Source organism: Mesorhizobium sp. B1-1-1 (genome assembly GCF_006442955.1).
In the GTDB taxonomy this organism is placed as follows: Bacteria; Pseudomonadota; Alphaproteobacteria; order Rhizobiales; family Rhizobiaceae; genus Mesorhizobium.
On record NZ_VFWW01000010.1, the window covers coordinates 54,446 to 164,389 of the forward strand.

116 protein-coding genes and 1 pseudogene (2 of these 117 only partly in view) are annotated in these 109,944 nt (G+C 63.6%); 67 read left to right on the top strand and 50 right to left on the bottom strand.

Annotation, left to right across the window (positions count from 1 at the left end):
* From FJ986_RS21245 to FJ986_RS21270, 6 genes are all read right to left on the bottom strand, one after another.
* Positions 1 to 317, bottom strand: the beginning of a protein-coding gene (locus FJ986_RS21245; RefSeq protein WP_140675526.1) for a DUF899 family protein. 427 nt of this gene lie to the left of the window's left edge; 317 of the gene's 744 nt are visible here — the first part of the coding sequence; the start codon lies at positions 315 to 317; its stop codon lies off the left edge, out of view.
* A gap of 91 nt (positions 318 to 408) precedes the next feature.
* Complete coding sequence (locus FJ986_RS21250; RefSeq protein WP_140582062.1) at positions 409 to 1,233, bottom strand: carbohydrate ABC transporter permease; 825 nt, start codon at positions 1,231 to 1,233, stop codon at positions 409 to 411.
* Between the two features lies 1 nt (position 1,234).
* Positions 1,235 to 2,149: a sugar ABC transporter permease gene (locus FJ986_RS21255; RefSeq protein ID WP_181181907.1), complete on the bottom strand. Its 915-nt coding sequence runs from the start codon at positions 2,147 to 2,149 to the stop codon at positions 1,235 to 1,237.
* Between the two features lie 98 nt (positions 2,150 to 2,247).
* Positions 2,248 to 3,516, bottom strand: a complete 1,269-nt coding sequence (locus tag FJ986_RS21260) for an ABC transporter substrate-binding protein (RefSeq protein ID WP_140675532.1) — start codon at positions 3,514 to 3,516, stop codon at positions 2,248 to 2,250.
* A 147-nt stretch (positions 3,517 to 3,663) separates the two neighbouring features.
* Entirely contained in the window at positions 3,664 to 4,152 is a 489-nt protein-coding gene (locus FJ986_RS21265) for a GNAT family N-acetyltransferase (RefSeq protein WP_140675535.1), read from the bottom strand.
* Between the two features lie 5 nt (positions 4,153 to 4,157).
* The gene (locus tag FJ986_RS21270) at positions 4,158 to 5,069 is read right to left on the bottom strand and encodes a lytic transglycosylase domain-containing protein (protein ID WP_140675538.1); all 912 of its coding nucleotides are present in this window, start codon (positions 5,067 to 5,069) and stop codon (positions 4,158 to 4,160) included.
* A gap of 180 nt (positions 5,070 to 5,249) precedes the next feature.
* Here FJ986_RS21270 and FJ986_RS21275 point away from each other — a divergent pair, with 180 nt between their 5' ends.
* The gene (locus FJ986_RS21275) at positions 5,250 to 5,819 is read left to right on the top strand and encodes a methylated-DNA--[protein]-cysteine S-methyltransferase (RefSeq protein WP_140675541.1); all 570 of its coding nucleotides are present in this window, start codon (positions 5,250 to 5,252) and stop codon (positions 5,817 to 5,819) included.
* A 28-nt stretch (positions 5,820 to 5,847) separates the two neighbouring features.
* On the opposite strand, the gene FJ986_RS21280 is transcribed toward FJ986_RS21275, so the two are convergent.
* On the bottom strand, positions 5,848 to 6,177 hold the full coding sequence (locus FJ986_RS21280; protein WP_140675544.1) for a hypothetical protein: 330 nt from the start codon (positions 6,175 to 6,177) through the stop codon (positions 5,848 to 5,850).
* 275 nt (positions 6,178 to 6,452) lie between these two features.
* Here FJ986_RS21280 and FJ986_RS21285 point away from each other — a divergent pair, with 275 nt between their 5' ends.
* The 3 genes and pseudogenes from FJ986_RS21285 (at position 6,453) to FJ986_RS30980 (ending at position 7,383) form a co-directional block, all read left to right on the top strand.
* Positions 6,453 to 6,665, top strand: a complete 213-nt coding sequence (locus tag FJ986_RS21285) for a cold-shock protein (protein WP_010910991.1) — start codon at positions 6,453 to 6,455, stop codon at positions 6,663 to 6,665.
* Between the two features lie 267 nt (positions 6,666 to 6,932).
* Positions 6,933 to 7,133, top strand: coding sequence for an iron-containing alcohol dehydrogenase (locus tag FJ986_RS21290; RefSeq protein WP_140556015.1), 201 nt, complete (start codon positions 6,933 to 6,935; stop codon positions 7,131 to 7,133).
* Positions 7,130 to 7,383: pseudogene (locus FJ986_RS30980) on the top strand (hypothetical protein). Before FJ986_RS21290 ends, FJ986_RS30980 begins: the two are co-directional and overlap by 4 nt.
* A 101-nt stretch (positions 7,384 to 7,484) precedes the next feature.
* Here the strand turns inward: FJ986_RS30980 and FJ986_RS21300 are convergent.
* The 3 genes from FJ986_RS21300 to FJ986_RS21310 form a co-directional block, all read right to left on the bottom strand.
* The gene (locus tag FJ986_RS21300; protein ID WP_140666127.1) at positions 7,485 to 8,093 is read right to left on the bottom strand and encodes a glutathione S-transferase family protein; all 609 of its coding nucleotides are present in this window, start codon (positions 8,091 to 8,093) and stop codon (positions 7,485 to 7,487) included.
* A gap of 113 nt (positions 8,094 to 8,206) precedes the next feature.
* Positions 8,207 to 9,055, bottom strand: a complete 849-nt coding sequence (locus FJ986_RS21305) for an EAL domain-containing protein (protein ID WP_140495948.1) — start codon at positions 9,053 to 9,055, stop codon at positions 8,207 to 8,209.
* Positions 9,052 to 9,942: an EAL domain-containing protein gene (locus FJ986_RS21310; RefSeq protein WP_140556021.1), complete on the bottom strand. Its 891-nt coding sequence runs from the start codon at positions 9,940 to 9,942 to the stop codon at positions 9,052 to 9,054. Before FJ986_RS21310 ends, FJ986_RS21305 begins: the two co-directional genes overlap by 4 nt.
* Before the next feature lie 216 nt (positions 9,943 to 10,158).
* Here FJ986_RS21310 and FJ986_RS21315 point away from each other — a divergent pair, with 216 nt between their 5' ends.
* Positions 10,159 to 11,361, top strand: a complete 1,203-nt coding sequence (locus tag FJ986_RS21315; protein WP_140657109.1) for a pyridoxal phosphate-dependent aminotransferase — start codon at positions 10,159 to 10,161, stop codon at positions 11,359 to 11,361.
* Between the two features lie 56 nt (positions 11,362 to 11,417).
* On the opposite strand, the gene FJ986_RS21320 is transcribed toward FJ986_RS21315, so the two are convergent.
* A complete protein-coding gene (locus FJ986_RS21320; RefSeq protein ID WP_140495951.1) occupies positions 11,418 to 11,813 on the bottom strand; it encodes a cupin domain-containing protein in 396 nt (131 codons plus the stop codon).
* Positions 11,814 to 12,139: 326 nt separating this feature from the next.
* Here FJ986_RS21320 and FJ986_RS21325 point away from each other — a divergent pair, with 326 nt between their 5' ends.
* Together FJ986_RS21325 and FJ986_RS21330 are read left to right on the top strand one after the other, a co-directional pair.
* A complete protein-coding gene (locus tag FJ986_RS21325; protein ID WP_140495952.1) occupies positions 12,140 to 14,191 on the top strand; it encodes an elongation factor G in 2,052 nt (683 codons plus the stop codon).
* Positions 14,192 to 15,065: 874 nt separating this feature from the next.
* Positions 15,066 to 15,563, top strand: coding sequence for an isoprenylcysteine carboxylmethyltransferase family protein (locus FJ986_RS21330; RefSeq protein ID WP_140675547.1), 498 nt, complete (start codon positions 15,066 to 15,068; stop codon positions 15,561 to 15,563).
* A gap of 21 nt (positions 15,564 to 15,584) precedes the next feature.
* On the opposite strand, the gene FJ986_RS21335 is transcribed toward FJ986_RS21330, so the two are convergent.
* Both FJ986_RS21335 and trxB read right to left on the bottom strand, forming a co-directional pair.
* Entirely contained in the window at positions 15,585 to 16,481 is an 897-nt protein-coding gene (locus FJ986_RS21335; protein ID WP_140495954.1) for a LysR family transcriptional regulator, read from the bottom strand.
* 89 nt (positions 16,482 to 16,570) lie between these two features.
* Positions 16,571 to 17,545, bottom strand: a complete 975-nt coding sequence (gene trxB / locus FJ986_RS21340; RefSeq protein WP_140495955.1) for a thioredoxin-disulfide reductase — start codon at positions 17,543 to 17,545, stop codon at positions 16,571 to 16,573.
* A gap of 250 nt (positions 17,546 to 17,795) precedes the next feature.
* Here trxB and FJ986_RS21345 point away from each other — a divergent pair, with 250 nt between their 5' ends.
* A complete protein-coding gene (locus tag FJ986_RS21345; RefSeq protein ID WP_140495956.1) occupies positions 17,796 to 18,275 on the top strand; it encodes an Lrp/AsnC family transcriptional regulator in 480 nt (159 codons plus the stop codon).
* A 173-nt stretch (positions 18,276 to 18,448) separates the two neighbouring features.
* The gene (locus FJ986_RS21350; RefSeq protein ID WP_140556025.1) at positions 18,449 to 19,243 is read left to right on the top strand and encodes a glycosyltransferase family 2 protein; all 795 of its coding nucleotides are present in this window, start codon (positions 18,449 to 18,451) and stop codon (positions 19,241 to 19,243) included.
* A 15-nt stretch (positions 19,244 to 19,258) separates the two neighbouring features.
* Here FJ986_RS21350 and gmhB read toward each other — a convergent pair whose 3' ends face one another.
* From gmhB to FJ986_RS21370, 4 genes are all read right to left on the bottom strand, one after another.
* A complete protein-coding gene (gene gmhB / locus FJ986_RS21355) occupies positions 19,259 to 19,909 on the bottom strand; it encodes a D-glycero-beta-D-manno-heptose 1,7-bisphosphate 7-phosphatase (protein WP_140556027.1) in 651 nt (216 codons plus the stop codon).
* Positions 19,902 to 20,474, bottom strand: a complete 573-nt coding sequence (locus FJ986_RS21360; protein WP_140556028.1) for an SIS domain-containing protein — start codon at positions 20,472 to 20,474, stop codon at positions 19,902 to 19,904. The genes gmhB and FJ986_RS21360 overlap by 8 nt, the downstream gene beginning before the upstream one ends.
* A gap of 7 nt (positions 20,475 to 20,481) precedes the next feature.
* Positions 20,482 to 21,975, bottom strand: coding sequence for a D-glycero-beta-D-manno-heptose-7-phosphate kinase (rfaE1, locus tag FJ986_RS21365; protein ID WP_140556030.1), 1,494 nt, complete (start codon positions 21,973 to 21,975; stop codon positions 20,482 to 20,484).
* A gap of 122 nt (positions 21,976 to 22,097) precedes the next feature.
* Entirely contained in the window at positions 22,098 to 22,730 is a 633-nt protein-coding gene (locus FJ986_RS21370) for a LysE family translocator (protein ID WP_140495961.1), read from the bottom strand.
* A 219-nt stretch (positions 22,731 to 22,949) separates the two neighbouring features.
* Here FJ986_RS21370 and rfaD point away from each other — a divergent pair, with 219 nt between their 5' ends.
* The 3 genes from rfaD to waaC are packed head-to-tail and all read left to right on the top strand — an operon-like array spanning position 22,950 to position 25,866.
* Positions 22,950 to 23,900 carry an ADP-glyceromanno-heptose 6-epimerase gene (rfaD, locus tag FJ986_RS21375; RefSeq protein ID WP_140675550.1) on the top strand — a complete coding sequence of 317 codons (951 nt, stop codon included), beginning with the start codon at positions 22,950 to 22,952 and terminating at the stop codon, positions 23,898 to 23,900.
* Positions 23,873 to 24,880, top strand: coding sequence for a lipopolysaccharide heptosyltransferase II (gene waaF / locus FJ986_RS21380; protein WP_140675553.1), 1,008 nt, complete (start codon positions 23,873 to 23,875; stop codon positions 24,878 to 24,880). Before rfaD ends, waaF begins: the two co-directional genes overlap by 28 nt.
* Positions 24,877 to 25,866 (top strand): lipopolysaccharide heptosyltransferase I, encoded by a 990-nt coding sequence (gene waaC / locus FJ986_RS21385; protein WP_140675556.1) that lies wholly within the window; start codon positions 24,877 to 24,879, stop codon positions 25,864 to 25,866. The genes waaF and waaC overlap by 4 nt, the downstream gene beginning before the upstream one ends.
* A 222-nt stretch (positions 25,867 to 26,088) precedes the next feature.
* Here waaC and greA read toward each other — a convergent pair whose 3' ends face one another.
* Positions 26,089 to 26,562, bottom strand: a complete 474-nt coding sequence (gene greA / locus FJ986_RS21390; RefSeq protein WP_008877613.1) for a transcription elongation factor GreA — start codon at positions 26,560 to 26,562, stop codon at positions 26,089 to 26,091.
* Positions 26,563 to 26,829: 267 nt separating this feature from the next.
* On the bottom strand, positions 26,830 to 27,363 hold the full coding sequence (locus tag FJ986_RS21395; RefSeq protein ID WP_140495965.1) for a tetratricopeptide repeat protein: 534 nt from the start codon (positions 27,361 to 27,363) through the stop codon (positions 26,830 to 26,832).
* Positions 27,364 to 27,513: 150 nt separating this feature from the next.
* On the opposite strand from FJ986_RS21395, the gene FJ986_RS21400 reads away from it, so the two are divergent.
* The 4 genes from FJ986_RS21400 to FJ986_RS21415 all read left to right on the top strand — a co-directional run bounded on the left by FJ986_RS21400 (position 27,514) and on the right by FJ986_RS21415 (position 30,813).
* Positions 27,514 to 27,939 (top strand): DUF3775 domain-containing protein, encoded by a 426-nt coding sequence (locus FJ986_RS21400; RefSeq protein ID WP_140524880.1) that lies wholly within the window; start codon positions 27,514 to 27,516, stop codon positions 27,937 to 27,939.
* A gap of 592 nt (positions 27,940 to 28,531) precedes the next feature.
* Positions 28,532 to 29,119 carry an extensin family protein gene (locus FJ986_RS31205; RefSeq protein ID WP_348640450.1) on the top strand — a complete coding sequence of 196 codons (588 nt, stop codon included), beginning with the start codon at positions 28,532 to 28,534 and terminating at the stop codon, positions 29,117 to 29,119.
* A gap of 109 nt (positions 29,120 to 29,228) precedes the next feature.
* Positions 29,229 to 30,044 carry an extensin family protein gene (locus FJ986_RS21410; RefSeq protein ID WP_140495967.1) on the top strand — a complete coding sequence of 272 codons (816 nt, stop codon included), beginning with the start codon at positions 29,229 to 29,231 and terminating at the stop codon, positions 30,042 to 30,044.
* Between the two features lie 61 nt (positions 30,045 to 30,105).
* Positions 30,106 to 30,813, top strand: coding sequence for an LssY C-terminal domain-containing protein (locus tag FJ986_RS21415; protein ID WP_140675559.1), 708 nt, complete (start codon positions 30,106 to 30,108; stop codon positions 30,811 to 30,813).
* A 9-nt stretch (positions 30,814 to 30,822) separates the two neighbouring features.
* Here FJ986_RS21415 and FJ986_RS21420 read toward each other — a convergent pair whose 3' ends face one another.
* Positions 30,823 to 31,845 (bottom strand): NAD(P)-dependent alcohol dehydrogenase, encoded by a 1,023-nt coding sequence (locus FJ986_RS21420; RefSeq protein ID WP_140556036.1) that lies wholly within the window; start codon positions 31,843 to 31,845, stop codon positions 30,823 to 30,825.
* A 124-nt stretch (positions 31,846 to 31,969) separates the two neighbouring features.
* On the opposite strand from FJ986_RS21420, the gene FJ986_RS21425 reads away from it, so the two are divergent.
* Positions 31,970 to 32,884, top strand: coding sequence for a LysR family transcriptional regulator (locus tag FJ986_RS21425; protein ID WP_140556038.1), 915 nt, complete (start codon positions 31,970 to 31,972; stop codon positions 32,882 to 32,884).
* Between the two features lie 81 nt (positions 32,885 to 32,965).
* Complete coding sequence (locus tag FJ986_RS21430; RefSeq protein ID WP_140582093.1) at positions 32,966 to 34,276, top strand: hemolysin family protein; 1,311 nt, start codon at positions 32,966 to 32,968, stop codon at positions 34,274 to 34,276.
* A 50-nt stretch (positions 34,277 to 34,326) separates the two neighbouring features.
* Here FJ986_RS21430 and FJ986_RS21435 read toward each other — a convergent pair whose 3' ends face one another.
* From FJ986_RS21435 to FJ986_RS21450, 4 genes are all read right to left on the bottom strand, one after another.
* Complete coding sequence (locus FJ986_RS21435; protein WP_140675562.1) at positions 34,327 to 35,643, bottom strand: HlyD family type I secretion periplasmic adaptor subunit; 1,317 nt, start codon at positions 35,641 to 35,643, stop codon at positions 34,327 to 34,329.
* Positions 35,644 to 35,646: 3 nt separating this feature from the next.
* Positions 35,647 to 37,389 carry a type I secretion system permease/ATPase gene (locus tag FJ986_RS21440; RefSeq protein WP_140582099.1) on the bottom strand — a complete coding sequence of 581 codons (1,743 nt, stop codon included), beginning with the start codon at positions 37,387 to 37,389 and terminating at the stop codon, positions 35,647 to 35,649.
* A 45-nt stretch (positions 37,390 to 37,434) separates the two neighbouring features.
* Entirely contained in the window at positions 37,435 to 38,859 is a 1,425-nt protein-coding gene (locus FJ986_RS21445) for a family 16 glycosylhydrolase (protein ID WP_140582101.1), read from the bottom strand.
* A 407-nt stretch (positions 38,860 to 39,266) separates the two neighbouring features.
* Positions 39,267 to 40,178, bottom strand: a complete 912-nt coding sequence (locus FJ986_RS21450) for a DMT family transporter (protein WP_140675682.1) — start codon at positions 40,176 to 40,178, stop codon at positions 39,267 to 39,269.
* A gap of 262 nt (positions 40,179 to 40,440) precedes the next feature.
* On the opposite strand from FJ986_RS21450, the gene FJ986_RS21455 reads away from it, so the two are divergent.
* Positions 40,441 to 40,833: a gamma-glutamylcyclotransferase family protein gene (locus FJ986_RS21455; RefSeq protein WP_246674162.1), complete on the top strand. Its 393-nt coding sequence runs from the start codon at positions 40,441 to 40,443 to the stop codon at positions 40,831 to 40,833.
* Between the two features lie 155 nt (positions 40,834 to 40,988).
* Positions 40,989 to 41,510: a hypothetical protein gene (locus tag FJ986_RS21460; protein ID WP_181168554.1), complete on the top strand. Its 522-nt coding sequence runs from the start codon at positions 40,989 to 40,991 to the stop codon at positions 41,508 to 41,510.
* A gap of 61 nt (positions 41,511 to 41,571) precedes the next feature.
* Here FJ986_RS21460 and FJ986_RS21465 read toward each other — a convergent pair whose 3' ends face one another.
* The gene (locus tag FJ986_RS21465; RefSeq protein ID WP_140524888.1) at positions 41,572 to 42,549 is read right to left on the bottom strand and encodes a zinc-binding dehydrogenase; all 978 of its coding nucleotides are present in this window, start codon (positions 42,547 to 42,549) and stop codon (positions 41,572 to 41,574) included.
* Between the two features lie 97 nt (positions 42,550 to 42,646).
* Between FJ986_RS21465 and FJ986_RS21470 the strand changes: the two genes are divergently transcribed.
* Positions 42,647 to 43,048: a helix-turn-helix domain-containing protein gene (locus FJ986_RS21470; RefSeq protein ID WP_140495976.1), complete on the top strand. Its 402-nt coding sequence runs from the start codon at positions 42,647 to 42,649 to the stop codon at positions 43,046 to 43,048.
* A gap of 53 nt (positions 43,049 to 43,101) precedes the next feature.
* On the opposite strand, the gene FJ986_RS21475 is transcribed toward FJ986_RS21470, so the two are convergent.
* A complete protein-coding gene (locus tag FJ986_RS21475; protein ID WP_140495977.1) occupies positions 43,102 to 43,707 on the bottom strand; it encodes an NADPH-dependent FMN reductase in 606 nt (201 codons plus the stop codon).
* 104 nt (positions 43,708 to 43,811) lie between these two features.
* Here FJ986_RS21475 and FJ986_RS21480 point away from each other — a divergent pair, with 104 nt between their 5' ends.
* Positions 43,812 to 44,180, top strand: a complete 369-nt coding sequence (locus FJ986_RS21480; RefSeq protein WP_181165214.1) for a helix-turn-helix domain-containing protein — start codon at positions 43,812 to 43,814, stop codon at positions 44,178 to 44,180.
* A gap of 94 nt (positions 44,181 to 44,274) precedes the next feature.
* Here FJ986_RS21480 and FJ986_RS21485 read toward each other — a convergent pair whose 3' ends face one another.
* Positions 44,275 to 44,670 (bottom strand): acyl-CoA thioesterase, encoded by a 396-nt coding sequence (locus tag FJ986_RS21485; RefSeq protein WP_091579483.1) that lies wholly within the window; start codon positions 44,668 to 44,670, stop codon positions 44,275 to 44,277.
* A gap of 128 nt (positions 44,671 to 44,798) precedes the next feature.
* Positions 44,799 to 45,740: a phosphoribosylaminoimidazolesuccinocarboxamide synthase gene (locus FJ986_RS21490; RefSeq protein ID WP_140495979.1), complete on the bottom strand. Its 942-nt coding sequence runs from the start codon at positions 45,738 to 45,740 to the stop codon at positions 44,799 to 44,801.
* Positions 45,741 to 45,946: 206 nt separating this feature from the next.
* On the opposite strand from FJ986_RS21490, the gene FJ986_RS21495 reads away from it, so the two are divergent.
* From FJ986_RS21495 to FJ986_RS21505, 3 genes are read left to right on the top strand one after another with little or no spacing between them, the layout of a single operon-like run.
* The gene (locus FJ986_RS21495; RefSeq protein ID WP_140675564.1) at positions 45,947 to 47,563 is read left to right on the top strand and encodes a GMC family oxidoreductase N-terminal domain-containing protein; all 1,617 of its coding nucleotides are present in this window, start codon (positions 45,947 to 45,949) and stop codon (positions 47,561 to 47,563) included.
* Positions 47,560 to 48,774 carry a mandelate racemase/muconate lactonizing enzyme family protein gene (locus FJ986_RS21500; RefSeq protein WP_140675566.1) on the top strand — a complete coding sequence of 405 codons (1,215 nt, stop codon included), beginning with the start codon at positions 47,560 to 47,562 and terminating at the stop codon, positions 48,772 to 48,774. Before FJ986_RS21495 ends, FJ986_RS21500 begins: the two co-directional genes overlap by 4 nt.
* Positions 48,771 to 49,688 carry an NAD(P)-dependent oxidoreductase gene (locus tag FJ986_RS21505; protein WP_140666110.1) on the top strand — a complete coding sequence of 306 codons (918 nt, stop codon included), beginning with the start codon at positions 48,771 to 48,773 and terminating at the stop codon, positions 49,686 to 49,688. Before FJ986_RS21500 ends, FJ986_RS21505 begins: the two co-directional genes overlap by 4 nt.
* Positions 49,689 to 49,778: 90 nt before the next feature.
* On the opposite strand, the gene FJ986_RS21510 is transcribed toward FJ986_RS21505, so the two are convergent.
* Positions 49,779 to 50,717, bottom strand: coding sequence for a diacylglycerol kinase family protein (locus FJ986_RS21510; protein WP_140666108.1), 939 nt, complete (start codon positions 50,715 to 50,717; stop codon positions 49,779 to 49,781).
* A gap of 796 nt (positions 50,718 to 51,513) precedes the next feature.
* Between FJ986_RS21510 and FJ986_RS21515 the strand changes: the two genes are divergently transcribed.
* The 3 genes from FJ986_RS21515 to FJ986_RS21525 all read left to right on the top strand — a co-directional run bounded on the left by FJ986_RS21515 (position 51,514) and on the right by FJ986_RS21525 (position 54,003).
* A complete protein-coding gene (locus FJ986_RS21515; protein WP_140666106.1) occupies positions 51,514 to 52,644 on the top strand; it encodes a hypothetical protein in 1,131 nt (376 codons plus the stop codon).
* 197 nt (positions 52,645 to 52,841) lie between these two features.
* The gene (locus tag FJ986_RS21520; protein ID WP_140666104.1) at positions 52,842 to 53,357 is read left to right on the top strand and encodes a hypothetical protein; all 516 of its coding nucleotides are present in this window, start codon (positions 52,842 to 52,844) and stop codon (positions 53,355 to 53,357) included.
* A 151-nt stretch (positions 53,358 to 53,508) separates the two neighbouring features.
* On the top strand, positions 53,509 to 54,003 hold the full coding sequence (locus FJ986_RS21525; RefSeq protein WP_140666102.1) for a DUF2314 domain-containing protein: 495 nt from the start codon (positions 53,509 to 53,511) through the stop codon (positions 54,001 to 54,003).
* A 16-nt stretch (positions 54,004 to 54,019) separates the two neighbouring features.
* On the opposite strand, the gene FJ986_RS21530 is transcribed toward FJ986_RS21525, so the two are convergent.
* Both FJ986_RS21530 and FJ986_RS21535 read right to left on the bottom strand, forming a co-directional pair.
* Positions 54,020 to 54,988, bottom strand: a complete 969-nt coding sequence (locus FJ986_RS21530; protein ID WP_140666159.1) for a DUF3137 domain-containing protein — start codon at positions 54,986 to 54,988, stop codon at positions 54,020 to 54,022.
* Between the two features lie 164 nt (positions 54,989 to 55,152).
* Positions 55,153 to 56,181 (bottom strand): CapA family protein, encoded by a 1,029-nt coding sequence (locus tag FJ986_RS21535; protein ID WP_140666100.1) that lies wholly within the window; start codon positions 56,179 to 56,181, stop codon positions 55,153 to 55,155.
* 142 nt (positions 56,182 to 56,323) lie between these two features.
* On the opposite strand from FJ986_RS21535, the gene FJ986_RS21540 reads away from it, so the two are divergent.
* From FJ986_RS21540 to FJ986_RS21580, 9 genes are all read left to right on the top strand, one after another.
* Positions 56,324 to 57,577: a hypothetical protein gene (locus FJ986_RS21540; protein WP_140666098.1), complete on the top strand. Its 1,254-nt coding sequence runs from the start codon at positions 56,324 to 56,326 to the stop codon at positions 57,575 to 57,577.
* Between the two features lie 618 nt (positions 57,578 to 58,195).
* Complete coding sequence (locus FJ986_RS21545) at positions 58,196 to 59,827, top strand: DUF2778 domain-containing protein (protein WP_140666096.1); 1,632 nt, start codon at positions 58,196 to 58,198, stop codon at positions 59,825 to 59,827.
* A gap of 127 nt (positions 59,828 to 59,954) precedes the next feature.
* Positions 59,955 to 63,116, top strand: coding sequence for an excinuclease ABC subunit UvrB (gene uvrB, locus FJ986_RS21550; RefSeq protein ID WP_140675569.1), 3,162 nt, complete (start codon positions 59,955 to 59,957; stop codon positions 63,114 to 63,116).
* Positions 63,117 to 63,531: 415 nt separating this feature from the next.
* A complete protein-coding gene (locus tag FJ986_RS21555) occupies positions 63,532 to 65,058 on the top strand; it encodes an ABC-F family ATP-binding cassette domain-containing protein (protein WP_140560623.1) in 1,527 nt (508 codons plus the stop codon).
* 64 nt (positions 65,059 to 65,122) lie between these two features.
* On the top strand, positions 65,123 to 65,398 hold the full coding sequence (locus tag FJ986_RS21560) for a type II toxin-antitoxin system RelE/ParE family toxin (RefSeq protein ID WP_140675572.1): 276 nt from the start codon (positions 65,123 to 65,125) through the stop codon (positions 65,396 to 65,398).
* 27 nt (positions 65,399 to 65,425) lie between these two features.
* Entirely contained in the window at positions 65,426 to 65,734 is a 309-nt protein-coding gene (locus tag FJ986_RS21565) for a HigA family addiction module antitoxin (protein ID WP_140516860.1), read from the top strand.
* Between the two features lie 129 nt (positions 65,735 to 65,863).
* Positions 65,864 to 66,046 (top strand): hypothetical protein, encoded by a 183-nt coding sequence (locus FJ986_RS21570; RefSeq protein ID WP_140556066.1) that lies wholly within the window; start codon positions 65,864 to 65,866, stop codon positions 66,044 to 66,046.
* A gap of 154 nt (positions 66,047 to 66,200) precedes the next feature.
* Positions 66,201 to 66,626 carry a glyoxalase/bleomycin resistance/extradiol dioxygenase family protein gene (locus tag FJ986_RS21575; RefSeq protein ID WP_140495994.1) on the top strand — a complete coding sequence of 142 codons (426 nt, stop codon included), beginning with the start codon at positions 66,201 to 66,203 and terminating at the stop codon, positions 66,624 to 66,626.
* A gap of 113 nt (positions 66,627 to 66,739) precedes the next feature.
* Positions 66,740 to 67,093 (top strand): DUF1428 domain-containing protein, encoded by a 354-nt coding sequence (locus FJ986_RS21580; RefSeq protein WP_140675575.1) that lies wholly within the window; start codon positions 66,740 to 66,742, stop codon positions 67,091 to 67,093.
* 51 nt (positions 67,094 to 67,144) lie between these two features.
* Here the strand turns inward: FJ986_RS21580 and FJ986_RS21585 are convergent, their stop codons facing one another.
* Positions 67,145 to 68,779: a tetratricopeptide repeat-containing sulfotransferase family protein gene (locus FJ986_RS21585; protein ID WP_140675578.1), complete on the bottom strand. Its 1,635-nt coding sequence runs from the start codon at positions 68,777 to 68,779 to the stop codon at positions 67,145 to 67,147.
* 187 nt (positions 68,780 to 68,966) lie between these two features.
* Complete coding sequence (locus FJ986_RS21590; protein WP_140516868.1) at positions 68,967 to 69,191, bottom strand: hypothetical protein; 225 nt, start codon at positions 69,189 to 69,191, stop codon at positions 68,967 to 68,969.
* A 325-nt stretch (positions 69,192 to 69,516) separates the two neighbouring features.
* Between FJ986_RS21590 and FJ986_RS21595 the strand changes: the two genes are divergently transcribed.
* The 5 genes from FJ986_RS21595 to FJ986_RS21610 all read left to right on the top strand — a co-directional run bounded on the left by FJ986_RS21595 (position 69,517) and on the right by FJ986_RS21610 (position 70,933).
* Positions 69,517 to 69,723: a cold-shock protein gene (locus tag FJ986_RS21595; RefSeq protein WP_023809797.1), complete on the top strand. Its 207-nt coding sequence runs from the start codon at positions 69,517 to 69,519 to the stop codon at positions 69,721 to 69,723.
* 168 nt (positions 69,724 to 69,891) lie between these two features.
* Positions 69,892 to 70,161, top strand: coding sequence for a hypothetical protein (locus FJ986_RS21600; RefSeq protein ID WP_140516870.1), 270 nt, complete (start codon positions 69,892 to 69,894; stop codon positions 70,159 to 70,161).
* Positions 70,158 to 70,439 carry a hypothetical protein gene (locus tag FJ986_RS21605; RefSeq protein WP_140556070.1) on the top strand — a complete coding sequence of 94 codons (282 nt, stop codon included), beginning with the start codon at positions 70,158 to 70,160 and terminating at the stop codon, positions 70,437 to 70,439. Before FJ986_RS21600 ends, FJ986_RS21605 begins: the two co-directional genes overlap by 4 nt.
* Positions 70,440 to 70,481: 42 nt before the next feature.
* Positions 70,482 to 70,619 carry a hypothetical protein gene (locus FJ986_RS30535; protein ID WP_181165218.1) on the top strand — a complete coding sequence of 46 codons (138 nt, stop codon included), beginning with the start codon at positions 70,482 to 70,484 and terminating at the stop codon, positions 70,617 to 70,619.
* 89 nt (positions 70,620 to 70,708) lie between these two features.
* Entirely contained in the window at positions 70,709 to 70,933 is a 225-nt protein-coding gene (locus FJ986_RS21610) for a hypothetical protein (protein ID WP_140496001.1), read from the top strand.
* Positions 70,934 to 71,011: 78 nt separating this feature from the next.
* On the opposite strand, the gene FJ986_RS21615 is transcribed toward FJ986_RS21610, so the two are convergent.
* Positions 71,012 to 71,416: a Kazal-type serine protease inhibitor gene (locus FJ986_RS21615; RefSeq protein WP_140516872.1), complete on the bottom strand. Its 405-nt coding sequence runs from the start codon at positions 71,414 to 71,416 to the stop codon at positions 71,012 to 71,014.
* 581 nt (positions 71,417 to 71,997) lie between these two features.
* Between FJ986_RS21615 and FJ986_RS21620 the strand changes: the two genes are divergently transcribed.
* The 3 genes from FJ986_RS21620 (at position 71,998) to FJ986_RS21630 (ending at position 73,358) form a co-directional block, all read left to right on the top strand.
* On the top strand, positions 71,998 to 72,210 hold the full coding sequence (locus FJ986_RS21620; protein ID WP_006202520.1) for a cold-shock protein: 213 nt from the start codon (positions 71,998 to 72,000) through the stop codon (positions 72,208 to 72,210).
* 322 nt (positions 72,211 to 72,532) lie between these two features.
* Entirely contained in the window at positions 72,533 to 72,745 is a 213-nt protein-coding gene (locus FJ986_RS21625; RefSeq protein WP_006202521.1) for a cold-shock protein, read from the top strand.
* 190 nt (positions 72,746 to 72,935) lie between these two features.
* Entirely contained in the window at positions 72,936 to 73,358 is a 423-nt protein-coding gene (locus FJ986_RS21630; protein ID WP_140516874.1) for a BA14K family protein, read from the top strand.
* Between the two features lie 87 nt (positions 73,359 to 73,445).
* Here the strand turns inward: FJ986_RS21630 and FJ986_RS21635 are convergent, their stop codons facing one another.
* From FJ986_RS21635 to FJ986_RS21645, 3 genes are all read right to left on the bottom strand, one after another.
* A complete protein-coding gene (locus FJ986_RS21635; RefSeq protein ID WP_140496004.1) occupies positions 73,446 to 74,084 on the bottom strand; it encodes an MBL fold metallo-hydrolase in 639 nt (212 codons plus the stop codon).
* A 170-nt stretch (positions 74,085 to 74,254) separates the two neighbouring features.
* Complete coding sequence (locus FJ986_RS21640) at positions 74,255 to 74,569, bottom strand: hypothetical protein (protein WP_140496005.1); 315 nt, start codon at positions 74,567 to 74,569, stop codon at positions 74,255 to 74,257.
* Between the two features lie 146 nt (positions 74,570 to 74,715).
* Positions 74,716 to 75,609: a branched-chain amino acid aminotransferase gene (locus tag FJ986_RS21645; RefSeq protein WP_140496006.1), complete on the bottom strand. Its 894-nt coding sequence runs from the start codon at positions 75,607 to 75,609 to the stop codon at positions 74,716 to 74,718.
* A gap of 258 nt (positions 75,610 to 75,867) precedes the next feature.
* On the opposite strand from FJ986_RS21645, the gene FJ986_RS21650 reads away from it, so the two are divergent.
* The 4 genes from FJ986_RS21650 (at position 75,868) to FJ986_RS21665 (ending at position 79,842) form a co-directional block, all read left to right on the top strand.
* A complete protein-coding gene (locus FJ986_RS21650) occupies positions 75,868 to 76,401 on the top strand; it encodes a MarR family transcriptional regulator (RefSeq protein ID WP_181165219.1) in 534 nt (177 codons plus the stop codon).
* Entirely contained in the window at positions 76,388 to 77,107 is a 720-nt protein-coding gene (locus tag FJ986_RS21655) for a response regulator transcription factor (protein ID WP_140496007.1), read from the top strand. The genes FJ986_RS21650 and FJ986_RS21655 overlap by 14 nt, the downstream gene beginning before the upstream one ends.
* Before the next feature lie 48 nt (positions 77,108 to 77,155).
* On the top strand, positions 77,156 to 78,571 hold the full coding sequence (locus tag FJ986_RS21660; protein WP_140496008.1) for an ATP-binding protein: 1,416 nt from the start codon (positions 77,156 to 77,158) through the stop codon (positions 78,569 to 78,571).
* A 248-nt stretch (positions 78,572 to 78,819) separates the two neighbouring features.
* A complete protein-coding gene (locus FJ986_RS21665; RefSeq protein ID WP_140649725.1) occupies positions 78,820 to 79,842 on the top strand; it encodes a glycosyltransferase family 1 protein in 1,023 nt (340 codons plus the stop codon).
* Positions 79,843 to 79,855: 13 nt separating this feature from the next.
* On the opposite strand, the gene FJ986_RS21670 is transcribed toward FJ986_RS21665, so the two are convergent.
* The 3 genes from FJ986_RS21670 to FJ986_RS21680 all read right to left on the bottom strand — a co-directional run bounded on the left by FJ986_RS21670 (position 79,856) and on the right by FJ986_RS21680 (position 81,351).
* Positions 79,856 to 80,215: a tRNA-binding protein gene (locus FJ986_RS21670; RefSeq protein ID WP_140496010.1), complete on the bottom strand. Its 360-nt coding sequence runs from the start codon at positions 80,213 to 80,215 to the stop codon at positions 79,856 to 79,858.
* A gap of 16 nt (positions 80,216 to 80,231) precedes the next feature.
* A complete protein-coding gene (locus tag FJ986_RS21675; RefSeq protein ID WP_127855850.1) occupies positions 80,232 to 80,732 on the bottom strand; it encodes a YbjN domain-containing protein in 501 nt (166 codons plus the stop codon).
* Positions 80,733 to 81,048: 316 nt separating this feature from the next.
* Positions 81,049 to 81,351 carry an accessory factor UbiK family protein gene (locus tag FJ986_RS21680; RefSeq protein WP_140496011.1) on the bottom strand — a complete coding sequence of 101 codons (303 nt, stop codon included), beginning with the start codon at positions 81,349 to 81,351 and terminating at the stop codon, positions 81,049 to 81,051.
* 214 nt (positions 81,352 to 81,565) lie between these two features.
* Between FJ986_RS21680 and FJ986_RS21685 the strand changes: the two genes are divergently transcribed.
* The 7 genes from FJ986_RS21685 to FJ986_RS21715 all read left to right on the top strand — a co-directional run bounded on the left by FJ986_RS21685 (position 81,566) and on the right by FJ986_RS21715 (position 88,042).
* Entirely contained in the window at positions 81,566 to 81,805 is a 240-nt protein-coding gene (locus tag FJ986_RS21685) for a BrnA antitoxin family protein (RefSeq protein WP_031250360.1), read from the top strand.
* Positions 81,806 to 81,936: 131 nt separating this feature from the next.
* A complete protein-coding gene (gene lgt / locus FJ986_RS21690) occupies positions 81,937 to 82,797 on the top strand; it encodes a prolipoprotein diacylglyceryl transferase (RefSeq protein ID WP_140496012.1) in 861 nt (286 codons plus the stop codon).
* The gene (locus FJ986_RS21695; RefSeq protein ID WP_140666082.1) at positions 82,794 to 83,891 is read left to right on the top strand and encodes a class I SAM-dependent methyltransferase; all 1,098 of its coding nucleotides are present in this window, start codon (positions 82,794 to 82,796) and stop codon (positions 83,889 to 83,891) included. The genes lgt and FJ986_RS21695 overlap by 4 nt, the downstream gene beginning before the upstream one ends.
* A gap of 357 nt (positions 83,892 to 84,248) precedes the next feature.
* A complete protein-coding gene (gene pgeF / locus FJ986_RS21700) occupies positions 84,249 to 85,043 on the top strand; it encodes a peptidoglycan editing factor PgeF (RefSeq protein ID WP_140496014.1) in 795 nt (264 codons plus the stop codon).
* Positions 85,043 to 86,194, top strand: coding sequence for a Xaa-Pro peptidase family protein (locus FJ986_RS21705; protein ID WP_140516886.1), 1,152 nt, complete (start codon positions 85,043 to 85,045; stop codon positions 86,192 to 86,194). The genes pgeF and FJ986_RS21705 overlap by 1 nt, the downstream gene beginning before the upstream one ends.
* 43 nt (positions 86,195 to 86,237) lie before the next feature.
* Complete coding sequence (locus FJ986_RS21710) at positions 86,238 to 86,867, top strand: hypothetical protein (protein ID WP_140624150.1); 630 nt, start codon at positions 86,238 to 86,240, stop codon at positions 86,865 to 86,867.
* 239 nt (positions 86,868 to 87,106) lie between these two features.
* Positions 87,107 to 88,042, top strand: coding sequence for a ribose-phosphate pyrophosphokinase (locus tag FJ986_RS21715; protein WP_140496017.1), 936 nt, complete (start codon positions 87,107 to 87,109; stop codon positions 88,040 to 88,042).
* 117 nt (positions 88,043 to 88,159) lie between these two features.
* On the opposite strand, the gene FJ986_RS21720 is transcribed toward FJ986_RS21715, so the two are convergent.
* Complete coding sequence (locus FJ986_RS21720) at positions 88,160 to 89,029, bottom strand: helix-turn-helix transcriptional regulator (protein ID WP_140496018.1); 870 nt, start codon at positions 89,027 to 89,029, stop codon at positions 88,160 to 88,162.
* Between the two features lie 151 nt (positions 89,030 to 89,180).
* On the opposite strand from FJ986_RS21720, the gene FJ986_RS21725 reads away from it, so the two are divergent.
* Positions 89,181 to 90,404, top strand: coding sequence for an MFS transporter (locus FJ986_RS21725; RefSeq protein WP_140666080.1), 1,224 nt, complete (start codon positions 89,181 to 89,183; stop codon positions 90,402 to 90,404).
* Positions 90,405 to 90,444: 40 nt separating this feature from the next.
* Here FJ986_RS21725 and FJ986_RS21730 read toward each other — a convergent pair whose 3' ends face one another.
* Genes FJ986_RS21730 through msuE form a run of 5 tightly spaced genes read right to left on the bottom strand, consistent with a single transcriptional unit; the run spans position 90,445 to position 95,090 of the window.
* Positions 90,445 to 91,203 carry an ABC transporter ATP-binding protein gene (locus FJ986_RS21730; protein ID WP_140649719.1) on the bottom strand — a complete coding sequence of 253 codons (759 nt, stop codon included), beginning with the start codon at positions 91,201 to 91,203 and terminating at the stop codon, positions 90,445 to 90,447.
* Between the two features lie 17 nt (positions 91,204 to 91,220).
* Positions 91,221 to 92,219 carry an ABC transporter substrate-binding protein gene (locus FJ986_RS21735; protein ID WP_140649717.1) on the bottom strand — a complete coding sequence of 333 codons (999 nt, stop codon included), beginning with the start codon at positions 92,217 to 92,219 and terminating at the stop codon, positions 91,221 to 91,223.
* 47 nt (positions 92,220 to 92,266) lie between these two features.
* On the bottom strand, positions 92,267 to 93,115 hold the full coding sequence (locus FJ986_RS21740; protein WP_140675685.1) for an ABC transporter permease: 849 nt from the start codon (positions 93,113 to 93,115) through the stop codon (positions 92,267 to 92,269).
* Between the two features lie 24 nt (positions 93,116 to 93,139).
* Entirely contained in the window at positions 93,140 to 94,498 is a 1,359-nt protein-coding gene (locus tag FJ986_RS21745; protein WP_140649715.1) for an LLM class flavin-dependent oxidoreductase, read from the bottom strand.
* 34 nt (positions 94,499 to 94,532) lie between these two features.
* Positions 94,533 to 95,090 carry an FMN reductase gene (msuE, locus tag FJ986_RS21750; protein WP_140675580.1) on the bottom strand — a complete coding sequence of 186 codons (558 nt, stop codon included), beginning with the start codon at positions 95,088 to 95,090 and terminating at the stop codon, positions 94,533 to 94,535.
* 91 nt (positions 95,091 to 95,181) lie between these two features.
* On the opposite strand from msuE, the gene FJ986_RS21755 reads away from it, so the two are divergent.
* A complete protein-coding gene (locus FJ986_RS21755; protein ID WP_181181903.1) occupies positions 95,182 to 95,436 on the top strand; it encodes a hypothetical protein in 255 nt (84 codons plus the stop codon).
* A 102-nt stretch (positions 95,437 to 95,538) separates the two neighbouring features.
* On the opposite strand, the gene FJ986_RS21760 is transcribed toward FJ986_RS21755, so the two are convergent.
* Positions 95,539 to 97,509 carry an EAL domain-containing protein gene (locus FJ986_RS21760; RefSeq protein WP_140675688.1) on the bottom strand — a complete coding sequence of 657 codons (1,971 nt, stop codon included), beginning with the start codon at positions 97,507 to 97,509 and terminating at the stop codon, positions 95,539 to 95,541.
* 321 nt (positions 97,510 to 97,830) lie between these two features.
* Between FJ986_RS21760 and FJ986_RS21765 the strand changes: the two genes are divergently transcribed.
* From FJ986_RS21765 to FJ986_RS21785, 5 genes are all read left to right on the top strand, one after another.
* A complete protein-coding gene (locus FJ986_RS21765) occupies positions 97,831 to 98,865 on the top strand; it encodes a class I SAM-dependent methyltransferase (RefSeq protein WP_140675583.1) in 1,035 nt (344 codons plus the stop codon).
* Between the two features lie 379 nt (positions 98,866 to 99,244).
* The gene (locus FJ986_RS21770) at positions 99,245 to 99,883 is read left to right on the top strand and encodes a 50S ribosomal protein L25/general stress protein Ctc (RefSeq protein ID WP_140496025.1); all 639 of its coding nucleotides are present in this window, start codon (positions 99,245 to 99,247) and stop codon (positions 99,881 to 99,883) included.
* Between the two features lie 23 nt (positions 99,884 to 99,906).
* Positions 99,907 to 100,620 carry an aminoacyl-tRNA hydrolase gene (pth, locus tag FJ986_RS21775; protein ID WP_140496026.1) on the top strand — a complete coding sequence of 238 codons (714 nt, stop codon included), beginning with the start codon at positions 99,907 to 99,909 and terminating at the stop codon, positions 100,618 to 100,620.
* Positions 100,621 to 100,715: 95 nt separating this feature from the next.
* Positions 100,716 to 101,819, top strand: coding sequence for a redox-regulated ATPase YchF (ychF, locus tag FJ986_RS21780; RefSeq protein WP_140666070.1), 1,104 nt, complete (start codon positions 100,716 to 100,718; stop codon positions 101,817 to 101,819).
* Positions 101,820 to 101,962: 143 nt separating this feature from the next.
* Positions 101,963 to 102,868, top strand: a complete 906-nt coding sequence (locus FJ986_RS21785; protein WP_140675586.1) for an EamA family transporter — start codon at positions 101,963 to 101,965, stop codon at positions 102,866 to 102,868.
* Positions 102,869 to 102,891: 23 nt separating this feature from the next.
* On the opposite strand, the gene guaD is transcribed toward FJ986_RS21785, so the two are convergent.
* On the bottom strand, positions 102,892 to 104,256 hold the full coding sequence (guaD, locus tag FJ986_RS21790) for a guanine deaminase (RefSeq protein ID WP_140675589.1): 1,365 nt from the start codon (positions 104,254 to 104,256) through the stop codon (positions 102,892 to 102,894).
* Positions 104,257 to 104,391: 135 nt separating this feature from the next.
* Between guaD and FJ986_RS21795 the strand changes: the two genes are divergently transcribed.
* From FJ986_RS21795 to FJ986_RS21810, 4 genes are all read left to right on the top strand, one after another.
* Entirely contained in the window at positions 104,392 to 105,726 is a 1,335-nt protein-coding gene (locus tag FJ986_RS21795) for a solute carrier family 23 protein (RefSeq protein WP_140675592.1), read from the top strand.
* Between the two features lie 266 nt (positions 105,727 to 105,992).
* Positions 105,993 to 106,967 carry a magnesium/cobalt transporter CorA gene (corA, locus tag FJ986_RS21800; RefSeq protein ID WP_140516906.1) on the top strand — a complete coding sequence of 325 codons (975 nt, stop codon included), beginning with the start codon at positions 105,993 to 105,995 and terminating at the stop codon, positions 106,965 to 106,967.
* Between the two features lie 124 nt (positions 106,968 to 107,091).
* Positions 107,092 to 107,562, top strand: coding sequence for a MaoC family dehydratase (locus FJ986_RS21805; RefSeq protein ID WP_140516908.1), 471 nt, complete (start codon positions 107,092 to 107,094; stop codon positions 107,560 to 107,562).
* Complete coding sequence (locus FJ986_RS21810; protein ID WP_140567081.1) at positions 107,559 to 108,020, top strand: MaoC family dehydratase; 462 nt, start codon at positions 107,559 to 107,561, stop codon at positions 108,018 to 108,020. Before FJ986_RS21805 ends, FJ986_RS21810 begins: the two co-directional genes overlap by 4 nt.
* 45 nt (positions 108,021 to 108,065) lie before the next feature.
* Here FJ986_RS21810 and FJ986_RS21815 read toward each other — a convergent pair whose 3' ends face one another.
* Positions 108,066 to 108,611: an adenine phosphoribosyltransferase gene (locus FJ986_RS21815; RefSeq protein WP_140496033.1), complete on the bottom strand. Its 546-nt coding sequence runs from the start codon at positions 108,609 to 108,611 to the stop codon at positions 108,066 to 108,068.
* Between the two features lie 191 nt (positions 108,612 to 108,802).
* Positions 108,803 to 109,944 carry the 3' portion of an alpha-hydroxy acid oxidase gene (locus FJ986_RS21820; RefSeq protein ID WP_140517004.1) on the bottom strand. The gene runs 4 nt beyond the window's last position, so 1,142 of the gene's 1,146 nt are visible here — the last part of the coding sequence; its start codon lies beyond the right edge, outside the window — the gene reads right to left on this strand; the stop codon is at positions 108,803 to 108,805.

Here is a 109,944-nt window from a genome sequence, read left to right on the forward strand (position 1 = left end):
TCCGGCCGAGCCAGCTTCGCCGTGCCGCCCGTCATTGCCACGTCGCGCGTCTCCTGCGGATGGCGCGGAAACATCATCTGGTAGAGGATCAGCGTGTCCTTGCCGGGTGCGAACAGTTGCGACAGCTTTATCTCGGCCGCCCTGCCCTCGGCATCCAGCCCATCAAACACGTAATCCTGTGGCACCAGCCCGCCCGGCGGCAACGCGCGGCGTGCCACGGCCACATCCTCCATGGCGCGGCGCAGCTCGATTTCCTTCTTCAGCAGCTTTTCGCGGGCGGCGCGGTATTTGGCGGATTCGTTGGGGAAGGTGATCATGATCGGCTCCTTGGTCACAGCGCCGGCGTCCCGGCGCGGTTGCTCTAAGACCTAAGGACGCGCCGCTGCGGCCGGTTCCGACATTTTCTCCTCACCCCTTCACGCCGCCGGCGGTGAGGCCGGAGACGATCTTGCGCTGGAAGATCAGCACCAGCAGCACCAGCGGCACGGTGACGATCACCGATGCGGCCATGATGTTGCCCCACGGGATCTCGAACTGCGAATTGCCCGAAAGCAGCGCGATCGCCACCGGCACGGTCCGCTGGGCGTTGTTGGAGGTGAATGTCAGCGCAAACAGGAACTCGTTCCACGCGCCGATAAAGGCGAGCAGCCCGGTGGTCGCCAGCGCCGGCCACATCAGCGGCAGGAAGATGCGCGTGATGATGATCCACGGCGTCGCGCCGTCAAGGATCGCCGCCTCCTCGACCTCGACCGGCAGGTCGCGCACGAAGGCGGTGAGCACCCAGACGGTGAACGGCAAGGTGAAGATCATGTAGGAGAAGATCAGCGCGAGAAGCGAATTGTAGAGGCCGAACATCCGCACCAGTTCGAACAGTCCGGCCAGCACCGCCACCTGCGGGAACATCGATACCGACAGGATGGCGAATAGTAGCGCTGAGCGGCCGCGAAAACGGATGCGCGCCAGCGCGTAGGCCGCGGTGACGCCGAGGAACAGCGAGAGCGCGACGACCGCGCCGGAGACCACCAGTGAGTTGATCAGGTTGCGTGCGAAGGCGCCTTCGGTCAGCACGTTGCGATAATTGCCGAGGCTGAACGTCTTCGGCCAGAGGTCGGCCTGGAACAGTTCGGTGCCCGATTTCAGGCTGGTGACGATGGCGTAATAGAAGGGGAATACCGCGACCAGCACGATGGCCGCGACCAGCAGGTAGAAAGCCGTCCGCTTCAGGATCCACATCTCAGCGCCCGCCCTCGAGGCTGACCCCGCCGATCCGGATATAGGCCATGGTGAGAAGCGCAAGAATGAGGAACAGCAGCGTCGAAGCGGCCGAGCCGTAGGCGAATTTGTCGAACTCGAACAGGTTCTCGCGCGCGAACACCGACATCGACTTGGTGTGCACGTTGTTGGGCGTCAGCACATAGATCAGGTCGAAGATGCGCAGCGCATCGAGCGCGCGGAAGATCACCGCCACCATCACCGCAGGCCGGATCAGCGGCAAGGTCACCCGCCAGAAGATCTGCCACGGATTGGCGCCGTCGAGCCTGGCGACCTCGATGATCTCGCGCGGCAGCATCTGCAGCGCGGCAAGGATGAGCAGCGCCATGAACGGCGTCGTCTTCCAGATGTCGACGACCAGCACGGCGGCCATCGCCGTGTCCGCGTTGGCCGTCCAGGCGATCTTGGTGTCGATCAGGCCGAGATTGAGCAGAACCACATTGATGATGCCGAACTGGTCGTTGAGCATCCACTGCCACATCTTGGCCGAGACGATGGTCGGGATCGCCCAGGGGATGAGGATCGCCGCCCTGACGATGCCGCGGCCCGGGAATTCGGCATTGAGCACCAGCGCGACGACCATGCCGAGGATCGTCTCGCAGGTGACCGAAATCACCGCGAAACGCACCGTGTTCCAGACGGCGCTCCACCAGACCGAATCGGCCAGCACGCCATCGTAGAGCACCCGGCCGCTCGGCATGCGCAGCACCGAGAAGTAATTGGCGAAGCCTGCCCACTGGCGGGCGTCGAGGTCGGCCAGCGAAGCGTCGGTGAAGCTGAAATAGACCGTGCGGGCGAGCGGCCAGCCGGCAGCGGCGGCGAGCACCAGGAGCATCGGCGCCAGGAACAGCCAGGCCGAACGCACGCGCTGTCGCATCAGCCGCGAGCGCGGGCGGTGGGTCGCCACGGCTTCAGGCATCGGCTCCGCTTCTTTCATCCCTCCTGCTGGGCGGGATATGGAGGCGCGTTGTGGCGTCACCAGCCACGCCCCTTCAGCCTTGTCAGCATGGCTTCGAGGTCGGCCAGATTGTCGCCGGCGGTGCCATCGCCCGACAGCGTCTTGTGGACGGCGTTCCAGAACTGGCTCGACGCCTCGTTGTACTTGATCTTGGCCGCGGCCGAGGGACGCGGCACTGCATTGAGGAATATCTGCTTCCAGCGCGGGACGATCGGCTGTTGCCTGGCGATGTCGGCATCGTCATAGAGCGCCTGGATGGTCGGCAGGCTGGAGTTCCTCAGCGCGCGGTATTTCTGCATCGCGGGCGAGGCGATGAATTTGACGAGCCCGATCGCCGCGTCCGGGTGCCTGGAATATTTGGACACGGCAAGGTTCCAGCCACCCAGCACCGCCGCCGGCCGCGCGCCTTCGCCGGTGCCGGCCGGCAGCGGCGCGACGTCGAACTTGCCCTTGATCGGCGAGCCTTCGGAATTGCCGAGCGCATATGCGTAGGGCCAGTTGCGCATGAAGAGGGCATTGCCGGTCTGCCACACGCCGCGCGATTCCTCTTCCTGATAGGCCAGCACGCCGGGTGGCGCGATGGTTCCGACCCAGCCTTTGGCCATGTCGAGCGCTGCCGCCGCTTTTGCATTGTTGATCGAGATGGTGCCGTCCGGCTCGATGATCTGGCCGCCGCCATTCGACATCACCCATTCAAGCGCATCGCAGGTCAGCCCCTCATAGGCATTGCCCTGGAAGACGAAGCCCCAGATATCCTTGTTGCCGGCAGCCCGTTCCTTGTCCATGACCAGCCTGGCGGTATCGGCCAGCTCCTTCCAGGTGGCAGGCACCTTGGCACCATATTTGTCGAGCAGGTCCTTGCGGTAGTAGAGCGCCGGCGCATCGGTGAAGATCGGCAGCGCCACCAGCCTCCCGTTGACGGTCTGCGACTGGATGATCGAGGGGAAATGGGCGCCGACGACATCCTTGGTCGCCGCGGTCAGGTCGACGAGCTGGCTGGCGAGCTGCGGCGCCCAGATCACATCGGTCTGGTAGACGTCGATATCGCTATTGCCGGCGGCAAGCCACAGCCTGTACTGGCCGAACTGGTCGGTCCCGGATGCCGGCATGACGACGATGCTGACCTTGTTGCCGCTGCCCTTCTCATAGCGGTCGAGGATTTCACGCAGCACCTTGATGCCGATTCCTGTGTCGCCCGATACGATCGACAATTCGACGGCTCGCGCAGGCACAGCCGCAATCATCGCGGCAGCGACCAACGTGGCAAATGCGTGAAAGAGCCTCATGGCGGCGGAGGATCTCCTTTCGGAACGGCGACGCAAGCCTTCGAGGCTCCGGAAGCTCGTCGGACCCCTCCACCACTCTTTGAATGCGGAGCGGCGCTCTGGGTTCCCGAGCGATGCCCGCGAGCGGCGGTGGGCCGGGCCGCGGCTTCAGCCTTCCCAGGCGACAGGGCTCATCCCAAGCCGCTGATAGAGCCTGACAGCGGCGGCGTTTTCCACCGTATTGGTCTTGAGGTCGACATGGTCTGCGCCGCGTTCGCGAAAGACGGCGAAGGCGTGCCACATCAGCGCCTCGCCGATGCCCCTGCCGCGCGCCTGCGGATGCACGGCGAGATCCCTGACGAAGGCGCTCGTCCAGCACAGCGCCGCCGCCACCAGCAGGCCCTTGGCGTCGATGACGAGGAAACAGAGCGCAGAATCGAATTCGGGGTCGCCTGAGATGCGTGGCCACCATTCGTCGAACGGGCCGTCGGCGCCATCGCCGAACACTTCGGTCAGCAGCGCATGCAAGGCCGGCGCATCGCCGGGCTCGAGGGTGCGCATGACAAAGCCATCCGACCAGTGCGCGGGAACCAGCGTCTCGTCGAGGATCTTGCGCAGCCGGATGTCGTTCGGAGCCGGCGGGCGCGGTTCGGGCATTTCGCTCAGGCGTCGGGCAGCAGGCGGCGCCGCTTGCGGTCGACGCCGAGGCCGGTCGCCTCGAGCAGGCCTTTGCGCTTGGCGTCGAAATAGTAGCCGGTCTGATAGAGCCAGTCGGCGCGCTTGGCGTTGCCGTCCGACACCAGCCAGGCGCCACGCAGGTATTTGACGGCGTATTTCAGGTTGGTTTCGGCATCGAACAGGCCCCTGGCCGGTCCGTCATAGCCCATGCCGCGCGCCGTCGCGTGCTTGATCTGCATCAGCCCCCAATGGCCGTTGTTGTAGGCCTTGGGATTGAAGGTGCTTTCGCGGTTGACTACATGGCGCACAAGGTCGACCGGCACCTGATAAAACGCGGCGTATTTTACGATCAGCCGGTCGATATCGCCGCGCACGCCGGTCGCATGCTCTTCCTGCACCGGAGCGGCAGGAAACTGGACGAGGGCAGCCGGATTCTGCGGCACAACATAGGCTGCCTGCTGCACGCCGGGCATGGCTTTCTGATCGTTCCTGGCGATCGCCGGCACGATGAGCCCGGCGGTGGCGTAGGTGGCTGCCGCCTTGATTGGTGCGCCGGCGCCAGCCGGCGGCGGCGCCTGCCAGGCATTGGCGGTCATCACCGCCGGCACGGCCGGTGCGGTTGGGGTCGCTCCGGCAAAGGCCGCGGTTGCCGCGGCCGCCTGTGTGGTCGGGCCGGCGGGCAACTCAGCGGTTTGAACGGGCGTAATCCCCGACGGTTCCGGCAGCACCGAAACCGTCTCCGGCAACGGTATGGTGAAGCCGGCATCGGTGCCGGCGACGGTCGCTGTTTCGGTGAGGGAAGACGCGGATTTCATCTGCGATGTCGACGTGCAACCGCTGACGCAGGCCATGGCCGCGATCACGCCGAGCGCGATAAGGGTTTGTTTTGCTGGCAAGCCGCGTTCGGGTCCGGTTCGTCGGATGTTAAGAAATCCCTTACACCAGCGATTCCTGGCGAGCAATCGGGGCGCTCAGGTGGTTTTCAGGTGGCGAGACTCGGGCCGAAATGCCATATTGTTCCTGATATGTACCGGCATGAATGCCGGTTTCTGGCCATTTTGCGAAAGGAGCACGCCATGCAAACGCCGTCGCAGATCACAGCCGGCCACGCAGTGTTAGAAACAGTGATCGGCTTCATGGGCATTGCCTGGAGCGAAAAAGGCCTGATCCGGCTCTGCCTGCCCGAACGCAGCCGCGAGGCGGTCGAGCGGCGGCTGATGCGCCATGCCGGTGTTTCGGCCGCTACCGTGCAGCCGCCATGGGTGGTCGAGCTGATCGCCTCGATCAAGTCCTATGCGGCAGGCGAGGACGTCGATTTCTCCTCCGTGCCGGTCGATCTCGACGGCATCGACGATTTCCGCCTCGCCATCTATGGCGCGGCGCGAAAGCTAGCCTATGGCGAAACCACCACCTATGGCGAACTGGCCAAGCGCGCCGGCCATGCCGGCCTGCCGCGCGAAACGGGTGCCGCGCTTGGCGCCAATCCGGTGCCTCTGGTCATTCCGTGTCACCGCATCGTCGCCGCCGGCGGCAAGATCGGCGGCTTCTCCGCGCCCGGCGGCTCGACCACCAAGGAAAAGATGCTGGCCATGGAAGGCGTGCGCGTCGGCCCGCCGCCGCCAGCGCAGGTCTCGTTCGGATTTTGACGCGATAGCAGCCGCGCCAGGCTATGGCCTAGTCGTTATGAAAAAACCGCCGGCGGAAACGCCGGTCGTTGTCCGGTCGCTTGCAATTGTAGACCAGGCAGGATTTCGTATCGGCGCTCGGCACATAGGCGCGTGTCCTCACCTCGCCCATGGTGCAGAATTGCTGGCTCTGCACGTAGCGGTCGTAGAGTGGCAGTCCCGGTACCCGCCTCGACTGGTAACGCAGGATGACGGCGCCCTGCCGCGCGATCGTCGCCTGTACGCGGCCACACTCCATCCGCGTCGGATCGTAGCGCGAGATCGCCTGCGCCTTGGCGGCAACCAGCGTCAGGCATGCTGCCAGAACAACGGTCTTCATGGTCCTCTCCCCTGATGCGCGGCCCACGGACAGCGCCATCTGACGCAACGGTTTCACCGGATTGGGGCGGCCGTTGGGCGGTCCCTCGATCACGGCTTTCTCACGCAGTCTTGTATTTCGTGCGAAAGCAGCCTATATCAGCCCCATTGATATTTCGGCCGATCGATCCGGGCCTCGCGATCTTCGCGTTTGCTGACGTCTATCTCCAAAATCTCGATGCACACCGGCTGGACCTCGGTTCGGTCAAACCAAAGCAAATGTGAAGGACTATTTTTATGGCAACTGGAACGGTCAAGTGGTTCAACGCCACCAAGGGCTTCGGCTTCATCCAGCCTGACGCGGGCGGCGCGGACGTTTTCGTCCACATCTCCGCTGTCGAGCGCGCTGGACTGTCGACCCTGGTCGAAGGCCAGAAGATCAACTTCGAGATCGAGCAGGACCGCCGCACTGGCAAGTCGTCCGCTGGATCTCTGAGCAAGGCAGCCTGATTTTGAAAATGGCGCGCGCCGGGCGACAGCCCGGGGCGCGCGGCAAGTCACGGATGTACTGACGGTCGCGCGAGAAGCGCGCCGGAGCGGAAAGACCCGACAAGCCGGATCAGCAGATAGCTGCCAGCCCGGACCGGACGCTCCCGATCAGGCTACCGAAATGGGAAGGCGGGCATTGTCCCGCCTTTTTATTTGCCTGGATTCCAGGCATGTAAAGCCGAACCTGGAGTCCCACCTGTGATACCACTAGAGTGGTATTATCCGGCCATGACCAAGCTTGAGCAAATCGAAAAGTCCATCACCGAACTGAGCCCCGAGGAGCTGAAGGCGTTTGCCGCATGGTTCGAGGCGCTCCAGGCGGACCTGTGGGATCGGCAGATCGAGACCGACGTGAGGGCGGGGCGATTGGACAAGCTTGCCGAACAGGCATTGGCTGACCATCGCGCCGGCCGGACTCGGCCTCTGTGAACAACGTCGCCTCTCCATCATTCTGGAAGGCTTATGAAAAACTGTCGTCGTCGAACAAAGCAAAGGCGGACAGGCGTTTTGTCATACTGCGTTCCGATCCTTTTCATCCCTCCTTACATTTCAAGCAGGTAGGTTGCTATTGGTCGGCGCGGGTCGACGAAACTACCGGGCTGTTGCCATACGCAACAATGAAGATGTGATCTGGTTCTGGATCGGCACCCATGCCTACTACGACCATTTGTTGAAATAGCTCCCGCGCAGCTTCTCGGACGATGGGTGGCCGGGCCTCGCGCCTGTTTGGCGCGCCTCGCCCAAAAGAGCCGCGGGGCGGTGGCGAGGTTGAGGATAAAATTACCCTACCCACTCCATAGAGACGTGCCCCGGATCCGCCACCACGCGGTCAAGCCACGCAGCCACCGCCGGATAGGCGTCGAGCTGGAAGCCGCCCTGCTCCGCCGTATGCGTATAAGCGTAGAGCGCGATGTCGGCGACGCTGTAGGCGTTTCCGGCGAAGAACGCGTTGTTCTCCATGTATTTATTCATGACACCGAGCGCCTTGTTGCCGCGCTCCAGTGTCACCGCCAGCCGCTCCGGCGTCGCGTCCTTGGCCCTTTCGGGAAAGGTCAGCAGCGCCTTGCGCACGGCGATATAGGGCTCGTGGCTGTACTGTTCGAAGAACAGCCATTGATAGGCGAGCCCGCGCTCATACTTGTCCGCGGGCAGGAAGCGCGTGCCCTCCGCGAGGTAGAGCAGGATGGCGTTGGATTCAGCGATCCGCCTTCCGTCGTCGAGCTCCAGCAGCGGCACCATGGCGTTCGGATTCTTGGCGACGAAATCCGCTTTTCGCGTATCGCCCGTGTGCGAACTCACCTCGACAGTGGTGAAAGGGAGGCCGAGCTTGGCCATCAGCAGGCGCGGCTTGTAGCAGTTGCCGCTGTCGATCATGCTGTAAAGTATCATCGCTGGTCCCCCGAGCGCTGCCATGTGCAGACGCGATTATCGTAGCCGCGCCGTCCTCACCAATGATTAGTTTTGGCGCGACGATCAGCGCCGCTGATGTGTAGCACACGGCGCTACCCGAACAGCGGCACCACCTTGCTGTCCCTGCCCAGCAGCGCGTCGATGGCGAGCGGTCGCTCGTCGAAGATCACCCCGGCCAGCGCCGGCCGGGCGAGTAGAAAACCTTGCAGCAGGTCGACGCCGCCATCGAGCGCGACGCGCAGATGGGTGGGCTGTTCGATGCCCTCGACCAGGACCTTGGCGCCGCGGTCGTGCAGGCTGGAGACCAGCGGGCGGAAGAACCGCTCGGCGGCGGCGTGGCGGCAGAATTGCGCGAACCAGCCACCGTCGATCTTGACGATATCGGGCTTGAGCAGGCTGACCCGCTCCTCGGTCGAGTGGCCGGTGCCGAAATCGTCGATGGCGATGCGGATGCCGTCGCGGCGCATCTCGCGCACCAGCCTGGCCAGCAGCGTGTCGTCGGCCGCCTGTTCGGTGATTTCGCAGACCAGCATGCCGGGGGCCAGGCCGAGCTCGCCGAGATGCCTGCTCATCAGCCGGATTTCGGCCAAGGCCCGGCCCCGATGGGCGTTGACCAATGGATTGTAGTTGAAGAACAGATCGAGCCCGTCGACGCCGATGTTGCGGAAGTTCCTGAGATGCAGCACGCGGCACATGGTTTCGACGAACAGCCGGTCCTCGGCCGCGACGCCTTCGAAGAACGCCCGTGCGGCGCCCGGCCGGCCGGCGCGATGCGGCTCTATCAGGCCCTCGACCGCGATTGCGTGCAGGAAGCGGCCGCGCGGCGCGAAGATCGGCTGGTAGGCGCTGCGCAGGCGGAAGTCGCCATAAACGCCATATTCGATACCGACCTCGTCCATGAAGATCGCATCGCCGACATCGCGCCGCCGCTCGGGCCTCATCGTGTGCCCCTGCGCCCAAAGGCTTTCGCCGCCCGCGCGGTATGCGGCGCGGCTGCCGGGACGGAAGATGCACTGTCGGCGGCAGGCGATGGCCCGTCCTCGCCGAAGACGCGGAAGCTGGTCGGCGCCAGTTCCGGCCGTGCCAGCACGAAACCCTGGACCATCGAAGCCCCGGATTTCTCGGCCAGCTCCAGCTGCCAGCCTTCCTCGATGCCCTCGAACACGGTGCGGATGCCTTGTGCCTCGAAGCTTTTCACCATGGACGTCAGCAGCGCGAAGCCGGCGCCGGACTCCATCAACTGCGTGATCCAGTGGGCATCGAACTTGACGATGTCGGGTTTCAACTCCTTGATGCGGTTGATGTCGGAATCGTCGGCGCCATAGTCATCGACGGCAATGCGAAAGCCGTTGCCCTTCAACGCCGCGACGAAACCGTGCAGGGTCTCCTGCGAGGCTGGACGCTGCTCGGTCACCTCGCACACGACACGGCCCGGATCGATGCCGGCCTCGTGCAGCACCAGGCGCATTTCGCGCAAGGCATTGTCGGCAACGGCGCGCTCGGTGAACACCGACGGATCGAAATTGACGAAGATCGACGCTTCCTGCGGCAGGCAGGCGCCGGCATTCAGCAGATGCAGCGTCCTGGTCAGCGCCTCGACATGAAGCCGGTCGGCGGCCGGGCAGGTGCTGAAGAAGCTCATTGGCGATTGCGGCTCGCCGTCGCGGAACGGCCGGATCAAGCCCTCGAAGGCGGCAACCGACAGCTTACCTTCCCTGAAGGCGAAGATCGGCTGGAAGGCGCTTTGCAACGTATAAATGCCCCAGACACCTGACGAGGTGCCGTCATCATGACGGATGATATGGGCAAGCCCGATGCTGCGCGACAAGGTTCCTCGCTCCGCGAACTGGCGCAATTGGGTTACGATCCTGCCACGCAAGCCTCTACCGCCCGTTAATGAACTTTCTGTTGCCGATCACGGCTCATTGACCTCCTTGCGGCACTGGCCCAGCCGACAATGCTTGCACTCACGGGAATGATGCGACATGAGAAGCGCCGCGGCCGCTCCTGGCCGCGCTGATCCTTTCTGGAGAGAAAAAAGGTCATGGCCTTCCTTGCCGACACCCTTTCCCGCGTGAAGCCTTCCGCCACCATCGCGGTGACGCAGAAAGCCCGCGAGCTGAAAAATGCCGGCCGCGACGTCATCGGCCTGGGTGCCGGCGAACCGGATTTCGATACGCCCGATAACATCAAGAATGCGGCGATCGAGGCCATCCGCCGTGGTGAGACCAAATATCCGCCGGTGTCTGGCATCGCGCCGCTGCGCGAAGCGATCGCGAAGAAATTCAAGCGCGAGAACAATCTCGACTACAAGCCCGAACAGACAATCGTCGGTACTGGCGGCAAGCAGATCCTGTTCAACGCCTTCATGGCGACGCTGAATCCCGGCGACGAGGTCATCATCCCACGCCCCTATTGGGTCAGCTATCCCGAGATGGTGGCGATCTGCGGCGGCACCTCGGTGTTCGCCGACACTTCGATCGACAATGGCTTCAAGCTCACTGCCGCTGTGCTGGAAAAGGCCATCACGCCGCGCACAAAGTGGCTGCTGATGAACTCGCCGTCGAACCCGTCGGGCGCCGCCTACACCGAGGCCGAGCTTCGGTCGCTCGCCGACGTGCTGCTCAGGCATCCGCATGTTTGGACGCTGACCGACGACATGTACGAGCATCTGACCTACGGCGACTTCATCTTCAAGACCATCGCCGAGGTCGAGCCGAAGCTCTATGAGCGCACGCTGACCATGAACGGCGTGTCAAAAGCCTATGCCATGACCGGCTGGCGCATTGGCTACGCCGCGGGTCCCATCCAGCTGATCAAGGCGATGGACATGATCCAGGGCCAGCAGACGTCGGGCGCCTGCACCATCGCGCAATGGGCCTCGGTCGAAGCGCTGAACGGCCCGCAGGACTTCATCGCCAAGAACAAGGCGATCTTCCAGGGGCGCCGCGATCTCGTCGTCTCGATGCTCAACCAGGCGCGCGGCATCTCTTGTCCGTCGCCGGAAGGCGCCTTCTACGTCTATCCGTCCTGCGCCCAGCTGATCGGCAAGAAGACCAAGGCCGGCAAGGTGATCGACACTGACGAGGCCTTCTGCTCGGAGCTGCTCGAGGCCGAGGGCGTGGCGGTGGTATTCGGTTCGGCCTTCGGCCTCGGTCCGAACTTCCGCATCTCCTACGCCACGTCGGAGACGCTGCTGGAGGAGGCGTGCACGCGCATCCAGCGCTTTACGGCATCACTGACCTGATCGTGAAAACAAAACCCGGCCAAACGCCGGGTTTTTAGATCGGCTCGACACGGTACTCAGCCGCCATATTGGGCCGGCGTCACCGCTTCCAGCCAGTCGGCATGCACGCCCTCGAGCGCTTCCTGCATGGCTATATGCGTCATGGCCGTTTTCGGCCCGGCGCCATGCCAGTGCTTTTCGCCTGGCGCGAACGAGATGACGTCCCCTGCCCTGATCTCCTGGATGAGACCGCCCCAGGTCTGGGCGAGGCCGGCGCCCGACGTGACGTACAGCGTCTGGCCAAGCGGATGCGTGTGCCAGTGGGTCCGCGCGCCCGGCTCGAAGCTGACCAATGTCGCCCGCAGCCGTGCCGGAGCCTCCTTCTCGATGATCGGCGTCTGCAGCACCCGGCCGGTGAAGTACTTTTCCGGTGCGATGACGGTCGGCGTGCTGCCGCAGGCAATGATCTTCATCGTTCGATCCCTGGAACTGGTGGCGATGCGGGCGGCGGCGACGCCGCTCCTCTTTCGAGACACTAGTTTCGGCCGATATGGCCGGCGACGCAACCGGGTCTGTTCGGCTTGCAAGGCAGCGGTGACCGCCCCGCGTGCTCAGCCCCTGAGGCTACCTATTTTCCTTGCCCTGCCGGCAAACAAGTGGGACGATACCTTTGGGCCGGTTGAAGACAAGCCCGCCCGCGACGGTCGAACAGGCCGGCCGCCGCTCAGGACCGACTGACCTTGGCCTGAACCATGAATGCCAGTCGGTCTCCAGGGAAACGCCTGAGTGGAGGTCAGTCATGGGTAATCGCGCCGGAGGACGACGCACGGGACCGAAATGCATTGCCATAGTCGGTCCCTTCGCAAGCGGTAAGACGACACTTCTCGAAGCCATATTGGCCCGCACGGGCGCCATTCCCCGCCAGAACCCGGTTTCCTCGGGAAACACCGTTTCAGATCATTCGCCCGAGGCGCGCGCGCACGCCATGAGCGTCGAGGCGACCTTCGCCACCACGGAATTCATGGGCGAGCAGTTCACCTTCGTCGACTGTCCCGGATCGATCGAATTCTCCTTCGAGGCCGAACCGGTGCTGGCCGCCTGCGACCTCGCGGTGGTCGTCGCCGAGGCCGACGAGAAGAAGATCCCCGCCCTCCAGCTCATCATGCGCAAGCTCGACGATCTAGGCGTGCCGCGCATCCTGTTTCTCAACAAGGTCGACAAGGCGATTGCCGGCGTGCGCGACACGTTGAAGATGCTGCAGCCTGCAAGTGCGGTGCCGTTGCTTCTGCGCCAGATACCGCTGCGCAAGGACGGCGTCGTCATTGGCTCGATCGACCTGGCGCTGGAACGCGCCTACATCTACCGCGAATATGCCGAGAGCGAGGTGGCCCAGATCCCTGGCGACGAAAAGGCGCGCGAGCTGGAAGCCCGTTTTTCGATGCTGGAACGGCTGGCCGACCATGACGACCAGCTGATGGAACAGTTGCTCGAGGAGATCGAGCCGCCCAAGGACGCGGTCTTCGATGATCTTGCCGCCGACCTGCGCGACGGCGCCGTCACGCCGGTGCTGATCGGCACCGCAGAGAAAGGCAATGGCGTGCTGCGTCTCCTGAAGGCGATCCGCCATGATGCGCCCGACATCGACGCGACCCGCAAACGGCTCGGCGCCCCCGAAGGCAACGCGACCGTGGTTCAGGTGATGAAGACCATCCATACGCCGCACGGAGGCAAATTGTCGGTGTCGCGCATCCTTTCGGGACAGGTCGCCGATGGCTCCGAGCTCTGGCTGCCCGGCGGCGACATGGCAAAGGTGTCCGGCATCTACAGGATGCTTGGCAAGGACCAGTCGAAGCTCACCGCGGCGAAGACCGGCGACACGGTCGCGCTCGGCAAGCTGGACGCGGTCAAGACCGGCCAGACGCTGACCTCGGCCAAGGGCGGCATGAAGCCGCTGCTCCAGTTCGAGCCGCCGCAGCCTGTCTTCGCTTTCGCCTTGCGGCCGAAGGAGCGCAAGGACGAGGTGAAGATGTCGGCCGCCATCCAACGGCTGGCCGAAGAAGATCCCTCGCTCAGCCTGCATCATAACCAGGACTCGGCCGAGACCGTGCTGTCGGGCCATGGAGAAATGCACCTGCGCGTCGTACGCGAACGGCTCGAGGGCAAGAACCAGATTCCGGTCGAAGGCCATCCGCCGGCGGTGCCCTACCGCGAGACTATCCGCAAATCGGCGCAGCAACGCGGCCGCCACAAGAAGCAGTCCGGCGGCCACGGCCAGTTCGGCGATGTGGTGATCGAGATAAAGCCGCTGCCGCGCGGCGCAGGTTTCCAGTTCACCGATACCATCACCGGCGGCGTGGTGCCCAAGACCTACATCCAGTCGGTCGAAAGCGGTATACGCGATTACCTGAAGTCGGGCCCGCTCGGCTTTCCCGTCGTCGACGTCGCCGTCAACCTGTCGGACGGCTCCTACCACGCGGTCGATTCCTCCGACATGGCCTTCCAGATGGCGGCCAAGCTTGCCATGAAGGAAGGCATGGCGGGCTGTTCGCCCGTGCTCCTGGAGCCAGTGATGAAGGTCGAGATCGTGACGCCCTCCGATGCGACCTCGAAGATCATCGCGCTGATCCCGCAGCGGCGCGGCCAGATCCTCGGCTACGACGCGCGGCCCGGCTGGCCAGGATGGGATGTCGTCGAGGCGACCATGCCGCAATCCGAGATCGGCGATCTGATCATCGAGCTGCGCTCGGCCACCTCGGGCGTCGCCAGCTACCGCGCCGTCTTCGACCACATGGCCGAACTCACCGGCCGGCTCGCCGACGAAGCGATGAATGCCAACGGCAAGGCGGCCTGATACTGATGCATGTCGTCTAAAGTGATCTCGGCTTTGGGACATCGACATCCACAAAGATTTGGGTGAGTGCCCTCTCGAACCCTGTTCGAGAGGGCGCAAACAAAAAACGACGCCCGGGGGGGCCGGACGCCGTTTTGTTTGCGGACCGTTTTCTTGGGAGGAGAAACGGCAGGTCCGCCGCATCTTGAAGTCGCCGCTTCGGCGGAAGAAGGTTCGGACGCGGTAGCCGCCTGAGCCCGGATCGTCCGAGTGATGCCCCCATCTCCCGTCCGACCACACCGCGTCCTATGGTCTGCTTAGCAGGAGCCGAACGCCTTTGACATGTTACCAGAGGTTACATGTCACTGTTACGTGGCTATTTCGGTGGATTTTCCCGCCCTTCCGGCAGCCTCCGGGCAACAAAAAAGCCGGATCAATGAAGATCCGGCTGAGTTTGATTGGAAGTGCCTGTTAAGGCTAACCTCCAGAGGGGAACACTCGAGGGCGCTAATGGGAGGAGAACGCGCCCAGGAGATGAACTATATATGTGCTCATCATGCCCAAGAAACAAGCATCTATTTTGCAACACACGCATGCAAAAAGACGCAGGCTGTGGTCTAAGCCATTTCTGGACCCAATAGGACCAGCAGAATCACCGAAGCGGAACCCGCAATGAGACAATTGTCACGGCGGAATCGCGAATCACGCTCGGTTTTCATCCCGAAATGTCAAAAATGCGCAATGGCGTGGAATTAGGCAGCAGGCGTTTATTTCCGAGGCAACTAATGCATGTCGCGCAAAGTGTGCTCGGTTCGGCAGCGACGTGAACAACAAAGACGTGAGCGCGTCGCGGGAATCGGTTTGGGCGTGACATGCTTCAGGCGGGAGACAAGCAATGCGGACCTTTTCGGCGATCGCCGGCAGTGCTGCGTTCTTCATCGCGGCACCCTGTATCGTCGCCGGCCTCGTGCCGTGGCTGCTGACGGATCGCTGGGACCGGCCATGGTCGAGCCTGCCGGGTCTTGCCCCGCTCGGCTGGATCCTCATCGCGGTCGCCGTGGCGGCGCTGCTGCATGCATTCGCCTGCTTTGCGCTTGAAGGCCTCGGCACGCCTGTTCCGGTCGCTCCGACCGAGAGACTGGTGGTCGGCGGGCTCTACCGCCATGTCCGCAATCCGATGTATGTGGCGGTGCTGTCGATCATCATCGGCCAGGCACTGCTGTTTTCAAGCTGGACGCTCGTCGCCTACGCGGCCATGGCAGCCGCGGCCATGGCCACCTTCGTCAAGCTCTACGAGGAGCCGACGCTCACACGCCGCTATGGCGACGAATACGAAGCCTACCGCCGCAACGTGCCCGGCTGGCTGCCCCGCCTGACGCGCTGGCGGGGGTGAGGGTCTGCGCGATCTCCGGGGTCAATACGACCAGCTCCGCGCCTTGGCGATGATGAAGTCGCGAAACACGTGCAGCTTCGCCTGGTTCTTCATCGCGTCCGGGTAGGCGAAATAGGTGTCGAAGGAAGGCACCTCCGTTTCCGGCAGGAGCTGCACCAGGCCGGAATCCTTGGAGATGACATAGTCGGGCAGCATGGCGATGCCGGCGCCGCCCTGCACCGCGCGCTTGATCGACAATATGTCGTTGATCTGCAGCGTCGGCACGCGCTGGCCGCCCTCGAAATCGCCGACCGTTTCCAGCCAGTTCAGCTCCGACAGATGCGCGGGCACCGGCACGCCGAAAGTGACGATGCGATGCGCCTTGAGCTCGGCCACCGAAGCCGGCCTGCCATGCTTGGCGATATAGCCTGGCGAAGCATAGAGGTGGAAATGCACCGTGAACAGGCGGCGCTGGATAAGGTCCGGCTGCTGCGGCTGGCGCAGCCGGATGGCGCAATCGGCCTGGCGCATGGTCAGGTCAAGCTCCTCGTTGGCGAGGATCAGCTGCAGGCTGATTTCAGGATAGAGCTCGATGAACTCCTGCACGCGTTCGGTCAGCCAGCCGGCGCCGAGCCCGACCGTGGTCGTGACCCTGAGCACGCCGGAGGGGCGGTCCTTGGTCTCGGTCAGCCGCGATTTGATGGTCTCGAGCTTCATCAGCACGTCATGCGCCGTGCGGAACAGCATCTCGCCCTGTTCGGTCAGCACCAGGCCGCGGGCGTGGCGGTTGAACAGCGGCACGCCGACATCATGCTCGAGCGCGCTGACCTGGCGCGAAATCGCCGATTGCGACAGGTGCAGCGTCTCGGCCGCATGTGTAAACGACCCTGCTTCCGCCGCAGCGTGAAACACGCGTAGCTTGTCCCAGTCCAACGCCATGATTCCCCTCGTTCCTGTTTGGCGTCTGAATGAAAAATCAGGCTTTTACACGGCGTTTCTAAGCCGTTCTTTCAACAGTTTGCGAACCGCTATTCGGCCGCCTCGCGATGCACCTCGATGCCGGCCAGGTACTTCTCCGCCTCGAGCGCCGCCATGCAGCCCAGCCCCGCCGCAGTCACCGCCTGGCGATAGATATCGTCGGTCACGTCGCCGGCGGCGAACACGCCGGGCACGTCGGTGCGGGTCGAATCCGGCGCCGTCCACAGATAGCCGTTCGGCTTCTGCTTCAGCTTGCCGACGAACAGCTCGACCGCCGGCGCATGGCCGATCGCGACGAACACGCCGTCGACCTCGAGCTGCGTCTCGACACCCGTCACCACGTTGCGCAGCTTCAACCCTTCGACCGACGGAGGCAGTGGCGTCTTGCCCGGACGGCCGGTGATCTCGTCGACAACCGTGTCCCAGATGACGCGGACATTGTCCTTCTTCAAGAGCCGCTCGCGCAGGATGCGTTCGGCGCGGAAGTCCGAGCGCCTGTGGATGACCGTCACGCTCTTGGCGAGGTTCGACAGATAGAGTGCTTCTTCCACTGCCGAATTGCCGCCGCCGACCACCGCGACATCCTTGCCGCGGTAGAAGAAGCCGTCGCATGTGGCGCAAGCCGATACGCCGAAGCCCATGAACGTCTGTTCGGTCGGAATGCCAAGCCATTTGGCCTGCGCGCCGGTGGCGATGATCAGGGCATCGGCTGTGTAGACGGTACCGGAATCGCCCGTTGCGCGGAACGGCCGCACGTTGAGATCGACCTCGGTGATGATGTCGGCGATGATGTCGGTGCCGACATGCTCGGCCTGCCTGAGCATCTCGCTCATCAGCCATGGACCCTGGATAGGTTCGCCGAAACCGGGATAGTTCTCGACGTCGGTGGTGATCATCAACTGGCCCCCCTGCTGCAGGCCGGCGACCAGCATCGGCTTCAGCATAGCGCGGGCGGCATAGATCGCCGCGGTATAACCGGCCGGGCCGGAACCGATGATGAGGACAGGCGCGTGCTTGGTGGTCATGAAAAGCCTCTGCGGAGGGCTGCCGGCGTTTGCGGCATGGAAAACTCGTCGATGTCGCGCGTAATGTAAGTGTTGCCCACGACGCCAGCAAGGCAAGTTGGCGTTCGTCCCCGGAAAGCTTTGTCGCACCGGGCGAACCGCTCCGGTACGACGCGGATTTCTTCGTAGGGGATGGCGTGGACAGCAAAGTCGTTTAATTACAAAATCCCGCAAGATTCTTGCGCCACCCGTAATCATCGAAAGCCCCGAAATGCCGCTCAAGGCCGACCTCGACGCAATCGACTGGAAGATCCTGCGCGAATTGCAGGCAGATGGGCGCATGACCAATGTCGAACTGTCGAACCGCGTCGGCATTTCGGCACCGCCTTGCCTACGCCGCGTCAAGCGACTGGAGGAAGCCGGCATCATTCGCGGCTATCGGGCGCTGCTCAACGCGCCGGCGCTCGGTCTCGACGTGGTCGCCTTCTGCCTGGTCGGCCTGCACCATCAGGCCGATGCCGAGCTTCGCATCTTCGCTGAGCGCACGCGCGGCTGGCCGGTCGTACGCGATGCCTGGATGGTGTCGGGCGAATCCGATTTCCTCCTGCACTGCGTGGCAAGCGACCTCGGCGCCTTCCAGACCTTTGTCATCGAGGAACTGACCTCCACGCCGAACGTCGACACGGTGCGCACAGCCCTCACCATCCGCCGGGTCAAGGATGAAGGGTTGGTCTCGTTCGAGCGGCCGTGACGCCGATCGATTGCGGCGCCCGGCCAAAGCGAATTCCGGAATTTCGCCACATCGCCGCCGCGTTGATAACGGACAGGCGCAGGCAGCCGGATCATCTTGTGCGATTTGGCGCCTGATTGGTTTCCTTGCCCAAGCAGCGTAAGTTCCAAGGACAATCCGCCGTGGAAGGGACCATGACCAGGTTTGCAAGCCCGATTTCGGCGCTCATCATCTGCATGAACGAGGCCGATATGATCGGCCCGTGCCTCGAAAGCATCGATTTTTGCGCCGAGATCGTCATCGTCGATTCAGGCTCCACCGACGCCACGTTGGACATCGTTCGGCAGTTTGTCGCTGAGGGCTATCCGATAAAGCTGCTGCACAATGGCTGGCCGGGTTTTCCGCATCAGCGGCAATTCGCGCTCGACCACGCCACGCAGCCCTGGTGTCTTTCGATCGACCCGGACGAACGCGTCGACGACCGGCTGCGGCAGTCGATCGTGGCGGCGGTCGAGACGGCGAATGCCGGCATCAGCGGATGGTACATCCGCCGCCGCGACTGGCTGAAGGGCTACGGCTATGCCCATCGCTGGGTGCTGCACAACAGGCTGTTGCGGCTTTTCCGCCGGGAAGGTGCGACCATGGACGTGACCGCGCGGGTCCATGAATCCTTCGGCGTTTCCGGCGAGACCAGCACGATCGAAAGCGGCGTGCTGCTGCATCGCCGCGAAATATCGGTCGAGGAGGATCTGGCCCGGGCAAATGCCTATTCCAGCCTCAAGGCGGCCACCCTGGTCGAGAAAGGCAAGAAGCCGGGCCTGGTGCGGCTGGTGCTTTCGCCGCTCGGCAACTTCCTGAAATTCTATCTGGCCAAGCGCTACTTCCTGTGCGGCCGGCACGGCTTCGTCTATTCGATGTCGGTGATGATCTATTCCTTCGCCACCGAGGCCAAACTGTATGAGGCCTCGCAAGGCAGCGAACCGGCGTGAGCGGTCAGGTCCGGATCAAGACCGCTTATCCCGGCCATCGAGCCGCCCTATGGCGGCGAGCAGGCCGTCGAGGTCGCTGCTGTCCCGCAAGGGCCTGATGACGAAGCCGGAGCGAAGCTGCGCCTCGCCGTCGACGAGCCAGCCCTGCGGCAGGCCGGCGCCCAGGCCTGCCTCCATGTCGGCCAGCTTGTCGCCGACGATCACCGACCGCCGGAGATCGAGATCGAGGCGTTTCGCCGCCTCGAAGAGCATGCCGGGATTGGGTTTGCGCATCGGGTGATCCGATATGCCCAGCGGCCCCACGCCGGCCTCGTGGTAGGCGCAGGCCAGCACCATGTCCACGACAACGCCCTGATCGCGCAACAGCTCGAGCACGCGGCGGTTCACATCGGCGAAGGCACTCCAGCCGAAATAGCCGCGCGCGATGCCGGACTGGTTGGTCACCACCACGACCGGGATGCCGGCATTGTTGGCGGCGGCGATCGCCGGCAGCATCTGCGGCCGGAGCTCGATCTCGGCCGGATCGCTGGGATAGTCGGTATCGACATTGATGGTGCCGTCGCGATCGAGGAACAGCGCCGGCTGGCCGGCGGGAAAAACCCTGCCGCCTATCCGCTCCACCCACAGGCCCGGCTCGGCCAACGGGTGCGGCGCCTTGTCAGCCATTGCTGAGGCGCGCTTCCACCACCTCGCACAGGTGATGGTAGAGGCACAGATGCCCCTGCTGGATGATCGGCGTCGAGGTCGAGGGCACGTTGAGCAGGATGTCGGTGAGCGGCGCGAGCTTGCCGCCTGTGTCGCCTGTCAGGCTGATCACCGTCATGCCCATGGTCCGTGCCTGTTCGGCGGCCGCCAGGATGCTCGGCGAATTGCCGCTGGTCGAGATCGCCAGAAGCACGCCGCCGGCCGCGCCATGCGCCTCGACCTGGCGCGAAAAAACGGTGTCGAAGCCGTAATCATTGCCCCAGGCGGTCAGCACCGCGGCATTGGCCGGCAGCGCGATGACATTGTAGCCCTTGCGCTCCTTGAGAAAGCGGCCGACCAGTTCGCCGGCGATGTGAATGGCGTCGCTGGCCGAACCGCCATTGCCGCAGATCAGCAGCGCCTTGCCCGACGAAAGGGCGGCGACGATCGCGCTCGCCGCACGTTCCATCGCGCCTGTGAGATCGCGCTCGACCAGCGCCGTGATCGCGGCCGCCGAGCGGACCAGGTAATCGTTCAGTTCGGACATGAAACCCTCAATTCTTATTACCGGCCGAGCGCAACCTGCCGATGGTGCCGGTCGTGCTCTTGCCGGCGACGAGATCGACCAGGACCACGCGCCCGCCGGCTTTCTGCACCACGTCCGCGCCGACCACGGTGTCGACAGTGTAGTCGGCGCCCTTGACCAGTATGTCGGGCAGAAGCGCCTCGATCAGCGCCAGCGGCGTGTCCTCGTCGAAGACCACCACCGCGTCGACAGACGCGAGTGCCGCCAACACGCAGGCGCGGTCATGCTGGTCGTTGACAGGCCGTTCCGGCCCCTTCAGCCGGCGCACCGAAGCGTCGCTGTTGAGGCCGAGCACCAGCCGGTCGCACTGGCTGCGCGCCGCGTGCAGCAGGCTGACATGGCCGGCATGCAGGATGTCGAAACAGCCATTGGTGAAGCCGACGCTGAGGCCCTCCTCCTTCCACGCCGACACCAGCCGTGCGGCCGATTTGGCGTCGAGGATGGCATCCCTGTGGACGCTCGGACCGTGCGATCGAAACAGCGCGCCGTTGAGTTCCTCGACCGTCAGCCGCGCCGTGCCTCGCTTGCCCACCACAACGCCGCCGGCTGCATTGGCGATCGAGGCGGCCGCGGCCGGATCGGCGCCGGCGGCAAGCGCCAGCGCGAAGGTCGCGATCACCGTATCGCCGGCGCCCGACACATCGAACACTTCGCGCGCCTGCGTGGCGATGTGGCGCGCCTCCGTCGGACCGACGACGCTCATGCCCTTTTCGCTGCGCGTGGCGACGACGAAGTCGAAGCCATGCGCCGCAAGCAGCTCGCGCGCCGCGGCCACGATCTCGTCATCGCTGAACACCGGCCGTTCGACCGCTTCGCCGAGTTCCTTGCGGTTGGGCGTGATGGCGGTCGCGCCGGCATAGCGTGCATAATCCCGGCCCTTCGGATCGACCAGCACCGGCTTTCCCGCCTCGCGGCAGATCGCGATCAATTCGCCGGCGACGCCGTCGAGCAGGATGCCCTTGCCGTAATCCGACAGGATGACGATGTCGGCGTGCGCCAGCGCGGCGCGGAAATGCCGGACCAGCGCCGCGCGCTCCGCCGCGCCGAGCGGCTTGATCTCTTCCTCGTCGAAGCGCAGCACCTGCTGGTTGAGCGCGCTGAAGCGGCTCTTGGACGACGTCATGCGGCCGCGCTCCCGCGCCAGGCCTGTCGTGTCGGCGCCAAGCTCGCCGAGCATGCGCACCAGGCTGTCGCCTGCCGTATCAGAGCCGATCACCGAGACCGGAATGGCGGCGGCGCCGAGCGAGATGATGTTGGCCACGACATTGCCGGCGCCGCCCATCGCCAGGCTCTCGCCGCGCCCATGGAGCACCGGGATCGGCGCTTCAGGCGAAATCCGCTCGATGATGCCGTTGACGAACCGGTCAAGGATGAGATCGCCGACCACCAGCACGGTGGCCTGGCCGAAGTGCGCGATGGCGCGGTGCAAGGGCTCGGGGGAAAGTGGGTCGTGCTTGGTCATGTCACTGGCAACGCGCAAAAACCGGTTTTGAAGATGCATGGAGGACAAATTGGCCGGGATCGGTCGTTCATGGCGATGCCGATATACCGCAATTCGAGCCAGCGCAACGCCGGCTGGCCTCGTCAACTCTTCTGCAAGGCGACATGGACGCCAAGCCCGACCAGCACCGCGCCGCCGGCTCGCTGCATCATGCGCTGGGCGCTGCTGGAGCGGCGCAGCCTGCCGATCACGGCACCAGCCAGGAACACGCAGACGATATCGGCCGAGGAGAACATCAGGTTGACTGTCGTGCCCAGCACGACGAATTGCAGCCAGACCGGGAATGCGGCAGAGGCATCGATGAACTGGGGCAGGAAGGCCATGAAGAAGATCGCGGTCTTCGGATTGAGCACCTCGACGGCGATGCTCTCGAAAAAAGCGCGGTAAGCCGATTTCCGCTCGATCGCCGGCAGTGCCATGTCGCCTTCCGCGCGCTTGCGGAACAGCGCCACACCGAGCCAGATCAGGTAGAGCGCGCCGACGAGCTTGACCGCCATGTAGAGCGGCGGCACGGCGTGGAAAAGCACGGACAGGCCGGCGGCGGCGGCAAAGACGTGAACATAGCCGCCCAGATGAATGCCGAGCGCCGCCGTCAGGCCGGACCAGCGGCCGCGCGCCATCGTCTGCGCGGCGGCATAGAGCATGGCCGGGCCTGGAATATAGGCGAAGATCGCGGTGGTGGCGAAAAACGCGACGAGCAGCTCTGTCGATGGCATTCCTGGCCCTCATGATCGCGTCCGGCGGCGCGAGCCGACTGAAGCGTCAGCTTTGCGGCGCCACTGTGGCGCGCTGTGCCGTGCAGGACAATCGCGGGCGGGTTCACCCCTCCACCCTTCTTGCTTGCGGATCTCGGTGTCGCCCCGCAACGCTGTTTTGTCGACAGCCTCGCAAGCCTCCCTTATAAGGACCGGAATCGCAAGCAACCAGAGGCGTTCATGATCATCGTCACGGGCGGCGCCGGCATGATCGGCTCCAACATCGTCGCCGCGCTCAATGCCGAGGGCCACGACGACATTTTGGTCGTCGATGACCTAAGCGATGGCCACAAGATCGCCAACCTTGCTGACTTGCGGATCGCCGACTATCTCGACAAGGACGATTTCCTGGCCCGTATCGAGGATGGCGGGCTCGGCCGCATCGAGGCCGTCTTCCATCAGGGCGCCTGCTCGACCACCACCGAATGGAACGGCAAGTTCATGATGGAGGTGAACTACGCCTATTCGAAGCGGCTGCTGCATGCCTGCCTGGCGTTGCGCGTGCCCTTCCTCTACGCCTCCTCGGCATCGGTCTATGGCGGCGGCTCCGAGTTCCGCGAGGACGCGGAGCTTGAGCGGCCGCTCAACGTCTACGCCTATTCAAAAAAGCTGTTCGATGACTATGTCAGGCGCAATGTCTTCGATACCGATCATTCGCAGGTCGCGGGCCTGCGCTACTTCAACGTCTATGGGCCGCGCGAGGCGCACAAGGACGCCATGGCCTCGGTCGCCTTTCATCTGTTCAACCAGGTCGGGCGTGGCGAGAATCCAAAGCTGTTCGGCGCCCATGACGGCTTTGGCCCCGGCGAGCAAAGCCGCGACTTCATCCATGTCGGCGATGTCGCCGATGTCAATCTGTGGCTGTGGAAGCGCGGCGCGAGCGGCATCTTCAACTGCGGCACCGGCCGGGCGCAACCCTTCCGCGCCGTTGCCGAAACCGTCATCGACACGCTGGGCAAGGGCGAAATCGAGTACATCCCCTTTCCCGACCACCTCAAGGGCAGCTACCAGAGCTTCACGCAAGCTGATATGTCGCGTCTGCGCGCGGCCGGTTATAACGGGCAATTCCGCAGCGTCGAAACCGGCGTCAGAGACTATGTCGAATGGCTGAAAGCCCAGCGATCCTCGTGATCGGCCCACGCTGGGTGGGCGATATGGTGATGGCGCAGTGCCTGTTCTCGGCGCTGAAGGAGCTTCATCCAAATGCAGCGATCGACGTGCTGGCGCCAGCCTGGGCGGCCCCTTTGGTCAAGCGCATGCCTGAGGTCCGCCAGCAGATCGATTTCCCGCTGAAACCAGGCGCGCTCGAATTCGCACATCGGCGCCGCTTCGGCCGCCTGCTGCGCGGCCGTTATGACAGCGCCTATATCCTGCCAGGCAGTTGGAAGTCGGCGCTGATCCCGTTCTTTGCCCGCATTCCACGCCGTTTCGGCCATCTCAGGGAAATGCGCTACGGCCTGTTGACCGATATTGTTCCGCTGCCGGAGGCCGTAAAACGGCGCACGGCGCAGGCTTATTTCGGCCTTGCACAGGGTGGCGATTTTCGGGCGCCTCATCTGACGATGGACGCCAACAACCAGGCCACCCTGCTCGACCGTTTCGGCCTGGGGTCGCAGAAATTCGTGGCGCTGATGCCAGGTGCCGAGTTCGGCCCGGCCAAGCGTTGGCCGAGCGAACACTATGCCGGCCTTGCCCGGGAGTTCATGGCCAGAAGGTTCAAGGTCGCGCTGTTCGGGTCGAAGAACGACCGCGACGTGACCGCGGAGATCGCAGCCCTCGCTCCTGGCGTGGTCGACCTGGCCGGCCAGACGCGGCTGGAGGACGCCATCGACCTGATCGCGGCCGCCGGGCTGGCGGTCTCCAACGACAGCGGGCTGATGCATGTCGCGGCGGCGGTCGGCACGCCGGTTGTCGCGGTCTATGGTTCGACCTCGCCACAGAACACGCCACCGCTGGCCGAACGGCGCGAACTGGTCTGGCTCGGCCTGCCCTGCTCGCCCTGCCACCGCAAGATCTGTCCGCTCGGCCACCTCAATTGCCTGAAGACGCTCGAGGTCGCACGGGTCATGGCGGCGGCGGACCGGCTGCTGGACATCCCGACCGCCGCATGAAGGTGCTGATCGTCAAGACATCGTCGATGGGCGACGTCATCCACACCTTTCCGGCGCTCCAGGATGCGCGCCGCGCACGGCCCGATATTGCTTTCGACTGGTGCGTCGAGGAGGCTTTCGCCGGCATCGTCGCGCTGCACCCCGCAGTCGGAACCATCCACACGGTCGCCATCCGGCGTTGGCGAAAACATCTCTTCGACAAGGCCACCTGGCGCGAGGCGACCGACTTGCGACGCGCCTTGCGTGCGTGCCGCTATGATCTGGTCATCGATGCGCAAGGCCTGTTGAAGTCGGCGCTGGTGGCCAGGCAGGCGAAAGCGCCGATCGCCGGCTTCGACCGCTCAAGCGCGCGCGAGCCTTCGGCAACGCTGCTTTACGACGTCGGCCACGCCGTCCCCCGCAACCTCCACGCCATCGAACGGACGCGGCGGCTTTTCGGGCTGGCATTGGGCTACCGGCCCGATCTTTCGACGCTGGATTCGGGCATTGTGCCGCCGCCCGGCAATCTGACTGGCATAGCCGGCAACACGGCCTTCCTGCTGCACGGCACCAGCCGTGAGGACAAGAAGTGGCCTGTTGAAGACTGGATCGAAACCGGCCGTCTGCTGGTTGAGCGCGGCATGACGCCGGTCACGACCTGGTCGGACGAGCGCGAACAGGCGGTGGCCGAAGCGATCGCCCGGGCAGTTCCATCGACGAGCATCGTGCCAAAATCACCATTGGCCGACATCGCGGCGATCCTGGGCAGCTCGAGGCTGGTAATCGGCGCCGACACGGGGCTCACGCATCTCGCCAGCGCCTTCGGCCTGCCGACGGTCGCGGTGTTTTTGGCCACGGAGCCGGGTTTGACCGGTCCGCGCGGCCCCTATGCATTGACGCTGCAGGCCGCGCCCGGTGAGCGAGTGTCGCCCGCAAGGGTGGTGGCTGAGGCTGAGAGGCTGCTGGAGCACCAGACGCATGGTCAGGCCGGCGCTGGCAAGAACTGATCTATTCAATCGGAAAGCTGGCGCTGCCCCTCATCGCCCTGCCGGGGAGAAGGACACCTTCATCGATGATTGCGCCAATTTTTAAGCGTTTGCAGAATAGACGCCGACTTCGCGTTCACCCCTCTTCTCCCCGTCACTATACGGGGAGAAGGTGCCGGCAGGCGGATGAGGGGCAGCGCCAACGTTGGCTAAAAACGCGCAGATCAGCGCCCCTCGAACTCCTTAGATAAACTGCACCTGGACGATCTCGTAGCCCCTTGCACCACCCGGCGCGTTGACCTCGATAGCGTCGCCGACTTCCTTGCCGATGAGCGCCCGCGCGATCGGCGAGGAGATCGAGATGCGGCCGGACTTCACGTCCGCCTCCTGATCGCCGACGATTTGGTAGGTCTTCTTCTCCTCGGTGTCCTCGTCGACCAGCACCACGGTGGCGCCGAACTTGACCTTGTCGCCGCTGAGCTTGGTGACATCGATGACTTCGGCCCGGGCGATGAGATCCTCGAGCTCGTTGACACGGCCCTCATTGAGGCTCTGCGCCTCTTTGGCGGCATGGTATTCGGCATTTTCGGATAGGTCGCCGTGCGAGCGCGCTTCGGAGATCGCCTCGATGATGCGCGGCCGCTCCTCCTGCTGGCGCCAGCGCAGTTCTTCCTTCAATGACGCGAACCCCTCGCCTGTCATCGGGACCTTGTTCATGATACCTGACCTTTCCTGCCGCCACCCCCGCATTTCGGGGAAAGCCTTATCGATGGTGCAAAAAGAAAACGGTCCGGCAGCCTCGGGCTAACGGAACCGTTCACCGCAATTTCCCTGAATATAGCAATCTTTGCGGGCTTTTCACGCCCAAAAATCGGTTTCTGAAGAAATCATCACCGTTTTCGCGCGCGCCGTCGCAGGAGCCGGCATGGCAACAAAAAACCGGCCGTGATTGCTCGCGGCCGGTTCGAAAAGGCATTGAGGGGGTCAGCTCCTCATGAAATGGTCGATCTGTTCGGCCAGCATGCCGTATTCGCGTGAACCCTTGCCGGTTCGCTTTTCGATCTCCATCAGCTGTTGCTGGGCGCCGGCCAGGTCGCCGATCTGGAGATGGGCTTCGCCGAGATATTCGCGCACCAGCGTGTAGTTGGGATCGATGCGCAGCGCTTCCTCGTAATAGCCGAGGCCAACGGCGACGCGGCCGGAATGGCGGTGCGAATAGCCGAGATAGTTGAGGATGCGCGGGTCCTGCTTGTTGGCGGCGAGGCTGAGCACGGCGATCGCCTCGTCATAGCGGCCGGCCATCGCCAGGTCATGCCCGGCATCATAGATGCTGTCGTCGTCCAGCATGCCTTCCTGGGGTGCGACGCACTTGTTCTTCTTCTTGTCCCAGACCATGCCTTTCTTGCATTTGGTGGTCGTACTGGTGTCGTCACCGCTGCCTGCGGCAAACACCGGAACGGCAAGGAACTGCAGAGCGAGAAGCGCGCTCGCCGCCTGGATCAGCACTCTTTTATGCATCGGAGCCTCCTGGAGGGGTGAGAATGCAACACTAACGCAGCGTGTCGGCGGTTTCATCCCGGAAAAAAGCAAGGGGCTAACATGAGGTGACGGATGCTCGAAATCCGCTATCATCGGCGGCGATGAAAGCTGAGCCAGCGGAGACCGCCAGTGCAGCGACGGCTTGAAAAGAACTGGGATTTGACGATCGGGCCCGACACCGTGCGGCTGTTCATCCTCAAATGCAAGGCGTTGAGCGCCGCCATCAATGAAGACTATGCCGACGGCGCCGAACACGAAATCGAGTTCGATGGAAACACCCGTGACAATCATCATCATGACGGACTCGCCGAGGAAAGCTCGGAAAACCTGACCGAAGAGGAACTGCGCGAGCTGATCAACGACCTCAATGTCGACGAGGCGGCCGAGCTCGTCGCGCTCGCTTGGGTCGGCCGTGGCGACTACGATGCCTCGGAATGGGCCGACGCCGTCGCCGCCGCGCGCGAGCGCGCCAACAAGCACACGGCCAAATACCTGCTCGGCTTGCCGCTGCTCGCCGATTGGCTGGAGGAAGGGCTGGAAGCGATCGGCGCGTAACGCGCCGGTAATCGATTGTGATCGGGCCTAAGCGCCTTCCAGGCAACTTCGAGCATCCCGGCACCGTTTCGAGGCGATGGCAACACTGAGCTTTTCCCGAAAATACAGGATTGCATTGGTCATGGTCGTGACAGCACTGCTGGTGACGCCGGCCGATGCCAGGCATCGTCACAGGCATCACGAGCCGCTTTCACCACGGGTGGAACAGCCACTGACGCCGCAGGTTGACCGGCCGCTGAAACCGCGCGGCGAAAGGCATCGCAAGCCGAAGCCGGCACGGCAGAGGACGCAAAATCCGAAGCCGGTACGTGCGGATGTCCCAGTGCCTGAACCGCGCCCCGCTGACGCGCCAGAGGCGACAGAACCGAACACGCAAAATCCAGCCGCAACATCCGACCGGTTTCAGGAGGAAGGATCCCCTCGGAAGCAACAAGCCCGGCCCGAGCCGCCAACCGATGCGAAAGGCGAACCGGAGCCGCCAGCCGTGGCGCCGACGCCGACACAAAGGCCTGAGACTGCGGAACCGGAGGTTGAGCCGCCGGCCCTCGCCCCGCCACCGCCGCCAAAGCCGGCGGACGCGGACAAAAAGGAGATGCTTCCCGATCCGCGTTCGGCTGACCTGCCAGACGCGAAAATGCCTGCCGAGGAAGTCGCCTGCCGCGAGCGGCTGAGGGGTCTCGGTGTCGAATTCGAGGAGCACAAGGCTGAAAGCGATCGCGATATCGGCTGTTCGATCCCCTATCCCCTGGTGCTGAAGATCCTTGGCAAGTCGATCGCCATTGCCCCGGGCGCCGAGCTCAATTGCGCAATGGCCGAGGCGGCGGCACGCTTTGCCGGCAACGTCATCCAGCCGGCGGCGAAAGCCGAATTCGGCACCGACCTGAAATCGATCGGCCAGGCATCGGCCTTTGTGTGCCGGCCACGCAACGGCACGCGCAAACTGTCCGAACATGCCTTCGGCAATGCGCTCGATATCGCCAGCTTCACACTTGCGGACGGCAGGACGATCGAGGTCGGCCCGGCGCCACCGGACAAGGACGCCAAATTCCTCGACGCGGTGCGCAAGGCCGCCTGCGGGCCGTTCAAGACCGTGCTGGGCCCGGGCAGCGATGCCGATCATTCGCTGCATTTGCACCTCGACCTCGAGCCGCGCCGCCACGGCGGTACCTTCTGCCAGTAGGGCCGGCTCAGAAGCGATGCCGCAATTCGGCCGCAGGCATGAACGCCGGCGCTGATTTTTCCTTTACCGTTGATCGTTAAAATCCCGCCTATCGGGAAAGGGACTGCCGATGGACGGGATATTTCGTGCCGCGCTGGCGCTTGCGCGGCAATCGAAACGCGCGCGTGCCGCTGCCGGCGGGCTGGCCGCCCTGCTTGCGCTGGCCGCGGTGTCGGCCTGCAACACCGGCAACGTGCTGGCACTGGAGCCAGCCGTCGATGTCGGCGCGCAGACCGCGGCCGTGCCGCAATATTCAGGCATGCAGCGGCTGGTTCCTTCCAATCCCTACATGACGCAGGCCGCCTATCCACGCATGGACGAGCCGATGTCGCCGGTCGAGCAGATGCCGGCCAGCGAGACCGACTGCCGTCAGCAGCTGAGGCGCCTCGGCGTCACCTTCACCGACCTGGCGCCGATCCATGAAGGCCAGTGCGGCATCGACTATCCGGTGAAGGTTTCGGCCATCGGCAGCGTCGAGATGAAGCCCGCCGCGACGCTGACCTGCGACATGGCCGCCAGCTTCGCCGCGTGGACGAAGAACGAGCTCGTTCCTTCCGCCCGCTGGCGCTACTTCTCCGGCGTCAGGACCATCCACCAGGGTTCCAGCTATTCCTGCCGCAACATCGCCGGCGAAGGCGTGCTGTCGGAACACGGCAAGGGCAACGCGCTCGACGTGATGAGCATCGAACTCAACAATGGCGACGACATCGACGTGCGCAAGCCCGGCCTGTTCGCCTTCCGCACCCGCGGCTTCCTCAACAATGTGCGCGCCGACGGCTGCCAGTATTTCACCACCGTGCTCGGCCCCGGCTACAACTACGACCACCGCAACCATTTCCACTTCGACATCAAGAACCGCAAGAGCGGCTATCGCGCCTGCCGCTGATCCCTTTGCCTGGCGGCGGCTTCGCCGCCTACAGTGACGTCGTAGAACTCGAGCGGCATCGATGAGCCAAAGAAGCTTCCGACGACGCGCTGCGACCTGGCTGGTGTTGCTCCTGGCGACCTATCTGGTGCTGGCCTATGTCGCCGCGCCGGAATTCTGGACGTTTCGCGATCGCGGCTTTCGCAGCCAAAGCTTCGAGATGGTGACGCACACCCCGCAAGGCATTCCGGGCGACCCGATCAATGTCGGCCTGATCGGCACGCAAAAGGAGGTTGTCCATGCCTTCGCCGTCGCTGGCTGGGACACGGCCGACGCCGTGACGCTGAGAACCGCGATCGATATTGGCGAAAGCGTCTTGTTTTCGCGCCCCTATCCGGACGCGCCGGTGAGCCGGCTGCTGTTCGAAGGCCGCGCTCAGGATCTTGCCTTCGAGAAGCCGGTCGGCGGCAGCGCCGACCGCCGTCACCATGTGCGCTTCTGGCAGACTGATGCCACCGGCGACGACGGCCGTCCGCTATGGCTGGGCTCGGCCAGTTTCGACCGTGGCGTGGGCCTGAGCCACGACACCGGCGCCATCACCCATCATATCGGCCCCGACATCGATGCCGAACGCGACTTTCTTATCCAGGATTTGACCGCCGCCGGAATGCTGATCTCAACCAGCAACCTGGAAGGCATCGGCGCCACCACGCACGGGCGCAATGGCGGCGGCGACCCCTATTTCACCGACGGCAAGGCCGTGCTCGGCGTGCTGAAGCAACTGCCATGATGCCTGAAGTCAGCTCGTGGCGACCACGACCTTGCCGAACGGTCCCTTCTCCAGATGCTGGAAGGCCTGCTCCACCTCCTCGAAGCCGAAGACCTTGTCGACCACCGGCCGGATACCGAGCACCTCGATCGCCTGGTTCATCCGCTCGAAGGCGCGGCGATGACCGATCGATATCCCTTGCACGACGATGCGATTGCGCAGGAACGGCACGATCGGAAAGCTGAGTTCCATCGAGCCCAGCAGGCCGATGACCGACAGGCGGCCGTCGGCGGCCAGGGCATCGAGCGATCGCCGCGCATTGTCGCCGCCGACCATCTCCAGGATATGGTTGACGCCGGTTCCACCCGTCAGGTCACGCGCGGCTTCGTCCCATGCCGGCTGGGTGCGGTAGTTGATCACTTGCCAGGCGCCGAGTTTCCTGGCCCGTTCGAGCTTGTCGTCGCTGCTCGAGGTGACGATGGCGCGCAGGCCGAAAGCGGCCGCGAATTGCAGTGCAAACAGCGACACGCCGCCGGTACCCTGGATAAGAATGGTCTGGCCGGGCACCGGCTTCGTCGCCTCCGCCAAGGCAAACCACGCCGTCAGCGCCGCGATCGGCAGCGTCGATGCCTCGGCGTCGCTGAGCGAAGGCGGCGCCAGCACGACGGCATCCTCGTGAAGCAGCACGTAATCGGACAAGGTGCCGGGCAGTGACAATCCCAGCGTGTGCTGGTGAAGCACCGGCGGCGCATCGCCGTCAGGCCAGTCGGCGATCACTTGGCCCAGCACGCGTTGCCCGGCCTGGAAGCGGCTGACGCCGCCGCCGACCGCCACGACCTCGCCCACCGCATCCGATGTCGGCACGAAGGGAAAGACGAGGTCCGGGATCAGCACCCCGTCTAGGATCATTCGATCCTTGTAATTCAGCGATATGGCCTTGATCCGCACCAGCAGCTCATGAGGCCTGGGGGCGGGTACCTTTCCCTGCGCCGGTTGCAGCTTGGACAGGCCAAAACCGGTCATTTGCCAGGATCTGTTGATGTCTCTGTTCATCTCGTCTGCTCCGGATTGAGTTGCTGGCGAGATCTTTACGTCATTCCACTATGGAAAAAAGTGCTTCTATGCGGCATAATTGGAAACGAATTGAAGATCATTATTCTACAATAGGGGCACAGCCATGGAATCCGCCGATCTGCAGGGCATTGTCGCCTTCGTTCAAACGATCGAAGCCGGCAGCTTCACCAGTGCGGGAGAACGGCTGCGCGTGACGAAATCGGCGGTCGGCAAATCGATCGCACAGCTGGAGCATCGGCTTGGGGTGCGTCTGCTCAATCGCACCACCCGCAGCCTGAGCCCGACAAGCGAAGGCCTCAGCTATTACGAAGCCTGCGTCAGGGCGCTGTCCGAAATCGAAGCCGCCCAGTCGCTGCTTGCCTCGCACCGGCAGGTGCCCTCGGGCCGGCTTCGGGTCGATTTGCCGTCGGCCTTCGGCCAGCGCTGCGTTGCCCCAGTTTTGTTCGACATTTCCAAGCGCTTCCCCGATCTGGCGATGGAGATCTCCTTCAACGACCGTCGCGTCGATCTCATCGAAGAAGGCATCGACCTGGCAGTTCGCATGGGCGAGCTCGACGACAGCCTGTCGCTCGCGGCGCGGCGGCTCTATGTCCAACGCTCGTGCGTATTGGCCGCCCCCGCCTACCTCGAGGAGCACGGCAGGCCGCGAACGATCGAGGAGCTCGCCGCTCATAAGCTGATCGGCTACACCCGTAACGGCGTCGCCCATCCCTGGACCATAAGGCACGCCGACGGCCAAATCGGAAAGTTCACACCGCGGGCAAGGCTGGTCCTCGACAATGGCGAGCCGATGCTCGACGCCGCCCTTGCCGGCTGCGGCATCACCTTCCTGCCGACATGGTTGGCGGCGGACAGCCTCAGGAGCGGTGCGCTCGAAATGGTGCTGTCGGACCGCCTCGTCGAAAACATTGCCGTCCACGCCGTTTGGCCGGTGACGCGAGCAGTGACGCCGAAGGTCCGCGTCGTCGTCGATGCGCTGGTCGAGCATTTTTCGGCGCCGCCCTGGGATGCCGCCTGACGGGGCCGCATGCGCTGTCATCTTCCTGAAAACGGCTGCTGACTATTTTCCAATCCAGCACGGCAATGCTATTGACCCCTGATGCTATATGTTGAAATCGCCACCGCGGTCGTCCTCATCTGCGTGAACGGCCTTCTGGCAATGTCCGAGCTTGCCATCGTCTCGTCGCGGCCGGCCCGCCTCAAGGCAATGATCGATCGCGAGGTTAAGGGCGCCGGCCGGGCGCTTGCGCTTGGCTCCAACCCCGGCAAGTTCCTGTCCTCGGTACAGATCGGCATCACCCTGGTCGGCGTGCTGTCCGGCGCCTTTTCCGGCGCCACGCTCGGCGAAAGGCTGGCGCAGTTCCTGGCCTCGAACGGCATCCGCGAAAACATCGCCGATCCGCTCGGCGTCGGCATCGTCGTGGCCATCATCACCTATGCCTCGCTGATCATCGGTGAGCTCGTGCCCAAGCAGATCGCGCTGCGCGACCCCGAGCGGGTCGCCGTGCGCGCCGCCCCGGCCATGACCGTCCTCGCCACCGTCTCGGCGCCGCTGGTCTTCCTGCTCGATATCTCGGGCCGCGCCGTGCTTTGGCTGCTCGGCCAGCGCGGCGAGAGCGAGGAGAAGGTTACCGATGAGGAGATCAAGATGCTGGTCGCCGAGGCCGAGCATCACGGCACCATCGAGTCCGACGAGCGCCGCATGATCGCCGGCGTCATGCGGCTTGGCGACCGCGCCGTGCGCGCCGTCATGACGCCGCGCACCGAGGTCGACTGGATCAACCTCCAGTCCGACGATGCGACCACCCGCAAGCTCCTGATGGATACGCAGCATTCGCGCTTGCCCGCCGGCGACGGCGGCGTCGACGCCATGATCGGTGTCGTCCAGACGCGCGACGTGCTCGCGGCATTGCTGGGCGGCCGCGCGCTCGACCCGCGTCGGCACGTGCGCACCGCGCCCATCGTGCACGATCAGGCCGACGCGCTCGACGTGCTGCAGACGCTGAAGGAATCCGACGTGCCGATGGCGCTGGTGCACGACGAATACGGCCATTTCGAAGGCATCGTCACCCCCGCCGACATCCTGGAGGCCATCACCGGTGTCTTCCGTTCCGACCTCGAAGCCGGCGAGGAGGAGAATGCCGTCAAGCGCGACGACGGCTCATGGCTGCTTGCCGGCTATATGCAGGCCGACGAGATGGCCGAGGTGCTGGGCATCGACCTGCCGGAAAACCGCGACTACGAGACCGTCGCCGGCTATGTGCTGTCACACATGCACCATCTGCCGGCGACCGGCGAATGCGTCGACGCGCAAGGCTGGCGTTTCGAGGTGGTCGATCTCGACGGCCGCCGCATCGATAAGCTGATCGCCACGCGCCTGCCCAGCGGCCACCGCGAAGTGGTGCGCTGATTGTTCCAACTTTGCCTCGGGCCAAGCGGTCATTGGCCGTCCGTCCGCGCCTACTGCTCCCTGAAGGCGCGGGCGAACGAATCGAGCATCGGCCGCGCGAGATATTCCAGGAAAGTCCGGTCGCCAGTGCTGATGAACGCCTCGACCGGCGTCCCGGGATAGAGCTGTTCGGGCTTCACGCGGGATGGCAGGTCGTCGATCTTCAGCTTCGCCCGGAAATAGGGTTCACGCGTAGCCTCGTCGATCAGCCGATCCGCGGAAATCTGTGTCACGGTGGCTGGAACCTCGGGCGTGAGCCGCGTGTTCAAGGCGGACAATCGCAGTTTCGCCGGCTGGCCGACGCGCACCTGATCGATGTCCTTCGGCCGCAGCTTCGCGTCGACGACCAATCCCGATGCCGTCGGCAGGATCTCCATGATCTTTTCGCCCGGGGCAACTACGCTGCCCTTGGAATTGTAGGTCGACGACACCACGATGCCCGCTGCCGGCGCCTTGATTGTCGTGCGCCGCAGCACCGCCGCGGCCGCCCTGATCTGTTCCTCGACGTCGGCCAGGTTGGAGCGAACCTCGTCCAGCTTCGTCAGCGCCTCCTCCACCCGTTGCGTGGTCAAGCGCTCGGTCTGCTCCTGCGCCTCGACGATCTGGGTGCTGGCCGATGCAAGACTGGCCTCCAGCGCTCCCGCCTGGCCGACGAGGTCGGCTTCGCTGCGCAGAAGCTGGGAGTATTCGGTGCGGTTGGTCAGGCCTTTGTCCAAAAGGCTGGTCTTGATGCCGAGCTCCTTCTTCACCACCTCGACCTGCTGCTGGATGGCTTGTTTCTGGGCGTCCAATCCCACGACGGACTGCCGATGCATGACGACCCGCTGCTGGAGGATCGATCGTTCCGACCGGAACCGGGCGAGCCTGGCGTCGAACTCCTTCTGCTGTTCCCGAACCAGCATTTCGAAATCGTGCTGAAGCGGCGCCGGCGCCGCTGTTGTGATCGGCGCCAGCCTGTCCAGCCCGTCCCGCTCCGCCTCCAGCCGCGCCGCGCTTGCCCTGAGCGCGATCGACTGCCTCGTCAGCCGGTTGAGCTCGGCCTGCGCGGCGGTTGGATCCAGCACTATCAGATCCTGCGCCTGCTGCACGCGATCGCCTTCGTGGACCAGCAACTCTTGGACGATGCCGCCCTCGGGGTGCTGGATGAGGATGTTCCCGCCCATCGCCGAGATCGTGCCTTGCGTGATCACCGCGCCGGACAAGGGGGCATAGGCCGCCCAATAGCCGAAACAACCTGCAAATATCGCTATCGCCGCATAGCCGCCGAATGCCACGCGCCCTGTGTCGGTGCGTGGATTGCGTTCCCCGGCGAGGCTGTGCACTGCCATCATCTACGATCCAAAGCGGGTTTTTTGCGGGGCGCTGCGGAGGGTCGTGGCGAACGACCCCGTCACCACCGTATTCTGCCGGGAAGAATTGCCGGCGAGCGGCTGCCGCAGCAAATCGCTGCTCGGGCCGAAGGCTTCGATCGCGCCGTCGCGCAGCAGCATCACGCGGTCGCAGGCCGCTGCGATCGAAGGGCGGTGCGTGATCACGATCAAGGTAATCCCCGCCGACCGCGCATCCGAGAGCACCGCTTCGAGCGCCGCTTCGCCGGCGCCGTCGAGATGAGCGTTGGGCTCGTCCAGGACGAGAATTCTGGGGTTGCCGTACAGGGCGCGCGCCAGCCCGATCCTTTGGCGCTCGCCGCCCGACAGCGCCCTGTCAGAGAGACCGATCATCGTCTGGTAGCCGTCGCGCTGCGTCAAAATCAGTTCATGGGCCTGGGCACGCTTTGCCGCCTCGACGATCGAGGCGTCATCCGCGTCGGGGTCGAAGCGGCCGACGTTCTCCGCGATCGATCCCGGGAACAGTTCCACCTCCTGCGCGAGATAGCCGATATGCCTTCCAAGCTGCTTTTCGTCCCAGGTCCTGAGATCGGCACCGTCGATCCTGACCGAGCCGCTGACCGGTTGGAGCGCACCGACAAGCAATCTGGCGAGCGTCGATTTGCCGGCTCCGCTCGGGCCGACGATCGCCACCGCCTCGCCGGCCCCGATGTGGAAATTCAGCCTCTTGACGATGGGCGGACCGCCGGGCGTATTCGGCGCGACGTAGATCAGATCCTGCGCCGAAATCGCGCCTGACGGATCAGGCAAGGCCAGTTTTTGCACCGCGGACGGACGTGCCGAAAGGGTTGCCTCCAGCCGTTTCCACGATCGTCTGGCGTCGACGATCTGCCGCCACGAGCCGATCAGTTGGTCGAGCGGCTGCAGCGCGCGCGACGATACCAGGGAAGACGCGAATATCATCCCGGCCGTCATCTTGCCTTGCAGGACCAGCCACGCACCCACGCCCAGTATCGCCAGCTGCAGCATCATCCGCACCGCCCGCGACGTTCCGCTGAAGATCGCATTAGCCGTCGACGCGCGGTCGTGAACGATCAGCGCTTCGGCGACGTGCTTTCCCCAAGCCCGCGCGGCGTTCTGGACCATGCCCATGGCGCGCAGCGTCTCGGCGTCGCGGGCAAAGGCCTGCTCCGACTGGCTGGCGACCGCCGAACGTCGTGAAAACAAAGCGTCGTTCCTGCCGATGGCAAGCTGGGTTGCCAGGACCAGTGCAAGCAGCATCGCCACGCCAGCCAGGGTGAACCAGAACAGGACGGGATGGATCAGGTAGAGCAGTCCGAGGAAGAACGGAGCAAACGGCAGGTCGAACAGGACCGCCACGCCGCGCGACCTGATGAAGGCGCATACCGAGGCGAGATCACGCAATGGCGACAGGCCTGCGGAGGCGTGGTCGGCGCCAAGCGAAGCGGCGAACGTCTCCGCCCCGAGCTTGCTGTCGATGCTGGCCGCGACGCGCTGCGTGTAAATGGAGCGCACCGCGTCCAGAAAGCCCAGAAAGACCAGCGCGAGAACCGCGATGACCGACAGGTAGACAAGCGTCTCGACATTGGAGGAAGGCAGGACCCGATCATACACCTGCAACAGATAGAGCGGGATCACCAGCAGCAGGACGTTGATCAGCAACGAGAAAACGCCGACATCGGCGATGGCGCGCCACAAGACCGCCCGCAGACCTGACTGTCCCATCGTTCCCGCGCTCCCTTGGCGGCTCATGTCCCGAGACATCGGCGCTCAGACCGAGTGGTCGCCCGCAACGTCCAGGGGGTGGTGCTGCAGGTCATCCAGCGTATAGGCGCGGATATAGTCGATCTTCATCTCCGCCGGCGTGGCGAGATGGTCGGGAGGCGCGCCGGCAAAACCGCCGACGGCTAGATCGGCCAGCATGTACATGGGCGTGTGCATGTCGGACGGCGTCGCGGCTTCGGCGACCTTTACGCCGTCATAGGTCCAGACGAGCGTATCCGGTGTCCACAGCAGGCCATAGGTATGGAAGCCGTCGGTGTCCGAAACATTCACCGAGGAAGAGACCTTGGTGTGCTGTCCCGTCTCGTTCGTGTGCGCCGTCATGATGAGCGTGTTCGGATCCTGCCCGCGCGCTTCCAGGACGTCCAGTTCCGGCGGCCACGAGCCGTCTTCCGGCAGCAGCCAGAAGGCCGGCCAGGCTCCGGCCGTTTCGGGCAGGTCCGCCCGCATTTCGAAATAGCCGTAGGTCTGCGAGAAGCTTTCGTGGGTCGTCAGGATGCCCGAGGTGTATTCGTAATTGTTGATCAGTGGCTTGATGTCTTCGGGCGCTTGCGCCGCAGTGATGGTGAGCACCCCGTTTTCCACGCTGAACGGGTGGACTGAGCTGGTCGGGCCGTAATTGGCGTCGATGTACCATTGCAGCTCCCCATTGCTGCTCAACGTGCTTCCGTTCGGCGCTCCCCACCAGAAGTTGGAATTCCAGGTGCCATCATGGCCGTTCCAAAGGCTGAGCGTGTTGAAGTCGTCGGAAAAGGACAGCGTCATTCCGGACTTGTCGATCGGCAGTTCGAACTGGCTGGGCGCCAGCTTGTCCACCGTCGTGTTGTTGAAGACCAGCACCTCGTCGGATCCGAGGTTCAGCAGAAGGTTCGATCCTGCCTGGGTCATATGTGCCTTGACGTCGTCGAAAGACATGAAGTCGTAGCCATTGAGGCGGACCGTGTCGTCCGCGCCGAGATCGGTGATCAGGTCGCTTCCATTGCCCTTGGTGATGATGAAAGTGTCGGCGCCGCTGCCGCCGATCAGCACGTCGTTGCCCTGACCGCCATCCAGCGTCTGATGGCCCGAGCCACCCTTGATGATGTTGTCCAACGCATTTCCGAACGCATAGCGATTGTTGCCGGTGACGACGAGATTCTCGAAATTGTCGGGGAGCTTGTAGCTCATCCATGTGTCGATCGTGTCGATGCCAGTCCCGGGATCCTCAACCACCTTGTTGTTGGTGGAATAGAGGTGATAGTAGTCGTCGCCCGCGCCGCCATAGATGGTGACGTTGACGCTGGCGTCCCCCCAGAAGGAGTCGTTGCCGGAGGTGCCGTGCAATTCCGGCCCGGATCCGGTCGCCGAGAACCAATGGGTGGACGTGCCCGTGTAGGGGAGAGGGATGCCTTTGGCGTTCACGACGGTGCTCATCAGGAAATCCTTTCCTCGCGCCTGTTCAGGTCATTCGAAACGGCAACCGCTTACGGAGCAACGTTGCCATGCACGATGTCGTTCCAGGAGCTTGCCACACAGTTCAGCATTACATCGACTGTTGGGTGACATTTTTCGAAACGAAAGCACTAGAGGCCAAGAAATGGTCTATAAATCGTAATGAAGTCAGTAAAACTTTTAATAAAATTTTCGCTTATACCGAGAAAACGGCGATATACTTGCTGCCACGCCTGGCGTAGGTCACAAAAAAGCGATTCCGGCTTTCTGGCGGGCCGTAACATTGCCGCTCTGGAGCGATGGGCGAATTCGAGGGCTGGCGCATCGAGCGAGGGAACAGGCCTCGGGCCGGCGGCGCAGTGCCTGCTATTTGTCGCAGGGGAACACCGTCAAACCGCGGCTTCGATCGGTTCGGAAAGCTTCGGGTTCGAGCGCGAGGCGATCAGGCAACTGGCCACGATGAGGCCCGCTCCCGCCAGCGTGGTCCAGGTCACCGCCTCGTCGAAGAAGAACCACCCAAGCGCAATCGCCCAGATGAAGGCGGAGTATTCGGTCGGGATCAGATATTGCGCTTCGGCGCGCGCGTAGGCCCAGCTCATCAGGAATTGGCCGGCGAGCGAAAGCGCCGTCACCCCGGCGAGAGGAAGCCAGAGCTCGCTTGGCAGCGCAATGGCAAGCCAGGGTGCCGCGAGGCCGAGGATGACGGCAACGCAAAGGTTCTGGAACAGCATGATTTCGATCGGCTTGGCCAGCAGCGCCTGTTGCCGCGCGAGGATCAGATTGTAGGCGTAGAACACCGTCGATACCAGCACGGCGGCCGTGCCGAGCAGGGCATCCTCGGCATAGGTCGCATGCCCGAACTGCCCGGCTATTATGATTGCGACGCCGGCAATGCCGGCCAGCGATGCCCAGATCGCCTGTCGCTGTATCCGTTCGCCCAGCAACAGTGCGGCCAGCAGGAGCGCAAACAGCGGCGCCACGAAACTGAGGCCGATCGCCTCCGCCAGCGGCAGCCTGGCAAGCCCCCAGAAGAACGACAGCAAGACAATGCCGACAACAACGGCACGCAGCGCATGCAGCCTCAACACGGAAAGGGCGGGAAATGAACGCGACCCTGCCGACCAGCCGGCGCCCGCGACCACGGTTGCCAGCATACTGCGCCATAGCACCGTGTTGTAGACGCCCACGGCAATGACCAGAACCTTCATCGCCGCATCCATCCCCGACAGAAGGAAGATGCCGAGCGCGCACACCAGCACCGGGATCATGGGGGAAACGACGCCTGCCAGGCTGGATGACATCACGGGGCTTTGCTCATGTGATGGATCGCGGCCGGATATATCAGGGCAGAACGGCCGAGCCAGATGGCAGCTCCGCCCATATGGAGGGCCAACCCGTATCGGTCCGGCATCGCGCGAAAGCAACCTTCACAGCTCCACGCCTCAGCCCGGATACGATGCTGAATCCGCTGTCTTGCTCACTTCCGCTGCCCCGAACGCCGATGAAAACAGATGAACTCCCAAGCTTGGCCGGCGTTCCCCGCGCATGATGCGGAAACTCTTCGTGTTTGGTACCTTGAAGAAAGGCTTTCCCCTTCACGGCGAGGGTTTGTCCGAAGCCGCATTTCTGGGCGCCTACAGGACGCGAGAGCGCTTCCCGATGCTGATCGCTGGACCTCGCTTCGCTCCGATGATGTTCAATGAACCAGGCGTCGGCTTCCAGGTCGGCGGCGAACTCTACGCCGTGGACGATCGCGCCTTGGCAAACCTCGACAGGATCGAATCCGTTGGCAAGCCCGGAAATTTGCGCGTGCTGATCGAAGCAGAGCCTGTCGATGGCGGGCCGCCTGTCTCGGCGTATGTCTACATGAAATCCCGGCATCTCGCCGCGCCGATCCACTCCCGATATCTCAAGGACTACAATGATCGGCGCTTCGCGCTTTCATGGGGTGGCTAGAACAACTCCAGGAAACGTGCATGGCGTTTGCCGCCTGGTTCGGCTTTTCTGCGACGCCAAGTGGTTTCACCTCGCCACTGATGCTCCGGCACGTTTTAGCGCCAAGGGATTTTGAGCTAAGGTGACGCATCACCGATGCGGCATAGAGCATTCTCATGACTGAACGTACCGGCGCCGGAGACAGCAACACGGCAGTCGCAAGCGATCCTGCCGACGACGATCCTCGCCTGGCATTTATCTATCAGGAGGCGGTGCGAGGCCTCAATCATCAGCAGAATCTCGTCGAGAACATGAACACGCGCGCGGGCAGCCTCATCTTCGCCACCGCGTTTGTAAACTCGTTGCTTGGCGCAAGGGCGCTTTCCGACGGGCTCGGGCTCTGGGATTGGATCGCAGTGGCCCTGCTGTTCGGCATCGGCGGACTGATCGTCTTCCTGCTTTGGCCCTATCACAAATACACGTTCCGCTTCGATCCGGAAGAGCTGCTCCATCAATATGTCGATGGCGACAGGCCGCTGAAGATATCGGCCATGCAGCGCGCGCTTGCCCTTCGCATCAAGGCCGACATGGCCAGCAACTGGCGCATCATCCAGCGGCTTCGGGTGGCATTGCAGATCGCGCTGGTTCTTTTGTTGTTCGATATCCTGGCCTGGCTTTTCGCCGTCGCCGGCGTTTGACACGCACGATTTTGGGCCGAAGGCTATTTCCATCCCCAGCGGATTGCGCGGCAGCCCGACGCTAGGGTATCAGCACGACCTTGCCGATCGAGCGGTGCTCTTCGAGCAGGCGATGCGCCTCGCCGGCTTGGTCGAGCGGAAAGCGCCCGCCAGTCGTGACGACAATGTCGCCGCTGGCAGCCAGATCGAAAAGCTCCGAAAGGCTCGCTCTCAGCACCCCAGGGGACAACAGCGGGAGCAGCGCGAAGCCCTTCAACGACTGATTCCTGCCGATCATCGCCTCCAGCCGGGCAACGCCAAGCGCATAGCGGCCAAGTGCTGCAAACACGAGCTCGCCACCGGGCGCCAGGATATCGAGGAAGTCCCCGGTCATCGCTCCGCCGACGGTGTCATAGATCGTATCGAGACCACCCTGCGCGGCGTCTCTGGTTTCGGCCTCCCAGTCTCCGGAATGACGATCGATGGCGATGTCGGCACCGTGCGACATGGCGACGTCGAGCTTGGCCTTGCCGCCGGCGAGCCCAATGACCCGGCGCGCGCCTTGGCGCTTCGCCAACTGGACGAGCAGCGAACCGACCCCGCCCGCGGCGGCGGGAACCAAAACCGTCCTGTTCGCCGGCGGACTTTGCCGCAACAGATGAAAGGCGGTCAGCCCCTGCACCATCAACGCCGTCGCCTCCTCGGACGAAAGCGGAGCCGGTAGGGGAAGGCCCAAGCCTGCGTCGATCGTCACATACTCGGCATAGCCGCCAAAGGGGCGTGTCGAGGCAAACAAGGGCGCCGCGATCCGGGTCCCGATCAGCGCACCGTCCACCCCTTGCCCGACGGCCTCGACGACGCCCGCCGCCTCGACGCCGGGAACCATCGGCAATTGCGGCGTCACCGCATAACCATCCGCGCGCATCAGCACCTCGAAAAAGTTGATGCCGGCGGCATGAACGCGGATCAGCACCTCGCCGGCCTGCGGCTCCGGCGTCGGCAGGTCGACAGTCTCCAGCACCTCGGGGCCGCCGAAACGGCTGAATTGTGCGGCTTTCATGGCAAACTCCGATCGCTATGGCATCGGCCGCGGTTTGCCACTATCTGCGAGACCTCGACTACACACTCATTTGTCCCCTGCTGACCAGGTGGTGACCATGGCGGGAATAACCAAGAGACTGCCGATGCTGCCGGCGGAGCGCGCCCTGAAAGTGATCGCAGGGCGCTGGAAGGCGGTCATCCTCTACCATCTCTTCGACGGCCCAAGGCGGCTGACCGCACTCAAGGCGCTGATGCCGGGCATCACCCAGAAAGTGCTGATCCAGCAGCTCCGCGAAATGGAGGAGCACGGTCTCGTCAGCCGCGAAATCTTCGCCGAAGTTCCGTCGCGCGTCGAATATTCCGCCACGCCGCTCGGCCTCAGCCTCGAGCCCATCCTGCTGGCGCTGTGCCAATGGGGCCAGCACCACGCCGACGAACTGAACGAAAAGCATCGCCTTGCCGACTGCGTCATCCGGCCACGACCAGGGCGGGACGAGCAAGCAGCCTTTCGCAATTGAAAAGGGCGGCGCAAGCGCCGCCCCACATCCTTGGGAGGATGATTTCGAGGCGGTCAGGCCGCCTTGATTTCCTCGTCTATGGCGTCGGCCTGGCGCGCGGTCTTGAGCGCCTTGGCCCACCAGGCGACGTCGTTGACGAGCGCGGTCGCGGCCTGGTTCAGGTGCTCGATCTCCTCGAGCTTCTTCTCGCCCTGGCGCACCGCGAGGAAATCGCCCCAGGCGATATGGACGGCCGACTTGACCGGCGCCATCTGCAATTCGACCGCGTGGAGGCGCAGCTGCTCGACAGCGCGGGCACCGCCGACGCTGCCATAGCCGACGAAGCCGGCCGGCTTCTTGTTCCATTCATTGGCGGCGTAGTCGATGGCGTTCTTCAGCACGGCCGTCGGGCCGTGATTGTACTCGGCGGCGGTGAAGATGAAGCCGTCATATTCGGCGACCTTCTTCTGCCAGCGCTGCGCCACCTCGTTGGTCGATGGCACCCAGGCGGAGGATGCGACCTCGTCGAAGAAGGGCATCGGGAAATCGCGCAGGTCAACGACATCGACCTCGATATCGGCATGCGATTTGGCGATCTTGGCGATCCATTGGGTGGGCACGTCGGCGAAGCGCGCGGCGCGTGTCGAACCGACGATGATGGCGATCTTGGGTTTGGACATAGGGGCTCTCCTGGTAAGCAATTCCTGGGCAGGTAAGGCTGGTATCGTTTGGATACCGGGGCTATATGAGTTCCTGTCAACTTCATGCGCAAGGAGGCACCTTTTTGTTACTGAGGAACCCGCACAACACCGAAGACTGCCGTGCCGTTTCGGAAATCCTGCAGCGCGTCGGCGACAAGTGGACCGTGCTCGTCGTCGGCAAGCTCGGCGACGGACCGCTGCGCTTCAATGAGCTGCGCGCGGCTGTCGGCGGCATCTCGCAGAAGATGCTGACCACCACCTTGCGAGGGCTGGAACGCGACGGTTTCGTCACCCGCACCGTGTTCCCGACCATTCCGCCGCGCGTCGACTACGAGCTGACCGAACTCGGCCATGAACTGCTGGTCCCCGTCAGCGCGCTCGGCGAATGGGCGCGCAGGAACACCACGCGCGTGCGGGCCGCGCGTGCGAAATTCGATGGCCTGCATGGCTGAAATTCTACAGTCGTTCAGCAATCATTGACTGATTGTCTTCGTGTCCGCACCGCCGCCGCAGGGCTGAAAGACAGTTTCACAGCGGTCCCAGGCTTTAGCTTTCGGCCGGAACGGCCTTCGGCTTGCCCTCGCCGTCCAGCGCCACCATGACGAAATCGGCGTGCGTGACCTTTTCCATCAGGTCGGAGAGATAGCGCTGCGCCCAGGCCTCGACCTTGAGCGTCATCGAGGTGCGGCCGACGCGCTCGACATGGGTGTAGATGCACAGCGTATCGCCGATCTTCATCGGCTTGGCGAAGGACATCTCCTTGACCGCCGCCGTCACCACGCGGCCCTTGGCGCGCTCGGCGGCGCGGATGCCGCAGGCCAGGTCCATCTGCGCCATCACCCAGCCGCCGAAAATGTCGCCGGCGGCATTGGCGTCCGAAGGCATGGCCAGCGTGCGCAGCGTCAGATCGCCGATCGGCCGCCCGTCCGCGTAATGCACCATGCGAGTTATCCCCAGAGATTGACTGCCCTGATCCCGTATCGTCAAGGCGCCAACGCGTCAACGCGAGACGATCGCGATCCACGGCTCGGACCTTCATTTCGAGTCCCCCCGCAAGGGCTCGCGGCCTTCTAGAAATAGCGCTCGAGGTTCGCTCGAATGCGATCGAGAACAGTATGCCCGGAAACGTCAGGGACGAACGTCTTGCCGGTGATGGCCTCGTAAGCCTGCGCATAGACTTTGGAGGCCTGTTCGACGATCTCATCCGGGATTTCCGGAATAGGCTCCCTGTAGGGATCGCAGCGCGCCGTCACCCACGAGCGGATGAAATCCTTGTCGAAACTCTCCGGCCGAGTGCCGTTCGCCAGGGCCTGTTCGTAACTCCCGGCGATCCAGTACCGGCTGCTGTCGGGCGTGTGGATTTCGTCGGCCAGGATGATCGTCCTGTTTTGGTCGATGCCGAATTCGTATTTCGTGTCGGCGAGGATCAGGCCGCGTTCGGCGGCACGCGCCTGGCCGCGGGCGAACAGGTTCAAGGCGTAGCCCGAGACGGTGTCCCACTGCGCCTGGGTGAGCAGGCCCTGTTCGATGATCTCGGTCCTGGACAGCGGCTCGTCATGGCCGCCATGCGCGGCCTTGCTGGTCGGCGTGATGATCGGTTCGGCCAGCTTCTCATTGTCGCGCAGGCCGTCCGGCAGCCGCATGCCATACATGTCCCGTTCGCCGCGACGATAGCGGGTCAGGATCGAGGTGCTGGTGGTGCCCGCCAGATAGCCGCGCACGACGATCTCGACCGGCAGGATGTCGAGCCTGGTGCCGACGACGACATTCGGGTCGGGATATTCGAGAACATGGTTCGGGCAGATATCGGCGGTTTCCTCGAACCAGTACCGCGCCGTCTGCGTCAGGACCTCGCCCTTGAACGGGATCGAGGTCAGGATGGTGTCGAAGGCGCTGAGCCGGTCTGTGGCGATGATGATGCGCCTCCCGTCCGGGAGGTCGTAATTCTCGCGGACCTTGCCCTTGTAGTGACCCGGCAGTTCGGGAATGAAAGCATCCGACAGGACACGCATGGGATCTCCTGCCTTGCGCAGATTGGCCGATGTCCTCGCATAAGCTGTCGACCCCATGCGTATCAAGCGGGATTGTTAAGGGTTCCCCGCAACTGGATCCGGCATCGCGGTCGCTTTTTTCACAACGCATGCCGGAAGGCCCAGCGACGCGGCAAGCCCGCCCCGTCTAGGCTGCGGCCAGATTTCCGGAGCCGGCCATACCCATCATGCAGACCTACGACTTCATCATCGTCGGCTCCGGCTCGGCCGGTTCGGTGCTCGCCGATAAATTGTCGGCCTCGGACCGCTTTTCGGTGCTTGTGCTCGAAGCCGGCGGCAGCGACCGCCGCTTCTACGTGCAGATGCCGCTCGGCTACGGCAAGACCTTCTTCGATCCCACGGTCAACTGGAACTACAAGACCGAGCCGGATCCCGGTCTTGGCGGCAATGTCGACCACTGGCCGCGCGGCAAGTTGCTTGGCGGGTCCAGCTCGATCAACGCCATGGTGTGGATCCGCGGCGCGCGCGAGGATTTCGACGACTGGCGCGACGCGGGCAATCCCGGCTGGGGCTATGACGACCTGCTGCCGGCCTTCAAGGCGCTGGAGGACAATGAAGCCGGGGCCGACAGATGGCGTGGCAGAGGTGGCTCGCTGCACATCAGCGATACGTCTGATGCCGTCCACCCGCTGACGAGGCGCTACCTCGCCGCCGGCCAGCAGGCCGGCCTGCCGTTCAATCCCGATTTCAACGGCGCTGCACAGGAAGGCGTCGGCGTCTACCAGATCTCGACCCGCAACGGCCGCCGCATGTCGGCCGCGCGCGCCTTCCTGCGCCCGGCGATGAAGCGCGCAAACGTCCGTGTCGAGACCAACGCGCTGGCAAGCCGCATCCTTTTCGAAGGCAAGCGTGCGGTCGGCATCGAATATCTGCAGAAGGGCCAGACGAAGACGGCCCGCGCCGGCCGCGAAATTATCCTGTCCGCCGGCTCGATCAACTCGCCGCAGCTTTTGCAGCTCTCCGGCATTGGCCCGGCGGCGCTGCTCAACGGGTTTGGCATCCCGGTCATTCACGCCAACGAGAATGTCGGCGCCAATCTGCAGGACCATGTCGGCATCAACTACACCTTCAAGGGCAGGCTGCCGACGCTGAACCAGATCCTGCGTCCCTGGTGGGGCAAGCTCATGGTCGGCATGCAATACATCCTGACGCGTTCTGGCCCGCTGTCGCTGTCGATGAACCACGGCGGTGGCTTCTTCCGCACCGACCCGGCCTTTTCGCGCCCCAACATGCAGCTCTATTTCCAGGCGTTTTCGACCGTCATCCCGAAGAGTGGCGAGCGCCCGATCCTGACGCCGGACCCTTGGCCTGGCTTCTCCATCGGCTTGTCCAACTGCCGCCCGTCGAGCCGCGGCGAGATCATGATCCGCTCCAGCAATCCGTTGGACCATCCCAAGATCGTCGCCAACGCCTATTCAACCAATGCCGATGTCGAGGAGATGCTGGCGGCGGTGAAATTCGTGCGCAAGATCGCCTCGATGCCGGCTATGGCCGAGATCATCGCGGAGGAGGTTTTGCCAGGCCCATCAATCACTTCGGACGCCGACCTGATCACGGATTTCAGGAAACGCTCCGGCACCGTCTATCATCCGGTTTCGACCTGCCGCATGGGACCCGATCCCGCGCGCGCCGTGGTCGATCCGCGGCTCAAGGTACATGGGCTGGAAGGCTTGCGCGTGATCGACGCCTCGATCTTTCCCGACAACATCACCGGCAACACCAACGCCGCCTCGATCCTGACCGGATGGAAAGGCGCCGAACTGGTTCTGGAGGACCAAGAATGAAGATCACCGACGTCAAGACCTGGGTTGTCGGCAATCCGCCGCCCGGCATCGGCGGCAAGTATTTCATCTTCGTCAAGCTCGTCACCGATGGCGGCGTGGTGGGATATGGCGAGGCCTACAACGCCACCTTCTCCGCCCATGTCACGGCCAGGATGGTCGAGGACATGGCCGAGCGCTATCTCGTCGGCCGTGATCCCCACGACATCGAGAATTTCTTTCGCCGCGCCTATTCCTCCGGCTTCACGCAGCGGCCCGACGTGTCCGGCATGGGCTGCTTCTCGGCGCTGGAAATGGCCTGCTGGGACATTATTGGCAAGGAAGCCGGCAAACCCGTCTTCAAGCTGCTCGGCGGCCAGGTGCATGAGACGCTGCGCTCCTACACTTACCTCTATCCGCATACCGGCAGCGTCCATTCCGAGGACGCCCCGGACGGCAGGAATGTCTACAACGACCCCGAAATGGCGGCGGCCTGCGCGCTCGAATATGTCGAGCAGGGTTTCAATGCCGTCAAGCTCGACCCGGCCGGTCCCTACACCGCCTTTGACGGCCACCAGCCGCGCCTGCTCGACATCGACGTCTCGACCCGCATGATCAAGGCGATCCGCGAGGCGGTCGGCACGCGTGCCGACATATTGTTCGGCACGCACGGTCAGTTCACCGCCTCCGGCGCCCTGCGCCTGGCGCGCGCCATCGAGCCCTATGACCCCTTGTGGTTCGAGGAGCCGGTGCCGCCCGACATGCCCGAAGTGATGGCACAAGTTGCCCGCGCGACCTCGATCCCGATCGCCACCGGCGAGCGCCTGACGACCAAGTTCGAATTCGCCCGCGTCATCGAGAACCGCGCCGCGACCATATTGCAGCCGGACCTCGGCCGCTCCGGCGGCATTCTCGAAACCAAGAAGATTGCCGCCATGGCCGAGGCCTACCACATCCAGATCGCGCCGCATTGCTATTGCGGACCGATCGTCGGCGCCGCCAACATCCAGCTGGCGGTGACGCTGCCCAACTTCCTGATCCTGGAATCGCTGAAGCAGTGGGACGGTTTCTACGCCACGTTGCTCAAGAAGAAGATCGAGTGGCAGGACGGCAACGTCATCCCGTCGAAGGAACCTGGCCTCGGCGTCGAACTCAACGAAGACGTCTGCGACGCCCATCCGTACACCGGCAAGGACCTGCATTTGCAGATGATGCAAACGCCGTTGATGCCGTGAGCGAAGGCTACGCCTTCGTCGGCCTTGGTCATCTCGGCGGCAAGCTAGCCGCCAGCCTGGTCCGAAATGGTTTTGCCGTCACCGTGTTCGACCGCGACCCGGCCGCTATCGAGCGCCTCGTGGCGCTCGGCGCTATCGCTGCCGGCAGCCCCGCCGAGGCGGCTGAGCGGGCGGGCAATGCCATCACCTGCCTGCCATCGCCGAGGGTCAGTGAGGCGGTACTCGCCGGTCCTGATGGACTGCTCAACGGCCTCCCCGCCGGCGGCACCTGGATTGAGATGTCGACCAATGGCCGCGACGAGATCGTGCGCCTCGCGGGCCTTGCCTCGGCCAGGGGAATCGAGACCTTGGAATGCCCGGTCACCGGTGGCGTGCATCTGGCGGCGGCCGGGAAAATCACCGCGCTGGTCGGTGGCGATGCCGATCTTTACGGGCGTCATCGCCCTGCCATCGATGCGATGTGCGCGAAGTCGTTCCTGATGGGCCCGATCGGCTCGGCGGCGGTGATCAAGGTCATCACCAACATGCTGGCCTTCATCCATCTCGTCGCCGCCGGTGAGGCGCTGATGCTGGCCAGGCAAGGCGGGCTCGACCTCGCCCAAGCCTATCACGCCATCGTCGCCTCCTCCGGCAACAGCTTCGTCCACGAAACCGAAAGCCAACTCATCCTGAACGGCTCCTACGACATCGGCTTCACCATGGACCTGGCGCTGAAGGACCTCGGCTTCGCGCTCGGCCTGGGTCGGGATTTCGGTGTGCCGGTGGAACTGGCATCGCGCGTCAATGCGATTTTCGAGCAGGGCAAGGCGGCTTACGGCGGCGGCGCCTGGTCGACCCAGATCGTCAAATTGCTCGAGGACGCTGTCGGCGCCGACCTGCGCGCGCCCGGTTTTCCGTCCAAACTGGAAATCTGAATCCGGGAAACTTGAAGCGGTTTCAAAAGGTTGAGCGCTCATCTGGAATCAGGACCGGAGCGACCTGAATCAAAGCCGCAACGTCTTGATTCAATATCTGAGCGTCAGAGCGCCGGGCAGGATCTCGAAGGTCGCTGGTATGCGCCCGGGCGACTCGCCGTCGATGTCGACCAGCGCGCCGTTCTTTTCCACGTCGCCGAGCGGTTCGACAACCACTTTCTTGCCGCGCAGGATGGTGATGGCCGGATGGTTGCGATGCCTGCCGCCATAGAGCAGGCGGATATCCCAGATCAGCTTCAGCTTGCTGGCCGCGCGCAGGATGACGATGTCGAATTGGCCGTCGGTCAGTTCGGCGTCCGGCGCGATCATCATGCCGCCGCCGAAGAATTTGCCATTGGCCACCGCGACCAGCGCCATGCGCGCCTCGACCGGCGCGCCGTCATCGACTGAAATCGTTACATCCTGGAACCGGTAGCGGGCGAATTCGACCACGGTGCGACACAGGAACAACGTCTTGGCCGCAACCTTGCCCTTGCGCTTGTCGGCGTTGACGGCGCGATCGGTAGCGCCCGAGAGCCCCAGGCTCGCAATGTTGACGAAGTGCCGGCTGGCCAGCGCGCCATGGTCGTCGATATAGCAGATGCGCCCTGCATCGACCGCCCTGCTCTTGGCCCCGGCGATCAGCTTCAGCGTCGCGTCCACCTCCTTCGGCAGGCCGAGCCCGCGCGCGAAATCGATACCCGTGCCGCACGGCAGCAGACCGAGTTCGGGCGCGCGGCCGTTTTCCTTGGACGCCTGCAACAGGCCGTCGGCCACCTCGCTGGCCGTGCCGTCGCCACCGGCCGCGATCACCAGGTCGAACCCGTTTGCCGCGAGGTCGAGCGCCAGCCTTTCGGCATCGCCTTCGGCCTGCGTTTCGCGCAGTTCGAAATCGCCGAAGTGATTTTTCAACGAAGCGGCGACCTCGGACCAGTGCCGTTTCAGCCAGCCGCCGCCGGCAATCGGATTGAGCACCACCCCGACCTTCAATGCGCATCCCTCCCCGCAAGGCGCCAGGCACGCACTGCCCGATCCTTTGCCGGCATTGAAGCCCGCGCCCGTCGGCTGAGCAATAGGCGCTCTCGGTTCGCGTGCCGAAAAAGCAGGGCAGGCTGTCCAAGGCCTTGGAGGGCGAAATTCCGAGACTTCTGGCAATGGTCCCCGATAATCCCGCTATCCACAGGCCCGCGGGCATTCCCCAACATCCTTGGCCGGCGTAAGTTTAACCCATCTCAGGCGGCTACCAATCGCCCAGCCGAAAGGCGAAAGTGAAAGGCGGATTTCCTGAGGCCCGTACGGCCCGAAGCGAGAGCAGGCTCGCCTGCTTCGAGGGACGGAAGCCGAGACCTACGGGGCCGCGGAAAGCGTGCCAACGCCGACGGCGGACCGATGCTGCCATGAAGGACGGCAAAAACCTTCGATGGCCGCAGGGCAAAGCCCGCAAGGGTGGAGACCGGCGTGGTCTGGAACGGGCGCGGCCTTCGGGCGGCGACTGGCAGGACCGTCAAAATCAAGGCCGGCTTGGTGCGACGACTTTAGGGGAGTTGCTGCCGTGACCGTGTCCTGGTCTGACAGGGAGGCGCTGGGAGAAATCCCGGCGCCGACTGTCTTTTTGCTTCCCGCTCAAGCGCCTTCCCGGCGAAGTTGCGGGCGCCGCTTCACCGCGCGCCAAAATCGGTTAGTATCGCCCTGTCAGAGTCCGTTTGCGTTTGCTGGCGGGTTCGCTGAAGGGGGATACTTCATGACATTGATCCAGAAGCTTGCCGCCGCCATGGCCTGACCGGCCATGGTCCTGTTTCGCTTCATGAAGCGTATCATCAGGACGATCCTCTGGCTGATCGTCATCATTGTCTTGATCCCGATCGCCGGGCTGGCCTACGGTTTCCTGACGACGCCGTCGCTGGACAAGACACCGTTGCCGGGTATCGCCGAAGGTGCACCGCAGCCGGCGCTCGCCGCCAGGGTGCGCGCCGAAATCCCCGGCTACCAGCGACCTGAGGAATCGACCTTCCTCACCTACCCGGAATGGGCCATCGTCTATGCCGCGCGCGAATATGCCGGCTTCGTCGCCAAGGACCAGCCGAGCGGCTTTCCCTATTTCGCCTATGTCGGCCGCTTCTGGCAGGACTACGCCATGGTGATCCGCGCCAGCTCCGCCTACAAGTTCAACTACGCCAACCACCAGATGCCGGTCGTCATCGGCACCAGCCACACGATCGAGCATGCCGTGCAATGGGCTTATGAAAACACGGTCGGCCGCATCACCGAGGCGATTGCGGGCAGGCGCACGGCGACTGACATCTACCAGGGCAAGGTGGCGGCCGAATACGCCGCCTTCCTCGACCAGGGGCCGTGGTACCAGTTTCCCTATGCCGAGAAGCGCGCCGGGCTTTTCGCGGTCCAGCCGGCGCCGGGCGACAGCGCCGTGCGCTCCAGCGAACGAAAGCTTGCCTTCGGCCTCGCCGACACGATCAAGCAGTTCTATGCCAGCCTGATCAGGCAGGCACTCGCGGCAACGTCCGATCCGGCCTTGCTCGACATCCACGTCTGGGCCAAGGGACCGGTCGGCGAAGCGACGCGCAACGAAGCCGACACCTTGCTCGAACGCGACTACGGCCCCGACGGCACCGTTTTCGTCACCAAGCGCTACCAGATGTTCACCGACATGATTCCGCGCCTGATCGACAAGGGCGTCTCATTCGTCGAGATCGGCGGCAACGACGAGATCATGATCACCGTGCTCTCCACGGATTCGATCGCCGTCCCCGAAGGCATGCGCATCCTGTTCAGCTATCCGCTGCCGGCCGATCCATCGTCACGCCGCACCGGCATGGTCGTAGCCGTACCCAAACTGCATCTGGTATTGCCGGCGCTGATCAAGTCAGGCGCCAGGCTGGAGCACGTCTACGACTACTGAGGCCTTTCGGCCACGGTGCGCGGAGAACGGCTGTGTCGAGCGCCCGCCACGCTCATTTCACAATCGCGGCCAAATCCCGCCTTGTTCACGCGCGATGGACTGTCGCATGTCGCCCAAAGCGTGCCCGCGGGCTGCACCCAGTGGGTCGCGACTGCATCTGAATGGGCTGCCGAGGGGCACATCGAGGGGACGAGACCGTGATCAAGACCGCCCTTGTCGCCATGACCATCGTCGGCTGCGACTGCGACGCCAAGCTTTGCGAATATATCGGCGAGACGCCGGCCAAGTGGTCGACCATCGCCGAGTGCGAAGCGGCGATGAAGAGCCAGATGCTGCACGAGCGCAATTTTAACTATCCGCTCGTCTCTGGCATCTGCCGCGCGAAAGGCTCTGCGTCCTCCTCGCAACTGGCCGCGACCGCTTCGCGCCCGGAGTTGAAGTCCGCCAGCCGCGCCGTTGAGCCGACGCTGCCGCCCGAGCTGAGCCACAGGCCGACGGTCCCGGTCGGCTCGCCGACGACGGCGATGGAAGCGGCCGCCGCGCGGCCGGTCGCCTATGAACAGGTGGTCGATGGCGGCACCGGCGTGCTCTATCGTACGAAAAACGGCTATGCCGTCGTCAAGACCGATCTTGGCCGCGCCGTATCGGCGACCGCCGACATGGCCAAGCGTTCGGCCAACTGGCTGGCTGGCCTGGTGCCGAGCAAGCTGTAGGGACGAAGCTTTCTTCACCGGCGTCACCATGCCGGTCTGTCATCGACGGTCGCCGCCACCTTGGACCTGAAGAGACAAGACTCGCGCAAAGGTTGCAAACCGGATGGGGATGCAGCATTGTGTCGACCGCAACGATGAAGGGGGGCCTTCCATGAAACCAGCGGTCCGAATTGCCGCAGCCTTGATGCTGGCGCTTGCTCCGGGATCGGTCGGCGCGCAAGGCGTGGATCCGGGTGACGACAAGGGGATCATCTTCGCTCCGGGCGATCCCGACATGGCTGCGGCGACCAAGCAGGCGCTCGCTGGCCTGGATGAATTCCTGGCACTGTCCGAAATGCCTCCCTCCGGCACAGGCAGGTTCAAGTTGAAGGTCAAGGTGCGGGATGGGCAAGTCACCGAGCACTTCTGGGTCATACCGTTCCGCCGTGCCGGGACAGGGTTTGTCGGCATATTGGCCAATGAGCCGGAGGCAGTGCGCAACGTCGTGCTCGGCCAGAACATAGAATTCACCAGAGACGACATTTCCGACTGGGGATATACGCGAGACGGCCATCAGGTCGGCAGCTTCACGATCTGCGTGATGTTCAAGCGAATGTCGAAAGAAGAGGCGGACAACATGCGCGAAAAGTACGGCTTCGATTGCTGACGGGAACGCCGGCTGATCAAGCCGCTTCGTCCCTGGCGCCGATCTTGCGCACCAGCGCTGCCGTCGCCAGCATCGCGCCCATATCCGATATCATCGGCGCGACATGGGTCTGGTAGTCCAGTGGCACCGAAATGGCGGGCAATTCGAAGAAATTCTTCGCCTGCGGCAGGAGCAGAAAACCGTCGCTGCCGTTGAGGGCCACGCGCGCGGGTTCCTCCGGCCAGGTTTCGCCCAGCCATTTCAGCGCTTGCGTCAACCGGCCGGTCACCAATGGCTGCGCCGCCTCGGCATTGTCGGTGCGGAACTCATAGGCGGCATCCAGTTCCGGCACGCCGGATGACAGTTCCTGCATCTTGCTGGCGAACATTCCACGGAAGAAGCGGACGACGGCATTGGTCCGCCGCGTCGCCACCAATATTCCCGGAAACGGTTCGATGGCTTCGAAGGCGACGATCACGCCTTTGAAGGCCGTCGATGAGCCCTTGCCTGTCCCTTCCCGCAGTTCCGCTTCGTAGAGCTCGAACGGAAACTCTTCGTAGCGGCCGGAAACGACATCGTCGAACGACTGCCGGTTGAACGGCCCGACCGCCTCGCGCGGCAGCCGGTCGAAGGAATTTGGCCGCCCGCCATGCGCGTAGCGCACGTCGCGGATGAAGCCGAAGATGATGGGCAGCAGTGTTTGGCGAAATGATTGCTGCAGCCGCGTCGCCGGCTTCATCGCCTGGAAATAAAGCAGGATCGAAACCGCGAAACCGACGACATAGAGGAACACATGCGGCGTCGAGAACCATTGCTCGTTGGGATCGGCGACCTTGTTGAACAGCCAGGCGATCAGCACCACCGTCGCCAGCACCAAACCGACGAACAGCGGCACCCGCCAGCGTACCTGCCGCACCACGGAGGCCCGCGCCGCTTCATAAGCCTCGATGTTTTTCCGGATGCCGGCAACCACGGCGTCGCCAGGTATGAAATCCGCTGTTTCCACCGCCACCCCCGCTTGCCTGGACCGGTTCATGATAGCCGGTTTTGTCTGAAGTATCGACTGTAGCGCCTCTTCAACAGATGCTTGCGCCGCCTCTTCATTCGCCAATCATCAGCGCTTGGAAAAGCGCCGACATGGCGATCTTGGCCAATGTCCACCACCTGTAGTTACGGAAAGACCGCGCTCAACCGCCTCTCCACCTTGTCACGCATGCGGCCCTCCAATCCTTCCACCGGCGCCAGCCGCTCATGATCCCCGGCGCGCAGCCGCACAAAGGGATGCATCCGGTAGGAAATGACTGACCCCCGCGTTCCCGCATCGGCGCTGACGTCGGCGACAAGAATCCCGCCAATGCGTCCCGGCCAAGGCTGGCGGATAAGGGCGGTTCCGAGGAAATCGCCAAGTCCATAGGCGACAATCGTATCGCCGATCCGCTCCACCGGCTGCACGACATGGGCGTGGTGGCCGGCGATCAGCCCGACGCCCTGCCCTGCCAGGCGCCTCGCCAGTCTCCGCGTTTCGGCGCGCGGAAAGTGGCGGAACTCCCAATCCCAATGCGGCACGGCGCAGAGGAGATCGAACCCGTCACCTCGCAGGTGGGCAATATCGCCGGCCATCGAAACGCGGCCGGCGAACAGGTCCTCGCCCGCATTGCGCCACAGCGTGAAGGCGGCGAACCCGACAGTCAGCGGCCCGACTTCGACAGGCTGCACCGGGCTGTTGCCGGCGAGGCCAATAGTGCCGATACCGAGCCGCTTCAGCGCCGCCACGGTCTCATCGAAACCGGCGACGCCCTGGTCGAGCACATGGTTGTTGGCCAGCGACAGCACCAGTCTTTCACGCGAGATGCCGACTGCCGCCAACGCGTCGCCGAGAAAGCGCTCGCTCATCGCGTGATGGGTGCCGAGCCTGGTGCCGAGCACGGCGCTTGGCTTGTCCACGATCGGGCTTTCGCAATTGCCGATCACCAGGTCGGCCGCGCCAAGCAGCGTTTTGATCACCGGATCACAGTCGGGCGCGCTGCGGTTGGCCACCGCCGAAATGTCGCCGACGAAGGCGAGCCGCACCGTCCGTTTCGGCGCCCGATCCACCATCGTTCCGGCCACGGGCGCGAAGCCTTGCACACCACCGGCCAGCGACGGTTTCAGGAATCGCGGCAGCCACGACAGTTTGTAGGAGAGCGGATAGTTCGACACGCGATGTCCAATCGTTTGCCCTGTGTAGACCGTCCGCCGGGCGCGTTGAAGCCAGCCAATGACAATCATGCGTCAGGGCCGGCAGACGCGGCATTGCAAATGCGTGTATGATTGCCGGCACGACGCGCATGGGAGGGGGAAAATGACACCACTGGCAAGTCTGCTGGCATTGGCACTTGCTCTGGTTCTGCCGATGTCTTCGGCGCAGGCCGCCATGCCCGAAACCGCGGCCGCTCTGTTCGAGGCCAAAACCGTGGTCGCGCGCGACACGGCGCTCTCGACGCTGGAGGCAGCCGCATCCACCGACCCGGCATCCGCCTATGCCGCCGGCGCCGGCGAATTCTTCACCGCGCTGGAATTGCTGGCCAGCGGCCTGCACCGCCACGGCTTCGAGAGCCCGCGATCCTTCATGCTGCCGCTGATGCGGCTGCCTGTGCCGGAAAACCCGAACCCCGAACCGCTGACCTACGAACAGTTCCGCGCCATATTGGTCGCCTTCCGCAACCGGCTCGAGAAATCCGCAGCCACGCTGGGCTCGGTGCCTGCCGATGCCGATATCGGCATTGTCATTGACCTCACCCAAGTCGGCATCGACCTTAACGAGGACGGCACGATCTCGCCGGACGAAAGCATTGCCGCCATAATGGCCTCGCTGTCGCGCGGCGTGGCGCCCGACGATGCCGCGCCTGCGCTCACCTTCCGCTTCGACCGCGCCGACGGTTATTGGCTGCAGGGCTATGCCGAGTTCCTGATGGCGCAGGCCGATTTCTGGCTGGCGCATGATTTCAGGAGCACGTTCGACGGTTCCTTCCACATGCTCTTCCCGCGCGCAAAACTGCCGTTGCAGGACATCCTCGTTCCGCCGGCTGGCGACATGGGCAGCAGCATCTTCTCCTCGGAATGGCGCATCGCCGATTTCATCTCGCTGGTGCATCTTGTCAACTGGCCGGTGGTCGAGCCCGAGCGGCGGCAGGCGGCGCGCCGTCACCTGCTGGAGATGATCCGGCTGTCGCGCGAGGACTGGAAGGCGATCCGCGCCGAGACCGACAATGACCGCGAATGGCTGCCGGGACCGCAACAGAAGGGCGAAAACCCGCTCACCGGCCTCGAAGTCGGAGAGCAGCAGGTCGCGGCCTGGCTCGCCACCTTGACCATGGCCGAGGACCTGCTCGAAGGCCGCGTGCTGCTGCCGCATTTCCGCATCACCGGCAAGGGCATCAACATGAAGCGCTTCTTCGACGAGCCGAAACCCTTCGACCTGGTGCTGTCGATCACCGGCCCGGCCATCGCGCCCTATCTCGAAAGCGGCAGGATCCTGACCAGCGACGATTTCGACCAGATCCAGAGCGAGTTCGGCGGCGGTGGCTTCCTGACGTTTGCGCTGTGGTTCAACTGAGGGCCCAAGAGGGCTGCGTTCCTGGGCGGTCAGCGCCAGCCCCCCACCCGGACCTGCGGTCCAACCTCCCCACAAGGGGGAGGTAGAAGCTCCATTGCAAACCCTAGAAAATCGCGCCTTGGTACAGCACCGCTTCCGCCTCCTCCGGCGCGAACCGCCGCGCCAACACGGTGGCCGATCAATGGTCGCCGCGAAACCGTGGTACGGGCCGGTTATCTGCGGCGGGCGGGTAGCAGTTTTGGGGCGACGCGCTGGGCCTTCTCGGGAGTACGGAATGACACGCGCCACCGTCGCGGCCCCGCTGAAACGGCCATTCGCTTCAACTAGCGAGAGCTGTTTTGCTTGACTCGGCCGTTAAAAGCAGGCAGCAAAATACTCTTGGAAGGGCTGCAATACCGCGTTCATGGTCGTGGACGAGCCTTTTTTGGCACAAAGTCCACGTCTCTCGGTTGGTTTTGAGAGGGATTGGTTAACCAACTTTGTCCATATTTTGAAGCAATCGGCAACCAAAGACAGGCGCGGCAAACGCGTCGGGGACCACCTGGGATCACTCACAGAATGGTCGTCGCGGCTATCACAGCCGCGGACGTGGGAGCCGATTGGAGCAAGATTGGTTGAATGGCGTTCTTGAGTAAGAAAATTGTCGGGGACAGGCGTTGGGACGGCGAAGCTGCCGACAACGCGTCACGTGCCTCATCCTTCAACTCTAAGCGGATCGTCCGCTGGGTCGCCGTGCCCGGCGTCAGCGCTGCCGTTGGCCTGTGGCTGGTCGGGACAATGGCTGGTCTGAGCTCAGTCGGCGCTTCGCTGTGGTCGACGTCGAGTGTCCTGCCGCAGAGGCTGGCCATGCCGGGCTCGCTCGCTCTTGCCGATCCGCTGAAACAGCATTTCCTGATGCCCGCTGCGCCATTCGCACTGGCCAACGCCGATGGCGGCACGCAGGCGCTGCAGAACCACGCCGTGCAATGCGGCTCCGGATGCTTCAGGCTGGCCGCGCTCGCTCCTCGGGCGGAAAAGTCGGCGCGCCTCGTGGCCGCGTCCACGGCACACCCTGTCCCGGTCGCCAAGACGACCTCGCAGGAGCGCTTCGAGCGCATGGAAGCATCTCTCTCGCCAAGCAAGCTCGCCGCCGCCTTCGCCAACGCGGCCAAGCCCGTGGCCACGGCCGGCGCACCCGCCCGTCCTATCATCTCGACCTCCGCTCCACAGGTCGCCAAGGCATCGCTGGTGCCGGGCGCCAAGCTCATCGCCAGCCTGTCTGAAGACTTGCCGGCACCCGCGGCGGAGCGCTTCGCCCGGATCGACACCGGCTCGGTGGTTGTTCAGACAGCGCCGCAGCCGATGCATTTTGCCCAGCCGGATACCGGCACGCCGGACAATTCGCAACTGGCCCTCGCGCTCGCCCGCTCGCTGCCGGTCGAGGACGAGGCATTCGCCTCGCCATTGCCGATGACGGAGTCTTCGGCCGATGTCGCGGTTTCGCCTGTTGAAATCCAGCAGGAACAGCCGGGCGATGCCGCGGCCTTGCCCGACGCGCTCACCGATGACGTGCCGCTGCCGACCCGTCGGCCGCAATTCGACGCGCCGGAGCCGTTGAAGTCCGTGGAGCAGGAAAAGCCGACTCAACAGCCCAAGGTCGTGCAGCAGAAGCCGGCACCTCAGACAAAGCCGGTCCAGCAAGCCCAGCCGGCAAAGCCGGCCCGGCAGGGCCGGCCGGCGGATGGCGGCGACGCGTTGGCCTATGCGAAGCCAGACACGCCTTCGGGCGGCCTCGGCCAGGCGTTCAGGAACCTGTTCAACGCGCCGGGCGGCTCCAGGAGCGGAGCCGGCAGCGGTGTCGCCATCTATGACATCAGCGCCAAGACCGTCTACATGCCCGACGGTTCGAGGCTCGAAGCGCATTCGGGCATCGGCGCCATGGCGGACCAGCCGCGCTATGCCGATCAGAAGAACCGCGGACCGACACCGCCCAATACCTACAATCTGTCGCTGCGCGAGTCGCGCTTTCATGGTGTCGAGGCTTTGCGTCTGACACCCGTCGATGGCCGCAATAAATACAATCGTGACGGCCTGCTGGCCCACACCTACCTGCTTCGGGGCCGCTACGCACAGTCCAGTGGCTGCGTCGCCTTCAAGGACTATGCGCGCTTCCTCGCCGCCTTCAAGAAGGGCAAAATCAAGCGCCTCGTCGTGGTGCCGCGCCTGAACGGATCGCCGACACGCGTGGCGGACAACGCACGCGGCGCCTGACCGCAATCGGCAGGCATCACCGGCACTTGCCTCCTCCTGACAGCCTTCTGTCAGGAGCTGCATCTGGCGGTGCGCCTCGGCTGATCGCGCTCTTTCCATTTTCGCCAAGACCTCCCATATTCCGCCCATGGTCAAATCCACCGAAAAGAGAACGCCGTCGACGGCGAATGACGACCGCGCCGCGCCCAAGCGGCGCAGCCCGCTGACCGATTTCCTCGACGCCTCGGAACCGCTGCACAAAGGCGGCTTCGCCGAGATGCCGCAGCCCGAACTGTCGGGCACGCCGCTCACCGGTTCGGTCGCGGACTGGGCCGAGCAGATCGAGCAGGAAGCCGAACGCGAAGGGCGCCAGGCCGGCAAGGACGGCGGCAAGTCGCCGAAGCCATCGAAGAAGATCCCCGAGCGCTCCGCGGCGCCCGGGCGCACGGCGCGTGGCACCTCGATGGGCGGCGCGGCGACAGCCCGCGAGCGCGCGGCGGCCGGCCTCAATCCCGTCGCCGGCCTCGACGTCTCGCTCGAGGAAGCCGAGACGATGATGTCGAGCGGCGTCACCGCGACGGTGGCGGCTCTCTCGGCATTGATTGAATCCGGCAATCCGCTGCACAAGGACGGCGTGCTGTGGACGCCGCACCGGCCTGCCCGGCCGGAAAAATCCGAGGGCGGGATCATCATCAAGATGGTGTCGGATTTCGAGCCGGCCGGCGACCAGCCGACCGCCATCAAGGACTTGGTCGAGGGCGTCCAAAACAACGACCGCACGCAGGTGCTGCTCGGCGTCACCGGCTCGGGCAAGACCTTCACCATGGCCAAGGTGATCGAGGAGACGCAGCGTCCCGCCTTGATCCTGGCGCCGAACAAGACGCTGGCGGCGCAGCTTTATTCCGAGTTCAAGAAATTCTTCCCCGACAATGCGGTGGAGTATTTCGTCTCCTACTACGACTATTACCAGCCGGAAGCCTACGTTCCGCGCACCGACACCTTCATCGAGAAGGAATCCTCCATCAACGAGCAGATCGACCGCATGCGCCACTCGGCGACGCGCTCGCTGCTCGAACGCGACGACGTCATCATCGTCGCTTCGGTCTCCTGCATCTACGGTATCGGCTCGGTCGAGACCTATACGGCCATGACCTTCCAGATGCAGATCGGTGACCGGCTCGACCAGCGCGCTCTGCTCGCCGACCTCGTCGCCCAGCAATACAAGCGCCAGGACATCAATTTCGTGCGCGGCTCGTTCCGCGTGCGCGGCGACACGATCGAGATCTTCCCGGCCCACCTTGAGGATCGCGCCTGGCGCATCTCCATGTTCGGCGACGAAATCGAGGCGATCACCGAATTCGACCCGCTGACCGGCCAGAAGACGGGCGAGCTGAAAAGCGTCAAGATCTACGCCAATTCGCACTATGTGACGCCGCGCCCGACGCTGAACCAGGCCATCAAGTCGATCAAGGAAGAGCTCAAGCACCGTCTGGTCGAGCTCGAGCGCGCCGGCCGTCTGCTGGAGGCGCAGCGGCTGGAGCAGCGCACCCGCTTCGACCTGGAAATGCTGGAAGCCACCGGCTCCTGCGCCGGCATCGAGAACTATTCGCGCTATCTCACCGGACGTCAGCCGGGCGATCCGCCGCCGACACTGTTCGAATATATCCCCGACAACGCACTGGTCTTCATCGACGAAAGCCACGTCACCGTGCCGCAGATCGGCGGCATGTATCGCGGCGACTTCAGGCGCAAGGCGACGCTTGCCGAATACGGCTTCCGCCTGCCTTCCTGCATGGACAACCGGCCCCTGCGCTTCGAGGAATGGGACGCCATGCGCCCGCTCTCGGTCGCTGTCTCGGCAACCCCCGGCGGCTGGGAGATGGAGCAGTCCGGCGGCGTGTTCGCCGAGCAGGTCATCCGACCGACCGGCCTCATCGACCCGCCGGTCGAGGTGCGCCCGGCCAAGACCCAGGTCGACGACGTCGTCGGCGAGATCCGCGAGACGACCAAGGCCGGCTACCGCACGCTGGTCACCGTGCTGACCAAGCGCATGGCCGAGGACCTGACCGAATATCTGCACGAGCAAGGCGTGCGGGTGCGTTATATGCACTCCGATATCGACACGCTGGAGCGTATCGAAATCCTGCGCGATTTGCGCCTCGGCGCCTTCGACGTGCTGGTTGGCATCAACCTTTTGCGCGAAGGCCTCGACATTCCCGAATGCGGCTTCGTCGCCATTCTCGACGCTGACAAGGAAGGCTTTTTGCGCTCGGAGACGTCGCTGATCCAGACCATCGGCCGCGCCGCTCGCAATGTCGACGGCAAGGTCATTCTCTATGCCGACCAGGTCACCGGATCGATGGAACGCGCCATGGCCGAGACCAATCGCCGTCGCGAAAAGCAGATGGAGTGGAACGCCGCCAACGGCATCACGCCGGAATCGGTCAAGTCGCGCATCTCGGACATTCTGGATTCGGTCTACGAGAAGGACCATGTCCGCGCCGACATCTCGCAGTTCACCGACAGCGCCGGCGCCATGATGGGCAACAACCTCAAGGCCCATCTGGACGCGCTTGAGAAGCAGATGCGCGACGCCGCCGCCAACCTCGATTTCGAGAAGGCGGCCCGCATTCGCGACGAGATCAAGCGGCTGCGTGAGATGGAGATGTCGATCTCCGACGATCCGCTGGCCAAATACGCCGATATGGAAAGTCCGGTCTCGGGCCGCGAAAAAGGCAAGCACAACAAGGGCGTGGCCAGGCATCGTACATCGGAGGAACAGGAGCGTTTCCGCAAGCTCGACGAAGCACGCGCCGCCGAAGAGGCAGCCAAGGCTGCCCGGCCCAACCTCTTCCGCAAGCCCGATCTCGACGAGATGGGTGCCGATGGCGCGGTGCCGGTGAAGAAGCCGCTGTTCGCCAAACCGTCGATCGACGATATGGGTCCCGGCACCGACATGCCGACGCCGGCCGGTGCGGTGTCGCGCTCGCTGTTCAAGAAACAGTCGGCGTCCGAAGCACACGGCTCGGATTTCGGCATCCCCGGCGAGCCGACCAAACCACTGTTCAAGAAAAACTCTCTCGACGAGATGACCGTGCGTCGCACCGAGAAACCGGTCGAGGGAAAAGTGCCGGCGAAGCCACAGCCGATCTCCCCCGTTGTTGGGGCCGGTAGGACAGAGGGGGGCGCGAAGGAACGCGACGACAAACCAATCGTGCGCCAACGCGCCGGCATTGGTTCTTACGAAGCCCCCGGCGACGCCCGCCGCGAAAAGCGCCGGCCCGCAAAGACAGGAAGGCCCGGAAAGTAGTTCGTTCGAAATGCCGGCTGGACAGCGCCCCCTCTGTCCTGCCCGTCCTCCACAGCAGCTGCGCTGCAGCTGCGGAGGGTGGACCGGACATTTCCCCACGAGTGGGGAGATTGGCAGCTTCAGCGCCTCGCTCGACGCTACCCTCCTCTTGCCCAGCGCATGACCTTTGGTGTACTCAGTCCCCACACCCAAACGTCTTGAAAGGAGGGCTGCGTGTTTATCGATCACCATCGTCAGCGTGGCCCGATTTCCGCCCTGCGAGCTTGCTTGCAGGGCTGACCAGGGACGGTCCGGGTTTTTCCCGCTTCGATTTTTTGGTCTGCCCTTCGTGGTGCGCATTGCCGAGCCTGATGGCCGCTTGCGCACTGACAAAGTGCATTGAGCCGGACTTTCCGGATAGACCAGAGAAATCGACATGGCCCTGATCAGCCTCAAATCCCTCGGCGTCACGATGAGTGCGCCGCTCTTTTCCAATCTCGACCTCACCATCGGCAGCGGCGACCGGCTCGGCATCGTTGCCGCCAATGGTCGCGGCAAGTCGACCTTGCTCAAATGCCTGGCCGGCGAGATGGAGCCGACCTCCGGCGACATTACCCGCACGCGCGGCTTGCGCGTCGGCCATGTCGAGCAGTCCGTTCCTGCTGCCCTGCTTGGCCGCAGCTTTCATCAGGTGGTGGCTGACGCTTTGCCGCCCGAGCAAGCCGAAAGCGAACTATGGCGTGTCAATGTGGTGCTGGATTCGCTCGACGTTCCTGAGGCGATGCGCGAGCGAGAGATGCAGGCGCTGAGCGGCGGCTGGCAGAGGCTGGCACTGATCGCGCGTGTCTGGGTCACCGATCCCGACATGCTGCTGCTCGACGAACCGACTAACCATCTCGACCTTGCCCGCATCAGCCAGCTCGAAACTTGGCTGAACGCGCTACCGCGAGAGGTGCCGGTGGTGATCGCCAGCCACGACCGCGCCTTTCTCGACGCCGCCACCAACCGCACGTTGTTCCTGCGCCCGGACCAGTCGCCGGTGTTTTCCCTTCCCTACTCCCGCGCCCGGCAGGCCCTCGATGAGGTCGATGCCTCGACCGAGCGAAAATTCCAGCGCGACATGAAGGTGGCGCAGCAATTGCGACGCCAGGCCGCCAAGCTCAACAATATCGGCATCAATTCGGGCAGCGACCTTCTCACGGTCAAGACCAAGCAGCTCAAGCAGCGCGCGGAGCGACTTGAGGACGCGGCGGCCCCGGCGCATCACGAGAAGTCGGCGGGGGCGATCCGGCTGGCCAATCGCGGCACGCACGCCAAGGTGCTGATCACGCTCGACGACGCGGCGGTGGAAACGCCCGACGGCACGCTCTTGTTCAGGACCGGCAAGCGCCACATCTGCCAGGGCGACCGCATCGTGCTGCTTGGCCGCAACGGCGTCGGCAAGTCGCGCTTCGTCACGCTGATCCGCAACGCCATTATCGAACCCGACACGGTTCAGAACGTGAAGGTGACGCCGTCGACGGTGCTCGGCTACAGCGACCAGGCGCTGTCCGGCATCGGCGGCGACGATACGCCACTGGCGATGGTGTCGCGCCGTTACGATGTCGGCGAACAGCGCGCCCGCTCTCTGCTTGCCGGCGCCGGCGTCGGCATCGAGATGCAGGAGCGCAGGATCAGTGTGCTGTCCGGCGGCCAGAAGGCGCGGCTGATGATGCTGGCGCTGAGGCTCGCCAATCCGAATTTTTATCTGCTCGACGAGCCGACCAACCATCTCGACATCGACGGCCAGGAAGCGCTGGAGGAGGAATTGCTCAAGCACCAGGCAAGTTGCGTGCTCGCCTCGCACGATCGCTCCTTCATCCGTGCCATCGGCAACCGCTTCTGGCTGATCGAGAGGCGGCGGCTGACCGAAGTCGACGATCCCGAGGAGTTCTTCCGCTCAGTGGCTGAAGGGGCGGGATAGATCGGATTGTAAGTTATCCGCTTACAGGTCCTTGAATCTTGTAAGCGATCTGTTTACATACGTCATGATCAAGTCTTTCAGGAACAAGGCCCTGTCAGAGCTCTTTCAAGCCGGGAAAACCGGCAAGATCGACACCAAGATGCACAAGCGCGTTCTTGTCCGGCTTGACCGCCTGGAAGCTTCAGAAAAGCCGGAGGAGATGAACCTTCCTGGCTTTGCCTTCCATGCGCTGAGAGGCTTCGATCCCATCCGTTACACGGTCCACGTCAACGGCCCGTGGTGCATCACGTTTGAATTCGACGGCAAGGACGCCCGCGTCGACTTCGAGCAATACCGCTGAGGCGGCCAGATTGGAGAAGTTCGATCTATGAGCGTGCACGAGCCGACGCGTCCTATCGAGCGCTGTCCCTCCCACCCGGGAGCGCTGCTTGAGGACATTATCCCGGCAACTGGAAAGACCAAGGTGGAAATTGCAAAGCTGCTCGGCATCTCCCGGCAGCAGCTCTATGACATCATCCGCGAAAAGAAGCCGGTTTCACCGGCTGTGGCCGCCCGCCTTGGGAAGCTGTTCGGCGACGGAGCCGCGATCTGGCTTCGCATGCAGGCAGCTTTCGATGCCTGGCATGCCGAACGTGAGGTGGATGTTTCGGCTATTCCGACGCTCAAGGTCGCGTAGGCCGTGGCGCTCGAATGAGAAATTAAACGCTGCGAGAAAAAAAACGACGACCTGTCGGATCGCCTGAACCTGCCTCGTCCTTGGGATGCCGACACGATGATGCCGGCGCCAACCCAGGGAGAATGCATCATGTCCGTCCTTTCCTCCATCGGCCGCATCGCAACCCGATATGCGGCGGCGCGTGCCCGCCATCGTAGCGAGCGCATCCTGCTTTCGCTCCCCGCCGAACTGCGCAAGGACGTTGGCTTTCCGGAGCTCTTCGACGCGCAGAACAGCCGCCGCTCAGCCGCCGTCTCGGCCAAGGTCATATGAGCGGCCGAGCCATGCGTCTATCGCTTGAGTTCTCCGGTCGCCCGGCCAGTCCGGGCCCGGCCCTCGAGAAAAATTTCAAGCCCATGTAGGACCGCCGTCACCTCGCGCGTCCTATGGTCCGCAAGGCCAAATCAAACGTGAAGAGGAACACGCAATGACCGACCAGACCCCTGTGCAGCCCAAGGCGAAAGTGCTCGGCGGATTGACCCCCTATCTGCAGGTGGACGGCGCCTTCAAGGCTGCCGAATTCTACCAGAAGGCGTTCGGCGCCGAACAGGTCTTTGCCTACCCCGCGGACGAAAAAGGCCGCACGATGCATGTCCACCTCCACATCAACGGCTCGACGCTGATGTTGGGCGACGCCTATCCCGAGCACGGCCACCCGCACCAAGCGCCGCAGGGCTATACGCTCCAGCTTCATCTCGGCAGCGACGAGATCGACGGCTGGTGGCAGCGCGCGGTCGACGCCGGCTGCGAGATCGTGACGCCGCTGCAGGTGATGTTCTGGGGCGACCGCTGGGGCCAGGTGAAGGACCCTTTCGGAGTCGCATGGGCGATGAACGCTCCAGTGGAGCAATAACCGTCGCAATTCGATAGCGGGCGTCAGCACTCTCGGCGAGAAGTGCGCGCCCACCTGCCCCGGGTCGCATCCCTGCCGGCCCGGCGCCGGATGCAGCAAACAAGGAGATTGCCATGTCCTATGTCGACGGTTTCGTGCTTGCCGTGCCAAAGGCAAAACTCGACGATTACAAGAAGCTGGCCAACACCGCCGGCGCCGTCTGGAAGGAACACGGCGCGCTCGCCTATGTCGAGTGCGTCGGCGACGATGTGCCTTATGGCGAGGTCACGTCGTTTCCACGCGCCGTGCAGGCCAAGGACGACGAAGTCGTCATCTTTTCCTGGATCGTCTACAAATCCAGGCAGGACCGCGACGCGGTCATGGCCAAGGTGATGGCCGATCCACGATTGCAGCCGGATATGTCGACAATGCCGTTCGACGGCAAGCGCATGATCTTCGGCGGATTCCAGGCGTTCATGGAGTTGTAGGCAACGCACTTGGGCGGAGCGGGAGCGCTCCGCCGGAAATGCCGAGCCGCATTAAGCCAGTCTGTCCAGCAGGGGCTTCAGCCTGTCGCCGTAGCGCTTCCACAGGTCGACCGAGCCTTGATACATCGGCTGGCGCACCTGCGCGGCGGAAGCCGTGCGCACCGGCCGGTCGGTCTGGTGGAACGACAGCACGGCATCGTCCCATGGCAGCCCGAGATAGTCGATCAGCGCCCGGCTCTGGCCTTCCTGGTCGGCGACGAAATCCTCGTAGCGCACATCGTGCACGACGCCGGGCAGCACCTTGTGCCAATGCGCCATGATGTCCGTGTAGAGATTGTGGAAATCGGCGAGTTCGCCCAGATCATAGCCGTAGCGGTGGCTGTCGCCGCGGAAATGTACCTTGTAGATCGAAAGGCAGGTTGCCGCCGCATCGCGGGCGCAATGGATGATCCTGGCCTTTGGCATCATCATGTGGATGAAGCCGACAAGCAGGAAGTTGCCCGGCATCTTGTCGGTAACGTGGCGCATGTGCGGATAGCGGGCATGCAGCATGTCGAGATAGGCACGTCCCGCCTCGGCAAAATCCGTATCGGGTACATCCGAAACGCCCCAGGGGAAGCCGCCGGGCATGGTCGCCGGGAACTGCCTGCCGACCGCCGTCTTCAGGATACCGAGCTCGCCGGCCCCGTAGACCTGCGGATGGCTGGCGATGATCTGCTCGACCAGCGTCGTGCCGGAACGAGGCATGCCGACGACGAAGATCGGCGTATCGTCGGAGATCGGGCTCGGCCTGTGCTTCTGGAAGAAATCCCTGTCGAACACCGTTTTCATAGCCTCGAATTCGGCGCGTGTCTTTTCCGCGTCGTAGTCGATGCCTTTGCGGCGGATGGCATTGCCTTCGGCGAAATAGTCGAAGGCTCTGTTATAATCCTTCAGATCGTCGTTGACCTTGCCGAGGCCGAAGGCAAGCTGCATGCGCGCCAGGCTGTCCGGCAGCGCCTTGGCGTGCTGGGCCTCCATCCCGGTCAATTCGGCATCGCGCTCCTTCTGACGCTTGACCTGCGTCAGCATCAGCCAGGCGCGCGCCATGCCGGGATCGGCCGCCAGCGCCTGCCGGAAGAGGTCGGCCGCCTCGTCGAGCTCGCCTTTTTCCATCAACCCGACGCCCAGCCCGTGCAGCAGTTCGGCGTCCTTCGGACGGATCGACAGCGCCTCGCGAAAGACGGCCAGCGCCTCGTCCAGGCGCCCCGCTTCCTGCAAGGTTTCGGCAAGCCCGATGCGGGCGCGGAAATGGAAGGGATTGCGCGCGACCGTGCCGCGATAGATCTCCTCGGCGCCCTCGAACTGGCCAAGCTGTTTCAGTGACGAGCCGAGATTGTCGCGCGCCGCGAGTTGGTCCGGCCGCAGCGCCACCGCGCCACGGAAGAAGTCGGCGGCCGCCGCGACACGGCCGAGATCGCGCATCACCGTGCCGAGGTTGTTGAGGAAATCCGGATTCTTCGGCTGCAAGCGCACCGATTGCTCGAGGAGACCGAGCCCCTCGGCGCTGCGCCCGGTCTGGTGCAGCAAAAGACCGAGAAAATGCGCAGCCGCCGCATGGTTGACCTTGTGCGTCAGCACTTGCCGATAGAGCGCCTCGGCCTCTTGCCGCCGCCCCGCCTGATGCAGTTGCAGCGCCCTCTGCACATGCTGGTCGAGACTCGACGGCGGCTGTCCGCCCGAGCCGGAGTTGGCGCCAGCACCCGCCGCTCGTCTCTGATCTCTGTTAATGGGAAACCTGCCGTGTTTGTCCGCCTGCCGCGATCTAGGCCATTGGCGCGGCGGGTTCAAGGCTTTGCTTGGTTTCTTGCGCTTGCCATCGGCGCGGACAAGATCAAATCAGCCGGTTGGTCTCGGCCGTCTGCCTGGCGCGCCGAACCGTTCCGTCAGTATCGGCGATCGTCCGCCTTTCCGCCTCGTCGCTCCTGACGGTCAGCCGCGCCGACTTGACGATCATAGGTTTGCCGGTACGCCCGATGGCGACGGCATATGCAGTGGCCGGCCTGATGGGCGGGTTGATCGCTGTGGTATTGCCTCGTGAGCTTCTCGCAGAAACCATGGTTTTTGTCCTTTTTTTGGAGAAATAAAACGCAAATTTCGGGAGCGGACCCCAAAATGATTTTTTGAGAATTTTTGGAAAATATCATCAAACCATAGCAGAGTTTTTCAAATTAACGCAGCAATCTTTTTCCTTTGGCTTACTTATTTTTCCAAATCTTCTTGAAAACCATGCAAAGTCGAGCTACATATATATGAGTGTTTGGGCCAGAATTGGCATTTCGCGGCGTCAGAGGTTCTCGACCCGCCAATCTCATTCCAAATCATCGATATCGGCAGCGCGGCGCATTTGCTCCGCGACCGTTCTCATTCTTCGAAAGATACCCATGAACACCGGAACCGTGAAATTCTACAATGGCCAGAAGGGTTTTGGCTTCATTCAACCAACCGACGGCGGCAAGGACGTTTTCGTCCACGTCAGCGCATTGGAACGCGCGGGCTTTCCTGGCCTCGCCGAAGGCCAGAAGCTGCAATTCGAGTTGGAGCGTGATACCAAGGGCCGCGAGTCGGCCGCCAATTTGCAACTGATCTGATCCGGCCGAATTCGATGACCGCTGACCACGGATGTACTGGCAGCTCTCGAAAATGGCTTATTTCCAGCGATTGCCGGAAATAGGAAAGCGGGGCTCGTCCCCGCTTTTTTGCTTTGAGGCTCTCCGCCTCGCATGTCGCCACAGGGCGTAAAACATCAAGGCAGGACAATGCCGGACCGCACGACCCATTCCGTCGCACATTTCATGGCTCCTTTCGTACTCGGCGGGCTGGAAGGGCAACTGCCGGCGGGCGACTACGACATCGATCACGACGAAGAGCTGATCGAGGGCATGTCGCGGCTTGCCTGGCGCCGGGTCGCCACCTTCATCCATTTGCCGGCAAGAGCGGTGAAAAACCCGACCACCAGTCAACTCGTCGCCATCGATTACCTGGACCTCGAAACAGCGCTGAAGCGCGACAGGGAGAATGCAGCATGATCCGTTTCCAGCAGAATGCGCGTCCGCGCACCGACACGCCCTCGCATCTCTTCGCCGTCGGCCAGACCGTGCGCATGAAGAGCCGCACAGGGCTCCTCAACAAGACTGCGGAGCTGTTCGAGATCAAGAGCAGGCTGCCGGTCAAGGACGGCTCCCCGCAGTACCGCATCCGCAGCGAGCAGGAGACCCACGAGCGGGTCACCACGGAAGACAATCTCGAACCAGCCGACAATCCGATTGGTGACAATCCGACTGTTGGCAACAATCCGGCGGTCTGAGACCCCGGCGCCGCCAGACCACCAGCACGAGGAGCAGACAAGATGGCCAAGGGTCAACAGCGCAGCAACCGCGAAACACGAAAGCCCAAGAAGGACAAGGTGGTGGCCAAGCCCGCCTCCCCGTTCGGCTCGTCGGTCAAGCAGGCCGAGAGCGGCCTGAAGCCTAAATCGAAGAGCTGATCGCGGACGACTTCTTCCGCGCCCATCCCTGCCGCAGAATCTCCTGCCGGAGAATCTCCCTGGCGGAACAACGCATCATGGAGGCGTCCTTGAATTTCGTCATCGAGTTTTACCGATCGCGCGAAGCCGAGGAAGCGACGCTCGACAAGGTGTCGCTGGAAGCCCCTACCCTGCGCGCAGCCTGGCAGGGCGCCACCGCGCTCTTCCATACGCTCGCAATGCCGCAAATCCCCGACCGCGTGCGCATCTGCGATGAGCACGGCAGCGAGCTTTACTCCGGGCCGGCCGACGGCGCCTATCCATCCGCGTTGTGACCGTCACACGTCCCCGAAATTTGTTTTAGACGGCATCCGCGTTTTCCCAAGGTGCGGAAAAGACGAACACCCGGCCTTTCAGCAGCGGCCCCCGCCAACGATGCGGTAGTCGGCGGCGCGTGCCTCGCAGGCGTTGGGGAAGGTTCGCAACTCTCCGCCGCGCCGGGCGCAGACCGGCGCGTATTCGCGGGTGCAGAAAGTCTGCTCGCCGCCACCCTCGCCGCCGTCACGGCAGGGACCGTCGCGCACGATGCGATAACCCGCCCGGTCGGCAAGACAGGCATTGGCGAAGGTCTGGCGGTCGCCACCGCGCCGGGCGCAGACGGGCTCGTACTGTTTGGTGCAGAATTGCGGTCCCGGCCGCGGCGGCCGTGGCCGCGGTCCCGGGCCGTCGTCGACGACCACTGTACAGGCGGCAAGAACAGCCGACAGGAACAGGACGACAAAACCCTGTCGCGAGAAGATTGCCGCAAGAAACCTCATGATCGTCTCTCCCTCGATCCTCGCCTCGCTGCGTGCCGCTCCAAATACGCAGCTGTTCGGGACAATGATATTCACGAAGCAAAGGCTCAAACCAGTCGCGCTGTTGCGATCCTCCGCATTCCATCGCCGATTGCAACCCTCGTTTGCAGCCGGCTGCTAAAAAGAACGTCGCCTGGATTATCCCGGCGCCTCGCACCGCCAGCCGTCGCCGCCGCTGGCCCATGCGTGACGGGGCTGTGGCCGATGACCCCTCAGGCAACGAGGCCTATTTGCGGCGCGTCGATGCTCGGATTGGTCGATTCATGCGTCGGGACGCGCCCATCGGGGGCGGCCCGCGGCGCTATCTTGCAACCTTCACTTTTCCGTGCGATAAATTCCGTGTTCGGGCATTTGCGACCCGGAGAGCGGAACGTTTTGGACGACCTTTCCCCGATACTGTGAATCTCTGACGGCCCCGTTTTTCGGCGGGGGGTTTGACCATGCGCCAATGCATGACTGCCGAAAGCTACCACCGGGAACTGCCCTCGACGCGAGGTGGCGGGCAGGACCATCAAGACTGAACGGGTGAAGGAGTTTCCCCAATGGCCCAGACCGGCACCGTTAAATTCTTCAACGCGACCAAAGGCTTCGGTTTCATCACGCCCGACGGTGGCGCCAAGGACGTATTCGTCCACATTTCCGCGATCGAGGCCTCGGGCCTGCGCACGCTCGTCGACGGCCAGAAGGTCACCTTCGACGTCGAGCCGGATCGGATGGGCAAAGGCCCCAAGGCCGTCAACCTCCGCGCCGCCTGAGCCATCGGCCAGCAGCACGCCCTTCCTGGCCGTGCGACTGAGGCTCCGAAGCTTGAATGACTTCGGAAGAGGCAAACGAATTTTGAAGGCGCGGCGATTTTCGTCGCGCCTTTTTCATGTCGCAGCGCAGCAAAAATGCTGTCGCCCCAAAGTGGATCCGGTGTCGGGTCAACGACATGCATCATAATGAAAACTTAAAGCGCGACGCGCTTTAAGTGCCCGCAAAACTTTCTCTTGCCGATGACGCTAAAATAAAGGACAAATTTCCATTCGGGCATTTGCCGGCCCGAGACTGGAGTTTATGGGATCAAAGGAGCTTCCCATGCCGCAGACCGGCACCGTCAAATTCTTCAACCATGCCAAAGGGTTCGGCTTCATCACACCGGATGATGGCGCGAAGGATGTCTTCGTTCATATTTCGGCCGTGCAGGCGTCGGGTCTTCCCGGTCTTGAGGATGGGCAGAAAGTGACATTCGACACCGAGCCTGACAAGCGCGGCAAGGGTCCCAAGGCCGTCAACCTGTCGATCGGCTGAGCCTGCTCCGGAACGGCGGCTGTTCTGGCAGGACAGCTTCGCTCCCTGGAGCGTTCGATAGTTGATGCCCGTGCCCTCCGGTCAGGCAAAAATTCGTTCAGCCCCCGTTCAGCCACGGTCTCATATTAATCTTTCGTAAAGCCGGACCGCATCCCCGGAATTCTTACGGGCCGGCACGAAGGAGATCGACATGAACCGAATTTTCAAGACAGCCGTGCTGTCCGCCGCAGTGGTTGCCACCACGTTCGCGGCCTTGCCCGCGGCCAATGCGGGCGATTGGCGTCACCGCCACCATCATGACCATGGCGATGCCATTGCCGCCGGCGTCCTCGGCCTCGCGGCCGGCGCGCTGATCGGCGGTGCGTTGGCCAACCAGCAGCCGCCGCCCCGCGACTACTACGATGATGGCTATTACGATCGCGATGTGCGGATTCGCCCGGCGCCGGTCCGCCGCTACTATGCCGAACCGCAAGTGGTCTACGCCGACCGCTATGCCGAACCGTGGACGCGCGGCTGGTACGACTATTGCTCCGACCGGTACCGCACCTTCAACGCCCGCACAGGCACCTTCACCGGCAATGACGGCGAGCAGCATTTCTGCACCGCTAACTGATCAAGGGCTCCCCTGCCTCAACAAAAGCGCTGACCGCAAGGCCGGCGCTTTTTTGTCAAGCCGGCACCGGCTTCGGCGCGACGCGCTTCACGTCAAAAACGGATTGCTCCGCCGCTCCTCGCCGAAACGCCCGCCCGGACCGTGGCCGCAGATGAAGCCGATGTCGTCGCCGAGCGGCAAAAGCTTGTCCTTGATCGAGGCGATGAGTGCCGCATGATCGCCGCCCGGCAGGTCGGTGCGCCCGATCGAGCCGCGAAACAGCACGTCCCCGACATGGGCGAATTTGGCCGCGCGGTTGTAATAGACGACATGGCCGGGCGCGTGGCCGGGGCAATGCAGCACCTCGAAGAGATGCGAGCCGAACGAGACCGTCTCGCCTTCGGTGAGAAACCGGTCGGGCACGCAGTTGCGCACGCCGGCAATGCCATAGCGCTCGCCCTGGTTCTCAAGATTGTCGAGCAACATCCTGTCGGCCTCGTGCGGGCCGATGATCTCGACACCGAGCGCTTCCTTCAACTCCATCGCGCCGCCGGCATGGTCGATATGACCATGCGTGATCCAGATCGCGCCGGCCGATATCGCATTGTCCTTCAGCGCCGCCAGCACCTTGTCGATATCGCCGCCCGGATCGACGACGACACCGTGCTTGTCGTCCATGTCGAACAGGATCGTGCAATTCTGCTGGAAAGGCGTGACCGGCACGATGCCGGCATTGAGCTGACCCATGATCGTCCTTTCGATATTCTCGCCGTGATGTAGAGGCGCGAGCGAAGGGCGTCCACCCTTGGGATCGGTCGTTCCAAAGCGCGTCGCGTCGAAACGCATTCATGCGGCGCGCTCTGGAAACAGAAATGGGCGGCCGAAGCCGCCCATTTGGCCAGCCCGAGATCGCAGGCTTACTTCTTCATGGCGCCCATGACCGCGCCGATAATGCCGGTCAGGATCGCGCCGCCGCCGGCGCCGCCGACGATGTTCTGCAGGTTGAGCGCGCTGCCCAGACCACTCGTCGCTGCCGCAGCCGCTGCCGGATCGACTGTGCCGCCGAGCAGGCTGCCGAGGATCGCCGCGCCGCCGACGCCGCCAATGGCGCCGCCCAGGATCTTGGGAAGCTGCCCCAGCGCCGCCGTCTTGATCGCCGCGCCGACCGCCTGACCACCGATGATGCCTGTAATGATCTGAACGATGATCGGAAGAAGCGTATTCATGTCCATCTTACCAGTCCCTCCATAGCTGCCAGCCTCCCGGGCCGACACCATCATGGAGACGCTGAATTCGGCGAAAGTCAAATGCAGAAACGCTGAAATAAAAGGGGCGGCCCGAAAACCGCCCCTGCTTGCGTGAAAAGCTGTGACTTTCGTTATTCTGCGGCGATCGCGTGCTTCGGCTGAACGGCCGCAGAATAGTCATTCATCAGAGTCTTGGCGATCTCGCCGACCTCGAATCGGTACGGCCCGATCTCCGAAACCGGGGTCACTTCCGCTGCCGTTCCAGTCAGGAAGCACTGCTCGAAGCCCTCGAGTTCTTCCGGCATGATGGCGCGCTCCACCACCTCCAGGCCGCGGTCCTTGGCGAGGCCGATGACCGTGCGGCGGGTGATGCCGTCGAGGAAGCAGTCCGGCTTTGGCGTGTGGATCCTGCCGTCCTTGACGAAGAAGATGTTGGCGCCGGTGGCTTCCGCGACCTGGCCGCGCCAGTCGAGCATCATGGCGTCGGCATAGCCCTTGGCCTCGGCGGCATGCTTGGACATGGTGCAGATCATATAGAGGCCTGCAGCCTTCGATTTGGACGGCGCCGTGCGCGGGTCGGGCCGGCGCCACTCAGCCATATCGAGACGTATGCCTTTCAGCTTCTGCGCCGGATCGAAGTAGCTAGGCCACTGCCAGATGGCGATGGCGCAATTGATGCGGTTGTTCTGCGCCGAAACGCCCATCTGCTCGCTGCCGCGCCAGGCGATCGGCCTGACATAGGCATCCTTGAAGCCCTGCTTCTTCAGCAGGGTACTGGAGGCGTCGTTGAGCTCGGCCACCGAATAGGGGATCTTGAAGCCGAGCAGCCGCGCCGATTCATGCAGGCGCTCGGTATGCTCGTTGAGCTTGAAGATCTCGCCACCATAGGCGCGCTCGCCCTCGAACACCGCGCTGGCATAGTGCAGGCCGTGGGTCAGCACATGGATCTTGGCCTCGCCCCATTGCACGAACTCGCCATTCATCCAGATGAAGCCGTCCAGTTGATCAAAGGGAACGGATGCCATGGTAACCTCCCGCGGGCGGCAGCCCGCATATCGTTGTTCGTTGCGTGCTCTTGTCGGCCGCGCCAACTGGTTGGGGCGCCTGCCGCTGTCTGGAAAGGTAGGCGGATAATCGTGCTCTGGCAAACTCAGGAAGTTCCGGAAAACCCGGCCTGTCTTGCCTTTTCGTTCGCAATCCGCCCAAAACCTTGTCAAAAATTACCATTGCAGGGAAATTACGTCAATAGTACTGACATAATCTTCCCTGCCCATGGAGAAAAGATGACGGATCGAAGCCGAGCAGCCGGGACACCGATCAGGACCGCGATGTCAATCGAGGATGGCATTGATTTCGCCCTCATCGAGCTGTTTTTCTTCGCCTATCGCGATTTCACCTCGGATCCCGATCAGATCCTGGCCGACTATGGCTTCGGCCGCGCCCACCACAGGGTGCTGCATTTCGTCAACCGCAGGCCGGGCCTGACGGTCGCCGAACTGCTCGATGTCTTGAAGATCACCAAGCAGAGCCTGGCGCGCGTGCTGAAGCAGCTGATCGACACCGACCATGTCGTGCAGTTGCAAGGGCCGCGCGATCGTCGCCAGCGCGAACTGTATCCGACCGCCAAGGGCCGCGCGCTGGCGCTGGCACTGGCACGGCCACAGTCGCGCCGCATCCATGCTGCATTGGAAGATTCCGGAGCCGCCGAACGGACCCAGGTGGAACGCTTCCTCGAAGCAATGGTCAATCCGGAACTGAGAGCCCAGATCGACGTTGGGTCCGCAAAAATGTCAGGGAAAAGCCATGGAGAGCACTGAACGCGCTGATCACGCGGCCGCACCGGACGACGATGCGCCGCATTTGCTTGTGGTCGATGACGACACCCGCATCCGCAACCTGCTCAAGCAATATCTGACCGAAAACGGTTTTCGCGTCACCGTCGCCGGCAATTCGGGCGAAGCCCGGCGCAAGCTCGCCGGCCTCGACTTCGATCTTCTTGTGCTGGACGTGATGATGCCCGGCGAAAACGGCGTCGATCTGACCAAGGCGCTGCGGGCCGAGAAGAACGTGCCGATCCTGATGCTGACAGCGCTATCGGAGACCGACAGCCGCATCACCGGCCTGGAGGCCGGCGCCGACGATTACCTGCCAAAGCCTTTCGATCCGCGCGAATTGATCCTGCGCATCAACAACATCCTGCGCCGCGGCGGCCCTGCGACCACGCCCAAGGTGGAGCAGCTCGTCTTCGGTCCCTACACATTCCAGATCGCCAGGCGCGAATTGAAGCGTGGCGGCGAGGCGCTGAAGCTGACCGATCGCGAGCAGGAGATCCTGGCGATATTCGCCGCGCGCGCAGGCGAAACCATTCCACGCCACGAACTGGTCGGCGACGAATCGGATGTCGGCGAACGCACCATCGACGTCCAGATCAATCGGCTGCGCCGCAAGATCGAGCGCGATCCCTCCAATCCGGTCTGGCTGCAGACGGTCCGCGGTATTGGGTATCGGCTCAGCGTCGAATAGACTACCGCCTTCGGCCTGCCTGACGGCCACGGAGCGAGCGAAAGGTGAATGGCGACCACGGAACTGGAACAGCCGGAATCTGACGGCTTGAGCACCCGCTCCACACGGCTGCTCAAGAGGGGTCCGCGCGTCTGGAACCGGTTCTGGCGCCTCGTTTCGCTCTACATGCCCAAGCGCCTCTACGCGCGCTCGCTGATCATCGTCATCGCGCCGATGATCCTGCTGCAATCGGTGGTCGCTTTCGTCTTCATGGAGCGGCATTGGGCGACCGTGACGCAGCGCCTGTCGCAGGCGACCGTGCGCGACATCGCCGCCATCATCGACCTGATCGAGACCTATCCGCACGACGCCGACTACGCCAACATCATCCGCATCGCCCAGGACCGCATGCAGTTGAAGGTCGACCTCCTGCCGCCCGACCCGCTGCCGCCGCCTGGGCCGAAGCCGTTCTTCTCCATCCTCGACGACGTTCTCTCCGCCGAGATCACCCGCCAGATCAACCGGCCGTTCTGGATCGATACGGTCGGCAACTCCAACATCATCGAGGTCCGCGTCCAGCTCGAAGGCAAGGTGTTGCGCGTCTTCGTGCGCCGCAGCCAGGCCTATGCTTCGAACACGCACATCTTCCTGATCTGGATGGTCGGTACCTCGCTGGTGCTGCTGATGATCGCCATTCCCTTCCTGCGCAACCAGATCCGGCCGATCCTGACGCTGGCCGAAGCCGCCGAAAGCTTCGGCAAGGGCCGGCCGATGCCGCGTGATTTCCGCCCGCGCGGCGCGGAGGAGGTCCGCCGCGCCGGCTTTGCCTTCATCCAGATGCGCGAGCGCATCGAGCGCCAGATCGAACAGCGCACCGCCATGCTCACCGGCGTCAGCCATGACCTCAGAACCATCCTCACCCGCTTCAAGCTGCAGCTGGCGCTGGCGGGCGGCAAGGCCGAGACGAAGGCCGCGCTCAACCAGGACATCGACGACATGCAGTCGATGCTCGAAGGCTATCTTGCCTTCGCCCGCGGCGAGGCCTCGGAAGACACCGGGCGCTTCGATCTCGAAGCCTATTTCCAGAAGCTGAGCGAGGAAGCTCGGTTGCGCAAATGCAAATTGTCGACGACGCTTTCCGGCGATCCGACCGTGCATGTGCGGCCGAACGCCTTCGCCAGGCTGATGTCGAATGTCATCGGCAACGCCTTCCGCTACGCCAAGACGGTGGAAGTGGCCGCCAATCATGGCCGCGGCTCGCTCGTCGTCACCATCGACGATGACGGTCCAGGCATTCCAGCCGAAAAGCGCGAAGAGGTGTTCAAACCCTTCATGCGGCTCGACGAGGCCCGCAATCTCGATGCCAGCGGCACTGGCCTCGGCCTGTCGATCGCCCGCGACATCGCCCGCAGCCATGGCGGCGACATCACGCTCGACGTCAGCCCGCTCGGCGGCTTGCGCGCCGTGATCAAGGTTCCGGCCTGACAGGGACTTAATCGCGGGAAGCGGAAATCGTTTCGGGACGAGGTCATGTTCGGCCGATTTCATTGGCGCGTCATGAAACCATGCTGAAGAGCGCGCATGAAGCGCGCGACCTCACTTGATTCGAGCCCGCCGTCTGACTTCGATCCCGTGCCCGCCCGGGTGTGCTGGAGCGAAGCGAGGGCAGCAGGCTGGTCGCCGTCCGGGCATCGGGCCGAGGCAACCGCCGACCTTTCGAGCAAAGGCCCGCCATGCGCATATTGATGGTCACCGACGCCTGGCGCCCGCAGGTCAATGGCGTCGTCCACACGCTGGAGCGGCTCACCGAGACGCTGAAATCGTTCGACGTCGCGGTGGATTTCCTGACACCCAACATCTTTCACACTTTGCCCTTGCCGACCTATCCCGATATCCGCCTGGCGCTGACCACGCCAGGTCATGTCGCGCGCCTGATCGAGGCCTACAAGGCAGACCACATCCACATCGTCACCGAAGGTCCGCTCGGCATCATGGCGCGGCGCTACTGCCGCAATGCCGGCCGGCCGTTTACCACCAGCTACCACACACGCTTTCCTGAATATCTCAGCGCCCGGCTGCCGGTGCCGGAAAGCTGGGCCTATCGCTGGCTGCGCGATTTCCACAATTCCGGCCAAGGCACGCTGGTCGCGACGCAGTCGCTGGCGGATGATCTTGCAGCGCGCGGCTTCAACAAGCTGAGGCCATGGACGCGCGGCGTCGACACCGATCATTTCCGGCCCGACAAGAGGAAGGATCTCGGCTTCCCCGGCCCGTTGTTCCTCTGTGTCGGCCGCGTCGCCATCGAGAAGAACCTCTCCGCCTTCCTCGATCTCGACCTGCCCGGCAGCAAGGTGATTGTCGGCGAGGGCCCGGAACTGGCGAAGCTCAAGGCGCGCTACCCCGCCGCGCATTTTCTTGGCCACCGCCCCAACGATGAACTGGCCGAAATCTACGCCTCGGCCGACGTTTTCGTCTTTCCGAGCCGCACCGACACCTTCGGCAACGTCATCATCGAAGCGCTGGCCAGCGGCACGCCGGTCGCCGCCTTTCCGGTCACGGGACCGATCGACATCGTCGGCGACGGCTTCGGCGGCGCGGTCTCCAACGACCTGCGCGCGGCATCGCTCGCCGCCCTCGATGTCGACCGCGCCCAGGCGCGAGAACGCGCTATGCGCTACAGCTGGAAAGCCTGCGCGGAAATGTTTCTCGATACGGTCCAGGAGGCGCTGGGCACGACGCGGAAGCTGGCCGCCTGACGCTCCCTCTCGGCTAAAACAGCCGCCCGCCGTCCGGCACCTTGCGCTCGATGGCGCCGAGCACCACGGCGCCCTCCTCGTCGGGAAAGCCGAGCGTCAGCACTTCCGACATGAATGGCCCGATCTGGCGCGGCGGAAAATTGACCACCGCGAACACCTGCCGGCCGATCAGCGTCTCGGGCGTATAATATTTGGTGATCTGCGCCGACGATTTCTTCACCCCGATCTCGGGGCCGAAATCGATCTTGAGCTTGAACGCCGGCTTGCGCGCCTGCGGAAACGGTTCGGCCTCGATGATCGTGCCGGCACGGATGTCGACACGATCGAAATCGGCGAAACTGATCTCGGGCTTGCGCTCGCTGCTTGAACTCATGTCGAAGGCATCTTGGTCAGGCGTTGCCGAAAGTCTCGAACAGCACCCCGGCCAGCGCGTCCTTGGCCGATGTGCCGGACCAGACGACGAACTGGAACGCCTGGAAGTAGCATTCGCAGGCCTCCAGCGCCGACGACAGCAGCACCTCCACCTGCTGGCTCGAAGGCTCGACCCCGCCGGCCAGAAGCAGCGACTGGCGGAACATGATCGCGCCTTCCTGCTCCCACAGGTCGAAATGGCCGAACAGCATCTGTTCGTTGATCAGCGACAACAGCCGCATCACTTCCAGCGCGCGCGCCTCCGGCACCTTGATGTCGAAGGCACAGGCCAGATGCAGCGCCTCGAAATCCTCCATCCACGAGAAGGAGACGTGATAGTCGGTCCAGCTTCCGGCGACCGAGATCGAGATTTCGTCGTCGCCGGCCCGTTCGAAGGACCAGTCATTGTTGTGGGCCACCTGCTCAATGACATCCACCGGATGGATTTCGCGGGAGAATTCGAGTTCGAGAAGTTCCATGGAATGCTTCCTGTGTTCAGGGGAGCGCCACACGCTCCGCGGGGCACACACGACGAACAATCTGATCTAGAACTCGGACGGCCAGGACTTCTCGACGCAAAGACCCCAGACCGGACCCCACCGCCCGGCGCATGACCCTGCTCCGAATCATGCAACAAATTCAGTCTATTGATCGGGAGTCGCGTGAACAGCCCAATTTTTCGCGCTGCGTCATTCGCATGTGGAAAGGCGCTGTCACACAGAGTCACGCAATGCCGGTAAGCGATTCACGGCAAAGCGCTTTTCAGGCTGGTGCTTTGTGGAAAAGTTTAACGAATTATTTTTTCGGCCTGGGCTTTGCGGAAGCCGCAGGTGTGGCCTGCCCGGTCAGTTCGGCAAGCCTGGCCTCAAGCGCCTCGATGCGGTCGGCAAGGCGAGCATTCTCTTCCCTGGCCTTGGCGGCCATCTCGCGCGCGGCCTCGAACTCCTCGCGCTGCACCACGTCCATCGAATTCAGGATGCGTTCGGCCTGTCCCTTGAAGGCGGTCTCCACCTCGCGCCGCACGCCCTGCGCGGCGCCCGCGGCATCGGTCATCAGCTTGGCGAATTCGTCGAGAATGCGGTTCGGTCCGGTCGACATGGCAAATCCTCGGTTGCTGAAATTGAGTTAGTAGTGCCGCGCGCCGAATGCAAGAACGTTGAGGGTTGCCGTTCCATCTGCGTTGCTGTGGCGCATGGCAGTGCCATTCCTGTAAGAAGCTCCCGAACGGCGCCAGAGCTGTACTTGAGGGCGCAAGCTCGCCTATTGTGTTCTCGTCTCGTATTGCCTCAAGCACACTTCAGTCAGGTCACCAATGGCAACCCCTCCGCGCCGACCGACCAATCCGATGGCAGCCGCCGAAGCTGCCTTCAAACCGGTGAAGAAGCCGGCACCGCCAATTCGCGAAGCTTCGGCCGCGCCGAACGTCCGCGAGCTTGTTTCGATCCGGATCGACCGGGCCGTGCTCGATCATTTCCAGGAAGATGGCCCCGGCTGGCAGGACAGGATCAACGACGCGTTGCGGCAGTTGGTGGCCGCCAAGCCAAGGGATTGAGCTCACCGCCCGCACGGCGCGATGGGCCTGCAAGCGGTGATCCGATCCGATCTTTGACGCCGACCACCTTGCCTTGACCCCGCCAAAACCCTGCCGCATGGTCCGCGCCAAACGCAACCGAGAGCTCCCCGTTGAACGAATATTTCCTGCTGCCGCTGGCCTCGTTGCCCTTTCCCAACATCGACCCGGTGCTGATTCAGATCGGGCCGCTGGCGGTGCACTGGTACGGCGTCGGCTACATCGTCGGCATCCTGTTCGCCTGGTGGTACGCCAAGCGGCTCGCCGCCAATCCGAAACTCTGGCCCGACGGCATCCTGCCGATGAAGCCGGAGGACCTCGATGATTTCATCATCTGGGCGGCCATCGGCGTCGTGCTGGGCGGGCGCACCGGCTACGTGCTGTTCTATGACCTGCCGCGCTATATCGCGCATCCGCTCGACATCTTCGCCGTCTGGCAGGGCGGCATGTCGTTCCATGGCGGCCTGCTCGGCGTCATCCTCGCCATGACGCTGTTTTCGATCAAGCGCGGCATCCGCACCTGGTCGCTGTTCGACGTCGTGGCCGCTGGCGTGCCGGTCGGTCTTGGCCTCGTGCGCGTCGCCAACTTCATCAACTCCGAGCTCTGGGGCCGGCCAACCGACGTGCCATGGGCGATCGAGTTTCCCAATGGCGGACCGTTTACCCGCCATCCGAGCCAGCTTTACGAGGCCCTGCTTGAAGGCCTGGTGCTCTTTCTCGTGCTGCGCTTCCTCACCCATTCTCGCCTCAAGCTGAAAACGCCGCGCTTCGTCGGCGGCGCCTTCATCTGCGGCTATGGCCTGTCGCGCATAGCAGTCGAATTCTTCCGCGAGCCCGACCAGCAGCTCGGCTATCTCCTTGGCACCAACTGGCTGACCATGGGCATGATCCTGTCCTCGCCGATGGTGCTGGCCGGCATTTGGGCGATGACGACAGCCAAGCCGGTGCCGCAGTCACGGCCGCAGGCGACATGACGCGGCTGAAGGCACGCATCGTCGATCTGATCGAGGCGACGGGGCCGATCCCGGTCAACGAATACATGGCATTGTGCCTGTTCGATCCCGAGGCGGGCTACTACACCACGCGCGAACCGTTCGGCGCCGCCGGGGATTTCGTCACCGCGCCGGAGATCAGCCAGATGTTCGGCGAGCTCGTCGCCGTCTGGCTCTACCAGGCCTGGCTGGCGGTCGGCCGGCCGACGCCGGTCACCATCGGCGAGATCGGCCCCGGCCGCGGCACGCTGATGAAGGACATGCTGCGCACCCTGTCGCGGCTCGAACCGGCACTGGCCAACGACGCTGCCTTCGCCATGATCGAGACCAGCCCGCGCCTGACCGAGGTGCAGAAACAGACGCTCGGCGCCACACCGTTCTCCATTCGCTGGCACGAGACCATCGACACGCTGCCGCCACAGCCGCTTTTCATCGTCGGCAACGAATTGTTCGACGCCATCCCCATCCGCCAGTTCGTCGGCACCGGCACCGGCTGGCGCGAGCGCGTGGTCGGCCTCGACGGCGCTGACAATCTTTGCTTCTTCGCCGGCGCCGGCTCGCTCGACCCGACGCTGCTGCCCGCCGATGCCGGCGAGGCGCCGCAAGGCGCGATCGTCGAACTGGCGCCGGCGCGCAGCGCCCTGATGGCGACCATCGCCGAGCGCATGGCCGCTCATGGCGGCTCCGGCCTGTTTGTCGACTATGGCCATCTGCGGCCGGGTGTCGGCGACACGTTGCAGGCCTTGCGTCGTCATGATCACGAAGATGTGCTGGCCAATCCCGGCGAAGCCGATCTCACCTCCCATGTCGATTTCGCCGCCCTTGCCGGGGTGGTGCGCGCGCATGGTCTCGACGCCCATCTGTCGACGCAGGGCGATTTCCTGCTCGGCCTGGGCATTCTGGAGCGCGCCGGCCGGCTTGGCGCCGATGCCAGCCAGGCGGCACGCGACAAGATCGCTGGCGATGTCGAACGCCTCGCCGGGCCGCAGGCCATGGGCGACCTGTTCAAGGTGCTTGCCATAATGCCGCGCGGCGTTGCCGTTCGCCCCTTTGCCCAGGCTCCGAGCTCGGATTGACAAGGCGTGACGACGGCCAGCCCGGTTGTGTCGGTAGCTTTTCATGGCCGGCAACTTCTCATGATAGGAATTTTTTCTTGACAGGGTGAAGGCAACTATGGTAGATATTTGGTTATGGTGCTGAGTTGCGCCAGGGACCCGCCGCACAGGCGGGTTTTTCCGTTCAATGCTCCCTCACCGCGCAGCGGCGAAGGAACCGTTACCCCGGATTCGTTGCGTTGCCCCTTCGCCACGCCGGATTGACTTTTCATCGTCACCCCTCCCAATCTCCCGTCCGGTAAAAGAGCGGCTGAACGCCGGCCGTCTCGCTTCGGACTTTTTCTTGACGAAACCGCCCACACGGACAACAACGCCCACATGCTGAATCAGACCAAACTGGATCCCGTGCGGTCGCCGCTGCTGGACCTGGCGCAGGCACAAGGCATCCGCCACGGTTATTTCACCCGCGTCGGCGGCGTCTCGACCGGCATCTATCAGGGCCTCAACATCGGCACCGGCTCGGATGACGACCAGGCGCTGGTCGCCGAGAACCGCCGCCGTGTCGCCGCCTGGATGGGCGTGCCGGCGGACCATCTCCTGACCGCCTGGCAAATCCATTCGCCTGATGTCGTCGTCGCCAGGGGACCCTTTGCAGGCGAGCGTCCCAAGGCCGACGCCATCGTCACCGACCGGCCGGGCATCGCCATCGGCGCCTCGACCGCCGATTGCGGCCCTGTGCTGTTCGCGGATGCCGCGGCGCGTATCATCGGCGCGGCGCATGCCGGCTGGAAAGGCGCCTTCACGGGGGTGCTCGAGAACACCATTGCCGCCATGGAAAGTCTCGGCGCCAGGCGTGAAAACATCGTCGCCGTGCTCGGCCCCTCGATCGGCCCGGAAAACTACGAGGTCGGGCCTGAATTCGTCGCCCGCTTCGTCGAGGCCGATGGCGAAAATGACAGATATTTCGCGCCTTCGGCGAATCCCGGTCATTCGATGTTCGACCTCAACCGCTACACGGTGGACCGGCTCGACAGGGCGGGTGTGACCGCGCAAGGTCTCGGCCGCTGCACCTATGCCGAGGAAGATCTGTTTTACTCCTACCGGCGCACGACGCACCGCAAGGAACCCGATTACGGCCGGCAGATATCGGCAATCGTTTTGGAGAGTGAATAATGGCGCTGCATTTTGAACGATCCGAATTCGACGCGCGCCGCGACCGGCTGGTGATCGAGATGGCCGAGAAGAAGCTCGACGCCATCCTGCTCTTCGCGCAGGAAAGCATGTATTGGCTGACCGGCTACGACACGTTCGGTTTCTGCTTCTTCCAGTGCCTGGTGGTGAAAGCCGACGGGTCCATGGTGTTGCTGACCCGCTCGGCCGACCTGCGTCAGGCGCGCCACACCTCGATCATCGACAACATCGTGCTGTGGACCGATCGCGATGGCGCCAATCCGGCCGTCGACCTGCGCAATCTGCTGAACGAGCTCGACCTGCTCGGCGCCCGCATCGGGGTCGAATACGACACTCATGGGCTGACCGCCTATAATGGCCGCCGCCTCGACGAGCAGCTGCAGACCTTCGGCCAGATCGCCGATGCATCCGGCATCGTCGGTCGGCTGCGCCTGTTCAAGAGCCCGGCCGAGATCGCCAAGGCCGAGAAGGCGGCGAACCTGGCCGACGACGCGCTGGATGCGGCCTTGCCGCTGATCAAGCAGGGCGGTGACGAGGCGCTGATCCTTGCCGCCATGCAAGGCGCGATCTTTGCCGGTGGCGGCGACTATCCGGCCAACGAATTCATCATCGGCTCCGGCGTCGACGCGCTGCTGTGCCGCTACAAGGCCGGTCGCCGCAAGCTCACCAAGAACGACCAGTTGACGCTCGAATGGGCGGGAGTCTTTCATCACTATCATGCGCCGATGATGCGCACGGTGCTGACCGGCAAGGCCTCGAAGCGTCACCAGGACTTGTTCGACGCGGCCCGTGCCGCGCTGCTGGCGGTCGAGAAGGCGATGACGCCGGGCAACAGTTTCGGCGACGTGTTCGACGCGCATGCCCGTGTCATGGAGGCGCGTGGACTGACCAAGCATCGGCTGAATGCCTGCGGCTACTCGGTCGGCGCCCGCTTCACCCCGTCCTGGATGGACATGCCGATGTTCTACCAGGGCAATCCCGAGCCGATCGCGCCGAACATGACGTTGTTCGCCCACATGATCATCATGGATTCCGAAACCGAGACGGCGATGACGCTTGGCCGCACCTATCTCACGACCGAATCACAGCCGAAGCCGCTTTCCCGCCATGATCTCGACTTGATCGTACAGTGAATCCACGATGGGAGGCGTTCTTCGCCAAGGAGTTAGAAGGCAAATGAGACGATCGCAGCTGACGACCGTGTCATTGCTCGTGGTCCTGGCGCTCGCCGCCTGCACCAACGCAAAAGACGTCCTCGAACCCTCCGCCATCACCCCGCCCACGGCCGCGGCGCCGGCCACGCCGGCAGCCCAGGGCAGCGCCGCCACCCCGGCGCCCGCTGGCCCTGCCACGACCACGGCGGGCGCTCCAGCAACGACCACGACGTCAGCCACGCCCGCACAGACCGCCGCAATCCTTGCCAGGACGCGCCTGCAGATCGCGCCGATCGTCGGCGCTTCGGTGGAAGCGGCGACGCCGCTGACGGCGGAGTTGCAGACGCGCGCTAGGCAGCGCGGCATCACGCTGGCCGGCAGCGCCGACCAGACCGCGACCCATGTGCTCAAAGGCTATTTCTCGGTGATCTCCGAAGGCAAGGACACCACCGTCATCTATGTGTGGGACGTCTACGATCCCTCGGGCAACCGCCTGCATCGCATCAACGGCCAGCAGAAGGCGGCTTCGGCCAATTCCGGCGCCAGCGCGGGCGGCGACAGTTGGAAAGCGGTGGCGCCAGCCACCATGCAGGCGATCGCCGACCAGACCATCGACCAGTTCGCGGCATGGCTCGGCGGCAAGGCGGGCTAGACTATCGGACCCGAATGGAAACGGCCGCGGGGAAAACCGATGCTCGAACAAAGGGAAGGAGCAGCGGCGCCGGACCCGCTGCCCGGTGTTGCCCATACGCGATGGCGCGAACATTTCCCAGGATTAGCCGGCGGATTTCCAATCACGGTGCTTGCAATAGCCGCGCGGGCCGCTAAAAGCCCGGTTAAAGGGCGTAGGCGAGTCTGTTGGGGCTCTCCATCCTCCACCAGGAACGGTGCATGAAACTCTTCGCGGGCAATTCCAACAGGGTGCTGGCCGAGGCGGTCGCCCGCTATCTCAACATCCCGCTGGGCAAGGCCAGCGTCAGGCGCTTCGCCGACCAGGAAATCTTCGTCGAGATCCAGGAAAACGTGCGCGGCGAGGATGTCTTCATCCTGCAGTCGACTTCCTTTCCGACCAACGATCACCTGATGGAACTGCTCATCATGATCGACGCCTTCATGCGCTCGTCGGCCAAGCGCATCACGGCGGTGATCCCCTATTTCGGCTATGCCAGGCAGGACCGCCGCGCCTCCGGCCGCACGCCGATCTCGGCCAAGCTGGTCGCCAACATGATCACCCGCGCCGGGGTCGACCGCGTGCTCACGCTCGACCTCCACGCCGGCCAGATCCAGGGCTTCTTCGATATTCCGACCGACAATCTGTTCTCGGTGCCGGTCATGGCCCGCGATGTGAAAGCGAAATACAAGCAGCTCGGCAACGTCGTCGTGGTGTCGCCCGACATTGGTGGCGTGGTGCGTGCACGCGCGCTGGCCAAGCGCTTCGACGCACAGCTCGCCATCGTCGACAAACGCCGCGAGCGTCCCGGCGAATCGGAAGTCATGAACATCATCGGCGCGGTCGCCGGCAAGGACTGCCTGCTGATCGACGACATCGTCGATTCCGGCGGCACGCTGTGCAACGCCGCCGATGCGCTGCTGGCCAACGGCGCCACCAGCGTCACCGCCTATATCACTCATGGTGTGCTGTCGGGCGGCGCGGTCACCCGCATCAGTGGCTCCAAGCTGCAGGAACTGGTGATCACCGATTCCATCCAGCCGACCCAGGGCGTGCTCGACGCCCCCAATATCCGCGTCATCTCGATCGCCGACCTGATGGGCGAAGCCATCTCGCGCACGGCAACCGAGGAATCGGTGTCGAGCCTGTTCGACTAATTGTCGATCCGGGCGGGCGCGTAGCGCAGCAAAACCGATTACAACGTGCAATCAGTGCTCCTGCAAATGGACCTTAGACCGAAGGTTGGCGCATCAGCTTGATGCCATCGGCATGCCTCAAGCGGCGATCGGACCGCCTATGCGCCGCGGGTTTTCGCCGGCATCTCGCGCACCGCGCATATAGCCGCGCGGCGAGGCGCCCAGCATGCGCTTGAACATGGTGATGAAGGCCGGCACGCTGTCATAGCCGAGATCGAGCGCCACCCGGGTGATCGGCTCCCCATCGGCGAGCCTCGGCAGCGCCGCGAACAGGCATGCTTGCTGGCGCCATGTCGACAGCGACAGTCCGGTCTGGCGATGAAAGGCGCGCGTGAAGGAGCGTCGGCTCATGCCGGCGGCGTCCGCCCACTCGTCGATCGTCGCGCGCGGCGACGGTGCCGCCACGAAACGCCGGCACAGCGCCGCCAGCCTGGGATCGGAGGGGAACGGCAGGCCAAGCGGCCGCTCCGGCAAAGTCGGAATTTCGTGCAGCAGGAGATTCATGATCAGCCCGCCACGCCCTTCCAGCACGCCGCCTTGCGGCAGTTTTTCCGATTCAACGATCAGGCTGTGCATCAGGTCGGTGACGCCGACGACGCGCAAGCCTTCCGGCAGTCCGGGGATCGCTCCCGGCATGACATAGACCGAGCGCATCGAGACATCGCCCAGCATCTCGACGGAATGCTCGGTGCCCGCGGGGATCCACATGGCGTGATCGGGCGGCACCATCCAGCGCCCGTGCCGCGTCGTCACCAGCACGACACCGACCAGCGCATGCAGCAACTGGCTGCGGCTGTGGCGGTGCCGCGGCACATGGTAGCCGTCGGGATATTCGGTCGGCAACGCCACCGCCGGCCCGGCCACTTGCTCCAGCCATAGCCAGCGACGCTCGTGCAACTGCTCGAGGTCGGCATTGCCAGCGTGAAAAATTTCCCTGCCATGCGGCATAAGCTATGGCCCACTTGCGAAACTATTGGACCAAACCACGAAAGAAGTCGTCCCGCAAGCGGCCTATAAGCCATCCGTTCCCAAGGCGGCCGCAGGAGCGTCCGCCAGCTTGCCCGCGGGTATGCCCGCCAAAAAGACTACGGAGCCTGCCTTGACCGATACGACAGCCGTCGCCCCTCCCGCGACCGCCAGCCATGCTTCAGCCCAGGCGACGGCCTTCACCGTCATCCTGGCGGTGAGTTTTTGCCATTGCATCAACGACATCATGCAGTCGCTGCTATCGGCCATCTATCCCCTGTTGAAGGAGAATTACGGCCTCGATTTCTGGCAGATCGGCCTTCTGACCTTCACCTTCCAGGTGACTGCGTCGCTGCTGCAGCCGGTGATCGGCATGATCACCGACAAGCGGCCAATGCCCTATTCCCTGCCCTACGGCATGGCCTCTTCGCTGATCGGCCTGATCGTGCTTGCCTATGCCGGCCACTACACGCTGCTCCTGATCGGCGCTTCGCTGATCGGCATCGGCTCGGCGATCTTCCATCCGGAATCCTCGCGCATCGCCCGCTTCGCCTCAGGCGGCCGCTTCGGCCTGGCGCAGTCGCTGTTCCAGGTCGGTGGCAATTTCGGCCAGTCCATGGGACCGCTGCTGGCGGCATTTATCGTCGTGCCTTTCGGCCAGACCAGCATTTCATGGTTCGCCGTCGGCTCGCTTATCGGCATCGTCGTGTTGTGGCAGGTCGGCGGGTGGTACAGCCGCTTGCGCGCCACGCAGGCGAACCGCAAGACGTCCAGTTTCGTCTCGCCCTTCCCGCGTCGCAAGGTGATGGGCGCGCTGGCCGTGCTGACGCTGCTGGTGCTGACCAAGAACGCCTACATCGCCAGCCTCTCCAGCTACTACACCTTCTACGCCATCCATAAGTTCGGCGTCTCGGTGCAGATGTCGCAGGTCATGCTGTTCCTGTTCCTCGGCGCCTCGGCGCTGGGCATCCTGCTCGGCGGTCCCTTCGGCGACCGCTATGGACAGAAGGCGATGATCTGGTTTTCCATCGTCGGCGTGCTGCCCTTCACGCTGGCGCTGCCCTACGCCAACATGGAATGGACGATGGTGCTGACGGTGCTGATCGGCCTGATCCTGTCGTCGGCCTTCTCCAACATCGTCGTCTTCGCGCAGGAACTGGTGCCGGGCCGCGTCGGCATGATCGCCGGCATCTTCTTCGGCTTCGCCTTCGGCGTCGGCGGCATAGCGGCAGCCGTGCTCGGCATCGTGGCCGACATGAAGGGCATCGACTTCGTCTTCCAGATCTGCTCGTATTTACCGTTCCTGGGCCTGTTGACGGTGTTCCTGCCCAATATGAAGGAAGCACGGAAGGCCTAGCCTGGGAAAGCGCCTCGACACGTGCGAGCGCGTCGAGGCCTCAGTGCAGGCCGAATTCGCGCAGCAACTCTTCACGGTGGCGCACGAAGCGGCTTTCGCTGCGATCACGGGGGCGCGGCAGGTCGACGGTGATCAGACGCGCCGCGCCGCCTTTCTCCTTGGGCAGGATCAGCACTCTGTCGGCGAGATAGATCGCCTCCTCCAGGTCGTGGGTGACCATGACCATGGTGACGTTTTCCTCGCTCCAGATGCGCGCCAGTTCCTCCTGCATGGAGATCTTGGTCATGGCGTCGAGGGCGCCGAGCGGCTCATCGAGCAGCAGGATCTCGGGCTGCACCGTCAGCGCCCGGGCGATGCCGACGCGTTGCGCCATGCCGCCCGAAAGCTGCCGCGGGTAAGCATCGCTGAACTCGGCAAGACCGACCAGCGCTATGTAGAAGCGCGCCCTCTGCTCGGCCTGCGCCTTGGGCACGCCGCGAACTTCGAGGCCGAAGGCGACATTGCCAAGCACGCTCAGCCAGGGCAGCAAGCGCGGTTCCTGAAAGATCACCGCCCGCTCCGCGCCGACGCCTTTTATTTGCTTGCCGTCGATCGCAACGGCGCCTTCGTCGGCGGTTTCCAACCCGGCAAGGATGCGCAGCAATGTCGTCTTGCCCGATCCGCTGGCGCCGACAATGACCAGGCACTCGCCGGAGCTGATGTCGAGATTGAGCGAACGCAGCACGGCGAGCGAGCGCCCGCCGAGCGCAAAGGACTTCGACAGGTCGCGGATCGTGACCTCGCCGCGTGCGGTGGCCATGCTGGGTGCCTCCTTGCTCAATTGGTCTTGCTTTCGCCTGGTCGGTAGAGGATGTCGGCAGCCTTGAGCTTGCCTTTCGGCAGGCGGCCGTCGCGCTCGAGCACAGCCACCCAGAAGTCGATGTCGCGGTCGGTCGCCACCGCCTTCTCACGCAGGCCGAAACCCGTCCAGTAGCGCGCCAGTTCGCCGTTCTCGCCGCGTTTGTCGAGGATTTCGGCCAGCACCTTGCGCGCCTCGTCGGGATTCTGTCGCGACCAGTCGGCCGCACGCGCGGACTGTTCGACGAAGTTCTTGGCGGCGTCGCGATTGGCGACGATGAAATCCCGCCGCAGCACGACGAAGCCGCCAGCGATCTCGCCCAGCACGTCGGCGTCGTTGAACACGCCGCGCACACCGCCATTGGCCACCAGGGCACCGGCGAAAGTCGCCTGCCAGTAGCCGAGCCCGGCGACATCGACCTGATGCGAGCGCAACGTCTGCTCGAGTTGCGGCCCCGGCACCACGACGAGCTTCGCGGCGTCCGGCGGCAGGCCGACGCTGTGCAGCGCCTCACGCACCGCGTAGTCGAGATGGGCGCCGAGCGTGTTGACGGAGATCGTCTTGCCGGCGATGTCCGCGATCGACCTGATCGGGCTGTCCTCCAGCACATAGAAGACGCTTTTGACCTGGCTGTTGATGCCGTTGCTCGGATAGGCGGCGACGAAGTCGTTGCCGCCGGCGATCGAGTTGATCACGGCCGGCGTGGCGGCCGAACCCAGGTCGACGCTGCCGGAGGCGAGCGCAAACAGCGATTCCGGGCCGCCGCCGGCATAGCCGACATTCTCGAGCTCGATGCCGAGGCCCTTGAAGTAGCCGAGTTGGTCGGCAAGCTCATGCGGCGAGATGCTGCCGCGGCTGGCGAGATAGCGTATCTTGACGGAAGCGGCCTGCGAGCGCGCGATCGATGGTAGCCCGACGGCGATGATGCCGGCGGCAAGAGGGGCGCGCAGAAGCAGCGAGCGGCGTGTGATGGTCATGATCCGGCCTTTCACTTTTCAAAAATGACGATGATGGGGGCGGCTGTTCAGCCGGCGGAACTGCTCCAGCGGCAAAGCCGCCGCTGCAGGCTGACCAGCACCTGGTTCGCGATCAGGCCGAGCGCGGCCAGGATGACGATCGACGCGAACATCAGCGGGATCTGGAAATTGTACTGCGCGTTCATCACCTGGAAGCCGATGCCTTTGTTGGCGCCGATCATTTCCGAGGCAATCAGCAGCAGCAGCGCGGTGGTCGCGCCGAGCCTCAACCCGACGAAGATCGAAGGCACGGCGCCCGGCAGCACGACGCGCCGGAATATGGTCAGCCGCCGGGCGCCGTAGACGCGCGCCATTTCGAGCAGCTTCGGATCGACCTCCTTGACGCCGCTGATCGTGTTGAGCAGCAGCGGAAACAGCGTTGCCCAGAAGATGACGAACACTTTGGAGGCTTCGCCTAGCCCCAGAAGCAGGATGAAGACGGGATAGAGCGCCAGGGCCGAGGTCTGCCGGAACAGTTGCAGGATCGGATCGAGCGCCGTCTCGACGCTGCGGGTCTGACCCATGACGAGGCCGAGCGGGATGGCGACCGTAGCCGCCGCGGCGAAGGCGAGGCCGGCGCGCTGCAGGCTGATGGCGATGTCGCCGAGCAGGCTGCCCCCGGCGAGGCCCTTCCAGAGCGCTACGACGATCATGTCGATCGGCGGCAATACCGCGGCATTGACCCAGCCGCCACTCGCCGCCGCCTGCCAGAGCGCCAGGAACCCCAAAAGCAGGCCATAGCGCGACAGCAGACGCGTGAGGGTTCGGCCAGCCAGGCTCAGAATATCGGCGCCGAGCCCGTTGCCGTTTTCATGCGCGCCGATGCCGGTCGGCCGTTCAATGTGCTGCAAAGTCATCGTCATGCCTTTCGCTTCAACGCATCATTCGGCGGCGAGCACGGTCGAACGGGCAACCGTCCAGGGGTTCTGCGGCCGCTTGAGGCCAAGATTCTCGCGCAGCGTCCTGCCCTCGTAAGCGGTACGAAACAGGCCGCGCCGCTGTAATTCGGGGACCACCAGGTCGACGAAATCGTCTAGCGCGCCGGGCAGCCATGGCGGCAGGATGTTGAACCCGTCGGCGGCTTCGTTGCTGAACCATTCCTCCAGCTGGTCGGCGACCTGAATGGCGCTGCCGATCACGGTGTAGTGGCCTCGTGCGGTCGCGACCCATTGATAGAGCTGGCGGATGGAGAAGTTGTGCTCGTCGGCGATCTGGCGGATCAGCGCCTGGCGGCTCTTCATGCCTTCGGTTTCGCGGCTCGGCGGCAGCGGTCCGTCGAGCGGATAGCCCCTGAGATCGAGCGTCTGCCCGGCAAGTCCGTTGAGCAGCGCGACGCCGTCCTCGGGCAGGATCAGGTCGTTCAATTGCTGATACTTGGCTCGCGCCTCTTCTTCGGTGCGGCCGACAAAGGGCGCCACGCCCGGCATGATCAGCACCTGTTCGGGATCGCGGCCGGCCGCCGCCACGCGGGCCTTGATGTCGCGATAGAATTCCTGCGCGGAGGCAAGGTTCTGATGCGCGGTGAAGATGACCTCGGCCGAGGCCGCCGCGAGCTTGCGCCCATCCTCGGACTGGCCCGCCTGCACGACCACGGGGTGGCCCTGCACCGGGCGGGGCACGTTGAGCGGCCCTTTGACACTGAAATGCTCACCCTTGTGGTCGATGTCGTGAAGCTTGTCCTTGTCGTAGAAGCGGCCCGTTTTCTTGTCGCGGATAAAGGCGTCGTCCTCCCAGCTGTCCCACAGCGCCTTGACCGTCTCGACATGCTCATGCGCTCGTGCGTAGCGCTCGGCATGGTTGGGCTGGATGTCGCGGTTGAAGTTGCGCGCCGTGTCGTCGCCCGCCGAGGTGACGACGTTCCAGCCTGCCCGGCCATTCGACAAGAGGTCGAGCGAGGCGAATTTACGGGCAAGCGTGTAGGGCTCCTCATAGGTGGTCGAGGCCGTGGCGATGAATCCGAGATGCGTCGTCAGCGGCGCCAGCGCCGCAAACAACGTCACCGGTTCGAAACCCGCGATCTTGGCGTTGCCGCCTTCGCGGGCGCCAAGCCCGACCGTCAGGTTGTCGGCGAGGAAATAGGCATCGAACAGGCCCCGTTCGGCGGTCAGCGCGAGCTGCTTGTGAAACTCGAAATTGGTCGCGCCGTCGGCCGGAGCGTCGGGATGGCGCCAGGCGGCGACATGCTGGCCGCCACCGGGTAGAAAGGCGCCGAGCTTGATCTGTCTTGATTTGATGGTCATGGCTGGGTCCCTTTGTTCGAAAACCATTTGGAGTTCAGGCGGCGAGGCCGACGCTGCGTGCCGTCCCGACGACGCGGGAAACCTCGGCAACCGCCTGCCGGGCGCGGGCATGGATGGCCTCCGACACCAGGACGCCGTCGGCGAAATCCTTGTCCGATGCGTAGATTGCGGTCGGCACGGTCAGCGCCTCGAAAAAACCGAACAGCGGCCGCAGCTGATGTTCGACGATCAGCGAGTGGCGTTCGCCGCCGCCCGTCGCGGCAAGGATGACCGGTTTCCCGCGCAACGACGACGGATCGAGCAGATCGAACAGATGCTTGAAGAGCCCGGTATAGCTGCCTTTGAAGGTCGGCGACCCCGCGACCAGCACGTCGGCGCCGACCAGCTGTTCGATGATGGCGCGGGCCGCAGGATCGAGATCGCAGAGGCGCCGTGCCGCCGGCAGCGACGGACCGAGATTTTCAATGTCGTATATAGCCGAGGTCGCCCCGATGCGGTTCGCCGTCTCGCCGGCGATATGGCTGATAAAGGCCTTGGTCTTCGATGGGCGGGTCAGGTTACCGGATATTCCCACCACCAGCTTGTTCGTCATCGGGCTCTCCTCGCGGTCCTTATTCATTAAGCCTACAGATTTTGTAGATTTAAATGAGCGAGAAGATTTCAAAACTAAGGGAATAGAGGGATTGAGTTTGCGCCGCAGCGCCCTTCAGTGGTTCGGCAGATGCGCGGTTCCGGCTAGGGGTGTCGCCATTCTCGGACGCCAGGCCGACCAGCAACAGGTCCAGGTCGACCTCGCCGCCGCCGGCCGCAAGCTGCCCGTCCACTGCAACGGCCCGAATGAGACCCCGACCGAACGCTCGGGCATGACGCTGGCCGAACTCGATGCCCTGAACCGAGAGATCCAGGCGCTGTGCGAGGCGTTGACGAGCGATCGTTAGCCACACCCGCGCCTGGCAGCCGTTCCGACGGATGGATTGTGCGGGGCGAGGATCAAATCGACGGCCCGCCGTGCGGGTCGGCGGGACCTGAGCCAAGCCTGATCAGGCGGATTTCAGCACGGTGAATGGGCGCTTGACGGTCCGCTTGGCCTGGAAACTCCCGGCCGGAGCAGGACGGCCAACATGAAAGCCCTGGACTTTATCTATGCCGAACTCGCGCATGAGAGCCATCTGCTCGTCCGTTTCCACCCCTTCGACCAGGATTTTGTGGCCGCGGTTTCGGACCAGGGTGACAATGTCCTGGAGCATTGCCTTGCCGTTCGGCGTGGCGCAGTCGTGAAGGAACGAGCGGTCGATCTTCACCGTATCGAAGTCGATCAGGCGAAGCCATGAGAGGCCCGCGAAGCCGGTCCCGAAATCATCAAGCCAGATCTTGATCCCCAGCAGCTTCAGGTCGCTGATGCAGCGAAGAATGTCCGAATGCATCTCCATCTCCAGCCCCTCGGTGATCTCGAAGGCCAGCCTGTTGCCGGTTACGCCGGTCTCGCCCAGGATGGTCGCGACCGACGCCGCGAAGCCGGGCGTCTTGAGCTGGATCGGAGAGACGTTGACGCTGACCACGCGCACATGATCGTGCGCCAGGAGCTCGGCGCACACAGTCCTGATGGCCCAGCGCCCGAGTTCCAGGATGGCGCCGGTTCGCTCCGCTACAGGGATGAACAGGCTCGGCGGAACCGATGTGCCGTCCAGCATTTTGAGGCGCATCAGGGCCTCCACCGCTTCAACCCGGTCCGTCGCGACATCCTGGATCGGTTGATAGACGAGTGAAACGAGATCCTGGCCGATCGCGATCTTCAGCAAAGCCGCAATGTTCTCGCTCTCGTCGCTGCTCTGGGGATCGGTTGGGTCGAACAGCCGGGCACAGTTTCGACCGCCTGCCTTTGCCAGATAGAGTGCGCGATCGGCCTCGTGGATGATCTTCTCCAGCTTGGCACCGGTCTGCCTCCTGGTGAATGCGGCGCCAACGCTTACCGTCACAACCGAGATACCGTCGCGCCGCAGTTCGTGGGTAAGCGCCAGATTCTCGACGGTGCGGCAGATGGCTTCCGCGATATCTATGATCTGATCCTTGTTCTCCATGCGGGCCAGGACGATGAATTCTTCACCGCCGTAGCGGCCGATCGAGCCATTGTATTCCCTGATCATATCCCGGAGGGCATTGGCGACATGGATAAGGCAACGGTCGCCTTCCTGGTGGCCGTAGCAGTCATTGAACTTCTTGAAGAAGTCCACGTCGATGAGCATCGCCACGAAACTGGTGCCGACCCTTTGCCACTCCCCCCAGTAGTCCCTGAGCTTTTCGTCGATCGCCCGTCGATTCTCCAGACCCGTAAGCGGATCGGTCCGCGACAGCCGCAGCAGGGCCTTGCCGCGTTCGGTGGCTTCCTTGTGCTGGATTTTGGCTTCCAGCGCGTTCAGGAAGACGTTGTAGCGCTCCTCGTTCAGCTTCCAGTTCACATAGGATGTGAATGTGAAGCACGAAACGTAGAAGGCGCCAAATACCATCTTGTATGTTACCGTGGCAGGCACAAAGTAATTCACGGCATACAAGACACACATAATGATGGTTGATGTCACGATCGATAAATTAAAACTGAATGTAAAGAATAGATTTGCACTCATCATGAAAATGGTGCCGAATACCATATAGTAGGCGACGCTTTCCTTGTCCGCGCTCATAAAGGCCGGGAACAACCAGCCGATATAGCCGAAAATGATGGCCCCGGCGCAAGTCACGTCGAGCCATTCCGTGGCCACTCCCCGGCGAAGTTGCGCCTCCAGGATCGACAGTGCGGTCACGCCGACGGCGAAGCGCGCCATGATCGTATAGGCCGCCACGTCCGGGATCAGCAGCAGATCCGTTGCCGAAAACAGGAGATAGATGGCCACGGCGATCCAAAGCCCAGGCCGGGCTTCCAGTCTTCGCTTCGCCTGGGCTTCCCTCCGGTAAAGGACGCGGAGCTCGTCGGGCCCCGGCTCGTAGCGGGCTTCGTACGGCTCTACATGCGCCATGTCGGCCAGTCTGGATGACACGCGTTCGCTCTCGACAAATCCTGGTTGAAGGGGATTTTGCGTTCCAAGTTCTTTTTTGGCTTCTGCCCCCACGCGGGCCAACTCCTTGGACGCGACGGCGACTGCGCACCTCGCACGACAATGCAACGGCGCGAAACAAATTTCGGTTAATTCAGGCCGGGAATCCAATGCGGCAGGTTTTAACGCGCGAACATGGTTGGCGGGAAATTAAGCATACCGTTAAAATGCGTTCGGGACGACATTGGCAAATCGAGCATTGTACGCAATAAGTTAACTGACTGTTAACTATGGAGTGCTCGAGTGCAAAGTGTCTTTGATGGCAAAAGCCTGATTACTGCCGAGATGATTGCCGGCAGTTTTCCTCGGAGAAAGCCGGAGCATCACGGCGAGGCGTTCGAAACCGCCCGCGCGGAACTCGCGCTCATTCTCCATGCGACACACCAGCAGGTCGAGGAAGAGAAAGACCCTGCCGAGATCGTTCGTCGCCTGCTGTCCTATCTCAACGCCCTGCGGGCCAAGGTTCACCCCGACGTTTGGCAGTCGTTGATACCGGTGGCGCAGAACCATCCGATCCTTGACTACTTTCTCCAGGACCCGCTCACCCGGTGGTCATTCACCAAGCCCAGGGGCTATTCCGGCGACGCGCAGTTGCTTGACTACATCTATTGTGATCCGCACGTGGCCGAAAGCGTGGCGAGCGCCTCGGACACAGGGAAGGCACTCTACAGCCATACCAAGGACGTACCGTCCTGCGTGGCGGCGCGGGAACGGCGCGATCTCTTGACCCGGTATGTCGACGAGACGGCGGACAAGAGCGGACCGCAAGCCGAGGTCCTGGCGATCGCCGCCGGTCATTTGCGCGAGGCCAATCGTTCGACCGCCTTGGCTGAGGGCCGCCTCAAGCGTTGGGTTGCGCTCGATCAGGATTCCCAGAGCGTTGGATTGATCGCGCGCGACTTCCAGGGCACCGCGGTCGAGGCCGTCGACGGCTCGGTGCGGACCGTGCTCACCAGGGGCCACAAGCTGGGCAAGTTCGACCTCATCTACGCCTCCGGCCTTTACGACTACCTCCAGCACAACGTCGCCGTGAAACTCACGAAGACTTGCCTGCAGATGCTGAAGCCGAACGGCAGGTTCCTTTTTGCCAACTACGCCGAGGGCAATCCCGACGCCGGCTATAGGGAAACGTTCATGGACTGGGTGTTGCTGCTGCGCTCCGAGGCCGACATGTGGAACATCATCAATGCCAGCGTCGACCGCAACACCGTCGAGGCGCAGGTGTTCTTTGGCGAAAACCGCAACGTGCTGTATGGCGTCATCGAAAAGCGCGGATAGGGCAATTCCAGGAAAAATGTGCAGCGGTTTTCCCGGAGAAAGTGCGTAGCGCCTTCCCGGGCAATTGCCTAAGACAAAGAACTGGAGCGGGTCGGCGATCCTGTCGACGCTGAACCGCTCCAGTGACAACCTTGGACCGGCGCCGGCGTGAAGCCTCGAGCGCTTTCGGCCGGGCGAGGCGTCCCGTCCCGGACCATTGCCTTTGGATGACTGCCTTTGGCTTGCACCTCCGGCCGCCTTCCGCTATAGAGCCGCCACCCGCGTAGACACCCTTGGAGGCAACGCGGCGGAAGGCCGCCTCACCCGGCGGCTTTCGACGTTTACGGTCCAGGCCCATTGCCAACCGCAAACGCTCCAGAACAACGCGAAAGGAAGTGCCATGAGCCACGATACTTACGAGCTCAAGGCCGAAGCGCGCGAACAGGTCGGTAAGGGGTCCGCCCGTGCAGTTCGCCGCAACGGTAAAGTGCCTGCAGTAATTTACGGTGACAAGCAGCCTCCCCTGGCCATCGCTCTCACCTACAAGGACATCTACTACAAGATCCACGGCGGCGGGTTCCTGACCACGATCGCCACGATCGATGTCGACGGCAAGAAGATCCAGGTCCTGCCGAAGGACTTCCAGCTCGACCCGGTCAAGGATTTCCCTGTCCATGTCGACTTCCTGCGCATCGGCAAGGACACCGAGGTCAATGTCGACGTGCCTGTCCACTTCATCAACGAGGACAAGTCGCCCGGCATCAAGCGCGGCGGCGTGCTCAACATCGTGCGTCACGAGGTCGAGTTCCACTGCCCGGCCAATGCGATCCCGGAATTCATTACCGTCGATCTCACCGGCGCCGACATTGGCGATTCGATCCATATCTCGTCGGTCAAGCTGCCGGCCGGCGTCAAGCCCGTCATCTCCGACCGCGACTTCACCATCGCGACCGTCGCCGGTTCATCGGCGATGAAGCCGGAGACGGAAGAGACGGTCGAGGCTGCACCTGAGGCGGCTCCCGCCGCCGAAGAGAAGTAACTTTTTCACGCCCGGAGCTGACGATGCCGCTTGTCTTTGCAGGCCTCGGCAATCCGGGCGCGAAATATGCCGCCAACCGGCACAATGTCGGCTTCATGGCGGTGGACGCGATCGCCCGCCGCCACTCCTTTTCGCCCTGGTCTAAGAAATTCCAGGGATTGATCGCCGAGGGCACGCTCGGCGGTGAAAAGATCATCCTGATCAAGCCGCAGACCTTCATGAACCTGTCCGGCCAGTCGGTCGGCGAAGCGCTGCGCTTCTACAAGCTCGGCCCCGGGGCGCTGACCGTCTTCTACGACGAGATCGACCTTGCCGAAGGTAAGCTGCGCATCAAGACCGGCGGCGGCGCCGGCGGCCACAACGGCATCCGCTCGATCGACGGCCATGTCGGCAACGCGTATCGGCGTGTGCGCATCGGTGTTGGCCATCCCGGCGTCAAGGAGATGGTGCAGCATCATGTACTCGGCGATTTCGGCAAGACCGACCGCGACTGGCTGGACCCGCTGCTCGACGCGGTCGCCGACAACGCGGCGATGATCGTCAAGGGCGACGAATCCGGCTTCATGAACAAGGCCGCCCTCGCCCTTCAGGGCAAGGCCGGCGTGGAACCGGAAAAGCCGGCGCCCAAGCAGCAAAGCCACATCCGCCAGGCACGGCCGCAACAGGCGCCCGCCAAGCTGCCGGAGAGCGGCCCGATGGCCGCCATGCTGAAGAAGCTGTTCGGCAACAAGGACTGAGCTCGGGTCCATACGGCGTTACAGGGCTTGACGTTCATCACCCCTATCGCCCATAGCCCTCACCAAATCTCAAATTCCCGATAGGACCGGACAAAATGGGTTTCAAATGCGGCATCGTTGGCTTGCCCAATGTCGGCAAGTCGACGCTTTTCAACGCGCTGACGAGGACGGCCGCCGCGCAGGCCGCCAACTACCCGTTCTGCACCATCGAACCGAACACCGGCGAGGTGGCGGTGCCCGATCCGCGCCTGCAGAAGATCGCCGCGATCGGCAAGTCGAAGGAGATCATCCCAACCCGCATCTCCTTTGTCGACATCGCCGGCCTGGTGCGCGGCGCCTCGAAGGGCGAAGGCCTGGGCAACCAGTTCCTCGCCAACATCCGCGAGGTCGATGCCATCGTGCATGTGCTGCGCTGCTTCGAGGATGACGACATCACCCATGTCGAGGGCCGCATCGACCCGGTCGCCGACGCCGAGACGGTCGAGACCGAACTGATGCTCGCCGACCTCGAGAGCCTCGAACGCCGCATCGCGCAATTCCGCAAGCGCGCGTCCGGCAAGGACAAGGAAGCCTTGACCGTGCTGCCGATGATGGAGGCAGCGCTTGAGCTTCTGCAGGCCGGCAAGCCGACCCGCATCCTGCTCGACGGCATCTCGGCGGAAGACCTGCGCATCCTGCAGGGCTTGAACCTTCTGACCTCGCATCCCGTGCTCTACGTCTGCAACGTCGCCGAGGCTGACGCGGCCACCGGCAACGAGCACACCAGGGCCGTGGAGAAGATGGCCGCCGCTCAGGGCGCACGCACCGTCGTCATCTCGGCCGCGATCGAAGCCGAGGTTGCGCAGCTCTCCGACGAGGAAGAGATGGAATTCCTGTCCTCGCTCGGCCTCGACGAGCCCGGCCTGAACAAGGTGATCCGCGCCGGCTACGAATTGTTGCAGCTCATCACCTATTTCACCGTTGGGCCGAAGGAGACGCGCGCCTGGACTGTGCACAAGGGCGCCAAGGCGCCGCAGGCGGCCGGCGTCATCCACACCGATTTCGAGCGCGGCTTCATCCGCGCCCAGACCATCGCCTACAATGATTTCGTCACGCTGGGCGGCGAAGTAGCGGCCAAGGAAGCCGGCAAGGCGCGCGACGAAGGCAAGGAGTATGTCGTCCAGGACGGCGACATCATGCTGTTCAAGTTCAACACGTGATCCTTCGGTCATCTCCGCAGGGACCACAGACCGGACTGTGAACAGACCAAGCCGGGTCGCATTCCCGACAGGGTAAGGCCGTGCACGGGCTGCCCTCGCTAGGCCTTTCCGCTATTGGCTCAGTGAACGCGGAAGGGGACCATATGAAAAGGACCATCCCGACCCTGATCGGCTTCTCGGCCATTCTGACCTGGTCGTTCCTCGCGCTGCTGTCGACCGCCGCAGGGCCGATCCCGCCCTTTCAATTGGCGGCAATGACGTTTCTGCTGGGAGGCTCAGTCGGGGCGGCCAGCTGGATTGTCCGCCCGTCGGCGCTCAAGTCGCTACGGCAGCCATGGCAGGTCTGGGCAATCGGCACGGCAGGGCTGTGCATCTATCACTGCGCGTACTTTTTCGCCATCCAGTCCGCCCCGCCCGTCGAGGTGAGCCTGATCGCCTATCTCTGGCCATTGCTGATCGTCGTCTTCGCCGCCTTCCTGCCGGGAGAGCGGCTGAGGTCTCACCACATAGCCGGTGTGATGCTCGGCCTGGCGGGTGCCATCGTCGTCATCACCAAGGGCGGCAGCGTGGGGCTTGCCGACGGCGTGAAGCCGGGCCACGCCGTTGCCCTGTTCTGCGCCTTCGTCTGGTCCGGTTATTCCGTCCTGTCGCGCCGTTTCGGCCAAGTGCCGACCGATGTGGTGGCGGTGTACTGCCTGATCACCGCGGCCGTCGCCTTCACTCTCCATCTCGCGCTCGAGATCACGGTCTGGCCGCAGACGATGACGCAGTGGAGCGCTATCGTCATTCTAGGCGTGATACCGCTCGGCGCCGGCTTCTACGCATGGGACTATGGCTGCAAGCATGGAGACATCATGATCCTGGGCGCGCTTTCCTATGCCGCGCCGCTGTTCTCGGTGATCGTGCTGCTGCTGGCCGGATTCGGCGTCTTCCACTGGTCTGTTGCGCTCGCTTGCGTCCTGATCACGGTCGGCGCGGTGATCGCCGCCAAGGACATGTTGCTGAAGGCGCAAAAACAACCTCTTGCCGAGGAACCATCGCGCGCATAGCCCGATCTGCGACTGCTACGTGGCTACTGCCCGGCCACCGTCCTTCCGCTCACCCACACCGTGGCGATGTTGCCGCGTGCCGCGTTGAGCACGATCTTCTGGAAGACATCGTCGAGCGTGTCGTCCGCCATGCTGACATGAATGTTCGAGGCCTTCGCCGTCGTGTCGATCAGCAGCGCGTCGAATTCATGGCCGACGCGAAAGCTGCCCGTCGGCAGGTCGAGCGCTTCGGCACCGCCGGCGGTGGCCAGCCAGAACGCCTCCTGATGCGTGATCGGCGCGCCGGGCGCGCCGCGCTGCGCTGCGTCCAGGCCGGCATGGACACCGCTCTGCAGCGTCCTCGAGGCTGACAGCGCATGCCGGCAGCCGTCGAAGAGCGACGGGCTGTAGCCGCCGGAAATGTCCGTCCCGAGCCCGACATGCATGTGCCGGTCAAGTGCGTCGCGCAGCGGAAACACCGCATTGGCGAAATAGAAGTTGGACAGCGGGCAATGCGCGACCCCAGCCCCCTTCCCCTTGATGAGGTCCATATCCCGCCCGTCGATGAAGTTCGAATGCGCCAGGATGGTGTGGCGCGTCAGCAGGCCAAAACCGTCGAGGCTCGCCGCGTCGGTGCAGCCAAAGCGCGTCTCGACGAATTGCCTTGCCCAATCGCTCTCCGAGCAATGTGTCTGCACGTGGCAGCTAAATTCCGTTGCGAGTTCGCCCAGGCCTTGCAGCGCCGCATCCGTGCAGCTTGGGATGAAGCGCGGCGTGATCACCGGCCGGACCAGCGGTCTTTCGCCGGTATCCAACGATCTGACCGCCTCGATGAAGCGTCTGGTGTCGGAAATGGCGCTTGCCGCGTCGGCATCGCGATAGAAAGACGGGCACTGCTCGGGATCGTCCATCGCCACCTTGCCGACCAAAGCGCGCTGGCCCTTTTCGAGGCATATCTCGGCAAGCGCCAAGCTGGCCTCGACATGGACGGTGGCAAAATAGAGCGCCGTGGTGGTGCCGTTGGCGAGAAGATTGTCGACCAGGTCGGCATAGACCTCGCGGGCGTAGCCGGTGTCGGCATAGCGCGCCTCGAGCGGAAACGTATATTTTTGCAGCCAGACCTCGAGCGGCACGTCCAGTGCCTTGCCCATTTGGGGCCATTGCGGCGCGTGGATGTGCAGGTCGATCAGGCCGGGCAGCAGGAACTGGCCTTCGCCGAGCTCCACTAGGCTGCCCGCCTGGCGGGCATCGCTCTTCCTCGCCGCGTATTCGGGATGGCCGGGTGCGAGAATCTCCGCGATCCGTCCCTGTGCATCGATGCTGAACAGATGGTCCTTCAGCACCTCCAGCCGGCCGCGCTCCGGCGTGTGGAAGGCGGTGCCAAGCAGCGTGAAGGCCTCTCTTGTCATGGATCGCTCCGGTTGCGCTGGCGCGTGTGGCCGTTATTGCATGGCGCGCAAGAAAACAGTTGGCAAACCTTTGCGCCGCTGTCCTTTGGCGCCGACTGATCCCATGATCGGCCGGGAAATTCCAGAGGGGACATCATGGAACGCACTGCACCGGAAATCACTTTGATTGCTCAGCCGGACGATCCGCTGCCACTGGGCAAGGCCGCCCTGCTCGGCCTCCAGCACGTGCTGGCGATGGATGTTTACATCGTGCCGTTCATCATCGCATCGGTCCTGGCCTTCAGCGCGGGCGATGCCGGCGCCTTCATCCAGTCGGCCTTCGTCGCGGCGGGCATCGCCACCCTGATCCAGTCGCAGCTTCTGATGCGCCTGCCGGTGGTGCAGGGGCCGTCTTTTGTGCCGATCGGCGCGGTGCTGGCTATCGCCTTCGGCGCCGGCGGCGGCATTGCCGGTCTTTCCGCGGTGATCGGAGCGCTCATTCCCGGCGCCATACTGGTCATGCTGCTCGGTTCGCCCACGGGAATCTTCCATCGCTTGGTGGACCGCTTTGTTCCGCCCATCGTCGGCGGCGCCATCATCATCGTCGTCGGCATCGCGCTGATGCCGGTCGCACTCCGCGAAAGCGTGTTCGCGGTCCACGGCACGGCCACCGTCGGCGGCAATATCATCCTTGCCTTTGTTGCGGCGGCGGTGCTCGTCGGCTGCATGCTGACCGGCATGGCACTCGGCGCAAAGGGCGCCTGGCTGCGCCTGCTCTCCGTAATCATCGCACTTGTGGCCGGCTGCGTGGCCGCCGCCTCCATGAGCCAACTCAACATGGGAGCGGTCTCCGAGGCGACCTGGTTTTCGATGCCGCGCATCGCCTTCCTCAATCTTGACGTGACGTTCTCGCTCTCGGCGACGCTCACGATGCTCATCGTCTATATCGTGGTCCTCGCCGAAACCACCGGCACCTGGTTCGCGGTCGGCGCCGTCATCGACAAGCCCCTGTCGAACGAACAGCTCGACAGGGGCGCCACCGGCGAAGGCCTCGGCTGCCTGGTCAGCGCACTGCTTTGCAGCACGCCGGTCACCGGCTATTCGTCGAATGCCGGCATCATCGCCATCACCGGCATCGCCAGCCGCGCCGCTTTCGCCGCGGCAGGCATCTTCCTGGTCCTGTTCGGACTGATCGGCAAACTGTCGGCGGTGATCGCCTCGATCCCGGGCCCGGTCATCGGCGGCGTGTTCGGCGTGCTCTGCGTCGTCATCGCCATGAACGGGCTCCGCGTCGTGCGCGGCACGCCGCTGACGGAAAGGAACATGCTGGTCGTCGGCCTGCCGATCCTGATGGCCCTGTTTGCTACGCTTGCGCCGCCGGATTTCGTCAAGACGCTTCCCGATATCGTGCAGTACATTCTGGGCTCGTCCATCGCCTTTGGCGCCGTCTGGGCCATCGTGCTGCACCAGATCCTGCCGAGCGCCCGATAGGGGCATTCGCAGGCCGGCCCCCGCGGGTCCGGCCTGCTCTCCTCGATAAGCCCGAAGCGCGGTCGATGACCCGACCCGTCGAAGCTTTCATGCTGCCGGCTGCTCGACGAATTTTCTGAGCGCCCCTGGTGTCGGCCCCAAGTCCGGCTTGTCTTGATTTTGTCATGCCGCAAGTCTAAGCGGCGGGCACAGGCTCGGCGCACGAAGGCTAGTGCGATCCGATACGACGCAGCAATCCGAACGCTTTCCGGCAAGGAGATCTGGCGATGATCAAGGCTTTCGTCGTGGACAATGATCGCCTGCGTCTCACGGACGATCTCCTGGCCAATGGCGACAAGGTCGTCTGGGCCGATCTCTTCAATCCGACCAAGGACGAAGAGGCTACAATCGAGAATTGGCTCGGCATCGCCATTCCGACCCGCGAGGAGATGGAGGAGATCGAGATTTCCAGCCGCCTCTATATCGAGGACGGCGCCTACTTCATGACCGCCACCTTGCCCGCCCAGACCGACGTCGACGATCCCCTGATCTCGCCGGTCACCTTCGCGCTCGCCGGCAATAGGCTGGTCACCGTGCGCTATCACGAACCGAAAGCGTTCAAGACCTTCCCTTTGCGCGCCGAGAAGGTGGCGACTGGCTGCACCAGCGGCGACACCATCCTGATCGGCCTGCTGGAAGCGATCGTCGACCGGCTCGCCGACATCCTCGAGCGCGCCGGCCGCGACGTCGAAGCGATCTCGCGCGACATTTTCGAGGCGCGATCGACCAAGGTGTCGAAGCGCAACCGTGATTTCCAGGAACTCTTGAAGGGCATCGGCCGCAAGGAGGACATCGCTTCCTCCGTGCGCGACAGCCTGATCTCCTTGCAGCGGCTGGCCGGCTTCCTCGCCCATGTCGCGACCCAGGCCAAGATGAGCAAGGACGTCCGCGCCCGCATCAAGACCTTGTCGCGCGACGTGCTTTCTCTTGCCGACCACGCCACCTTCCTGTCGCAGAAGATCTCCTTCCTGCTCGACGCCACGCTCGGCATGATCTCGATCGAGCAGAACGCCATCATCAAGATCTTCTCGGTCGCCGCCGTCATCTTCCTGCCGCCAACGCTGGTCGCCTCGATCTACGGCATGAATTTCGACGTTATCCCCGAGCTCAAATGGGAGCTCGGCTATCCGTTCGCGATCGCCATGATGGTTCTGTCGGCGATCCTGCCCTTCTGGTATTTCCGCCGCCGCGGCTGGTTATGATCGCAACGGCCGGCCGGGCGCCCGCGGCTGGCTCACCAGAAAGGGCTTGACCAAACGCCGTCCGGCCTGCATCCGGGTTTGCCGATCCATGTGGATCGCGCGTTCGGCAACCGGATTCCACGCCATGACTGGAAAGACATGGGCCTATGAGGACTTCGTCGAAGGAGCCTCGTTCGACCTCGGCACCAAACAGGTGAGCGCGGCCGAGATCATCGAGTTCGCCAGCGAATTCGATGCCCAGCCGATGCATCTCGACGAGGAGGCCGGCAAGGCAAGCATCCTGGGCGGCCTCTCGGCCTCGGGCTGGCATACCTGCGCCATGTTCATGCGCATGCTATGCGATGCCTTCCTGCTGGACTCGACCTGCCAGGGCGCGCCCGGCGTCGATCAGGTCAAATGGAAGAAGCCGGTGCTGGCCGGCGACACGCTCAAGGGCAGCCTCGTCGTCCTGGCCAAGCGTCCTTCGAAATCGAAGCCGCAGCTCGGCTTCGTGACCATGCGCAGCGAGCTGCTCAACCAACGCGGCGAAAGCGTCTTCGAGCTCGAGAATTCCGTCATGTTCCTCACGCGCAATGCCGCGGGGAGCCTTGCATGATGCTCGACGAATTCTTCCGCGTCGGCACCACCGTCACGCTGGGCTCTCATACGTTCGAAGCCGAGGCGATCAAGGCCTTCGCCCGCAAATACGACCCCCAGGTCTTCCACGTCGATGAGGATGCCGCGAAGAAGAGCGTGCTGGGCGGGCTGTGTGCGTCCGGCTGGCATACCGCCGCCACCTGGATGAAACTCAACCTCGAAACCCGCATGGACGCCGAGTGGAGCGGCCCTGGCCCGACGCCCGAATTTGGCCCCTCGCCCGGCTTCAAGAACCTGAAATGGCTGAAGCCGGTCTATGCCGGGCAGACCGTGACCTTCACCCGCACCGCCCTTTCCCACCGCCCGATCGCCTCACGTCCGGGCTGGCGGGTGCTGACCTTGCGCTCGGAAGCCTTCGATTCGACCGGCGACAAGGTACTGGAGTTCGAAAGCGCCGTGCTGGTCAAGGTGGAGTAATGGCGCCTCTTCCTTCTCCCAGGGAGAGAAGGAGGAACTGCTCTCTCAATGCCCCTCGAACCCGATCAGCGTCCGCACTGGCACGCCGAGCGCTTCCAGCTTGGCGCGGCCGCCGAGATCCGGCAGGTCGATGACGAAGCAGGCGGCAAGGATATCGGCGCCGATCTGGCGCAGGAGATTCACCGCCGCCTCCGCCGTGCCGCCGGTGGCGATCAGATCGTCGACCAGGATCACTTTCTCGCCCGGCGACACGCCGTCCTTGTGCATCTCCATCTCGTCCAGCCCGTATTCCAGGCTGTAGGCGACGCGCACTGTCTCATAAGGCAGCTTGCCTTTCTTGCGGATCGGTACGAAGCCGGCGGAGAGCTGATGGGCGACGGCGCCGCCGAGGATGAAGCCGCGCGCTTCGATGCCGGCGATCTTGTCGATCTTCTCGCCGGCATAGGGATGCACCAGCTCATCGATGGCGCGGCGGAAAGCGCGCGCGTTGCCAAGCAGCGTGGTGATGTCGCGGAACAATATGCCGGGCTTGGGATAGTCCGGAATGGTGCGGATGGCCGCCAGCAGCGTGTCTTCGAGCGAAGGTTTCATGAGGCGGCTCCGGGTGGTCCAGTTTCGGCGGAAAGGCGTGAAATGGCGCAGCGCCAAATCCTAACCCGGCGCGACCGACAACGGCTAGCGCGATGTGGCGGCCGAGACAAGCGCATCCGGCGAAAGGAGCATATACGTCCAAAGGCTTGCCTCTGCCGGCGCTGCGATCTTTCGCATCGAAGCAATGGCCATCACCGAAAACGCAAATTCCGGCGGGTCAACTGTTCGATCGAGCTGCACCCCATCAGCTTCATGCCGCGTTCGATCTCGATGCGCATCTGTTCGAGTGCGCGTTCGACGCCAGGCTGGCCCGCCGCCGCCAGCGGAAACAGATAGTAGCGTCCGACGCCGACGGCCTTGGCGCCGAGCGACAGCGCCTTTAGCACATGCGTGCCGCGCTGCACGCCGCCATCCATGAGGACGTCGATCTGGTCGCCGACCGCATCGACGATCTCGGCGAGCTGGTCGAAAGCCGCGCGCGAACCGTCCAGTTGCCGGCCGCCATGGTTCGACAGCACGATGCCCTTGCAGCCGATCTCGACGGCGCGTCTGGCATCCTCCACCGACATGACGCCCTTGAGGCAGAACGGTCCCGGCCAAAGCCTCACCATCTCGGCGACGTCGTCCCACGTCATCGACGGATCGAGCATTTCGGTGAAGTAGCGGCTGATCGACATCGTGCCGCCGCCCATGTCGATATGCTCGTCCAGCTGCGGCAGCTTGAACGCCTCATGCGTGAAATAGTTGATCGCCCAGGCAGGCTTCATCGCGAACTGCGCCATTCCCGCCAGGTTGAGCTTGAAGGGAATCGCAAAACCGGTGCGCTTGTCGCGCTCGCGGTTTCCCCCGGTGATGCTGTCGACGGTCAGCATCATCACTTCGACGCCGATCTCCCGTGCCCGCTGCATCATCGCCCGGTTGAGGCCGCGATCGCGATGGAAGTAGAACTGATAGACCTGCGGGCCGCTGCTGATTTTTCGGACTTCCTCGAGGCTGACCGTGCCGAGCGAGGAAACTCCGAACATGGTGCCGTATTTTGCAGCGGCCCTGGCGACCGCCCGTTCGCCCTGATGGTGGAACAGCCGCTGGAGAGCGGTCGGCGAACAATAGAACGGCATCGCCAGCTTCTGGCCCATGACGGTCACCGACATGTCGATCTCGTTCACCCCGCGCAGCACGTTGGGAACGAGATCGCAGGTTTCGAAGCTCTCGGTGTTGCGGCGATAGGTGATCTCGTCGTCCGCCGCGCCGTCGATGTAGTTGAAGATCGGCCCCGGCAGCCGCCGCTGCGCCATGCGGCGGAAATCGGAGAAGTTGTGGCAGTCGCTGAGCC

Bases quoted from the DNA above. Each gene is read 5' to 3' on its own strand.
- FJ986_RS21555 (WP_140560623.1), top strand. From the start codon at position 63,532: ATGGCCCTGATCAGCCTCAAATCCCTCGGCGTCACGATGAGTGCGCCG.
- FJ986_RS21500 (WP_140675566.1), top strand. From the start codon at position 47,560: ATGAAGATCACCGACGTCAAGACCTGGGTTGTCGGCAATCCGCCGCCC.
- FJ986_RS21325 (WP_140495952.1), top strand. From the start codon at position 12,140: ATGGGTAATCGCGCCGGAGGACGACGCACGGGACCGAAATGCATTGCC.
- FJ986_RS21680 (WP_140496011.1), bottom strand. From the start codon at position 81,351: ATGTCGACCGGACCGAACCGCATTCTCGACGAATTCGCCAAGCTGATG.
- gmhB (WP_140556027.1), bottom strand. From the start codon at position 19,909: ATGGCTGACAAGGCGCCGCACCCGTTGGCCGAGCCGGGCCTGTGGGTG.
- FJ986_RS30535 (WP_181165218.1), top strand. From the start codon at position 70,482: ATGGCCAAGGGTCAACAGCGCAGCAACCGCGAAACACGAAAGCCCAAG.
- guaD (WP_140675589.1), bottom strand. From the start codon at position 104,256: ATGACAAGAGAGGCCTTCACGCTGCTTGGCACCGCCTTCCACACGCCG.
- FJ986_RS21425 (WP_140556038.1), top strand. From the start codon at position 31,970: ATGGAATCCGCCGATCTGCAGGGCATTGTCGCCTTCGTTCAAACGATC.
- FJ986_RS21810 (WP_140567081.1), top strand. From the start codon at position 107,559: ATGATGCTCGACGAATTCTTCCGCGTCGGCACCACCGTCACGCTGGGC.
- trxB (WP_140495955.1), bottom strand. From the start codon at position 17,545: ATGACCACCAAGCACGCGCCTGTCCTCATCATCGGTTCCGGCCCGGCC.
- FJ986_RS21445 (WP_140582101.1), bottom strand. From the start codon at position 38,859: ATGAGCACCGTCGTGAACGCCAAAGGCATCCCTCTCCCCTACACGGGC.
- FJ986_RS21430 (WP_140582093.1), top strand. From the start codon at position 32,966: ATGCTATATGTTGAAATCGCCACCGCGGTCGTCCTCATCTGCGTGAAC.
- rfaE1 (WP_140556030.1), bottom strand. From the start codon at position 21,975: ATGACCAAGCACGACCCACTTTCCCCCGAGCCCTTGCACCGCGCCATC.
- FJ986_RS21315 (WP_140657109.1), top strand. From the start codon at position 10,159: ATGGCCTTCCTTGCCGACACCCTTTCCCGCGTGAAGCCTTCCGCCACC.
- msuE (WP_140675580.1), bottom strand. From the start codon at position 95,090: ATGACGAACAAGCTGGTGGTGGGAATATCCGGTAACCTGACCCGCCCA.
- rfaD (WP_140675550.1), top strand. From the start codon at position 22,950: ATGATCATCGTCACGGGCGGCGCCGGCATGATCGGCTCCAACATCGTC.
- FJ986_RS21785 (WP_140675586.1), top strand. From the start codon at position 101,963: ATGAAAAGGACCATCCCGACCCTGATCGGCTTCTCGGCCATTCTGACC.
- FJ986_RS21545 (WP_140666096.1), top strand. From the start codon at position 58,196: ATGGCGTTCTTGAGTAAGAAAATTGTCGGGGACAGGCGTTGGGACGGC.
- FJ986_RS21565 (WP_140516860.1), top strand. From the start codon at position 65,426: ATGAGCGTGCACGAGCCGACGCGTCCTATCGAGCGCTGTCCCTCCCAC.
- FJ986_RS21360 (WP_140556028.1), bottom strand. From the start codon at position 20,474: ATGTCCGAACTGAACGATTACCTGGTCCGCTCGGCGGCCGCGATCACG.
- FJ986_RS21615 (WP_140516872.1), bottom strand. From the start codon at position 71,416: ATGAGGTTTCTTGCGGCAATCTTCTCGCGACAGGGTTTTGTCGTCCTG.
- FJ986_RS21590 (WP_140516868.1), bottom strand. From the start codon at position 69,191: ATGGTTTCTGCGAGAAGCTCACGAGGCAATACCACAGCGATCAACCCG.
- FJ986_RS21600 (WP_140516870.1), top strand. From the start codon at position 69,892: ATGCCGGACCGCACGACCCATTCCGTCGCACATTTCATGGCTCCTTTC.
- FJ986_RS21695 (WP_140666082.1), top strand. From the start codon at position 82,794: ATGACGCGGCTGAAGGCACGCATCGTCGATCTGATCGAGGCGACGGGG.
- FJ986_RS21250 (WP_140582062.1), bottom strand. From the start codon at position 1,233: ATGTGGATCCTGAAGCGGACGGCTTTCTACCTGCTGGTCGCGGCCATC.
- FJ986_RS21660 (WP_140496008.1), top strand. From the start codon at position 77,156: ATGGCGACCACGGAACTGGAACAGCCGGAATCTGACGGCTTGAGCACC.
- FJ986_RS21805 (WP_140516908.1), top strand. From the start codon at position 107,092: ATGACTGGAAAGACATGGGCCTATGAGGACTTCGTCGAAGGAGCCTCG.
- pth (WP_140496026.1), top strand. From the start codon at position 99,907: ATGCCGCTTGTCTTTGCAGGCCTCGGCAATCCGGGCGCGAAATATGCC.
- uvrB (WP_140675569.1), top strand. From the start codon at position 59,955: ATGGTCAAATCCACCGAAAAGAGAACGCCGTCGACGGCGAATGACGAC.
- FJ986_RS21540 (WP_140666098.1), top strand. From the start codon at position 56,324: ATGACACCACTGGCAAGTCTGCTGGCATTGGCACTTGCTCTGGTTCTG.
- FJ986_RS21260 (WP_140675532.1), bottom strand. From the start codon at position 3,516: ATGAGGCTCTTTCACGCATTTGCCACGTTGGTCGCTGCCGCGATGATT.
- FJ986_RS21655 (WP_140496007.1), top strand. From the start codon at position 76,388: ATGGAGAGCACTGAACGCGCTGATCACGCGGCCGCACCGGACGACGAT.
- waaF (WP_140675553.1), top strand. From the start codon at position 23,873: ATGGCTGAAAGCCCAGCGATCCTCGTGATCGGCCCACGCTGGGTGGGC.
- FJ986_RS21465 (WP_140524888.1), bottom strand. From the start codon at position 42,549: ATGAAAGCCGCACAATTCAGCCGTTTCGGCGGCCCCGAGGTGCTGGAG.
- FJ986_RS21630 (WP_140516874.1), top strand. From the start codon at position 72,936: ATGAACCGAATTTTCAAGACAGCCGTGCTGTCCGCCGCAGTGGTTGCC.
- FJ986_RS21415 (WP_140675559.1), top strand. From the start codon at position 30,106: ATGAGCCAAAGAAGCTTCCGACGACGCGCTGCGACCTGGCTGGTGTTG.
- FJ986_RS21490 (WP_140495979.1), bottom strand. From the start codon at position 45,740: ATGCGTGTCCTGTCGGATGCTTTCATTCCCGAACTGCCGGGTCACTAC.
- FJ986_RS21495 (WP_140675564.1), top strand. From the start codon at position 45,947: ATGCAGACCTACGACTTCATCATCGTCGGCTCCGGCTCGGCCGGTTCG.
- FJ986_RS21640 (WP_140496005.1), bottom strand. From the start codon at position 74,569: ATGGACATGAATACGCTTCTTCCGATCATCGTTCAGATCATTACAGGC.
- FJ986_RS21280 (WP_140675544.1), bottom strand. From the start codon at position 6,177: ATGAAGACCGTTGTTCTGGCAGCATGCCTGACGCTGGTTGCCGCCAAG.
- pgeF (WP_140496014.1), top strand. From the start codon at position 84,249: ATGCTGAATCAGACCAAACTGGATCCCGTGCGGTCGCCGCTGCTGGAC.
- FJ986_RS21460 (WP_181168554.1), top strand. From the start codon at position 40,989: ATGACTGAACGTACCGGCGCCGGAGACAGCAACACGGCAGTCGCAAGC.
- FJ986_RS21395 (WP_140495965.1), bottom strand. From the start codon at position 27,363: ATGCATAAAAGAGTGCTGATCCAGGCGGCGAGCGCGCTTCTCGCTCTG.
- FJ986_RS21635 (WP_140496004.1), bottom strand. From the start codon at position 74,084: ATGGGTCAGCTCAATGCCGGCATCGTGCCGGTCACGCCTTTCCAGCAG.
- FJ986_RS21625 (WP_006202521.1), top strand. From the start codon at position 72,533: ATGCCGCAGACCGGCACCGTCAAATTCTTCAACCATGCCAAAGGGTTC.
- FJ986_RS21795 (WP_140675592.1), top strand. From the start codon at position 104,392: ATGGAACGCACTGCACCGGAAATCACTTTGATTGCTCAGCCGGACGAT.
- FJ986_RS21265 (WP_140675535.1), bottom strand. From the start codon at position 4,152: ATGCCCGAACCGCGCCCGCCGGCTCCGAACGACATCCGGCTGCGCAAG.
- FJ986_RS21370 (WP_140495961.1), bottom strand. From the start codon at position 22,730: ATGCCATCGACAGAGCTGCTCGTCGCGTTTTTCGCCACCACCGCGATC.
- FJ986_RS21560 (WP_140675572.1), top strand. From the start codon at position 65,123: ATGATCAAGTCTTTCAGGAACAAGGCCCTGTCAGAGCTCTTTCAAGCC.
- FJ986_RS21420 (WP_140556036.1), bottom strand. From the start codon at position 31,845: ATGAACAGAGACATCAACAGATCCTGGCAAATGACCGGTTTTGGCCTG.
- FJ986_RS21435 (WP_140675562.1), bottom strand. From the start codon at position 35,643: ATGGCAGTGCACAGCCTCGCCGGGGAACGCAATCCACGCACCGACACA.
- FJ986_RS21410 (WP_140495967.1), top strand. From the start codon at position 29,229: ATGGACGGGATATTTCGTGCCGCGCTGGCGCTTGCGCGGCAATCGAAA.
- FJ986_RS21320 (WP_140495951.1), bottom strand. From the start codon at position 11,813: ATGAAGATCATTGCCTGCGGCAGCACGCCGACCGTCATCGCACCGGAA.
- FJ986_RS21650 (WP_181165219.1), top strand. From the start codon at position 75,868: ATGACGGATCGAAGCCGAGCAGCCGGGACACCGATCAGGACCGCGATG.
- FJ986_RS21285 (WP_010910991.1), top strand. From the start codon at position 6,453: ATGGCAACTGGAACGGTCAAGTGGTTCAACGCCACCAAGGGCTTCGGC.
- FJ986_RS21255 (WP_181181907.1), bottom strand. From the start codon at position 2,149: ATGCGACAGCGCGTGCGTTCGGCCTGGCTGTTCCTGGCGCCGATGCTC.
- FJ986_RS21770 (WP_140496025.1), top strand. From the start codon at position 99,245: ATGAGCCACGATACTTACGAGCTCAAGGCCGAAGCGCGCGAACAGGTC.
- FJ986_RS21440 (WP_140582099.1), bottom strand. From the start codon at position 37,389: ATGGGACAGTCAGGTCTGCGGGCGGTCTTGTGGCGCGCCATCGCCGAT.
- FJ986_RS21300 (WP_140666127.1), bottom strand. From the start codon at position 8,093: ATGATACTTTACAGCATGATCGACAGCGGCAACTGCTACAAGCCGCGC.
- greA (WP_008877613.1), bottom strand. From the start codon at position 26,562: ATGAACAAGGTCCCGATGACAGGCGAGGGGTTCGCGTCATTGAAGGAA.
- FJ986_RS21525 (WP_140666102.1), top strand. From the start codon at position 53,509: ATGAAACCAGCGGTCCGAATTGCCGCAGCCTTGATGCTGGCGCTTGCT.
- corA (WP_140516906.1), top strand. From the start codon at position 105,993: ATGATCAAGGCTTTCGTCGTGGACAATGATCGCCTGCGTCTCACGGAC.
- FJ986_RS21570 (WP_140556066.1), top strand. From the start codon at position 65,864: ATGTCCGTCCTTTCCTCCATCGGCCGCATCGCAACCCGATATGCGGCG.
- FJ986_RS21670 (WP_140496010.1), bottom strand. From the start codon at position 80,215: ATGAGTTCAAGCAGCGAGCGCAAGCCCGAGATCAGTTTCGCCGATTTC.
- FJ986_RS21350 (WP_140556025.1), top strand. From the start codon at position 18,449: ATGACCAGGTTTGCAAGCCCGATTTCGGCGCTCATCATCTGCATGAAC.
- FJ986_RS21475 (WP_140495977.1), bottom strand. From the start codon at position 43,707: ATGTCCAAACCCAAGATCGCCATCATCGTCGGTTCGACACGCGCCGCG.
- FJ986_RS21710 (WP_140624150.1), top strand. From the start codon at position 86,238: ATGAGACGATCGCAGCTGACGACCGTGTCATTGCTCGTGGTCCTGGCG.
- FJ986_RS21470 (WP_140495976.1), top strand. From the start codon at position 42,647: ATGGCGGGAATAACCAAGAGACTGCCGATGCTGCCGGCGGAGCGCGCC.
- FJ986_RS21735 (WP_140649717.1), bottom strand. From the start codon at position 92,219: ATGACCATCACACGCCGCTCGCTGCTTCTGCGCGCCCCTCTTGCCGCC.
- FJ986_RS21580 (WP_140675575.1), top strand. From the start codon at position 66,740: ATGTCCTATGTCGACGGTTTCGTGCTTGCCGTGCCAAAGGCAAAACTC.
- FJ986_RS21760 (WP_140675688.1), bottom strand. From the start codon at position 97,509: ATGGCGCATGTAGAGCCGTACGAAGCCCGCTACGAGCCGGGGCCCGAC.
- FJ986_RS21345 (WP_140495956.1), top strand. From the start codon at position 17,796: ATGCCGCTCAAGGCCGACCTCGACGCAATCGACTGGAAGATCCTGCGC.
- FJ986_RS21730 (WP_140649719.1), bottom strand. From the start codon at position 91,203: ATGGCCACCGCACGCGGCGAGGTCACGATCCGCGACCTGTCGAAGTCC.
- FJ986_RS21685 (WP_031250360.1), top strand. From the start codon at position 81,566: ATGGCAACCCCTCCGCGCCGACCGACCAATCCGATGGCAGCCGCCGAA.
- FJ986_RS21620 (WP_006202520.1), top strand. From the start codon at position 71,998: ATGGCCCAGACCGGCACCGTTAAATTCTTCAACGCGACCAAAGGCTTC.
- ychF (WP_140666070.1), top strand. From the start codon at position 100,716: ATGGGTTTCAAATGCGGCATCGTTGGCTTGCCCAATGTCGGCAAGTCG.
- FJ986_RS21275 (WP_140675541.1), top strand. From the start codon at position 5,250: ATGCAAACGCCGTCGCAGATCACAGCCGGCCACGCAGTGTTAGAAACA.
- FJ986_RS21665 (WP_140649725.1), top strand. From the start codon at position 78,820: ATGCGCATATTGATGGTCACCGACGCCTGGCGCCCGCAGGTCAATGGC.
- FJ986_RS21290 (WP_140556015.1), top strand. From the start codon at position 6,933: ATGACCAAGCTTGAGCAAATCGAAAAGTCCATCACCGAACTGAGCCCC.
- FJ986_RS21740 (WP_140675685.1), bottom strand. From the start codon at position 93,115: ATGACTTTGCAGCACATTGAACGGCCGACCGGCATCGGCGCGCATGAA.
- FJ986_RS21330 (WP_140675547.1), top strand. From the start codon at position 15,066: ATGCGGACCTTTTCGGCGATCGCCGGCAGTGCTGCGTTCTTCATCGCG.
- FJ986_RS21605 (WP_140556070.1), top strand. From the start codon at position 70,158: ATGATCCGTTTCCAGCAGAATGCGCGTCCGCGCACCGACACGCCCTCG.
- FJ986_RS21595 (WP_023809797.1), top strand. From the start codon at position 69,517: ATGAACACCGGAACCGTGAAATTCTACAATGGCCAGAAGGGTTTTGGC.
- FJ986_RS21675 (WP_127855850.1), bottom strand. From the start codon at position 80,732: ATGGAACTTCTCGAACTCGAATTCTCCCGCGAAATCCATCCGGTGGAT.
- FJ986_RS31205 (WP_348640450.1), top strand. From the start codon at position 28,532: ATGCTTCCCGATCCGCGTTCGGCTGACCTGCCAGACGCGAAAATGCCT.
- FJ986_RS21335 (WP_140495954.1), bottom strand. From the start codon at position 16,481: ATGGCGTTGGACTGGGACAAGCTACGCGTGTTTCACGCTGCGGCGGAA.
- FJ986_RS21705 (WP_140516886.1), top strand. From the start codon at position 85,043: ATGGCGCTGCATTTTGAACGATCCGAATTCGACGCGCGCCGCGACCGG.
- FJ986_RS21815 (WP_140496033.1), bottom strand. From the start codon at position 108,611: ATGAAACCTTCGCTCGAAGACACGCTGCTGGCGGCCATCCGCACCATT.
- FJ986_RS21450 (WP_140675682.1), bottom strand. From the start codon at position 40,178: ATGTCATCCAGCCTGGCAGGCGTCGTTTCCCCCATGATCCCGGTGCTG.
- FJ986_RS21515 (WP_140666106.1), top strand. From the start codon at position 51,514: ATGGTCCTGTTTCGCTTCATGAAGCGTATCATCAGGACGATCCTCTGG.
- FJ986_RS21645 (WP_140496006.1), bottom strand. From the start codon at position 75,609: ATGGCATCCGTTCCCTTTGATCAACTGGACGGCTTCATCTGGATGAAT.
- FJ986_RS21715 (WP_140496017.1), top strand. From the start codon at position 87,107: ATGAAACTCTTCGCGGGCAATTCCAACAGGGTGCTGGCCGAGGCGGTC.
- FJ986_RS21305 (WP_140495948.1), bottom strand. From the start codon at position 9,055: ATGAGGCCCGAGCGGCGGCGCGATGTCGGCGATGCGATCTTCATGGAC.
- FJ986_RS21745 (WP_140649715.1), bottom strand. From the start codon at position 94,498: ATGACCATCAAATCAAGACAGATCAAGCTCGGCGCCTTTCTACCCGGT.
- FJ986_RS21575 (WP_140495994.1), top strand. From the start codon at position 66,201: ATGACCGACCAGACCCCTGTGCAGCCCAAGGCGAAAGTGCTCGGCGGA.
- FJ986_RS21720 (WP_140496018.1), bottom strand. From the start codon at position 89,029: ATGCCGCATGGCAGGGAAATTTTTCACGCTGGCAATGCCGACCTCGAG.
- FJ986_RS21485 (WP_091579483.1), bottom strand. From the start codon at position 44,670: ATGGTGCATTACGCGGACGGGCGGCCGATCGGCGATCTGACGCTGCGC.
- waaC (WP_140675556.1), top strand. From the start codon at position 24,877: ATGAAGGTGCTGATCGTCAAGACATCGTCGATGGGCGACGTCATCCAC.